Consider the following 112,916-nt stretch of genomic DNA (forward strand, 5'->3'; position numbering starts at 1 on the left):
GATCGCGCAATGCGCTGCCCTGGCCCTGATGGCGGCCCTGTCCCTGAGCGCCTGCGGCAAGAAGGACGAGGTCCCGGCCTCGACCGATTCGACGACCTCGAGCACCGCGCCGTCGACGACCACCTCGCCCACCGACACGACCAGCGGCACGGCCAGCACGGCCACGGCTCCGTCGACCACCGACTCGACGACCGGCAGCGGCACGTCCATGGGCGCCGGCAGCACCACGACGCCGGGCACCAGCACCGACATGAGCGCCTCCGGCTCGGCCAGCGGCTCGACCGCCACGCCGGGTACCAGCACGGACATGAGCTCCAGCTCCAGCATGCCGAGCAACACCACGCCGACCCGCTAAGCCGGCGGAAGTACCCCCGTGGGCCGCCGCTGGCCCGCGGCGGACGCTCATGAGAAAACGCCAGCCTTCAGGCTGGCGTTCTCATTGGAGGATCAGCTTTTCTCCACCGGCAGCCCCGGTGTGCGGCACCACTCGCTCCAGCTGCCCGCATAGAGCGCCGTGGGTGCGAAGCCGGCGATCTCCATCGCGATGATGTTCGGCACCGCGCTCACGCCGCTGCCGCAGTGGTGCACCACCGTGCGCGAGTCGCGGCCCTGCAGCAGCTGTTCGAACTCCGCGCGCAACTGGTCCGCCGGCTTGAAGCGGCCGTCCGGTCCCATGTTGCTGCCGAACGGCCGGTTCAGCGCGCCCGGGATGTGCCCGGCGACCGGGTCGAGCGGCTCCACGTCGCCGCGATAGCGCGGCAGGGCCCTGGCATCGATCAGCGTCTGGACCTGCTGGCCCAGGTTGCGGACGACTTCCTGCGTCGTGACCAGCCGGCGCAGCGGCCGGCCCGGCTGGAAGTTGGACTGGAAGTGCGACGGCTCGCTGCCGGCGCGCACCTCGCCGCCGGTCGCCTGCCAGGCCTGCAGGCCGCCATCGAGCACCGCCGCCGCCTCGTGGCCGAGCCACTTGAGCATCCACCAGAGCCGGCCGCAGTAGTTGTTGCCGTTGCGGTCGTACACCACGGCCTGCATGTCGTTGGCGAAGCCCACGCTGGACAGCCAGGTGGCGAACTTCTCGCGGCTGGGCAGCGGATGCCGCCCGCCGGAGGCGGCGTCCACGGGGGCGCGCAGGTGGCCTTCGGCATCGGGCTGCGGCGGGTCCGAGAGCGCGTGATCGAGGTGCGCGTACACCGCGCCGGGGATGTGGGCCTGCAGGTACTGCTTCTCGCCGGAAGCGGCGTCCATCAGGTCGAAGGTGCAGTCGAACACCATCAGCCGCGCCTTGGCGGCCTGCAGGTCACGAAGCTGCTCGGCGGAGAGGAGGGTGGTGTACATAGGGGCTGGGGGCGAGGTTCTGGGGCCTAGGGAGGGAGTCTAGAGCCTCGTCGGCTTCCGCGCCCCAGCCCTCTCAGTGTTCCTCCGCCGGCGCGTCCGGCGCCGCCCGCGCGCGCAGCACGGTGGCCGCCACGCCGCTGGCGACGATCAGCGCCATGCCGGCCCAGCCGGCCAGCGGGATCCGTTCGGCGAACAGCAGCACGCTGTACAGCGCACCGAACACGATGCCCGAATACTGCAGGTTGGCCACCACCAGCGTCGCCCCGTGGCTGTAGGCGCGCGTCATGCACCACTGGCCCAGCGACGCGAAGAGGCCGATCGGCAGCAACCACAGGGCGCTGCCCCAGTTCCAGGGCGAAACGCCGCCGGCGAGCATGCCGATGCCGCCCGCCAGCGCGGAGCCGAGCGCGAAGTAGAAGACCGTGCGCACTTCCGGCTCGCCGATCTTGCCCAGGGCCATCACCTGCAGGTACGCGAAGGCCGACAGCAGGCCGGAGAGCAGGCCGACCAGCCCGGCGAACACCTGGTGCTGCTCCATCGTCGGGCGCAGCATGAGCACGACGCCCGCGAAGCCCGCCAGCACGGTGAGGGCCAGCGTGCCCTGGCGCCCGGGCAGCGGCGCGCCGGAGCGCGGGTTCCAGGCGATCAGCGCACCGCCCACCAGGAAGGCCGCGATCCAGACGCTGCTCATGTAGTTGAGCGTCATGGCGGTGGCCAGCGGCAGGCCGGCGATGGCGTAGAACCAGGCCCCCAGCGACAGCACGCCCACCAGGCTGCGCCAGGCGTGCATGCCGGGGTAATGGGTGGCCAGCGAGGTGCCCTGCGAGCGGGCCCAGGCGGCCATCACGGCCATGCCGATCAGGCCGCGCCAGAACACCAGCTCGGAGGCACTGAAGGACGCCGAGGCGATCTTCACGCACACCGCCATCGTCGCGAAGAACAGCGACGCGGCCAGCATCCACAGGGCCTGCATCACGCCCTACGCGCGGAAACGGACACTCAGCCGCGCGGGGCGTGCCGGCCCATCGTCTCGCGGTACCACTCGTGGAAGTGCTGCATGCCGTCTTCCATCGGGCTCTGGTAGGGGCCGACTTCGTTGTCGCCCCGCTCCATCAGCGCCTTGCGGCCGGCGTCCATGCGCAGCGCGAGCTCGTCGTCTTCCACGCAGGTTTCCATGTAGGCGGCCTGCTGGGCTTCGACGAATTCGCGTTCGAAGGCAGCGATCTCCTCCGGGTAGAAGAACTCCACCATGTTGAGCGTCTTCTGCGGCCCCTTGGGGAACAGCGTCGAGACGACCAGCACGTTGGGGTACCACTCCACCATCACGTTCGGGTACAGCGTGAGCCATACCGCGCCGTGCTTGGGCATCCTGCCGTTCTGGTAGCGCAGCACTTCCTCGTGCCACTTGCGGTACACGTCGGAGCCGGGCTTGCCCAGCTTGCCGGCCACGCCCACCGTCTGCACCGAATACTCGCGGCCGAATTCCCACCGCAGGTCGTCGCAGGTCACGAAGTTGCCCAGGCCCGGGTGGAAGGGGCCGACGTGGTAGTCCTCCAGGTAGACCTCGATGAAGGTCTTCCAGTTGTAGTCCACCTCGTGCAGCTCGGTGCGGTCGTAGACGAAGCCGGAGAAATCCAGGTCAGCCTTGATGGGCCCCAGCCGCGCCAGCTCGCGGTTCACGTCGAAGCCGTTGGTCTCGAACACCAGCCCGTTCCACACCTGCACCCCGTAGTTCTTCAGGTTCAGGCAGGGATCGGTGGCGAAGTGCGGCGCACCCATCAGCGTGCCGGCCTGGCAGTGCCCGCCGGCGCTGTAGGTCCAGCGATGTAACGGGCACACGATGTTCCCTCCCGTGGAAGGCTTCGCGTGCACCGAGCCGCGCCCGTGCAGCATCACCGCCTGCCGGTGGCGGCAGACGTTGGAGATCGCTTCGATGCCGCGCGGCGTGCGCAGCAGCGCGCGACCCTCGCCCTCGTGCTGGAGGGTGTGGTAATCGCCCAGTTCGGGAACCGCCAGTTCATGCCCCAGGTAACGGGGCCCGCGCTGCCAGATGAGCTCCAACTCGCGCCGGAACAGCGCCTCGTCGAAATAACTGCTGACAGGGAGTTGGCTTGCGGCCTGCTGTAGCTGAAGACTTAAATCAGACATTTCACCTGACCTAGAGACTCCCCCTATGAAGGGGCAGGGCCGCGCGTTGGAGCGCGACAAGAAGGGAGGGGGATTCTACCCCCCGGGGTGACTTGGGGCCGGGCCCCCTAAAATCCAGGGTTTCGCCCTGAAGAATTCATGTCACAGCCATTCGAACCCCCCGCCAGCTATGAAGCGGCCATGGAGGAGCTGGAGCAGCTCACCGGCCGCATCGAGTCCGGCCAGCTGCCCCTGGAGCAGCTCCTGGCCGGCTACGAGCGCGGGGCCGACCTGCTGAAGTTCTGCCGCGACAAGCTCCAGGCGGTGGAAGAGCAGATCAAGGTGCTGGACGCCGGTGTGCTCAAGCCGTGGGCGAACGAGTGAGTTTCCAGCTCAGGGACTGGTCGGCCGAACGACTCCAGCGCACCGAAGAGGCCTTGTCCGCCTGGGTGCCCGCCGACGCTCCCGCGCGGCTGGGCGAGGCCATGCGCTACGCGGTGCTCGATGGCGGCAAGCGGCTGCGGCCCCTGCTGGTGCTGGGCGCCTGCGAGGCCGTCGGCGGCAACGAGGACGCCGCGCTGCGGGCCGGCTGCGCGGTCGAACTGATCCACGCCTATTCGCTGGTGCACGACGACATGCCGTGCATGGACAACGACATCCTGCGCCGCGGCAAGCCCACGGTGCACGTGCAGTTCGGCGAGGCCACCGCACTGCTGGCCGGCGACGCGCTGCAGGCGCTCGCCTTCGAGCTGCTGGCGCCGGAGGGCGCCGGCATCCCGGACCGCACCCAGGCCCGCCTGTGCCGCCTGCTGGCGCAGGCCGCGGGCCAGGCCGGCATGGCCGGGGGGCAGGCGATCGACCTCGCCGCCGTGGGCAAGTCGCTCACCGAGGACGAACTGCGCCACATGCACCGCCTGAAGACCGGCGCGCTGCTGCAGGCCAGCGTGATGATGGGCGCCGCCTGCGGCGAGCCCGACGCGAAGGCGCTGGCAGGGCTGCGCACCTACGGTGCGGCCCTGGGCCTCGCCTTCCAGGTGGTCGACGACATCCTGGACGTCACGGCCGATTCGGCCACCCTGGGCAAGACGGCGGGCAAGGACGCTGCCCAGGACAAGCCCACCTACGTGTCCCTGCTGGGCCTGGACCGCGCCCGCGGCTACGCCGCCGAACTGCTCGCGCAGGCCCGTGGTGCCTTGCAGACAACCGGCCTCGCCGACACGCGTGCCCTGCTCGCGCTCGCCGAGATGGTGGTACACCGGGACAACTAGACAACATCAAGAGCCATGGCCAAGCTGCTGCAAACCATCAACGATCCGGCCGACCTGCGCCGGCTGCCCCGCACGCAGCTCGCCCCGCTGGCCGATGAACTGCGCGCCTACGTGCTGGAGTCGGTGGCGCGCACCGGCGGGCACCTGAGCTCCAACCTGGGCACGGTGGAACTCACGATCGCGCTGCACTACGTCTACAACACGCCGCACGACCGCATCGTGTGGGACGTGGGCCACCAGACCTATCCGCACAAGATCCTCACGGGACGGCGCGAGCGCATGGGCTCGCTGCGCCAGCTCGGGGGCCTGGCGGGCTTCCCGCAGCGCGCCGAGAGCGAATACGACACCTTCGGCACCGCGCACTCGTCGACCAGCATCTCGGCGGCGCTGGGCATGGCCATCGCCGCGCGCCAGAAGGGCGAGCCGCGCCACTGCATCGCCGTGATCGGCGACGGCGCGATGACCGCCGGCATGGCCTTCGAGGCGCTGAACAACGCCGGCGTGGCCGACACCGACCTGCTGGTGATCCTGAACGACAACGACATGTCGATCAGCCCGCCGGTGGGCGCGCTGAACCGCTACTTCGCCCAGCTCATGAGCGGGCGCTTCTACGCCGCGGCCAAGGAGGTCGGCAAGAAGGTGCTGCACGTCGCGCCGCCGCTGTTCGAGCTGGCCAAGCGCTTCGAGGAGCACGCCAAGGGCATGGTCGTGCCCGCCACGCTGTTCGAGAAGTTCGGCTTCAACTACGTGGGCCCGATCGACGGCCACGACCTCGACTCGCTGATCCCCACGCTGCAGAACATCAAGCTGCTCAAGGGCCCGCAGTTCCTGCACGTGGTCACCAAGAAGGGCCAGGGCTACAAGCTGGCCGAGGCCGACCCGGTGGCCTACCACGGGCCCGGCAAGTTCGATCCCGCCGTCGGCCTGGTCAAGCCCGCCACGCCGCCCAAGCCCACCTTCACGCAGGTGTTCGGCCAGTGGCTGTGCGACATGGCGGCGCAGGACCACCGGCTGGTGGGCATCACGCCGGCGATGCGCGAAGGCTCGGGCATGGTGGAGTTCCACCAGCGCTTCCCGGACCGCTACCACGATGTCGGCATCGCGGAACAGCATGCCGTGACCTTCGCGGCGGGTCTCGCCTGCGAAGGCCTCAAGCCGGTGGTCGCGATCTATTCGACCTTCCTGCAGCGCGCCTACGACCAGTTGATCCACGACGTGGCGCTGCAGAACCTGCCGGTGGTGTTCGCGCTGGACCGCGCGGGCCTGGTCGGTGCCGACGGGCCGACGCACGCGGGCGCCTACGACATCGTGTACCTGCGCTGCATCCCGAACGTCAGCATTGCCTGCCCGGCCGACGAGAACGAGACGCGCAAGCTGCTGACCACCGCGTACCAGCAGGAGCATCCGGTGGCGGTGCGCTATCCGCGCGGCGCCGGCGTCGGTGCCGCCGTCGAAGCCAACCTGCAGCCGCTGCCCTTCGGCAAGGGCGAAGTGCGCCGGCAGGGCCAGCGCGTCGCGGTGCTGGCCTTCGGCACGCTGCTCTACCCCGCGCTGCAGGCGGCGGAGCGGCTGGACGCGACGGTGGCCAACATGCGCTGGGTCAAGCCCCTCGACACCGGGCTGCTGCTGCAGCTCGCCGCCACGCACGACGCGCTGGTGACAGTGGAAGAGGGCGCGATCATGGGGGGTGCCGGCAGCGCCGTCACCGAGGCGCTGAACGCGGCCGGCGTCGTCAAGCCCGTGCTGCAACTCGGCCTGCGCGACGAGTACGTGCCGCACGGCGACCCCGCGCGGCTGCTGGCGATGCAGGGGCTGGACGCGGCCGGCATCGAGGCCTCGATCCGGGCACGCTTCGGGGCGATGTTCGAGCGCGGCGCTCCCGCATTGAAGGTGGTCTCGTAGGCTGGGCTGCGCGCGCCCACGACAGCACCGGGGCCGAAGCTGGTGTTCGCTGCGCGAGGACCAGCCTCCCCCGTGGCCCTGCAATCCCGAGCCACCCGCAAGGGAAAACACGGGCTGACAGAACCCTGTCATTTCCGAGAATGGGCGTCCCTGTGATCCGCTACCAAAGGTAACGCGGAACATCAACCATTCCAGGAGAAACCATGGATCGTCGATCGCTCATCAAGAAGGCAGGCATCGCGGGAGTCCTTGCATCCGGCATCGCACCGGCCGTGCACGCGCAGGCTGCCATCCGCTGGCGTCTCGCTTCCAGTTTCCCGAAGTCGCTCGACACGCTGTACGGCGGCGCCGAGGTGTTCGCCGCCCGCGTCAAGGCGATGACCGGCGGCAAGTTCGAGATCTCCACCCACGCGGCCGGCGAACTGATGCCGGCCTTCGGCGTCGTCGACGGCGTGCAGCAGGGCACCGTGGAATGCGCGCACACCGCGCCCTACTACTTCTTCGGCAAGAGCGAAGTGTTCGCGCTCGGTTGCGCGATCCCCTTCGGCCTCAACAGCCGGCAGATGACCGCCTGGATGGTGGAGGGCAACGGCGGCAAGCTGATGCGCGAGTTCTACGCCAAGTACAACATCGTCAACTTCCCGGCCGGCAACACCGGGGCCCAGATGGGCGGCTGGTACCGCAAGGAAGTCAAGTCGATGGCCGACATCAAGGGCCTGAAGTTCCGCGTCGGCGGCTTCGCGGGCCGCGTCGTCGAGCGCATGGGCGGCGTGCCGCAGAACATCCCCGGCGGCGAGATCTACCAGGCCCTGGAGAAGGGCACGATCGACGCCGCCGAATGGGTGGGGCCGTACGACGACCTGAAGCTCGGCTTCCACAAGGTTGCCCAGTACTACTACTACCCGGGCTGGTGGGAAGTGGGCCCGGAGCTGGACGTGTTCATCAACACCAAGGCCTTCGAGGCGCTGTCGTCCGAGAACAAGGCCATCGTGCAGGCCGCCGCGGCGGAGGCGCACCACTACGTGCAGGCGCGCTACGACGCGCGCAATCCCGATGCCCTGAAGACGCTGGTGGCGCAGGGCACCAAGCTGCGGCCCTTCCCGGCCGACGTGATGAACACCGCGTTCAAGGAAGCGATGGCGCTGTACAACGAGATCGGCTCCAAGAACGAGGACTGGAAGAAGATCTACCCCGACTACGCGAAATTCCGCCAGGAAGAGAACCTGTGGTTCCAGTTCACGGAGGCGAGCCTCGACAACTTCATGCAGGCGCAGGTCAAGGCGAAGAAGCTCTGAGGCGCGACGCGTCCGACGGAAGGGCCCCGCTTGCGGGGCCTTTTTCGTTGGCGTCCGGTAGGCTGGTGGTGAGCGCCGAAGGCCGAACCCCAGCGCTGGGGTTTCGCTGCGCTCCACCGCCAGCCTACAGGTAATCCCTAGGTCGCCGCGCCAGCCCGCTGCAAGCTTGCGCGCGGCGGCAGAACCATCATCGGCGGTGGATCTTCACCCCTCCACAGCCGTCATGGACCGTCGTTCCGTTCTCAAGCACGCCGGCATCGCGGGCGTCCTCGCCGGCGCCGCCGCACCCGCCGTGCACGCGCAGGCCGCCATCCGCTGGCGCATCGCCTCCAGCTTCCCCAAGTCGCTCGACACGATCTACGGCGGCGCCGAGGTGTTCGCGCAGAAGGTCAGGCAGCTCTCGGGCGGCAGGTTCGAGGTGTCGGTGCATGCCGCCGGCGAACTGATGCCGGCCTTCGGCGTGGTCGACGGCGTGGAGAAGGGCACCGTGGAGGCCGCGCACACCGCGCCCTACTACTTCTTCGGCAAGGACGAGACCTTCGCCATCGGCGGCGCGATCCCCTTCGGCCTGAACAGCCGGCAGATGAGCGCATGGACCTTCGAAGGCAACGGCCTGAAGCTGATGCGCGAGTTCTACGCGAAGTACAACATGATCAGCTTCCCCTGCGGCAACACCGGCGCGCAGATGGGCGGGTGGTACCGCAAGGAGATCAAGTCGGCCGCCGACATCAAGGGCCTGAAGTTCCGCGTGGGCGGCTTCGCGGGCCGCGTGGTGGAGCGCATGGGCGGCGTGCCGCAGAACATCCCCGGCGGCGAGATCTACCAGGCCCTGGAGAAGGGCACCATCGACGCCGCCGAGTGGATCGGCCCCTACGACGACCTGAAGCTCGGGTTCCACAAGGTCGCACCCTTCTACTACTACCCCGGCTGGTGGGAAGGCGGCCTGCAGCTGGACCTGTACGTCAACCGGAAGGCCCACGACGCGCTCAGCGCCGAGAACAAGGCGATCCTCGAAGCCGCCTCGGCGTACGCGCACGTGGACATGCAGGCCAAGTACGACGCCCGCAACCCCGCCGCCCTGAAGCAGCTGGTGGCGCAGGGCGCGAAGCTGCGGCCCTTCCCCGCCGACGTGATGGCCGAGGCCTTCAAGCAGTCGATGGCCGTCTACCAGGAGCTGAACGCGAAGAACCCGCGCTGGAACAAGGTGTACGGCGACTACGCGCGCTTCCGCTCCGACCAGAACCTCTGGTTCCGCTTCACGGAGGCGACCTTCGACCGCTTCATGCAGGCGCAGAAGCTGTAGGCTGCCGGCCGTTGTTGCCGCAGGTCACGAAAACGCCGCTTTCGCGGCGCCTCCCGTCGGGTCGACAGCCAATTGACAGCTTGCCGAAAACGAAGGCATTGATGATCCGGCGGGCTCACGCCCATAAAGAAGGAGATAGTTCGAACATGGATCGCCGTTCCATCCTGAAGAACGCCGGCATCGCCGGTGTCCTCGCCGCGGGCGTCGCGCCCGCCGTGCACGCACAGGCCGCCATCCGCTGGCGCCTGGCTTCCAGCTTCCCGAAGTCGCTCGATACCATCTACGGCGCTGCCGAGGTGTTCTCCAACCAGGTCAAGGCGATGTCGGGCGGCAAGTTCGAGATCTCCGTGCATGCCGCCGGCGAGCTGATGCCCGCCTTCGGCGTCGTCGACGGCGTGGAGAAGGGCACCGTGGACATGTGCCACACCGTGCCCTACTACTTCTTCGGCAAGGACGAGACCTTCGCGATCGGCGCGGCCATCCCCTTCGGCCTGAACAGCCGGCAGATGAGCGCGTGGATGTACGAGGGCAACGGCCTGAAGCTGATGCGCGAGTTCTACGCGAAGTACAGCATGATCAACTTCCCGGGCGGCAACACCGGCGCCCAGATGGGCGGCTGGTTCCGCAAGGAACTCAAGACCAAGGCCGACGTGAAGGGCCTGAAGTTCCGCATCGGCGGCTTTGCCGGCCGGATCATCGAGCGCATGGGCGGCGTGCCGCAGAACATCCCCGGCGGCGAGATCTACCAGGCGCTGGAAAAGGGCACCATCGACGCGGCCGAGTGGGTGGGCCCGTACGACGACCAGAAGCTGGGCTTCAACAAGGTCGCGCCCTTCTACTACTACCCCGGCTGGTGGGAGGGCGGCCCGCAGGTCGACTTCTTCATCAACCAGAAGCAGTACAACGCGCTGCCGGCGGAATACAAGGCGATCATCGAGGCCGCCTCCAGCCACGCGCACGTGGACATGCAGGCCAAGTACGACGCCCGCAACCCCGCCGCGCTCAAGCAGCTGGTGGGCTCGGGTGCCAAGCTGCGCGCGTTCCCGAACGACATGATGAACGAGGCCTTCAAGGTCTCCATGGACGTGTACGCCGAGCTGTCGGCCAAGAACCCGGCCTGGAAGAAGGTCTACGAGGACTACTCCAAGTTCCGCGCCGACCAGAACCTGTGGTTCCGCTTCACCGAGGCGACGTTCGACCGCTTCATGCAGGCGCAGAAGCTGTAAGGCCCTCGCAGCTCATGCCAAAAGCCGCACGCTGTGCGGCTTTTTGCTTTACGGAATCGGGTGTCAAGCCAACCGTCGACGAAACCGGTGCAAGGCTCCTGCAAGCCTTGGCGGGGCTCGCGGCGCATCATGGCCGCGGCCTTTTTCGAACCACACACTCTCCCTCCCTCTCCCATGGATCGTCGCTCCCTCCTCCAGCGCGCCGGCATCGCCGGCGTGCTCGCTTCCGGCATCGCCCCCGCCGTGCACGCGCAGGCCGCGGTGCGCTGGCGCCTCGCCTCCAGCTTCCCCAAGTCGCTCGACACGATCTTCGGCAGCGCCGAAGTCATGTCCAGGACGGTCCGGGAGCTGTCGGGCGGCAAGTTCGAGATCTCCGTGCATGCCGGCGGCGAGCTGATGCCGCCCTTCGGCGTCGTCGACGCGCTGCAGAACGGCACCATCGAGATGGCGCAGACCGCGCCCTACTACTTCACCGGCAAGGACGCGATCTTCGCCTTCGGCTGCGCCGTGCCCTTCGGCCTGACCGCGCGCCAGATGGACTCCTGGATGGAGCACGGCAACGGCCGCAAGCTGATGGACGCCTTCTACGCGAAGTACAACATCAAGAGCTTCAGCGCCGGCAACACCGGCACCCAGATGGGTGGCTGGTTTCGCAAGGAGATCAAGAGCGTCGCCGACCTCAAGGGCCTGAAGATGCGCCTGGGCGGCGGCCTGTTCGGCGAGGCGATGGCCAGGCTGGGCGTGGTGGCGCAGAACATGCCCGCGGGCGAGGTGTACCAGGCCCTGGAGAAGGGCACGCTGGATGCCACCGAATTCGTCGGCCCCTACGACGACGAGAAGCTGGGCTTCAACAAGGTCGCCCCTTACTACGCCTACCCGGGCTGGTGGGAAGGCGGCGCCGAGCTCGAGTTCTTCGTCAACACCAAGGCGCTGGCCGCTCTGTCGGCCGAGAACAAGGCGATCCTCGAGGCGGCCACCAACGTCGCCGCGCGCGACATGACGGCCAAGTACGACGCGGTCAACCCGCTCGCGCTCAAGCGCCTGGTGGCGGCCAAGACCAAGCTGATGCCTTTCTCGAAGGAGCTCATGGACGCCGGTTTCAAGGCCTCCATGGAAGTCTTCGCCGAGCACGAGGCCAAGTCGCCCGAATTCAAGAAGATCCACCAGGACATGCGCGCCTTCCAGCGCGACCAGATCCTGTGGACGCGCTTCTCCGAGTACCGCTTCGATTCGTACATGACCTCGGTCAAGATCTGACCGCGTACTGACGCCGCAGGGCGAGCCCGCTGCGGCGGGCTTCCGTCCTTCCGTCATCCGTCATCATGGCGGCATGGACCACAACCTTCCGCTCATCACCACGATCGCCGCCGGCCTCGGCCTCGCGCTGGTGCTCGGCTTCATCGCCGCGCGGGCCCGGCTGCCGGCGCTGGTCGGCTACCTGCTGGCCGGCGTGGTGATCGGGCCCTTCACGCCGGGCTTCGTGGCCGACACCAGGCTCGCGTCCGAGCTGGCCGAGATCGGCGTCATGCTGCTGATGTTCGGCGTCGGCCTGCATTTCTCGCTGGGGGACCTGCTGGCCGTGCGGCGCATCGCGGTGCCGGGGGCCGTGGTGCAGATCGTGGCCGCCACGGCGATGGGCGTGGCCGTGGCGACCTCCTGGGGCTGGAGCCTGGCCGCGGCGCTGGTGTTCGGCCTCGCGCTGTCGGTGGCGAGCACCGTGGTGCTGCTGCGCGCGCTGGAGAGCCTGGGCCAGCTCGATACCTTCAGCGGCCGCATCGCCGTGGGCTGGCTGGTGGTGGAGGACCTCGCGATGGTGGTCGTGCTGGTGCTGCTGCCGCCCATCGGCACCGCGCTCACGGGCTCCACGGCGGCCGATCCGCAGCAGGTGGCGCGCGACATCGCGTGGACGCTGCTGCAGGTGGCGATCTTCGTCGCGCTGATGCTGGTGGTGGGCCGGCGCGTCTTCCCGTGGCTGCTGTGGCAGGTGCAGAAGCTCGGCTCGCGCGAGCTGTTCACGCTGTGCGTGGTGGCGGCGGCCGTGAGCATCGCGTACGGGGCCACGCAGCTGTTCGGCGTGTCCTTCGCGCTGGGGGCGTTCTTCGCCGGCATGGTGCTGCGCGAATCGCAGTTCAGCCACCGCGCGGCGCAGGAGACGCTGCCGCTGCGCGATGCCTTCGCGGTGCTGTTCTTCGTCTCGGTGGGCATGCTGTTCGACCCGCGGATCCTGCTCGATGCGCCGCTGCGCGTGCTGGCGGTGGTCGGCGTGATCGTGCTGGGCAAGTCGATCGCGGCCGCCGTGCTGGTGCTGGTGCTGCGCTATCCCCTGCACACGGCGCTGACGGTGTCGGCCAGCCTGGCGCAGATCGGCGAGTTCTCCTTCATCCTGATCGGCCTGGGCGCGACGCTGGGCGTGGTGCCGGCGCAGGCGCAAAGCCTGGTGGTGGCCGGCGCGCTGATCTCGATCGCGCTGAACCCGCTGGTGTTCCGCGCGATCGAGCCGCTGCAGCGCTGGCTGCTGGCGCGCTCGCAGCTCGCGCGCAGCCTCGCCGCGCGCGACGATCCGCTGGCCGAACTGCCCCTCGGCACCGACGCGAAGTACCTGTCGCGCCAGGTGGTGCTGGTGGGCCACGGGCGCGTGGGCCGCAGGCTGGCCGAGGCGCTGCTGGCGCATCGCATCCCGTTCGTGGTGGTGGAGCAGAACCGCGCGCTGGTCGAGGAACTGCGCGGTGTAGGCGTGCCCGCCGTGTACGGGGACGCCGCGCAGCCGGAAGTTCTCGTGCAGGCCCACGTGGCGCGCGCCCGCATGCTCGTGATCGCCACGCCCGACACGCTGGGCGTGCGCCAGATGGCCGCGCATGCGCGCCTGCTCAATCCGCCCATCGAGCTGGCGGTGCGCTCGCACAACGAGGAGGAGGCGCGGCGGCTGGAGCAGGAACTCACCGGCCGCGTCTTCGTGGGCGAGCACGAACTGGCCCTGGCCATGACGCGTCACGTGCTGGAACGCTGCAATGCTTGAGGCAGCGCAGGGAATTCGGGCCTCGCGGGCGGACAATTCACCGGCTGGTGAATCGTGGCCTGCAGAGAATACGGGGGCAGGACGCAGAGGACGCAAAGGGTACGCAGAGAGCGCAAAAGAATTCATTTTCAAGAGGTTTTCTTTGCGTCCTCTGCGTACCCTTTGCGTCCTCTGCGTCCGGCTGTCCCGCCTTCCCGTGCACTTCGGGCAAGCCGCGTTGACAGCTTCCCGCGCCGCGCCGTAAAGTTCCTAATTAACCGTTTAGAGAATTAATCGGAGACCGAGACCATGCAGAAGCGCTTCTTCCTCCAGGCCGTCGCTGCCGCCGCCGTGCTGGTCGCCGCCTTGCCCGCGGCCGCCCAGAACTGGAAGCCCAGCCGACCGATCAACCTGATCGTGCCGTGGGCCGCCGGCGGCTCGACCGACCAGGTCACCCGCGTGACCGCCGCGGAACTGGAGAAGGCCCTGGGCCAGACGATCGTGATCGTCAACCAGCCCGGCGCCTCCGGCGCCATCGGCACCAAGAGCGCGCTCGACGCGGCCAAGGACGGCTACACCTGGACGGCCGGCGCCGCGCAGGACCTCGGTGCCTACCAGGCGCTGGGCTCGGTCAACACCAGCATCAAGGACTGGCACCTGTTCCTGAACGTGGCCAACATCCAGGTGATCGGCGTCAATCCGCAGCGCCCCTGGAAGAGCGCCAAGGAACTGCTGGACGACATGAAGAAGCGCCCCGGCCAGATCAGCGTGGCCACGGCCGGCGTGACCTCCGCCGGCCACAACGCGATGGACCAGATCGTCAAGGCGACCGGCGTGAAGTACAAGGAAGTGTCCTATGACGGCGGCAACCCGGCCGTGGTGGCCACCGTCTCCGGCGAGGCCGACGTGACCACGCAGCTCGCGGTGGAACAGGCCGACATGATCCGCGGCAAGCGCCTGCGCCCGCTGGCCACCGTGAGCGACAAGCCGCTGGAGCTGGAAGGCTTCGGCACCATCCCGCCGCTGTCGGAGGTGGTGCCCGGCTTCACCGCGCCGGCCAACTACTTCGGCATCTTCATTCCCAAGGGCGTGCCGGACGACGTGGTCAAGACGGTGGAGCGCATCTGGGCCCAGAACATCGTCAAGAGCGATGCGCTGAAGAAGTACGCCACCAGCCGCGGCGCGCTGTTCAACCCGCTCGCCGGCGACGCCGCGCAGAAGGCCGTGTTCCCGGCGGTGCAGGCCAACGCCTGGAACCTGCATGCCAGCGGCAAGACCAAGGTCGCGCCCGACACGGTGGGCATCCCGAAGCCCTGATCCGCAGGCATGACCGATCCCGCGCTGGTTCCCGAGCATTCCCTTGCCGCGGGGACCGATGAAGAACGGGCCGCGCCGCGCTCCGACCTGAAGGACGCGGCCGGCTGGATCGTGTTCGGCGTCGCGGTGCTGGCCGGCTCCGTCACGATGGACCGGCTGGAGCAGCAGAACATCAACCCGGTCACGGTGCCCGGCCTGCTGCCGGGGCTGCTGGGCATCGCGATGATCCTGCTGGGCGCCATCATGGCCGCGCGCAGCTGGCGCCGCGGCGCCTTCACCACCCCGCTGCCGCCCGCCACGCCGCACCGGCGCGAAGAGCGCAGGCGCGTCGCCATCGCGGTCGCCCTGTGCTGCGGCTACGGCATCGTGCTCGTGGGCCACGGCATCCCGTTCTGGCTCGCCTCCACGGTGTACGTGACGGGCTCGATCCTCGTCTTCCAGCGCATCTCCTCCGACCCGGCGGAGCGACGTCTCACACCACGCGCGTGGGCGATGGCGCTGGTGATCGGCGCCGCCGCCTCGGTGGTCACCTGGCTGGTGTTCGAGCGGGTGTTCCTGGTCCGGCTCCCCTGAACCCTCCCGCCTTCCGCGGACGCTTTCCATGCTGCAAGGACTGCAAGACCTCGGCTCCGCCTGGCTGAGCTTCATGAACCCGCTCACGCTCCTGTACGGGCTGGGCGGCGCCTTCGTGGGCATCGTGATGGGCATCCTGCCGGGGCTGTCGGCCACGCTGGCCATCGCCCTGCTCACCACGCTGACGATCAAGCTCAGTGCCAACGACGCGATCCTGGTGCTGATCTGCTCCTACGTCGGCGCGCTCTACGGCGGCTCGCGCACGGCCATCCTGCTGAACATCCCCGGCACCGCGGCCAACGCCGCCTCGTGCGCCGACGGCTACGCGCTCGCGCTGCAGGGGCAGGCCGGCCGCGCGATCGGCATCGCGACCTCGGGGGCTTTCGTCAGCACGCTGATCGGCGTGCTGTGCCTGGCGCTGTTCACGCCGCTGCTGGCGGAAGTCGCGCTGCAGTTCGGCGCCTTCGAGTTCTTCTGGCTGGCCCTCTTCGGGGTGACCATGTCCGGCAGCATCGTCGGCGGCGACCCGCTCAAGGGCTGGCTGATGGGCCTGCTGGGCCTGTTCCTGGCGCAGGTGGGGCAGGAGAGCCTGTATGCCTACGACCGCTTCACCTTCGGCTGGGACGAACTGTCCGGCGGCCTCGCGCTGATCCCCGCGCTGGTAGGCGCCTTCGGCCTCGCCGAAGTGCTGACCACGCTGGCCGACCCGATCGAGCGCAAGATCGTCGACCTGAAGGACTCGGTGCTGCCGCGCTGGCGCGAGATCGTCGTCTACAAGTGGACGGTGCTGCGTTCCGGCATCATCGGCGTGCTCACCGGCCTGCTGCCGGGCGTGGGCGAGGATGCCGGCGCGTGGATGTCGTATGCCGCGGCCAAGGCCGTGAGCAAGGAGCCGGAGAAGTTCGGCAAGGGCTCCATCGACGGCCTGATGGCCGCCGAGACGGGCGACATGGCGTCGATCCCGGGCCACATCATTCCCTCGCTGGCGCTGGGCATCCCCGGCTCCGCGCCCTCCGCGGTGCTGATGGCCGCCATGATCATCCACGGCGTGCAGCCCGGGCCGATGCTGATGATCCAGCACCCGCAGTTCATCTACCACGTGGTCGCGATGACCACGCTGGCGTCGATCACGATCCTGCTGTTCGGCCTGTTCGGGGTGCGCCCCTTGCTGCACATCCTGAAGGTGCGGCGCGGTATCCTGATGCCGATCGTGTTCCTGCTGTGCACCGTCGGTGCCTTCGCCACCGCCTCGCGCCTGTTCGACATCTACGCCATGCTGTTCATCGGCGTCGGGGCCTACTTCCTGCGCCGGCGCGGCTACGAGATGGCGCCGCTGGTGCTGGGCCTGGTGCTGGGGCCGCTGCTGGACAAGAGCCTGCGCCGCGGCCTGGTGCTGTCGGACGGCAGCATCCTGCCCTTCTTCACCCGGCCGATCGCGATGGCCTTCGCCGCGGTGACGATCTTCACGATCCTGCTCTACGTGCCGCCCTTCAAGCGCGCCGTGAACGGGGTGAAGGCGGCGATCGGCGACGCGGTGCGCGGCCTGTTCGCGCGCCGCGCCTGAGGAGGCCGCCATGCGCTTCGCGCTGTGCAACGAGGTGCTGCAGCCGCTGCCCTTCGCCGGGCAGTGCCGCCTTGCCGCGGCGCTCGGCTACGACGGGCTGGAGGTCGCGCCCTTCACGCTGGCCGAGGATCCGATGACGATCTCGGATGCGCAGGCGCAGGAGTTCCGCCGGATCGCGCAGGACCACGGCCTGGCCATCTTCGGCCTGCACTGGCTGCTGGTCGCGCCGGCGGGCCTGTCGATCGTGAGCGCGGACGCCGCCCTGCGCCAGCGCACGACCGGGGTCATGGCGCGCCTGGTCGAACTGTGCGCGCTCATGGGGGGCAGCTACCTGGTGCACGGCTCTCCCAAGCAGCGCAGCGTTCCGGCGGACAGCACGCGCGACCAGGCGTGGGAGCGCGCGCGCGAGGCGCTGCGCACTGCCGGCGAGGCTGCCGCGCGCCACGGCGTCACCTACTGCCTGGAGCCGCTGTCGCCGCGCGAGACCGACCTTTTCAACACCGTCGAGGAGGCGGCGCGCATGGTGGCCGAGATCGGCGCGCCGGGGCTGCGCACCATGATCGACTGCAGCGCCGCGGGGCAGGCCGAGAGCGAACCGGTGCACCGCCTGTTGGAGCAATGGATGCCGCGCGGCATGATCGCCCACGTGCAGGTGAACGACCCCAACCGCCGCGGCCCGGGCCAGGGCGAGCTGGACTTCGGCCCCATCCTGCGCGTGCTGGCGCGCATGGAGGCCGCGGGCCACTTCCCCGGCATCGTCGCGGTGGAACCCTTCGACTACGTGCCCGACGGGCCCGGCTGCGCGGCGCGCGCGATCGGCTACCTGCAGGGCATCCTGCAAGGACTTGCCGACCATGGCTGACGCACCCCTGTTCTCGCTGCGCGCGATCGAGCTGTACGAGCGGCCCGTGAAGCTGCGCATGCCCTTCCGCTTCGGCGTGGTCACCCTGACCGAGGCGCCGCAGACCTTCGTGCGGGCGCGGATCGAACTGCCCGACGGCCGCGGCGCCTGGGGCGCGGCGGCGGAACTGATGGCGCCCAAGTGGTTCGACAAGAACCTGGCGCTGTCCAACGAGGACAACTTCGCGCAGCTGCGCCGCGTGCTGGAACTGGCGCGCTCGGCGTACCTGTCCGACGCGGCGCCCGCCAGCGCGTTCGGCGCCTTCGCGCGCCACCACGAGGCGCACGCGCGCGCGGCGGCCGGCGAGGGCTTCAATCCGCTGCTGGCCAGCTACGGGCCCGCGCTGGTCGACCGCGCGGTGCTCGATGCGCTGTGCCGCGCGCTGGGCGTGTCGTTCTACGAGGCCATGCGCAACAACCTCGCCGGCATGGACGGCGGCCATCCTTCCTTCGCCGGGTTCGACTTCGGCGGCTTCCTGCGCGGCCTGCTGCCGGCGCGCAGCATCCATGCGCGCCACACGGTGGGCCTCGTCGACGCGATCACGCGGGCCGACCAGCCAGAGCGCGTGGGCGACGGCCTGCCCGAGACGCTGGAGGAGGTGCAGCGCGCCTACGGCCACCGCTACTTCAAGCTGAAGGTGGGCGGCAACGTGCGCGCCGACGTCGAGCGGCTGCAGGCGATCGCCGCCGTGCTCGATCGCGCCACCGAGCCGTACCAGGCCTCCCTCGACGGCAACGAGCAGTACGAGAGCGCCGAAGGCGTGCTGGAACTGGTGCGCGCGGTGCAGGCGGACGCGAAGCTGCAGCGCCTGTGGCAATCCATCGCCTTCATCGAGCAGCCGATCGCGCGCAAGCTGGCGCTGCAGGTGGACCTGCGCGCGACGGACCTGGGCCGGCCGGTCGTCATCGACGAGTCGGACGGCGAGATCGACAGCTTCGTGCAGGCGCGCGCGCACGGCTATGCCGGCGTGTCGTCCAAGACCTGCAAGGGCTTCTACAAGTCGATCCTGAACGCGGCACGCTGCGCGGCGTGGAACCGGGAGGAGGGCAGCGCGCGCTACTTCCTGTCCGCCGAGGACCTGACCACGCAGGCGGGCCTGGCGGTGCAGCAGGACCTCGCGCTGGTGAACCTGCTGGGGATCCGGCACGTGGAGCGCAACGGCCACCATTACGTGGACGGCATGAAGGCGCTGCCGCGCGCCGAGCAGCAGGCCTTCCTGCACGCGCATCCGGACCTGTACGAGGACAGCCATGGCGCGGTGCGGCTGCGCATCCGCGGCGGCGAGATCGCGATCGGGTCGCTGGCGTGCCAGGGGTTCGCGAGCGGCGCGCTGCCGGATTTTTCGGCGATGCGGGCGATCGGCCCGCGTTCCTGAACGGCCTGCTAGACTGCCCCCGGGTGCTCGCGCCGGCCGGCGCGTGCAGGTTCAAGCGCTGGTCGGGCCGCCACGCGGCCCCACCCTGTCCGCATGCTGCCGGCGTCCATGCCCGACCTGCTCGTCTTCGTCGTCCTGCTGCCGCTGCTGCCGGGCGTGATCCTCACCTGGCTGGCGGGCCTGGCGCCGCCGCCGCGCGGGCGCCGCCTGGCGGCGTGGACCGCGGCGGCCGTCACCCTGGCAGCCCTGGCGCTGGTGCTCGTGCTGGCGCCGGCGGTGTTCGAAGGCCGGGTCCTGCTGGCGCACCATGACTGGGTCGACGAGATCGGGCTGGGCATCGGGCTGCGCCTGGACGGCCTCGCGCTGCTGTTCGCGCTGCTGATCACCGTCATCGGCGTGCTGGTGATCCTCTACGCCGCCTACTACCTCGGCGAGAAGGACCCGCCGGGGAAGTTCTACGCCCAGCTGATGCTGTTCATGGCCGGCATGCTGGGCGTGGTGCTGTCCGACAACCTGCTGCTGCTGGTGGTGTTCTGGGAGCTGACCAGCGTCTCCTCCTTCCTGCTGGTGGGCTACTGGGGCCATCGCGCGGACGCCCGCGCCGGCGCCCGCATGGCCCTCGCGGTCACCGGTGGCGGCGGGCTGGCCATGCTGGCGGGCATCCTGCTGCTCGGGCACGCCGGCGGCAGCTACGAGCTGAGCGTGCTGCTCGATCGCGGCGACGTCGTGCGAGCGCACCCGTGGTACCCGCTGGTGCTCGCGCTGATCCTGCTCGGATGCTTCACCAAGAGCGCGCAGGTCCCGTTCCACTTCTGGCTGCCGGAAGCCATGGCCGCACCCACGCCGGTCTCGGCCTACCTGCACTCGGCGACGCTGGTGAAGGCCGGCGTGTTCCTGCTGGCGCGGCTGTACCCCGTGCTGGGGGGCACCGACGCCTTCCAGTTCTCGGTGTCCGGGGTGGGGATCGTCACGATGGCGTTCGCCGCCTATGTCGCCGTGTTCCGGCACGACCTGAAGGGGCTGCTGGCGTACTCCACGATCAGCCATCTCGGGCTGATCGTGTTCCTGATCGGCCTCAACTCGCCGCTGGCCAAGGTGGCCGCGGTCTTCCACGTGCTGAACCACGCCACCTTCAAGGCCTCGCTGTTCATGACGGCCGGCATCATCGACCACGAGACGGGCACGCGCGACATGCGCAAGCTGGCCGGCCTCATGCGCCACATGCCGTGGACGGCCACCCTGGCGATGGTGGCCGCGGCGGCGATGGCCGGCGTGCCCCTGGTCAACGGCTTCCTGTCCAAGGAGATGTTCTTCGACGAGGCGCTGCGCGCCACCGGGCCCGGCGACTGGGTGGTGCCCGCGCTCGCCACCTTCGCTGGCATCTGCTCGGTGGCCTACTCCGTGCGCTTCATCCACGACGTCTTCTTCAACGGCGAGCCGAAGAACATGCCGCGGCCGCACCCGCACGAGCCGCCGCTGTTCATGAAGCTGCCGGTGGTGCTGCTGGTGCTGGTGTGCGTGGTGGTGGGCGTGCTGCCGTCCGCCACCTTCGGGCCGCTGGTGCGCGTGGCGGCGGCCGCGGTGCTGCACGGGCCCCTGCCGCAGTACCACCTGGCGGTGTGGCACGGCTTGAACCTGCCGCTGCTCATGAGCGCGATCGCGATCGCCGGCGGCCTCGCGATGTACTTCGGCCTGCAGCGCGGACGGCGCCTGCACCTGCACCATCCGCGCCGCGTGACGGGCCGGCTGCTGTTCACGCGCGCGGTGCAGGGCCTCATCGACGGCGCGCGGCGCCTCACCGCCGCGACGGAGAACGGATCGCTGCAGCGCAACGCCGCCCTGCTGGTGGGATCCGCCGTCGCCGCCGCGGCCTGGCCGTTCCTGCGCGAAGGCAATGCTGCGGGCACCGGCGGCCGCGCGCTGCTGCCGGCGTCGCCGCTGGCGCTGGTGCTGTGGGGAATCCTCCTCGCCGCCGGCGCCGCGCTGGTGCTGGGGCACCGGGACCGCCTGCGCGCCGTGGTGCTGGCCGGCGTGGTGGGGCTGGTGACGGCGCTCGCGTTCGAGTCGATGTCCGCGCCCGACCTGGCGCTCACGCAGCTGGCGGTGGAGGTCGTCTCCACCGCGCTGCTTCTGATGGGGCTGGCGCTGCTGCCGCCGACGACGCCGCGCGAGTCCGGCGCCGCGCGGCGCACCCGCGACGCCGTGCTGGCGGTGGCCGGCGGCGGGGGCATCGGCTGGCTGGCCTGGCTGGCCCTCACGCGCGACCACGAGTCGCTGTCCTGGTATTTCCTGCGCAACACGGTGCCGCAAGGCGGCGGGGCCAACGCGGTCAACGTGATCCTGGTCGACTTCCGCGGCTACGACACGCTGGGCGAGATCACGGTGCTGGCCATCGCGGCGCTAGGCGCGCTGGCGATGCTCGATGGCTGGCGGGTGCGGCGCGAGCGCACCGACGCGCACGGGCGGCCCTGGTCCTACGCGCGACCGTCGCTGCTGCTGCGCATGGCCGCCGGCTTCCTGCTGCCGCTGGCGCTGGCCGTGTCGCTCTCCATCTTCTGGCGCGGGCACAACCTGCCGGGGGGCGGCTTCATCGCCGGCCTGGTCACGGCTGCGGCCCTGGTGCTGCAGGCGATGGCGATGGGGCAGGCGGAAACCGAAGCGCGCCTGGGCGGCGACATGGCGCGGCGCCTGACGGGCTGCATCGTCGCCGGCCTGGGCGTGGCGGCGCTCACCGGCGCCGGCGCGCTCGCCTTCGGCCGGCCCTTCCTGACCAGCGCCCACGCCCATCCGGTGCTGCCCTTGCTGGGTGAAGCCGGGCTCGCGACCGCGGCCCTGTTCGACCTGGGCGTGTACGCGACGGTGGTCGGCGCCACGCTGCTGCTGTTCTCCACGCTCGGCGCGGCGAGCAAGGAGGCGCCGCGATGACGCTGACGCTCGAATTCCTGGTCGCCAGCGGCATCGGCTGGACCAGCGCGTGCGGCATCTACCTGCTGCTGCGCGGGCGCACCTTCCCGGTGGTGCTGGGCCTCACGCTGCTCGGGTACGCCGTCAACGTGTTCATCTTCGCGATGGGAAGGCTGTGGATCGCGCTGCCGCCCATCGTGCAGGCCGGGCGCGGCAGCGCCGACCCGCTGCCCCAGGCGCTGGTGCTGACGGCCATCGTGATCGGTTTCGCCACCACGGGCCTCGTGATCGAGATGGCGCTGCGCAGCCGGCACGAGGCGGGCACGGACCACGTCGACGGGGCGCCGCCGGCGCAGGAGGACCGATGAACGCGCTCGCCGGCTTCCTGCAGGCCCATCTGGCGGTGCTGCCGGTGCTGCTGCCCCTGGCCACCGCCTTGCTGCTGCTGGCCGCGGGCGACGGCGCCGGCAGCCACGCCCAGCCCGCACTGGCGCGCGCGCGCTGGCTCTCGATCGGCTCGGCCGCGCTGGGCCTGCTGGTGGCCTTGCAGCTCGTGGCCGACGCCGACGCCGGCGGCTGGCGGGTCTACCGCCTGGGGGACTGGCCGGCCCCGTACGGCATCGCGCTGGTGGTGGACCGGCTGGCAGCCCTGATGGTGCTGCTCACGCAGCTGCTGGCGCTGCCCGTGGCGGTGTACGCCAGCGGCGGCTGGGACGCGCACGGGCGGCACTTCCACGCACTGCTGCACTTCCTGCTGATGGGCCTCAACGGCGCCTTCGTCACCGGCGACCTGTTCAACCTGTTCGTGTTCTTCGAGGTGCTGCTGGTCGCCTCCTACGTGCTGCTGGTGCACGGCCAGGGCCGCGAGCGCTTCCGCTTCGGCGTGCCCTACGTGGTGCTGAACCTGGCGGCCTCGGCCCTGTTCCTGGTCGGTGCCGCGCTGGTGTACGGGGCCGCGGGCACGCTCAACCTGGCCCACCTCGCGCTGCGGGTGGCGCAGGTGGCGCCGGCCGACCGGGCGCTGCTGCAGGCGGGCGCGATGGTGCTGCTGGTGGTCTTCGGCTTCAAGGCGGCCCTGCTGCCGCTGCACCTGTGGCTGCCCGGCACCTATGCGGCCGCGTGCGCGCCGGTCTCGGCGCTGTTCGCCATCATGACCAAGGTCGGCGTGTACGCGATCCTGCGCGTGCACGGCGTGGTGTTCGGCGACGGCGCCGGCGCCTCGGCGCGGCTGGTGGAGGACTGGCTGCTGCCGCTGGCGCTGGCCAGCAGCCTGCTGGCCGTGCTCGGGGCGCTGGCCGCGGACACGCTGCCGCGGCTGGTCGGCTGGCTCACGATCGCCTCGGTGGGCACCATCCTCGCGGCGCTGGGCCTCTTCACCGCCGAGGGCTGGTCGGCGGGTCTGTACTACATGATCAACAGCACGCTGGTGATCGCGGCGCTGTTCCTGCTCTCCGAACTGGTGGGCGCGCAGCGCGGCGAGGTGGGCGAGCGGCTGGAGCCCGCGGGCCCGGTGGCGCAGCCGACGCTGCTCGGGACCATGCTGCTGCTGCTGGCGGCCTCCATGATCGGGCTGCCGCCCCTGCCCGGCTTCGTGGGCAAGCTGATGATCCTGCAGGCGGCGCACGGGAGCGCGGCGCCCTGGCTGTGGGTGGTGGTGCTGCTGGTGGGCTTCCTGTCCCTCATCGGGCTGGCGCGCGCGGGCAGCATGCTGTTCTGGGCGGTGGAGCCGCGCCGCGGCGGGGGCGCCTCGGGCGCCAGTCCGAGGCTCGTCGCCGCGCCGCTGGCGCTGCTGGCGATGATCGTCATGGTCGCCGCCGCGGCCGGGCCGCTCAAGCGCTATACCGATGCGGCGGCGGCGCAGCTGGCGGACCGCGCCGGCGCAGCGCGCGCGGTGCTCGGCCCCGATGCCGGCGCCGGCGCGCTGCGGCCCTTCCGGCCCGGCGACGCCGCGGGAGGCCACCGATGAAGCCGGTGCCGCACGGCGCAGGCGGGCCGCGCCGCTGGCTCGCGCGTCCGGTGCTCAGCGCGGCGATCGCCGTGGCGTGGCTGCTGCTGCAGGGATCGCTGGCGCCAGTGCACTGGCTCTGGGCCGCCGGTCTCGCGCTGCTGCTGCCCTGGCTGGCGCACGACTTCATCGACGCGCCCTCCGCCGCGCCCAGGCGCGCCGGGCTCGTGCTGCTCCTGGCCGCCCGCGTGCTGCTGGACATCGTGCTGGCCAACCTCGCCGTCGCGCGCATCGTGCTCGACCTGCGGCGCGCGCCGCAGCCGGCGTGGCTGCGGGTGCGGCACACGCTGGAGGACCCGCGCGCCGTGGCGCTGCTGGCCACCATCATCACCATGACGCCCGGCACGGTCTCCAGCGTCATCGACGAGGAGCGGCGCGAGATCCTGGTGCATGCGCTGGATGCGCCCGACCCGCAGGCGCTCGTCGCCGCCATCCTGCAACGCTACGCACAGCCCCTGAAGGAGATCTTCCCATGATGGCCTGGGCCCTCGACTTCGCCCTGGCGGCGGTGGCGCTCGCGGCGGCGCTGGCCGGCTGGCGCCTGCTGCGCGGGCCCGACCACCCCGACCGGGTGCTGGCGCTCGACACGCTCTACGTGGACACCGTGGCACTCGTGATCCTGCTGGGCCTGCGCTTCGCGAGCGACCTGCTGTTCGAGGCGGCCCTGCTGATCGCGATGCTGGGCTTCGTGGCCACCGTGGCGCTGGCGCGTTTCATCGCGCGTGGCGACGTCGTCGAGTAGGAGCCCCGCCATGAACACGCTTTCCGCCGTTCACCCGCTGCTGGAAGCCGCCGTGGCCCTGCTGCTGGTGGTGGGCGGCTCCTTCGCGCTGGTCGGGGCGATCGGGCTGGTGCGCTTCGACGACTTCTTCATGCGGCTGCATGCGCCGACCAAGGCCAGTACCCTGGGGGTGGGCGGCGTGCTGCTGGCGAGCCTGCTGTGGCACTGGGGGCACGGCACCTGGTCCCTGCGCGAACTGCTGATCGCGCTGTTCATCTTCATCACCGCGCCGGTGTCGGCCAACCTGCTCGCGCAGGCGGCGCTGCACCTGCGCGTGCGCTCCACCGCGCCGCCCCCGGAGCACGAGCGGGGCTAGGCCCGCAAGCACCCGGGCACCAGAAGCCCGGACAGCCGCCCGGGCTCCCCCTACTTCTTGCCGCCGAACAGGTCCTCCATGGCCTTGTCCTGCTGCTCGCTGCTGGTGAGCGGCGGCGGTGCCAGCGGGTCGCTGGCGGCCGGCGCTGCCGCACCCGCCGCGCCGGAGGCGTCGGGGCCGGGCGGCATGGCGAAGGGATCCGCGCCGGGCGCGTCGGTCGGCATCTCGATCTTCACCTTGTCGAGGTCGATCACCTCCTGCTTGTCGCGCGAGACGATGCCCGGGAACGCGATGATCATGCCGACCATCAGCACCTGGATCAGCACGAAAGGCACGGCACCCCAGTAGATCTGCATGGTCGTCACGGGGGCGATCGTCTTCTTCGTGAGCTTGTCGGTGTACTCCTTGACCGGTGCCACGCTGCGCAGGTAGAACAGCGCGAAGCCGAAGGGCGGGTGCATGAACGAGGTCTGCATGTTGACGGCGAGCAGCACGCCGAACCAGACCAGGTCGATGCCCAGCTTCTCCGCCACGGGGCCGATCAGCGGCACCACGATGAAGGACAGCTCGAAGAAATCCAGGAAGAAGGCCAGGAAGAACACGAGGATGTTCACCACGATCAGGAAGCCGAGCTGGCCGCCCGGCAGGCTGGTCAGCAGGTGTTCCACCCAGCGCGGTCCGTCCACGCCCTGGAACACCAGGCTGAACACCGTGGACCCGATCAGGATGAACACCACGAAGCAGGCCAGCTTGGTGGTGGTATTGAGCGCCTGCTTGAGCAGCGAGAAGGTCAGGCGGCCGCGGGCCGTGGCCATCGCGAAGGCACCGAGCGCTCCCATCGCGCCGCCTTCCGTGGGCGTGGCGATGCCCAGGAAGATGGTGCCCAGCACCAGGAAGATCAGGAACAGCGGCGGGATCAGCACGAAGGTCACGCGCTCGGCCATGCGCGAAAGCAGTCCGAGCCGCAGGATCTTGTTGATCACCGCGATCACGAACGCCAGCAGCACGCCCGCGGCCATCGAGATCACGATGGTTTCGTCGGTCGCCACGCTGGCGACCTCGCTGCCCTTCCACCAGCTCACCACCTTGGCGTAGTTCTCGCCCAGGTAGACGGCGGCGGCGGTGCTCACGATCGTCAGCACGAGCAGGGACGGCGTGCCGCTGCTGCCGCTCGGCTCGCGGAAGCTGCGCGCCTCCAGTGGCAGGGCCGGCGCCGACTTGGGCTGGAAGATCGCCATTCCCACCACATAGGCGACGTACAGGCCGGTCAGCACGAAACCGGGGATGAACGCGCCCTTGTACATGTCGCCCACGCTGCGACCGAGCTGGTCGGCCAGCACGATCAGCACCAGCGAGGGCGGGATGATCTGCGCCAGCGTGCCCGAGGCGGCGATCACGCCGGTGGCGATGCGCCGGTCGTAGCCGTAGCGCAGCATGATGGGCAGCGAGATCAGCCCCATGGAAATCACCGAGGCTGCCACCACCCCCGTGGTGGCGGCGAGCAGGGCGCCCACCAGGACCACGGCGATCGCGAGGCCGCCGCGCACCGGGCCGAACAGCTGGCCGATGGTGTCCAGCAGGTCTTCGGCCATGCCGCTGCGCTCGAGGATCAGGCCCATGAGGGTGAAGAACGGGATCGCCAGCAGCGTGTCGTTCTGCATGATCCCGAAGATCCGCAGCGGCAGGGCCTGCAGCAGCGACTCGGGCAGCACGCCCAGCTCGATGCCCACCACCCCGAAGAACAGGCCGCAGGCACCGAGGCTGAAGGCCACCGGAAAGCCGAACAGCAGGAAGAAGATCAGGCCCACGAACATGATCGGGGCCAGGTTCTGTGCGATCAACTGCGTCATTGTCGTTGTGCTCCTCGTTCGGGCGCTTACAGGCGGCCCTGGGCTTCCGCCTGGCGGCGCAGTTCCTCGGCCAGTTCTTCCTCGGGCGTCTTGGCGATCTTCTTCTCGGTCGGGTCGGGGATCAGCCCCTGCAGGAACGCGATGCGCTTGACGAACTCCGAGATGCCCTGCAGCAGCAGCAGCGTGAAGCCCACCGGCATCAGCAGGTACACGGGCCAGCGGATCAGGCCGCCGGCGTTGGACGAGACCTCGCCCGAACGGAAGCCCTGGAGGAAGAACGGGATGCCGAACCACAGCACCACCATGCACATCGGCATGAGGAACAGCGTGAAGCCGATGATGTCGATCCAGATCTGCTTGCGCTTGGACAGGCGGCTTGAGACCACGTCGATCTTGACGTGCTCGCCATTGAGCAGGGTATAGCCGGACGCCAGCAGGAAGGCTCCGGCGAAGAGATACCACTGGACTTCGAGGTAGGCGTTGGAGCTGACGTTGAACGCCTTGCGGACGATCGCATTGATCGCGCTGATCAGGGTGGACCCCAGGATCAGCCAGATCACCCACCTGCCCACCTGGGCGTTCAGCCAGTCGATCGCCCCCGAAAGTTTCAAGAGTCCGCGCATGCTGTCTCCGTCGTTGGTTCCGCAGGTCGAGAGGACCCCGGATTGTCAGGTAGAGTCGAGTAAGAAGGAAATTCTAGGAAGCCGGCTGCGGCCAACCTGACAGCTTCGTGACGCAAACGGATACAGGCATCCGTGTTTGCACGGGCTGGACGGCGGGCACGCTCGCCCCCATACCCCGCCCATGACTGCCGCCCTCGCCCTGATCGACACGCCCGACATGCGGCGCGCGAGCCGCGATCGGCTGTCGCTCGCGCTGATGGACGCGCGCAACCACACGCTGCAGCTGCTGGCGCGTTTCGAGCAGGCGCTCGGGCCCACCATGCACCTGCGGCCGCTGCCCCATGCGCTGCCTCCGCTGTGGCTTGCAGGGCACATCGGCTGGCTCGCGGAGTACTGGATCGGGCGCAACCCGCAGCGCAACCTGGGCCCGCGCTGCCCGACGGACGGCGTGCGCCTCGCCAGCGTGGAGCCGCAGGCCGATCGCTGGTTCGACCCGGCCCTGGCGCCGCGGGCGGAACGCTGGGCGCTGGAGCTGCCCGGACCCGAGGCGACCCGGGCCTACCTGCTCGATACCCTGGAGACCACGCTCGAACTGCTGGAGCACACGCCCGACCAGGACGAGGCGCTGTACTTCTTTCGCATGGCGCTGTTCCACGAAGACCTGCGCGGCGAGGAACTGGTGATGCTGGCGCAGGCGGCGGGCGTGCCGCTCGCCCTGGCGCTGCCGCAAGGGGCGGGGACGCGGGAGCCGATCGCGCTGCCGGCCACGCGCTGGACGCTCGGCTGGTCCGACGCCAGCTTCACGCTGGACGTGGAGCAGGGGCACGAGGTCGTGCACGTGCCGGAGTTCGAGATCGATGCGCAGCCGGTGACCTGGGCGCAGTACGTGGAATTCATCGACGACGGGGGCTACGACCGGCAGGAGCTGTGGCATCCCGCCGGCTGGGAGTGGCTGCAGCGCGAGGCGCAGGAGGAGGGCCGGCGCGGGCCGGGGCACGTGGAGCAGATCGGGGTGGCGAGCGGCGCCGTGCTGCAGACCCTGTTCGGCAAGGGCACGCGCATGGGCGGCAGCCAGTTCGCGATGCATGCGAGCTGGTGGGAAGCGGACGCGTATGCGCGCTGGGCCGGCCGCCGCCTGCCGACCGAGGCCGAATGGGAGATCGCCGCGCTGCAGGCCGCGCGGCGGGGCTGGCGCTGGGGCGACGTGCGCGAATGGACGGCGGGCACGCTTCGGCCCTGGGCCGGCTTCACGCCGGCGTCGTGGTCCGCCACGGCGGAACTGGATGCGCAGCCGGTGTTCGGCATCGCGCGGGTGCAGCGCGGCGCCTCGTTCGCTGCGCGCGCGCGGATGAAGCATCCGCGCGCGAGGTGGTGGGCGCTGCCCGGGCGCGACGACGCCTTCGTCGGCTTCCGCACTGCGTCCCTCTGACCTTGCCTTCCTCCCTCCCCCTCCGGGGGAGGGCAGGGGTGGGGGCACTCCCCATCGCTGGGCTTCGGGCGCTTCGCGGCTCAGCACCAGCCTACGAAACTGCCTCTCTCCGCAAGTTGGGCCCGCCTTCCTCCCTCTCCCGCCTGCGGGAGAGGGCCGGGGTGAGGGCGCCTTTCATCCCCCGCGCCTCTTCGGCGGCAGGTCCCACCAGGGCAACTCCCCCTTCAGGCTCAGCACCTCGCCGCACCTCCACTTCGCATAACCGGGCAGGCCCGCCAGCTCCCGCTGCCACGCCTCGCTTTTCAGCAGCCGCCGCAGCGTCGCGATCGGCGGCTCCTCCAGCGCCTCCTTCAGGCACACGAGGTAGTAGCGTTCCTGCAGCAGCGGCACGAAGTCCAGCCCCCGCACGCGCGCGGCCGCCTCGATGCCCAGCCCCGCGTCCGCGCTGCCCGAAGCGATCGCCTGCGCCACCGCGGCATGCGAAGGCTCCTCGCGCCCGTCCCCCGCCAGGTCCGAGCGCCCCAGCTGCTCCCGCGCGAGCAGTTCCTCGTACAGCAGCCGCGTGCCGCTGCCCAGCGGCCGGTTGACGAAACGCGCGCGCCGCCGCGCCACGTCGGCCAGCGACGCCAGGTGCAGCGGATTGCCGGCCGCGACCATCAGCCCCTGGCTGCGCTCGGCAAAGCCGATCAGCTTGTGGCGACCGGTCTGCAGCAGCGGCTGGTAGGTGCGCTGCGTCACGCTGCCCAGCCCCGGCTGCTGCGAGCTGTGGAAGCCGGCGAGCGTGCAGCGGCCGGCGTTGAGCGCCGTGATCGCGTCGACGCTGCCGCAAAAGCGCACGTCCAGGTGCAGCCGCGCCTGGTTCGCCGCGAAGCCGCGCAGCAGCGACAGCCCGTCGTCGTGGCTCGCGAACAGCGTGAGCACCTGCGCGGCGTCGTCGAACGCCACGGCGAACGCGCGCTCCAGTTCGGCGTGCAGCGCCTCGATCTGCGGCGCCAGCCGCGCCTGCGCCTGACGCTCGGCCCACAGCAGCTTCTCGCCGAAGGGCGCCAGGCGCGCGCGCTGCCCCTTCTCCCACACGATCAGCGGATGCGCGAGCTGCGCCTCCCAGCGCCGCAGCTCGCCCCACACATGGCGGTACGACAGGCCGAGGACGCGCGCGGCGCCGGAGATGGACCCCTGCTCCTGCACCGCGTGCAACAGGTCCATCAGGGCGTTGCGCACCCAGCCGTCCTGCCGCCGCGCGGCGAAGTCGTAGCGCAGTTCCACCTTGTCCATGCCCCGAGTATGGAGGAGGCCTGCCGGCCGCCGCCACGCCGCGCGCCGCGCTCGCTATGCACGTGCCTTCATAACTCGCAACACCCGAGGGCGCCGGCGGCCGCGAGGCCTTAGCATCGCGGCCCATGAACACCTTCCAGGAGAGCCTCGCGCGGGCCCTCCAGCTCGTCGCGGCTGGCGACGCGGCGTTGTTCGCGATCGTCGCGCGTTCACTGGCGGTCAGCGGCGTGGCCTGCCTCATCGCCTGTGCCTTCGGCCTCGTGCTGGGCGCCTGGCTCGGCGTGGCCCGCTTCCCCGCGCGCGGCGCGGTGGTGACCGTGCTGAACACCTTCCTGGCCGTGCCCTCGGTGGTGGTCGGCCTCGTCGTGTACCTGCTGCTTTCGCGCAGCGGGCCGCTGGGCTTCCTCGGCTGGCTGTTCTCGTTCAAGGCGATGGTCGTCGCGCAGGTGCTGCTGGTCTTGCCGGTGTGCACGGCGTTGACGCGCCAGGTGGTGGAGGACGCCGAGCGTGCCAACGGCGAGCAGCTGCAGTCGCTCGGAGCGGGCGGGGCGCTGCGCAGCCTGCTGCTTGCCTTCGACGAGCGCTATGCGCTGGTGACGGTGCTGCTCGCCTGCTTCGGCCGCGCGATCTCGGAAGTGGGCGCGGTGATGATCGTCGGCGGCAACATCGAAGGCTTCACCCGCGTGATGACCACGGCGATCGCGCTGGAGACCAGCAAGGGCGACCTGCCGCTGGCGCTCGCCCTGGGCCTGGTCCTGCTCACCGTGGTGCTGGGGCTCAATGCCGCCATCGCGCTCGTCACGCGCTGGCGCGGCGCGCATGCCGAAGGCGTGGTGCTGGCGGGGGCGGCCTGATGTCCGGCTGGATCCAGCTGAAGGGCGTGGACCTGAACTACGGCGCGGTGCGGGCCCTGCGCGGCGTGGACCTGCGCATCGCGCCGGGCGAGCGGGTGGCCCTGATCGGCACCAACGGCTGCGGCAAGAGCACGCTGCTGCGCGTGCTGGACGGCATCCTGCGCCCTTGCGCCGGCTCGATCGTGCGCGACGTGCGCCTGCGCCAGTCCATGGTGTTCCAGCGGCCCTTCGCGCTGCGCGCCTCGGTGCTGTTCAACGTGGCGCTGGCGACCTGGCTGCGCGGCACGCGCTGGCGCGCCGCGCAGGAGCAGGCCCGGCTGGCGCTGGGCCGCGTGGGCCTCGCCGGCGTGGCGCTGCGCAACGCACGCACGCTCTCCGGCGGCCAGCTGCAGCGCCTGGCGCTCGCGCGCGCCTGGAGCCTGAAGCCCGACGTGCTGCTGCTCGACGAACCCACGGCCAGCCTCGATCCGCACGCCAAGCGCGAGGTCGAGGCGCTGATGGAGGACTTCGCGCATGCCGGCATGACGCTGGTCTTCGCCAGCCACAACCTGGGGCAGGTCAAGCGCCTGGCCACCCGCGTGGTCTACCTGGAGCAGGGCCGCGTGCTGGCGGACCTGCCGGTCCACGCCTTTTTCAACGGCCCGCTGGGAGAAACCTCGCGCGAGGCCGAACTGTTCGTCAAAGGAGAATGGGGATGACCTGCACGCGCCGCCTGCTGTGCGTCTTCGCCCTTGCCGCCGCCGCCGGCGGCGCCTGGGCGCAATCGACGCTGGTGATGGCCTCGACGACTTCCACCGAGCAGTCGGGCCTGTTCTCGCACCTGCTGCCCGCATTCGCGCAGGCCACCGGCATCACCGTGAAGGTGGTCGCCGTCGGCACCGGGCAGGCGATCGACATGGCCCGGCGCGGCGACGCCGACGTGCTGTTCGTGCACGACCGCGTCGCGGAGGAGAAGTACGTGGCCGACGGCTACGCGCCGCAGCGCTACCCGGTCATGTACAACGACTTCGTGCTGGTGGGCCCGAGGGCCGATCCCGCCGGCGTGAAGGGCAGCGACATCGTCGGGGCGCTGAAGAAGCTCGCCGCCGCCAATGCGCCCTTCATCTCGCGCGGCGACAAGAGCGGCACCGATGCCGCCGAAAAGCGCTTCTGGTCGCAGGCGGGCCTGGCGAGCCGCGGCAGCGGCTACAAGGAATGCGGCTGCGGCATGGGGCCGGCGCTGAACATGGCCGCGTCGAGCAACGGGTACGTGCTGGCCGACCGCGGCACCTGGCTCAGTTTCAGGAACCGGGGCGATCTCGCGGTCCTGGTGGAAGGCGACCGGCGCCTGTTCAACCAGTACGGCGTGATGCTCGTGAGCCCGCGGAAATTCCCGCACGTGAAGGCCGCCGAGGCGCAGAAGTTCATAGCCTGGGTCACCTCGCCGGCGGGCCAGCAGGCGATCGCCAGCTATCGCATCAACGGCGAGCAGCTGTTCTTCCCGAACGCGGGCACCTCGAACTGAGGTCGACGCCGGGAACACGCCCGGCGGGTCCCTTCGCGATTCAGGCCGTCGCCGGTTGCGCGATCAGCGGCAGGCGCACCGTGAACGTGCTGCCCCGGTCGAGCCCCGCGCTCGCGACGCTGACGTCGCCGCCATGGCTGGCCACCAGGTGGTGCACCAGGGTCAGCCCGATGCCCAGGCCCCCTTCCATGCCCGGCGGCCGGGTGTCGCCCTGCACGAACAGGTCGAACACGTGCGGCAGGAACTCGCCCGGGATGCCCACGCCGTTGTCGATCACCCGCACCACGGCCTGGCCCTCGCTGCGCAGCACGTCGACCGCGATGCGGCCATTGCGCGGCGTGTAGCGCGCCGAGTTCTGGATCAGGTTGCACACCACCTGCGTCAGCCGCGAGCGGTCCGCGCTGATCCACAGGGGCTCGGGGTGCAGGTGCAGCTCCATGTCGTGCGCCTTGGCCGCGATCGCGCCCCCCGTCATCTCCACCGCCTCGGCGACCAGCGCGTTGAGTTCCGAAGGCTGCTTGTGCAGGTCCGCCTTGCCCTGGCTCACGCGCGCGACGTCCATCAGTTCTTCCACCAGCCTGGTGAGCTGCTTCGTCTGGCGGCCCATCACGTCGCAGCGCCTGAGCAGTTCCTCGGCGCCGAGGTCGGGCCGGCGCCGCAGGATGGTGAGGGTCAGCTCCAGGGTCGAGAGCGGGCTGCGCAGTTCGTGCACCAGGGTCTTGACGAACTGGTTCTTGCGGTCGTCGGCCTGTTCGAGCGCCGCCTGCTTGCGCTGCAGTTCCTGGTGGATGCGCAGCAGCTCGCGGTTCTGCTGCTGCAGCTCCTGCACGGCCGACACCGGGCGGCGGCGCCGCAGTTCCGCGGCGAGCTCCTCGATGTCGCGCGGCGACAGGGGCCGGGCGCCGCGCGGCAGGTCCGTCTCCAGGCGCACGACGGTGCCTCCGGGGGGCGAGGACCGGATGTCCAGGCGGTCGACCAGCCGGCGGCTGCCCGGGATGCCGCTGGAGATGCGGCCGTTGGCCAGGACCTGGCCGCTTAACGCGGCCTGGATGTCCGCGATGCCCGGCCCTTCGTCGCTCACCTGGGCGACCAGGCACTGCCCCTGGTCCGGGGGCGCCGACGGCTCGACGAAGAACTCCACGGAGCCGCCGCGCGCATGCTGCAACGCGTTGCGCGCGATCTCGGAGACGGCCGTGGCGAGGCGTGTCTGCTGCAGGCCCTCGAGCCCGACGAGCTTGGCCGCCTCGCGCGAACAGGTGCGGACGCCGGCAAGCTCGAACTCGGACAGGCGAAGGCTCAGGATGGGACTGGACATGGCGCGCGCGAGGGCGTCTGAGCTTCGGCTCCCCACTGTAACCGCAATGCCCCGCCGCTGCGGGACGCGAGGGCGCCGGTTCCCGGCCCAGCCACGGCGAGGCAGGCGGACAGACCATAATGGGCCTCAACTCCGGATCGGCGCCACCATGAATGAGGAAACGCGGTTCGTGCTCGGGCTCATCGCCGGGCGCGAAGACGAGGTGCTGACGCAATGGGTGCAGGAGGCCGGAGGCGCTTCGATCCGCCTGAGCGATGGCGCGCGCCGCGCCATGCGGGGCGAAGCCGAGCAAGCCCTGGGGGCGCTCAGCCGCTGCCTCGCGGCAGGCGGCGAACCGGGCAGTTTCGATTCCATGCCGTGGGCCGGCCTGCGCGATGTGCTGGAGGCGCTCTCCGGCTCGCGGGCCGCGCAGGGCCAGTCCGCCGGCGACACCAGCTTCTTCGTACTGGCCTTGAAGCGCCCGCTGTTCTCCGGCATCGAGAAAGCGCTGGGCGGGCGGCAGGAGGGCCAGATGGCCGCCGTGCGCTCGATCTCCACCCTGGTCGACAGCATGGCGCAGTGGACGGTCTCGACCTACCAGCGCACCCGCGAAGACCTGATCCAGCGCCAGCAGACCGACCTGCTGGAACTCTCCACCCCCGTGATCAAGCTGTTCGAGGGCGTGCTGGCGGTGCCCATGATCGGCACGCTCGACTCGAACCGGACGCAGGTCGTCATGGAGACGCTGCTGCAGCGCATCGTGGACACCGGCGCGAAGCTGGCGATCATCGACATCACCGGCGTGCCGACGGTCGACACGCTGGTGGCGCAGCACCTGCTCAAGACCGTGAGCGCGATCCGCCTCATGGGTGCGGAGTGCATCATCAGCGGCATCCGGCCGCAGATCGCGCAGACGATCGTGCACCTGGGCATCGACCTGCACGGGGTGGCCTCGAAAGGCACCCTGGCCGACGCGCTGCAACTTGCGCTGGACCAGCTCGGGTACACGGTGACGCGCCGCGCGGCCTGACGCGCGCGCCCACCGGCGGGCGGCTGAAACAAAACGAAAAGAAACGAGACCGCGGGGCGATGACCGGCCCGCGCGCGGCAGGCATCGTCGTGCTCCTGTCCATCGCTGCAAGGAGCAAGCATGAAACCCTGGATCCGCCGCGGCCTCGCCGGCCTGTTCGCCGTTCTCACCCTGGGCGCGCTGAGCGGCTGCGGCCACTACCGCGACCACGCCGGCTGGAGTGCCAGCCCCGAGGAGCAGGCGCGGCACCGCGCCCACGTGGTCGACCGCGTCGCTTCCCGCCTCGAGCTGGACGAGGCGCAGAAGGCGAAGCTCGCCGTGCTGGTGGAGAAGCTGCAGGCGCAGCGGGCGGCCTGGGCGGGCCAGCCGGATGCGCGGGCGCAGTTCCAGGGGCTGGTGGCCGGCGACAAGTTCGACCGCGCCGGCGCCCAGGCCCTGCTGCACAAGGCCACGGCCGCGATCGAGACGCGCAGCCCCGAGGTGATCGCGGCCTTCGGCGATTTCTTCGACAGCCTCGACGCGCGCCAGCAGGGCAAGGTGCGCGAATTCCTGCAGCACCGCCGCGGCTGGTGGCGCCGGGGCTGAGGCCGCGTGACAATGGCCGCATGCCCCGCATCCTGCTGATCGACGACGACCAGGCGCTGGGCGAGCCGCTGGCCGCGTACTTCGAGCGCTTCGGCTTCGCGCTGGTGCAGGCCCTGCGTCCCAGCGCGGGGCTGGCGCTGCTGCGGCAGCAGCGCTTCGATGCCGCGATCCTCGACGTGATGCTGCCGGAGCAGGACGGCTTCGCGCTGTGCCGCGCGATCCGGGCCGAAAGCGACATCCCGATCGTCATGCTCACCGCCCGCGGCGAGGTGATGGACCGCGTCGTCGGCCTGGAGCTCGGGGCCGACGACTACCTGCCCAAGCCCTTCGAGCCGCGCGAGCTGGTCGCCCGCCTGCAGACGGTGCTGCGGCGGCGCACGCCGCGCGCGAGCGACGGCTGCCTGCATTTCGACGGCCTGGTCATCGACCCGGTCACGCGCACGGTGCAGCGCCAGGGCGAGGCGGTGGAGCTGACCAGTACCGAGTTCGAGCTGCTGCTGCTGCTGGCCCGCCAGCCGGGCCGCGTGTTCGGCCGCGACGAGATCCTCAACCTGCTGCGCGGCCACGAGGCCGACCTCTACACGCGGGCCGTCGACATCCTGGTCAGCCGCCTGCGGCGCAAGCTGGAGCCGCTGGACCCGATCCGGACGCTGCGCAACGCCGGCTATGCGCTGGCGCTGCGGTCCGCGCAAGGACCTGCCCATGCCTGAGGCCGCGGTACTGCCGGCCGGGCCCGCCCGCGGCTGGCATCGCCGTGCGCACTGGCGCCTGCAGCACTCGCTGCGCGCGCGTCTCGTCCTGCTGTTCCTGCTGCTGGCGCTGGGCATCACGGCGGCCTTCCTCGCCGGCATGCAGGCGGCGCTGGGCACCGGCTGGCGCGGCGCCGTGCGGCCGCTGCTGGGCGACTACGTCGACCGGCTGGCGGCGGAGATCGGCTCGCCGCCCAGCGTGGAGCGGGCGCAGGCGCTGGCGGCCAAGCTGCCGGTCACGATCGCCATCGATGGGCCCCTCGTGCACTGGCGCAGCCACCCCGGTGCCGACCGTCATGGGGCGTGGGCCGGGCAGGAGGACAGCCTCGTGGCCCGCAGCACGGTCGACGGCCATCGCATCAGCTTCGGCCTGAGCCTGCGGCCCTGGCAGGAGCGGCCGCGCCGCATCGGCTGGTTCACGCTGGCCGCGGTGCTGCTGCTGACCGCGGTGGCCTACCACGCGGTGCGCCGCCTGCTGCGGCCGCTGGACGACATCCGCGCGGGCGCGCAGCGCTTCGGCCGCGGCACCTTCGACGCGCCGATCCCGATCCGCCGGCGCGACGAGCTGGGCGACCTCGCTGCCGACGTCAACACCATGGCCTCCAGCATCCACCAGATGCTGGAAGCCAAGCGGGCGCTGCTGCTCGCGATCAGCCACGAGCTGCGCAGCCCGCTCACGCGCGCGCGCCTGCACACCGAGCTGCTGCCGGAGCAGGGCGAGGCCGGCACGCGCCGCGCGGCGCTGCTGCGGGAGCTGCAGGAGATGGCGGACCTGGTGACCGACCTGCTGGAGAGCGAGCGGCTCGGCCAGGGACACGCGGCCCTGCACCGCGAGCCCACCGACCTGGCGGCGCTGCTGCGCGAAGTGTTGCAGGATGCGGCCGTCGACCTCGAAACCGATGCCGCACTGCCGCTGCTGCCGCTGGACCGCGCGCGCATGCGCCTGCTCGCGCGCAACCTCGTCGACAACGCGCTGCGGCACGGCGATGCCGCGCGGCGTCCGCAGCTGCGGCTGGCCGCGCGCGAGGGCGGGATCGTCCTCACCGTGCGCGACTTCGGCCCCGGCGTCGACGAGGCCGTGCTGCCGCACCTGGCCGAACCCTTCTTCCGCCCGGACGCCGCGCGCGAGCGCGCCACCGGCGGCGTGGGGCTGGGGCTCTACCTGTGCAAGATGGTGGCGCAGGCCCATGGCGGCCGGCTCGAACTGCGCAACGCGCAGCCGGGGCTGGCCGTCGACGTCGTCCTGCCGTTGCCGGCCTGAACTCCCGGAGAACCGCATGAGCCTTTCACGCGACGCCTGGCCCCCGCTCCCCCTGGCCGAATGGGAGGGCACGCACGCTGGCCTGCACCGCTGGATGCAGGTGGTGGGCAAGCTGCGGCTCGCGGCCACGCCCTGGACCAACCACTCCTGGCATGTCGCGCTGGCACTCACGGCGCGCGGCATCACGAGCGGCCCGCTGGCTTGCGGCGAGCGCTTCTGGCAGGCGGAATTCGATTTTGTTGCGCACAGGCTGGCGCTCTCGGTGAGCGACGGGTCCACGGCCGCCGTCCCCCTGCAGGCGCAATCGGTGGCGCAGTTCCATGCCGGCGTGCGCGAGGCCCTTGGGTCGCTGGGCATTCCCTGCGAGATCCGCACGCAGCCTTGCGAGATCGCCGGTGCCGTGCCTTTCGAGCAGGACATCGAGCCGCGCCCCTACGACGGGGAGGCGGTGCGGCGCTGGTGGCGCATCCTGCTGCAGGCCGACCGCGTGCTGCGCGTGTTCCGTGCGCGTTTCGCCGGCAAGTGCAGTCCGGTGCATTTCTTCTGGGGCGCCATGGACCTCGCGGTGACGCGCTTTTCCGGCCGCACGGCGCCGCCGCATCCGGGCGGCGCACCGCACGTGGCCGACTGGGTGATGCGCGAGGCCTACTCGCACGAGGTGAGCAGCTGCGGCTTCTGGGCCGGGCCCGGGCTCGGGTACCCGGCCTTCTACGCGTACGCATACCCCGAGCCGGAAGGTTTCGCGCAGTGGGCGGCGTTGCCGCAAGGCGCGTTCTACAGCCAGGAGCTGCACGAGTTCATCCTGCCCTACGACGCCGTGCGCGAGGCGGCGGATCCCGATGCGGTCCTGCTCGCCTTCCTGCAGTCCACCTACGAGGCCGCGGCGGAACGCGGCCACTGGGACCGGGCCGCGCTGGAATGCGAGCTGTCCCGCCGCACCTGAAATGCACGACATCGAAGCGATCGAGCGCGCGACGCTGGCGGCGGTGCCGCCGCGCGGCCAGGAGACCTGGAACGACTGGCTGCTGGCCTTCGACGCCGGCACCGTGGGCCGCTGCCACAGTGCCACGCCCTTGCGCCACGAAGCGCCTGCTGCGCGAACGCTGGCCGGCCTCGAGGAGCGCTATGCGGCGCAGGGCCTGGCGACGGTGCTGCGCGTGCCCGAGCTGCCGGCCTTCGATGCATTCCGTTCGCAGCTGGGCGCAGCCGGCTACGTCCGCACCAAGCCGACGCTGGTGCAGGCCGGGCGGGTGGGCGAACTCGCCGGCGGCATGCCGCCCGCGGTTGACGTCCAGCTCGCGCCGACCGCGGCGCCCGACTGGGAACAGGTGTTCCTGGGCGAGGGTTTCGATCCGGTGGATGGCGCGAGCCGCCTGGCGATCCTGCGCCGGGGTGCCGATTCGGTGTTCGCCAGCGTGCGCGAGCAGGGCCGCACGATCGCCGTCGGCGCCGCGTGCTTCAGCCACGGCTGGTGCGGCGTGCACGGCATGCGCACGCTGCCGGCGCACCGCGGCCGCGGCCTCGCCGGTGCGGTGCTGTCCGCGCTCGCGCGCCGCGCGCAGGAACGTGGCGTGCAGCGCTGCTTCCTGCAGGTGGAAGAGGGCAATGCGCGGGCGCGCTCGCTCTATGCCGGCCGTGGGTTCACGACGGCGTGGGGGTATGCGTACTGGAGGAAGGAAGAAGCCAAAACCTGACAGCCGAACGCAGAGGGCGCAGAGGTTACGCAGAGGACGCAGAAGAAATCCTTTCAAGTTTTCTTGTCTTTTCTGCGTCCTCTGCGTAACTTCTGCGCCCTCTGCGTTCGGTCTTTGGTTTTTGCCAGGGCAATGCGCCGGCGCTCTCGCTCCGTGCGCCAACCCGGCGCTAGGCCCGCGAGCGCCGCAGCCAGCGCTCGATGCCATCGAAGACCCACTGCGTGAGCAGGGCCAGCACCGCGGCGGGCACCGCTCCCGCCAGCATGAAAGCGGTGTCGTTCACGGCCAGTCCCGCGACGATGCGCTCGCCGAGCCCGCCCGCGCCGATGAAGGTCGCCACCGTCGCCAGGCCCACGTTCAGGACGGCTGCCGTCTTGATGCCGGCGAAGATGGTGGGCGCGGCCAGCGGCAGCTCGATGCTGCGCAGCACCTGGGCGCCGCGCAGTCCCAGCGCCAGGGCCGCCTGCCGCATGGCGACGGGCACGGAGGCCAGCCCCGCGTGCGTGTTGCGCACGATCGGCAGCAGCGCATAGACGAACAGGGCGAGCAGCGCGGGCACGAAGCCGATCGTGCCGACGATGGCGATCAGGAAGGCGAGCAGCGCCAGCGAAGGCACGGTCTGCACCACGCCCACCAGCCCCATCAGCGTGCCGGACCAGCGCGGATGGCGGTGCGCCAGCACCCCCAGCGGGACACCGACGGCGACCGCGATCGCCAGCGAGGCGAACACCAGCACCAGGTGTTCGCGCAGCAGGCGCGGCAGGTCGGGCGCGAACAGGCGCTCGACGAAGCCTTGGCCGTGCGCCGCGGCCGCAGGGGTGTTGCCAGCCGGCTGCCCGCGCGCCAGGAACTCGCGCGCCACCGCCTCGAAGGATCGGCCGTCGATCTCCACCGCCCCGTTCATGGCGCGCATGGCCTCGTCGTCGATGCGGCCGGCGAGCGCCGCCAGCGGACGCTCGTCGACCGTAGCGCGCATCAGCAGCAGCGCGTCGTAGCGGGGGAAGAAGTTGCGGTCGTCGCGCAGCACGCGCAGCTTCAGCCGCGCGATCTGCGCATCGGTCGTGTAGGCGTCGACCACATCCACCTGCTTCGCCGCCAGCGCCTGGTAGGCGAGGCCGTGGTCGAGGCCGCTGCCGGTCGCCAGGCGCAGGCCGTAGGCGCGCTGCAGCGCGCTCCAGCCGTCGGCGCGGACCATGAACTCGTGCGACAGGCCCAGGCGCAGCGGGGTCTGCGTGCGCGCCAGGTCCGAGATCGTGGCGATGCCCAGGCGCTGCGCGTCGTCCTCGCGCATCGCGAGCGCGTAGCTGTTGTTGAAGCCCAGCGGCACGCCCACCTTCAGCCCGCGCGGCGCGAGGGCCGCGTTCAACTGCGCGAGCGAGGGCGAGCCCTCCTGCTTGAGCAGCTCGCGCACGATGGTGCCGGTGTATTCGGGATAGACGTCGATGCCGCCCGCAGCCAGCGCCTGTTCCATCACCGCGGTGTTGCCCAGGCCCTGCTTGTGCACCGCCGCCACGCCGCCGGCCACCAAGGCCTGGCGGACGATCTCGCCGAGGATGTAGCTTTCGGTGAAGCGCTTGGAGCCCACCACGACCGGCTCGGCCGCCCGCGCGGGCATGCCCAGGCCCGCGAGCGCGAGCAGCAGCGGCAGGAGCAGGCGGGCGGCGGCCATGGGTCGCGGAAGTATCGCGGACAAAGCCCGGCAGCGGAAAGCGGCCCCCTTGAACTTCGGCGCCGGAGCAGCCACATTGCGCTCATTGCCGGAGCCCCCATGACCTTCTTCTCCCTCGTCCTCCTGTTGCTGCTGGCCGTGGCCGTCGCGGTGATCTGGTCGCTGCTGCGGCGCCGGCCGGCCGAAACGCCGCCGCCCTCGCCGTACGCGCGTGACGACGCCTTCGGCCGCCCCGACCCGGCCTGGGGCCGCGGCGTCCCGCAGCAAGGCGGCCTGCCGCCGCCCGCGGGCGGGCTCGGAGGGTCGGTCGCCGGCGGGCTGGCGGCGGGACTCGCGCTGGGCGCCGGCGCCGTCGCCGCGCAGGAAATCGGCCGCCGCATGTTCGAGCACGGCCCCGAAGGGCAGGGCAGCCATGCGGCCGACGCGCCGCCGGCGCACCACGACCAGAGCCATTCGGAGCTCGCCCGCGACGCCGGCATCGGCGCCTTCGAGCCCGCGCAGGATCCGCAGGGCCTGGCGGACTTCGGCGATCCCGGCTGGGACGACGCCGGCGGCGGCGACGACGGCGGCTGGGAGGCCTGAAACCCTTCAGCCGACCAGCGCCGCGGACTTCACCTGCGCCCAGACGCGGTCGCCCACCTCGATCTTCAGTTGGTGCACCGCCCGCGCCGTGACGCGCGCGAGCAGCAGCGAGGCCCCGCAGGCGAGTTGCACCGTCACCTGCGACGGGTGCCCCGCCGGCGCGATCGCCCGCACCTGGCAGGGCAGCACGTTCTGGATGCTGCTGCCGTGGGGCGGCTCGCGCACGATGCTGACGTCGCGCGCCAGCACGCGCACCCGCACGGGCCGCCCGGCGCTCAGGCCCGCGTCGCTGACCCACAGCGTGCCGCCGGCAAACATGATCCGCGCGAGGTGCCAGCGGGCGTCGACTTCCTCCACCTCGCCTTCCAGCAGGGCGGCCGCCTCCTCGCCGGCCAGCAGCGGCAGGTCCACCCGCGCGAGCGTCTCGGCCAGCGGACCGTCGGCGATGCAGTGGCCCGACTCCATCACCACGAGGTGGCTCGCCAGCCGCGCGACCTCGTCGGCCGCGTGCGTCACGTACAGCATCGGCACGTGCAGTTCGTCGCGCAGCCGCTCCAGCCACGGCAGGATCTCCTTGCGGCGCGCCACGTCCACCGCGGCCAGCGGTTCGTCCAGCAGCAGGATGCGGGGCTGGGTGGCGAGCGCGCGGGCGATGGCAACGCGCTGGCGCTCGCCGCCGGAAAGCTGGTCGGGACGGCGCGCCAGCAGGTGGCCGATGTCCAGCATCGAGGCCAGGGCGGGCAGGTCGAAGCCGCCGCTGCCGCCGCCGCGGCGCTTGAGGGCGAACGCGAGGTTGCCGCGCACGTCCAGGTGGTCGAACAGGCTGGGTTCCTGGAACACGTAGCCCAGGGGCCGCTGCCAGGGCGGCAGGAAGACGCCGGCCCCGCTGTCCTGCCAGACCTGCCCCTGCACCACGATGCGGGCCTGCGGCGGCCGCTCGAGGCCGGCCAGGCAGCGCAGCAGGGTCGTCTTGCCCGAGCCCGAGGCGCCGTACACCGCGGTGATGCCGCGCGGGGGCAGGGCCAGGTCCACGTCGAGCGTGAAGCCGCCGCGCGCCAGCACCGTGCGGATGACGATGGGCTGGCTCATCCCACGACGCGCGTGCTGCGCCGGTTCATGCGGGCCAGCGCCAGCAGCACGGCGAAGGAGAACAGCACCATGCCGGCGGAGAGCCAGTGCGCCTGCGCATATTCCAGCGCCTCGACGTGGCCGTAGATCTGCGTGGAGACCACGCGCGTCTGCCGCGGGATGTTGCCGCCGATCATCAGCACCACGCCGAATTCGCCCACGGTATGCGCGAAAGTAAGCACGGCGGCCTGCACGATGCCGGCGCGCGCCAGCGGCAGCACGACGTGGAAGAAGGTGTCCAGCGGCGCCGCGCGCAGGGTCGCCGCCACTTCCAGCGGCCGGCGGCCGACCGCCTCGAAGGCGCCCTGCAGCGGCTGCACCGCGAACGGCAGCGAGTACAGGATGGACCCGAGCAGCAGCCCGCCGAAGGTGAAGGGCAGCAGCCCCAGCCCCAGGGCCTGCGTGAACTGCCCGCCCCAGCCCTGCGGGCCGAAGGCCACGAGCAGGTAGAAGCCGAGCACCGTCGGCGGCAGCACCAGCGGCAGCGCGACGAACGCGGCGACCGGCGCGCGCAGCCGCGAAGAGGTGCGCGCGAGCCACCACGCGAGCGGGGCCGCCAGCAGCAGCAGCAGCACGGTCGTCGAGCCCGCCAGCTTCAGCGTGAGCCAGATCGCCTGCAGGTCCTCGCGCGCGATGGGCATCCGCCGGGTCGGTCAGTGCCTGCCGACGTCGTAGCCGAAGCCGCGCAGCGTCGCGCGGGCCGGCTCGCTCTTCAGGTACTCGAGGAAGGCGAGGGCGGCCGCGCTCGTGCGCCCGCCATTGAGCAGCACCACGTCCTGCTTGATCGGCGCGTGGTAGTGCGCGGGGACGATCCAGCCGGAGCCCCTGCCGATGCGGCCGTCGCTCATCACCTGCGACAGCGCGACGAAGCCGTAGGAGGCATTGCCGCTGGCGACGAACTGGAAGGCCTGGCCGATGCTTTCGCCCTGCACCAGGGCGGGCTGCCAGGCGGCGAGCACGCCGAGGTGCGTGAGCGTCTGCATGGCCGCCGCGCCGTAGGGCGCGATGCGCGGATCGGCGATGGCGAGCTTGCCGCGCGGCAGCTGCTTGAGCACGTTGCCCTGCGGGTCCACCCCATGCGGGTCGAGGCTCCAGAGCACGAGGCGGCCCACCGCGTAGGTGAAGCGGCTGCCCGGCACGGCGAGGCCTTCGCGCTCCAGCCGCGTGGGGATGTCGTCGTCGGCGGCGAGCAGCACCTCGAAGGGCGCGCCGCCGCGCAACTGCGCGTAGAAGCGGCCGGTGGAACCGAGCGCGGGCACCACTTCGTGGCCGGTGGCGCGCTCGAAGTCGGCGGCGATCTTCTGCAGGGGCGCCGCCATGTTGGCAGCCACCGCCACGCGGACCTGCCCTGCGTGGAGCATGCCGGCCGCGAGGATCGCGGTGGCGAAGGCGAGGGCGCGGGGGAGGTGCGTCATGGTCCAGCTGGTGGGGGGAGTATATGGACCATGAACGATTTGCCGCGCCGGCGCATTCCCCTCATCCGCGCGGGGACACGCAATCAGTCACGCGCCGGCGGCTTCTGCGAGAGTTTCCGGTACACCGTCGCCCGGCTGATGCCCAGGGCGCGCGCGGCTTCCATCACGTTGCCGCGGGCGTCGTTCACCGCCTTGCGGATCAGCGCGATCTCCATGTCGCGCAGGGGCAGGCGCGAGCCGCCGCTGGCGCGCGGGTCGCCCGCGGCCTGGGCCAGGCAGCACAGCCGCAGGCCGGACCACAGGGGCAGTTCCACCGGCGTGTGTTCGCTCGCCCGCGCGATGTCGTACAGGGGTTCCCAGGGCTGGGCGAACAGCTCGCTGCAGTGCACGGCGCCGGTGGCCACGTGGGCCAGGCCGGCGAGCATCTGGCGCGCGGCGCCGTTGCTGCCCGTCACCCAGCCGTCGCGGTCGAGGCAGACGATGCCGTCGTCGTCGTCGCCCAGCAGCCGGCCGGGCCAGTTCAGGCGCAGCACCAGCTTGTGCGGGCGCGAGAGCGTCAGCGCGTTCTCGATGCTGCGCGCCGATTGCGCGACCAGGTGCTTCAGCTCGGGCCGCTCCGCGGCGTCGATGCCGGTCAGGTCCAGCATGCCCACGCACTTGCCGTCCGGCCCGAACAGCGGCGCGCCGGCACAGCTGTAACAGCTCGTGTCCTGGAAGAAATGTTCGCCGCGGTGCAGCCACACCGGCTGCAGCTCCGACAGCGCCGCGCCGATCGCCGTGGTGCCGACGGCGCGCTCGGACAGGTCCACCCCGATGCGCGCGATGGCCTGGGCCCGCGGATCGCTGGCGTCGATGGGGCCGTGGGCGTCGATCACCACGCCGTCCTTGTTGGTGAGGATCGCGAAATAGCGCGTGCTGGCGATCGCACGGCCGAGCTGCTCGAGCACCGGCCGCGCCGCCGCCGCCAGCGTGTGGTTCGCTTCCTCCACGCGCCGCGCGTGCTGCGGCGCGACGACGTCGAAGCCGACGGGGTCGTCCGGGCGCTGGCCGCTTTGCAGGCAGCGGTTCCAGGAGCGCTCGATCCAGGCGCTGTCGTACCACGCCTGGACGATCACATCGGTCATGGAGCGCCCTTCGGCCAGCACTGCCTGGCGTGCGCGCTCGATCTGCTGCAGCCTCTCGTGGGCCGCAGTCGTTCTTGGAACGTTCATGGGGGCCGCTCCTTGTCTCCTGGGCACAGTGTTCGGCGGCTCGCTGACGCAAGCCTGTCCGCGCCTGTTCCAAATTGAGAATTTCGCTGCAGTGTCCACCCAACCTAGGGTTTCGCCTAGCCAGTGCCCCCATGCCCAATTCAACAATGCCCATCCCCGGAGTTCCTTCTCAGGAGACAGTTACATGCTGGTTTCATTCAAAGTCAACGGGAAGGCCGCGTCACTGGACGTCGCGCCGAACACCCTCCTGGTCACGGCGATCCGAGAACACCTGCGCTTGACCGGCACCCACGTCGGCTGCGACACGGCGCAGTGCGGCGCCTGCACCGTCATCGTCGACGGCCGCGCCATCAAGTCCTGCAACACCCTTGCACTGCAGCATCCGGGCGCCGAGATCACCACCATCGAGGGCCTGGCCCAGGCCGACGGAACGATGCACCCCATGCAGGCCGCCTTCAAGGAATGCCATGGCCTGCAGTGCGGCTTCTGCACGCCCGGCATGGTGATGAGCGCGCTCGACCTGTGCAAGAACACCCCCAACGCGAGCGAGGAACAGATCCGCGAGCAGCTCGATGGCAACCTGTGCCGCTGCACCGGCTACCAGAACATCGTCAAGGCGGTCCAGCAGGGCCAGGCGGCGATGGCATCCAAGGCCTGAGCAGCGCAGTCCAGACAAGAAGGAGACAAGCCATGGGTGCATCCGATTTCGCCAAGCTGCCGCACATCGGCGAGGCGGTCCGCCGCAAGGAGGACTACCGCTTCCTCACGGGCTCCGGCCAGTACACCGACGACATCAACCTGCCGAACCAGCGCTACGCGGTGTTCGTGCGCTCCCCGCACGCGCATGCCAACATCCGCGGCATCGACACCTCGCGCGCCGCTGGGATGCCGGGCGTCGCCAGGGTGTTCACCGGGCAGGACGTCGCCGGCAAGATGAACGGCCTGCCCTGCGGCTGGCTGATCACCAGCACCGACGGCACGCCGATGAAGGAGCCGCCGCACCCCGTGCTGGCGCAGGGCAAGGTGCGCTACGTGGGCGACCACGTCGCCATGGTCGTGGCCGACACGCTGGAGCAGGCGCGCAATGCGGCCGAGGCGGTCGAAGTGGACTACGACGTGCTGCCCGCCGTGGCGGACGTGCGCGACGCCGCCAAGGGCACCGCGCTGCACGACATCGCGCCCGACAACCGCTGCTACAAGTGGGCCATCGGCGACAGGAACGCGGTCGATGCCGTGTTCGCCAAGGCGCACCACGTCACGAAGCTGGATCTCGTCAACAACCGCCTGGTGGCCAACCCGATGGAGCCGCGCGCGGTGGTCGCCGCGTTCAACCGCGCCAGCGACGAATACACGCTGTACGTCGCCAACCAGAACCCGCACGTCGAACGCCTGCTGATGACGGCTTTCGTGCTGGGCCTGCCCGAGCACAAGGTGCGCGTGATCGCGCCGGACGTCGGCGGCGGCTTCGGCTCCAAGATCTACCTGTACGCCGAGGACGTGGCGCTGACTTGGGCGTCCAAGCAGCTCAATTGCGCGATCAAGTGGACCTGCGACCGCAGCGAGGCCTTCGTCTCCGACGCGCACGGCCGCGACCACGTGACGCACGCGGAACTGGCGCTGGACAGCCAGGGCAAGTTCCTCGCGCTGCGGGTGCACACCGACGCCAACCTGGGCGCGTACCTCTCCACCTTCGCCAGCGCAGTGCCGACCATCCTCTACGCGACGCTGCTGGCCGGCCAGTACACGACGCCGCAGGTCTACGTGGAAGTGGACGCCTGGTTCACCAACACCACGCCGGTCGACGCGTACCGCGGCGCGGGCCGCCCCGAGGCCACCTACCTGCTGGAGCGCATCGTCACGCGCGCGGCCTGGGAGATGGGACTGCCGCAGGACGAGATCCGCGAACGCAACTACATCACCCAGTTCCCGTACCAGACGCCCGTCGCGCTGCAGTACGACACCGGCGACTACCATGGCGCGCTGTTCAAGGCCAAGGCGCTGGCCGACGTCAAGGGCTTCGAGCAGCGCCGCAAGGACAGCGAGGCGAAGGGCCTCAAGCGCGGGCTGGGCTACAGCAGCTACATCGAGGCCTGCGGCATCGCGCCGTCGAACATCGCGGGCGCGCTCGGCGCGCGCGCCGGCCTGTTCGAATGCGGCGAGATCCGCGTGCATCCCACCGGCAGCGTCACGGTGTTCACCGGCTCGCACAGCCACGGGCAGGGCCACGAGACCACCTTCGCGCAGGTGGTGGCGGCGCGCCTGGGCATCCCGGTCGAGAACGTGGACGTGGTGCACGGCGATACCGGCCGCGTGCCCTTCGGCATGGGCACCTACGGCTCGCGCTCGATCTCGGTCGGCGGCGCGGCGATCATGAAGGCGCTGGACAAGATCGAGGCCAAGGCCAAGAAGATCGCGGCCCACCTGATGGAGACGGGCGACGGCGACGTCGAATTCGCCGACGGCGAGTTCCGCGTCAAGGGCACCGACAAGAAGGTGACCTTCGGCCAGGTGGCGCTGACGGCCTACGTGCCGCACAACTATCCGCTCGACAAGCTGGAGCCGGGCCTGAACGAGACCGCGTTCTACGACCCGACCAACTTCACCTTCCCGGCCGGCACCTACATCTGCGAGGTGGAAGTCGACCCCGCCACCGGCCGCGTGCGCCTGGACCGCTTCACGGCGGTGGACGACTTCGGCACCATCATCAACCCGATGATCGTCGAGGGCCAGGTGCACGGCGGGCTGGTGCAGGGTATCGGCCAGGCGCTGATGGAGAACTGCGTGTACGACCGCGAGACCGCCCAGCTGATGACCGGCTCCTTCATGGACTACACCATGCCGCGCGCCGACGACTTCCCGAAGTTCACGCTCGACACGGTCTGCACGCCCTGCACGCACAACCCGCTGGGCACCAAGGGCTGCGGCGAAGCGGGGGCCATCGGCTCGCCGCCGGCGGTGATCAACGCGGTGCTCGATGCGCTGCGCGACCTCGGCGTGAAGGACCTCGACATGCCCGCCTCCCCGCGGCGCGTGTGGGAAGCCATCCAGGCCGCCAAGCCCTGAACGAACACGAAGGAGACAAGATCCATGTACACATTCACCTTCGAACGTCCCACCTCGGTGGCCGATGCGCAGCGCGCCGCGCAGGCCGGCAATGTCAAGGTGCTGGCCGGCGGCCAGACCCTGCTGGCGTCCATGAAGCTGCGGCTGGCGAACCCCGAGCAGCTGGTCGACCTGGGCGGCATCCCCGAGCTGGCGGGCATCCGGCGCGAGGGCAACAACATCGTGATCGGCGCGATGACGCGGCATGCCGACGTCGCGGCCAGTGCCGACGTCAAGTCGGCCATCCCCGCGCTGGCGGAGCTCGTGGGCACCATCGGCGACCGCCAGGTGCGGGCCATGGGCACCATCGGCGGCTCGGTTGCCAACAACGACCCGGCGGCGGACTATCCCGCGGCGGTGCTGGGGCTGAACGCCACGGTGCAGACCACGCAGCGCAAGATCGCGGCCGACGACTTCTTCCAGGGCCTGTTCACCACGGCGCTCAACGAAGGCGAACTGGTCACGGCGGTGAGCTTCCCCATCCCGAAGCGCGCGGCCTACCAGAAGTTCCGGCAGCCCGCCTCGCGCTTCGCGCTGGTCGGCGTGCTGGTCGCGCAGACCGACAGCGGCGTGCGCGTCGCGGTCACGGGCGGCGGCAGCGGCGTGTTCCGGCACCAGGGGCTGGAGCAGGCGCTGGGCAAGAGCTTCACGCAGGCCTCGGCTGCGGCGGTGAAGATCGACGCGGGCGCGCTCTCGGGCGACCTGCACGGCAGCGCGGAGTACCGGGCCAACCTGATCTCCGTGCTGACGCAGCGCGCGGTCGCGCAAATGGGCGGCTGACGGCGATTCCCTCCCTCCCCCTCCGGGGGAGGGTCGGGGTGGGGGCGCTCCGCGCGCTGAATCGGCAGCAGGAGTGCCCCCACTCGAGCCCTCCCCCGGAGGGGGAGGGAGCCAATACCAGAACTCCATGAGCGCATCGCCCTTCCCCTCCATCGCCGCCCTCCAGGACGCCCTGCAAGCCGCCGGCTACTTCGCCGAGCGGCGCCTGGCCACCGCCGTCTTCCTGGCGCTCAAGCTGCAGCGCCCGCTGCTGCTCGAAGGCGAGCCCGGCGTGGGCAAGACGGAGCTGGCCAAGTCGCTGGCCGTGGCCCTGCAGCGCACGCTGCTGCGCCTGCAGTGCTACGACGGGCTGGAGCTGCGCGAGGCGCTCTACGAGTGGAACTACGCCGCGCAGCTGCTGCACATGCGCGCCGCCGAAGGCCGCGAGAGCGCCGAACAGATCGAGCGCGAGGTCTACCAGGACCGCTACCTGATCCGCCGGCCGCTGCTGCAGGCGCTGCAGGCCCCCGAGCCCGGCGCCGTGCTGCTGATCGACGAAGTCGACCGCGCCGACGAACCCTTCGAGGCCTTCCTGCTGGAGTATCTGGGCGAGTACCAGGTCAGCATCCCGGAGATCGGCACCATCAGCGCCCGTGCCACGCCGGTCACCATCCTCACCAGCAACCGCACGCGCGAGCTGAACGACGCGGTGAAGCGCCGCTGCCTCTATCACTGGCTGGAATACCCGGAGCGCGACCGCGAACTGGCGATCGTCCGCGCCCGCGTGCCCGAGGCGAGCGAGGCGCTCTCGCGGCAGGTCGCGCAGTTCGTCGGCCGGTTGCGCAGCCAGCCCTTCGCCAATGCGTTCCAGCGCGCGCCCGGCATCGCCGAGAGCGTGGAATGGGCCAAGGCCCTGGTCGCCCTGGACACGCTCACGCTCGATCCGGAAGTGGTGACCGACACCGCCGGCATCCTGTTCAAGCAGCGCGAGGACGTGGCGGCGCTCACGCAGGAACTTGCGGCCGAGCTCCTCAAGCCCGAGGCCGAGCCGGCCTGAGGCGGCAGCGTGCGCCCATGACGACCCTCGGCGACGCACGCACCGGCAAGCTCGCGGACAACATCGCGGGCTTCGGCCGCGCCTTGCGCCGGGCCGGCCTGCGCGTGGACAGCGCGCGCATCGCGCTGGCGCAGGAGGCCGCGCAACTGGTCGGCGTGGACGACAAGGGCGATCTCGGCGCGGCGATGGAGGCGGTGCTGGTGACGCGCGAGCAGGAGCGCGCCGTGTTCCGCGAGCTGTTCGAGGCCTATTTCCGCGACCCGGAGCTGGCGCACAAGCTGCTTGCGCAGATGCTGCCCTCGCAGAAGAGCGCGCCCAGGCCGCAGCGGCGCCCCCGCGTGGCGGAGGCCCTGTCGCCGCAGAAGCGCTTCGGCGGTGCCGAGCGCAAGCCGGACCAGGAAGTGGAGTTCGATGCCGCGATGACGGCCAGCGCGCTGGCGCGCCTGAAGCATGCGGACTTCAACTCCCTGTCCGCCAGCGAGTTCCACCTGGTCGAGAGGCTCGCGCGCGATGTCGCGATGCCGGTGCCGGAGATCGAGATGCGCCGCATGCGGCCCGGCATGCGCGGCAAGCAGCTGCACTGGGCGCGCACGATGCGCCACGCCGCCCACACCGGCGGCGAGCTGATGGTGCTGCGGCGCATGCAGCGCAGCCGCGAACCATTGCCGCTGCTGGTGCTGGTGGACATCTCGGGCTCCATGGAACGCTACGCGCGCCTGCTGCTCGCCTTCCTGCATGCGGCCACGCGCGCCCATCGCCGCCGCGACGTGTTCGCCTTCGGCACGCACCTCACCGACCTCACGCCGGCCTTCCGCCTCGGCGACACCGACGCGATGCTGGCCGCCGCCAGCGCCAGGATCGACGATTTCGCCGGCGGCACGCGCCTGGGCGAATCGCTGGCCACGCTGCGGCAACGCCATGCACGCCGGCTGGTCGGGCGCCGCAGCCTGGTGATGATCATCAGCGACGGCCTCGATACCGGCGAGCCGGAGGACCTGGCACGCGAACTGGACTGGCTGACGCACCGCTGCCGCCGGCTGCTGTGGCTCAACCCGCTGCTGCGCTTCGAGGGCTATGCTCCGCTCGCGCGCGGGGCGGCCGTGCTGCACCGGCATGCGCACGGGATGCTCGCGGTGCACAACCTGAGCAAGCTGGAAGAGCTCGCCGCGAGCCTCGCCGCGCTGCTCGCTCGCTAGGGACCTGGAGAGAACGACAACAATGGAAATGCAAGGCACCCGTCACCTCGCCGTGACCCAGCAGCAGGCCTGGGATGCACTGAACGATCCGCAGGTGCTCAAGGTCTGCATCCCCGGCTGCGACAAGGTCGAACCCGCGGGCGACAACCAGTACGCGATCGGCATGGGGGTGAAGGTCGGCCCGGTGGCCGCGCGCTTCGCCGGCAGGATCCACCTGCAGGACGTGATGGCGCCCAACAGCTACACGCTCACGTTCGAGGGCAATGGCGGCGCGGCGGGCTTCGGCAAGGGCAGCGCGCAGGTGAACCTGGCGCCGCCCACGGAAGGCGCGGGGTGCGAGCTGAACTACACCGCGAAGGCCCAGGTGGGCGGCAAGATCGCCCAGGTGGGCCAGCGGCTGGTGGACGGCGTGGCCCGTTCCATGGCCGACGATTTCTTCCGTCGTTTCGACGAGGAAATGCAGCGGCGCCACCCCGACGCGTATGCGGCCGCCGCGGCCGCGCCGCTGCCGGTGTCGCCGCTGGGCGAGCCGGCGGGCCGGCGCATGCCGCTGTGGGTGTGGATCGCGTTCGGGGTGGTGGTGCTCATCGCGCTGCTGCTGCTGGCGCGCTAAAGGCAAGGGGAGGCAGACATGGATGATGAGCATCGCCGCGCCGCACTGCGCCGGCGCACCGTGCTGGGCGCCTGCGCCAGCCTCGTGGCCTGTCCGGCCCTGGCGCTGGCGCAGCCGGCGGCCTGGCCCGCCCGGCCGATCACGCTGATCGTGCCCTGGCCCGCCGGCGGCCAGACCGACATCACCATGCGCATCCTGGCCGACCTGGCAGGCAAGCAGCTCGGTCAGAGCATCGTCATCGACAACAAGCCGGGCGCCGCCGGCACGCTGGTCGGCCCCGCGCTGCGCGCCGCCGCGCCGGACGGCTACACGATCGGCCAGCTCCCCCTCACGCTGTACCGCGCGCCGCTGCAGCGCAAGGTGCCGTGGGATCCGCTGCGCGACATCACGCCGGTGATCCAGATCTCCGGCGTCACCTTCGGCATCGTGGTGCCGGCCGACAGCCCCTTCCAGACCTTCGGCGAGATGGTGACCTGGGGGCGGGAACACCCCGGCAGCCTCACCGTGGGCTCCACCGGCATCGGCAGCACCGCGCACCTGGCGATGGAGGACGTGCTCTCGCGCGAGGGCGTCACCTACATCCACGTGCCGTACAAGGGCACGGCGGACCAGATGCTGGCGGTGGCCACCAAGACCCTGATGGTGGGCGTCAATTCCACCGGCTTCGCCCCCTATGTCGAGACCGGCAAGCTGCGCCTGCTGGCCACCTTCAACGCGCAGCGCAGCAAGCGCTGGCCGCAGGTGCCGACGCTGCGCGAGCTGGGGCATCCGCAGGCGGTCTACACCTCGCCCTACGGCATCGGCGCGCCGGCCGCGGTGGACCGCGCCATCATCCGCAGGCTGCACGATGCCTTCCGCACCGCGCTGTTCGACCCGGTCCACCTGCAGGAAATCGCGAAGTACGACCAGGAACCCGAGTACCTGAACACCGCGGACTACGGCCGCTTCGTGCAGGACGTGACCGCGCGCGAGCGCCAGCTGCTCGCGCGCCTCGGCATCGTGCCCTCGCATGCGGAGTGACGTGGACGCCGCCGCCCCCGTCCTCGCCTGCCGCGAAGTCTCCAAACGCTATGGCCGCACCCAGGCGCTGGACGGCGTGTCGCTGCAGGTGCGCGCCGGCGAGATGGTGGCGCTGCTGGGGCCGAACGGCGCCGGCAAGACGACGCTGTTCCAGCTGCTCACCGGCCTGTTCGTCGCCGACAGCGGCAGCGTCGAGGTGCTGGGCGCCGACATGCGGCGCGACCCGGTGCGCGCGCTGGCGCAGCTCGGGGTGGTGTTCCAGCAGCCCGCGCTGGACCTGAACCTGTCGGTGCGGGCCAGCCTGAAGTTCCACGCCGACCTGCACGGCCTGCCGGGTGCGATCTCGCGCCCGCGCATCGACGCCCTGCTGGAGCGCTTCGGCCTCACGCCGGTGGCCGCGCAACCGGCGCGCGAACTCTCCGGCGGCAACCGGCGCAAGGTCGAACTGGTGCGGGCGCTGTTGCACGAGCCGCGCCTGCTGCTGATGGACGAGGCCACCGTGGGCCTGGATCCGGCCTCGCGCGCCCAGCTCGTCGACGAAGTGCTGCAGGCCCGCGCCGAACGCGGCCTGGGCGTGCTGTGGGCCACGCACCTGGTCGACGAGGCCGAACGCGCGCAGCGCGTGATCGTGCTGCACAAGGGCAAGGTGCGCTTCGACGGCACCGCCGCGGCCCTGCGCGAAGCCCAGTCCGCGCCGACGCTGCAGGCGGCCTTCCTGCAACTCACTGGAGGAGACAAGAATGCGAAAGCTGAAGCTGCTTGAGAGCGAGAACTGCAAGGAGTCCGGACGCAGAGGACGCAAAGGGTACGCAGAGAGCGCAAAAGAAATTCCCTTGATGTCTTCTTTGCGTCCTCTGCGTACCCTTTGCGTCCTCTGCGTCCGGCTGTTGGTCTTCGTATCTGCCTGCACCGCCACGGCGCACGCCAAAGACACCGGCCGCATCTTCGTCTCGTCCGAGAAGGACAACGCCATCGCCATCATCGACTCCGCGAAGTCCGAGATCGTCTCTTCGCCGGCCGTGTGCAAGCGGCCGCGGCACATGCAGCTCACGCCGGATCGCACGCAGCTGTACATCGCCTGCAGCGACGAGCATCGCGTGCTGATCTGGGACATCGCCACCGGCAAGACGGTCGCCAAGCTCGATGTCGGCGAGGACCCGGAAGCCTTCGACCTCAGTCCCGACGGCAAGATGATGTACGTCTCCAACGAGGAGGACTCGGCGCTCACCGCCTTCGACCTCGCCACCCGCAAGAAGGCCTTCGAGGTCAAGGTGGGCGGCGAGCCCGAGGGCGTGAAGGTCAGCGCGGACGGCAAGCTGGTCTACGTCACCTCCGAGGTGGCCAGCGTGGTGCACGTGATCGACACGGCGGCCCGCAAGGTGGTGAAGAACGTGCCGGTCGGCAAGCGGCCGCGGCGCTTCCTGCTCATGCCCGCCGGCGAGCTGTGGGTGAGCAGCGAGCTCGATGGCAGCGTGAGCGTGATCCGCACCAGCGACCACACGGTGCAGGCCACCATCAACTTCCTGCCCCAGGGCATGCGGCGCGAGGACGTCACGCCGGTCGGCATGGCGCTGGCACCGGACGGCAAGACCGCCTACGTGGGCCTGGGCCGCGCGAACCACGTCGCGGTGGTCGATGTGGCCACCCGCAACGTCAAGGGCTACATCCTGGTGGGCAAGCGTGCGTGGGGCCTGGCGGTGTCGCGCGACGGCAAGCGCCTGTACGTGGCCAACGGCCTGTCCGACGACCTCACCATCGTCGACACCGAGGCGATGAAGGGGATCAAGACGCTGAAGGTCGGCCGCGTGCCGTACGGCGTGGTGATCGATGACTGAGGGGACGCGCACGGTCCGTGCCTCGCGCCGCGCGCTGCTGCTCGCGGGCGCCGCGGCCTGCCTGCCCCTGCGCGCGCAGCCGCAGCCGCCGTTCCGCCTGGGCCTGCTGACGCAGGGCGACGACGAGCGCTATTCGCCGCAGACGCTGCTGCGGGGCTTTCCCGACGCGCCGGGCGGACGCTCCGAGCCCGCCGCGCAGATCGCTTTGAACGACAGCCTCGTCACCCTGCAGCTGGCCGGCCGCAGCAGCGGGCAGCTCGTTGCGCTGGAGGCCCCCACCGGCGCTGCCTTGCCCGCGTCGCTGCAGCAACTGCTGCAGCAGGGCGTGCAGCACGTGGTGCTGGAGCTGCCGGCCGCCGGCGTCGCCGCGGTGACCGCGGCGGCGAAGGGCAGGGAGGTGATGCTGTTCAATGCCGCCGCGCCGGAGGACGTGCTGCGCGCCGCGCAGTGCGCCGCGAACCTGTTGCACACGCTTCCCAGCCACGCGATGCAGATGGACGCCATCGCGCAACTGCTGGTCGCGCGCAAGTGGAACCGGCCGCTGGTGCTGGTCGGCCCGACGCCCGGCGACCGCCTGCTGCAGGCCGCGTGGCAGCGCAGCGCCAGGCGCTTCGCCTTGCGGCCGATCGCCGAACGTCCCTTCAAGCTTTCCAACGACCCGCGCGAGCGCGACCTGGGCAACGTGCGCCTGCTCACGTCCGACCGCGACTACGACGCGGTGGTGGTGCTCGATGCGCAGGGCGAGTTCGCCTCGGAAGTGCCTTACCGCACCGTGCTGCCGCGGCCCGTGCTGGGCAGCAACGGGCTGGTGGCCCAGGCCTGGAGTCCCTTCCACGAGCGCAACGGTGCGCCGCAGCTCACGCGCCGCTTCCTGCGCCGCGCCAGCCGCACGATGACCGGCTACGACTGGGCCACCTGGATGGCGGCGCGCTGCGCGGCGGAGGTGGCCAGTGCGTACGTCAAGGCGGGCATCGCGCAGCAGGTGCAGGCGCTGCGCCAGGGCGCGGTGGCGGTGGACGGCTACAAGGGCCAGCGCCTCACCTTCCGCGGCTGGGACGGGCAGCTGCGCCAGCCGCTGCTGCTGGCGCACGGGGGCGGCGTGGCCGACATGGCGCCGCTGGAGGGTTTCCTGCACCCGCGCATCGCGCTCGACACGCTCGGCTACGACGCGCCCGAAACCGGGTGCAAGGCAGGATGAACGTGCCCGACGCACTGCGCGCACTTTTCGCCCTTGCGGCGCGTGGGTCCCGTAGGCTGGGGCGGCCGGCGGCCGCCGAAGGTGAGCCGCGCGAACCCCAGCGCTTCGCCCTTGGCAGTGGAAGGATCGCTGGGGTTTCGCTTCGCTCCACCGCCAGCCTACGAAGACAGCTCGTGCCGTTGCGAGGGCGGCGTTCGTGAAGGCCGCGCACGCGCTGCGGGCCTTGCGCGCGGTGGCCGGCCGCGAGCTGCAAAGCTTCGCCCGGCAGCCGGGGCGGCTGATGTCGGCGCTGGTGCGGCCGCTGCTGTGGCTGCTCGTGTTCGCCGCGGGTTTCCAGAACGTGTTCGGCGTGGCGATCGCGCCGCCCTACGACACCTACATCGAGTACCGCGTGTACCTGGTGCCGGGCCTGCTCGGGATGGTGGCGCTGTTCAACGGCATGCAGAGTTCGCTCGCCATGGTGTACGACCGCGAGATGGGCGTGATGCGGCTGCTGCTCACGGCGCCCCTGCCGCGCTGGTGGATCCTGGCCTGCAAGCTGCTCGGGGGTGCCACGCTCACCATGGCGCAGATGCTCGCCTTCCTGCTGGCGGCCTGGGTGTTCCGCATCGACCTGGAATGGCGCCACGTGCCGCTGGCGCTGCTGGTCTTCCTGCTGGCGGCGCTGATGCTGGGCGCGCTCGGGCTCGTGCTCTCGGTGTACGTGCGCCAGCTGGAGAACTTTGCCGGCACGATGAACTTCGTGATCTTCCCGATGTTCTTCCTCAGCACCGCGCTGTATCCGCTGTGGAAGCTGCAGGAATCGGGCGCGTGGATCGTGCACGCCATCGCGCAGTTCAACCCCTTCACCCACGCGGTGGAGGCGATGCGCTTCGCCCTCTACGGGCAGGCGCTGGGCCTGAGCCTCGCGGTGGCCGCGGGCTGCACCGTCGCCTTCTTCGCGCTGGCCCTGTGGGGCTACGACCCGCAACGCGGCGCCGCGCGCCGCCCGCAAGGAGGAGGCCCGCCATGAGAACCCTCGCGCTGCCCCGGCCCGCAGGCGTGCCGGTGGAACCGCTCTGGCTGGAGTGGCTCACGCTGGCCGGCATGTTCGCCTTCGCCGCCTGGCTGCTCGGCGTGCGCGGCGTGTGGCAACTGCTGCTGCACGCGGACCCGACGGGCATCACCTTCGTGATCATCGTGATCTTCGCGGCGTCCACGGCGTGGAGCGGCATGCGCGCGCGCGAGCTCGCCCGCCAGCACGCCGCCATGCGATCGCGCGAGGAGGGCTGGGCCGCCGAGTACTGGCGCGACCTCGCCGCGGCGCCGCGCGACGAATCCGCCCCGCTGGACCTGCTGCTGGAACGCACGCACGGCCCGCACGGCACGGCGTGGTGGGTCAACGGCATCCAGCTCAAGCTCGGGCTGCTCGGCAAGGTGATCGGCTTCTCGGTGCTGGCGCTGGAAATCGGCAACATCCAGAATTTCGATCCGGCGCAGTCGGCGCAGCTGCTGCGGGCCCTGACCACGGGCCTGGGCGTGGCGCTGCTGACCACGATGGTCGGACTGGTCGGCAACATCCTGCTCGGACTGCAGCTCACGCGCCTGGACCGCTTCGCCGACGACCTGGTGGCGCAGGCGCAGCGCCAGGGGCTGCGGCACTCCACGGGAGCGTGAGATGCGCCGCAGCCGCCGCGCCAGCCGCGAGCCGGAGGTCGACCCGTTCTACGACATGTTGTTCAACATGCTCATCGCCTTCGTGTTCTGCTTCATCGTCGCGCTGCTGGCGATGAACCCGCAGAAGACCAAGGCGGGCGACGTGCCGGCCAAGGCCGAATACATCGTCACGCTCTCCTGGCCGGACAACGACCCGAACGACCTCGATGCGTGGGTGCAGGGGCCGAACGGCGACGTGGTCTGGTTCCGCCAGCGCGAGGCCGGCCTGCTGCACCTGGACCGCGACGACCGCGGCGTCTCCAACGACACCATCGTCGTGGACGGCCGCCGCATCGTGAACCCGATCAACCAGGAGGTGGTGACGCTGCGCGGCATCGCGCCCGGCGAGTACGTCGTCAACGTGCACTACTACGACGGCAGCAAGAACCAGCGGACCGAGCCCGGCGCGGGCGGCCCCGTGGCCGCGACGGTGTCGGTGGTGAAGGTGAATCCGCGTGCCGAGGTGGTGTTCCACGGCACGCAGACGCTCGCGGGGCCGGGCACGGAAGTGACGATGGTGCGCTTCACCGTGCAGGCCGACGGCGGCGCCACGAACATCAACACCATGCCCAAGGCGCTGGTCAAGCGCATCTGAAAACCGCATGTCCCTCGCCCTCGTCCTCGCCTACGCCGCGCTCGTGCTGATCGCCGTGCTGGCGCTGCTGTGGTCGCCCTGGCCGCGCTGGCTGAAGGCCGGGCTCGCACTCGGCGCCACGGTCCTGTACTTCTTCGGCCACGAGGCGGTCCATGCGCTGCTGGGCATGCCGAGCGCCGACGCGCTGCCGGAGCGCTTCGTGATGGTCGCGGCGATGGTGGAGGAACCCAACGCCAACCAGAAGGGCGCGCTGTACCTGTGGGTGCGTCCGCTGCACGACGGCGTGGCGGAACGGCAGCCGCGGGCCTACCGCCTCGCCTACGACCGCAAGCTGCACGAGCAGATCAACGAGGGCCTGAAGAAGGGCCGCGACGGCGTCAGCCAGATGGGGACGGCGGAAGCGCGCGGCGGCCGCGGCCGCGGCTTCGCGAGCTGGCTGCAGCCGGGCGCGGACGAGCAGGAAGTGCGCATCCGCGACCTGCCGGTCCCGCAGCTGCCGGAGAAGTGATGCGCGCGCTGGCCGGCATCGCGCTGCTGCTGCTGCTCGCAGCTTGCGGCGGCACCCCGCAGGAGCCGTTCTTCCCGCTGGAGGAGGGGCGGCACTGGCGCTACCAGCTCACCACCACCTACGACGACGGTGCGGCGGACCCGCAGACCGAGTCGCTGGTGCTGCGCGCCCGCGGCGCTTCCGACGCCGCCGGCGGCACCGCCTGGAAGCGCACCAGCAGCACGGGCGTCGCCTACTGGCTGCGGCGCGACGACACGGGCGTGTACCGCGTCGCGATGCAGGGGCCGCTGGATCCCGCGCCGCGCAGCGACGCCGCCTCCCGCTACGTGCTGAAGAAGCCCTATGCGATCGGCACGCAATGGGAAGCCGAGACCACCACCTACGTGCTGCGCCGGCGCAATGAATTCCCGCCCGAGCTGCGGCACCTGGCGCGCTACCGCAGCCTGCCCATGAAGTACCGCATCGCGCAGCTCGATGCACCGGTCGAGACGCGGGCGGGGCGCTTCGCCGACTGCCTGCGCGTGGACGGCACGGGCGAGATCCACCTCTACGTCGACGAGCTGTTCGCGGTGCGCGGCGTGCCCTTCACCACCCGCGAGTGGTACTGCGCGGGCGTGGGACTGGTCAAGCTCGAACGCGTGGAACGCTCGCCGACGAAGTTCATCGCGGGGGGGACGCTGACGATGGAACTTGTCGAGTACCGGTGAGCGGACTTGCCGGGGAAAAACCAAACTGCCGGACGCAGAGGACGCAAAGGGTACGCAGAGGGCGCAAAAGAAAACCTTCTAATTTGCTTTGTCTTTTTTGCGTCCTCTGCGTACCCTTCGCGTCCTCTGCGTCCGGCTGTCCGCTTTTGTTTCCTGCTGCTTCCCTACAGGTGTCTTAATTTGAGACGCAACTGCCCGCCGTGTCTCAAATCGAGAATGAAACGACGCCCTAGGGTGTAACCCTGAAGAGCTACCCGGGGCCTGTCTCCAACACTTCGGTCCTCGCTTCCCCGAGTGACACCCAGGAGACACCCCCGATGAAACCCGACTTCCGCTCCGCGGCCTTCGCGCTCGCGCTCGGCGCAGCCTGCAGCGCCCACGCCCAGAACTGGCCCGTCTACGGTGGCGACACCGGCAACACACGCTTTTCGAATTCCACCCAGGTCAACACCTCGAACGTGAAGAACCTGAAGGTGGCCTGGGCGCTGCAGCTCGGCACCCTGCGCTCGCAGGAGTCCACGCCCATCCTGGTCGGCGACACGCTGTTCGTCACTTCCTCGTTCGGGCCGAAGAACGTGTTCGCGGTGAATGCCAAGACCGGCGAGATCCGCTGGCAGTACTCGCCCGACGTGCCCAAGGGCATCGACCAGTTCGCCTGCTGCGACGTCAACAACCGCGGCCCGGCCTACCACGACGGCAAGCTGCTGGTGGGCCGCCTCGACGGCCACGTGGTGGCGCTCGACGCCAAGACCGGCAAGGAACTGTGGGATACCAAGGTCGTCGACTACACCCAGGGCTCCGTCATCACCTCGCCGCCCACCGTGGCGAAGAACGTGGTGATCACCGGTTTCGGCGGCGGCGAATACGGCGCCCGCGGCGCGCTCGTCGGCCTCGACCCGGCCACCGGCAAGGAACTGTGGCGCACGCACACCGTGCCCGCTGCCGGCGAGAAGGGCAGCGAGACCTGGAAGGGCGACTCCGGCAAGTACGGCGGCGCCGTCGCCTGGCACATCGGCTCCTACGACCCCAAGCTCAACCTCGTCTACTACGGCACCAGCAACCCCTCGCCCTGGTCCGCCGTCGTGCGCGGCAACGACAGCTCGGAGATCGGGCCGTACACCAACCTCTATTCGGCTTCGGTGCTGGCGCTCAACCCCGACAACGGCCAGATCCAGTGGCACTACCAGTTCACCCCGCACGACGCGTGGGACTACGACGGCGTCAACGAACTGGTGTTCGCCGACCTGCCGTTCGACGGCCGCAAGGTGCCCGTGATCATGCAGGCCAACCGCAACGGCTTCTTCTACGTGCTCGATCGCGCCAACGGCAAGCTGCTGTCGGCCAAGCAGTTCGTGGACGGCGTGAACTGGGCGACCGGCGTCGACATGAAGACCGGCATGCCGATCGAGGCCCCCGGCAATGTCAAGCGCCCCGGCATGAAGCGCAAGGCCTCGGACGTGTGCCCGAACCTGATCGGCGCCAAGAACTGGATGCCGATGTCCTATGACCAGAAGACGGGCCTCGTCTACATCCCGACGATCAACCTGTGCATGGACATGGAAGGCATCCAGCAGGACTACAAGCGCGGCCAGTTCTACCTGGGCGTGAACTTCGACCTCGCCAAGCAGGGGCAGGGCGGCCACATGGGCGGCGTGAAGGCCTGGGACCCGGTCAAGCAGCAGACCGTGTGGTTCAACAAGGACGACCTGTTCTACAGCGGCGGCATGCTGTCCACGGCCGGCGGCCTCGCCTTCCACGGCGACCTGCGCGGCTGGTTCAAGGCACTCGACACGAAGACCGGCAAGGAGCTGTGGAAGTTCAACACCGGCTCCGGCATCACCGCCGCGCCCATGACCTACACGCTCGATGGCAAGCAGTACGTGGCCGTGGTTTCCGGCCGCACGCTGTCGATCCCCGCCTTCTTCGGCCCGCTGGGCGAGAAGATGGTGGCCGCGAGCCCCGAAGGCGGCACGCTGTTCGTGTTCAGCCTCAACTGACGCCCACCTTTTCGCTGGAGTTCGCCATGAGCATTCGCCGTATCGCGCGAAGGGTCCTCTGCACCCTCGCGGCCTGCGCCGCCCTGGGCGCGACCGGGGCCCAGGCCGGTCCCCTGCGCATCTGCGCCGATCCCGACAACCTGCCTTTCAGCAAGTCCGAAGGTCCGGAGAAGGGCCTGTACGTGGAGCTCGCCCGGCTCGTGAGCCAGAAGCTGGGCGAGTCGCCGGAGTTCGTCTGGTGGCTCTCGTACAACCAGCGCAAGGCGCTGCGCAACACCATCCTGCAGGATGGCTGCGACGCGTATTTCGCGCTGCCGGCCAACGCGGATTACCGCGTGCGCGGGCTGCTCAAGACCCGGCCCTTCCTCGACCTGAGCTACGCGATCGTCGCGCCCCAGGGGCTGAAGGTCTCCGGCCTCGCGGACCTGCAGGGCAAGCGCATCGGCGTGCTGCACGGCTCGCCGCCGCACATCCTGCTGGCCAGCCGCGACGGCTATACGACCACCAGCTTCCGCGAGCACGAGGAGGCGCTGGCCGCGCTGGAGAAGGGCGAGGTCGACGCGGCGATCCTCTGGGGGCCCAACGCGGGCTACGAGAACGTGCGCCGGCACGGCAGCCGCTGGCAGGTGACGCCGGTGAGCGGCGAAGGCCTCGGCGGGCAGGTCGCGGTGGGCGTGCGCAAGGGCCAGGACGAACTGGCCGCGCGCATCGACAAGGCACTGGGCGAGCTGCAGCCGCAGATCGAGGAACTGGCGCGCAAGTACGGCTTCCCGCGCGGCAAGGCGCTGCCCCTGTCGGCGCGCAGCGTGGCGCCGGACACGCGCACGGCGAACCTGGCCGCGGGGCTGGGCGTGTCGTCGAAGTGGGTCGCGCGCACCAACGCGCCGGCCGCCTCGGCGGCCACCGAGGGCATCATTCCCGGCCGCACGCTGTTCAACAACGTTTGCTCGCACTGCCACGGCACCGACGGCGCCAGCCCCGTGTCCGAGCGCGACCTGCGCAAGCTGCAGCGCCGCTACAAGGACAGCTGGAAGGAGACCGCCCTGACCACGATCAAGAACGGCCGCCAGGACGCCGGCATGCCCACCTGGGGCGCGACCTACAGCGACGCGCAGATCCAGGAGGTGATCGTCTTCCTCGCGACGCTCCAGAAGTAGGCTGGCGGTGACGCGCGCCAGCGCCGGAACCCCAGCGATGCGCGAAGCGCCGGGGTTTCCGGCGCTGGCGTGCGTCACCCCCGCCTGCGTTCTCGCCAACCCGCATTGATTCGGCGCGCCCACCCCTGCAGAATCCCGGCAACCCCCGGGGAGACACAATGAAGAAGACCCTCCTGGCAGCGGCCGCGTGCGCCGCGCTGCAGGCCCACGCGCAGACTCCGGCGACCCCGCCGCCCGCGCAGCAGCCCGAGCGCACCCTGCGCCCCGTCGTGGTCACGGCCACGCCCGGCGTCGCGCAGCAGGCCTTCGACACGGCCGCCTCGATCGACGTCGTCGACGGCGCCACCATCCGCAACTCGCAGTTGCAGGTGAACATCTCCGAGAGCCTCGTGCGCGTGCCCGGCGTGATCGCGCTGAACCGGCAGAACTACGCGCAGGACCTGCAGATCTCGGTGCGCGGCTTCGGCGCCCGCTCCACCTTCGGCGTGCGCGGGCTGCGCCTGTACTCCGACGGCATCCCCGCCACGGCCCCGGACGGCCAGGGCCAGGTCTCGCACTTCGACCTGTCCTCCGCGGACCGCATCGAGGTGCTGCGCGGCCCCTTCTCCGCGCTCTACGGCAATTCCTCCGGCGGCGTGATCAGCCTGTTCACCGCCGACGGCGCACCGGGCATGCAGGCCGAGGGCGGCGCCGTGGTCGGCAGCGACGGCATCCGGCGCGTGAACGCGCGCTTCGCGGGCGACAACGGCACGTGGAACTGGAACGTCGGCGCCTCGCACTTCGAGACCGACGGCTTTCGCGACCACAGTGCCGCCAAGCGGGAGGGCCTCAACGGCAAGGTGCGGTGGAAGGGCTCGGCGGACACCCGCGTCACGCTGATCGCCAATGCGGTGGACATGCCCGACGTGCAGGACCCGCTGGGCCTCACGCGCGCGGAGTTCCAACGCGACCCGCGGCAGGCGAGCCCCGTGGCGCTGCAGTTCAACACGCGCAAGTCGGTCGAGCAGCAGCAGCTGGGCGCGATCATCGAGCACCAGCTCAATCCGGCCAACGGCCTGAAGCTCACCACCTGGCGCGGCCAGCGCAGCACCGAGCAGTTCCAGGCCATCCCGGTCGGCACGCAGGCGCCCATCACGCACCCCGGCGGTGTGATCGACCTCGATCGCGACTACATGGGCGTCGACGGGCAGTGGATCTACAAGTCGCGCCTGGCCGGCAATCCGCTCACGGTCACGGCGGGCCTCTATGCGGACCAGCTGAGGGAGCATCGCCAGGGCTTCCTGAACTTCACCAGCCCCACCACGCTGGGCGTGAAGGGCGCATTGCGCCGCGACGAGGACAACCGGGTGCGCAGCTTCGACCAGTACGCGCAGGCCAACTGGGAAAGCGAGCGCTTCGGCCTGACAGCGGGCCTGCGCCATTCCACCGTGCGCTTCCGCTCGGAGGACCACTTCATTGTCGGCGCCAACGGCGACGACAGCGGCGCCGCCAAGTACTCGGCCACCACGCCGATGGCGGGCCTCGTGTACCACGTGAGCGACAACCTGAATGTCTACGGTTCGGTGGGCCGCGGCTTCGAGACGCCGACCTTCAACGAGGTCTCCTACCGCCCCAACGGGCAGACCGGCCTGAACTTCGGTCTCAGGCCCGCGTACAGCCGGCACTACGAACTCGGAGTGAAGGCCGAGCCGGTGCGCAACTGGCGCGTCAACGCGGCGCTGTTCCAGGCCAGCACGCGCGACGAGATCGTGGTGCTGACCAACCAGGGCGGCCGCAGCACCTTCCAGAACGCCAGCAACACGCGCCGCCGCGGGCTGGAGACCGCGCTGGCCGGCACCTTGTCGGACGCCTGGTCCACCTATGCGGCCTGGACCCTGCTGGACGCGAGCTACCGCACGGCCTTCCAGACGTGTCCGGGCGCGCCTTGCCCCACGGCCGCCAACCCCGCCGTGCCCGTGCCGGCCGGCAACCGCATCCCCGGCATCCCGCGCGCCAGCGCCTTCGCCGAACTGGTCTACCGGCACAAGCCGTGGGGCCTGGAGGCGGGGCTGGAAGTGCGCTACATCGGCCGCATCGCCGTGGACGACCGCAACACCGACTTCGCCTCCTCGGCGACCCTGTGGAACTTGAGGCTTGCGCTGGCGCAAAATATCCAGCGCTGGACCGTGCGTGAATTCGTGCGGGTGGACAACATCGCCGACCGCGGCTATATCGGATCGGTGATCGTCAACGAAGGCAATTCGCGCTTCTTCGAGCCGGCACCGGGCCGGAGCTGGCTGCTGGGGGTGAGCGCGGTCTACGCCTTCTGAGGACGAGCCTCAAGGAGACGCCATGGAAAACCTCGACGTGATGGTGCTGCGCACGCTGCGCGACTGGCGCGCCGCCGGCAAGCGCGCGCTGCTGGCCACGGTGGTGCGCACCTGGGGTTCCTCGCCCCGGCCGGTCGGCTCCATCATGGCGCTCGCCGAGGACGGCGCGGTGGTCGGTTCCGTCTCCGGCGGCTGCATCGAGGACGACCTGATCTACCGCCACACGCAGGCCTACTCCGGCAAGGAGCCGGGCCACCAGATCCCCTCGGGGCCGCCGTCCTTCGTCAAGTACGGCGTGACGGCCGACGAGGCGCACCGCTTCGGCCTGCCCTGCGGCGGCACGCTGGAACTGCTGCTGGAATACGACCCGGAGCTCGCGCCCATCGAGGAACTCGTGCGCTCGCTCGAGGCGGGCCGGCTGGTACGGCGCACCGTGCGCCTGTCCGATGGCAAGGTCACGCTGGCCAATGCGGACGCGCCCGAGGAACTGCGCATCGCGGACGGCCTGCTGGTGAACACCTTCGGCCCCGAATACCGCATGCTGCTGATCGGCGCGGGCCAGATCACCGAATATCTTGCGACCATGGCGCTGTTCAGCGGCTTCGCGGTGACGGTGTGCGACCCGCGCGAGGAGTACCGCGGTTCGTGGAGCGTGCCGGGCGCGCGGGTGGTGAGCGACATGCCCGACGACGAGGTGCAGGCCTTCAAGCCGGACCGCCGCAGCAGCGTGATCGCGCTGACGCACGACCCGAAGCTCGACGACCTGGCGCTGATGGAAGCGCTGCGCACCGAGGCCTTCTACGTGGGCGCGATCGGCAGCCGGCGCAACAACGAGGCGCGGCATGCGCGCCTGATGGAGCACTTCGGCCTCACCGCGGCGGACCTGCAGCGACTGCGCGGCCCCATCGGCGTGTTCATCGGCAGCAAGACCCCGGCGGAGATCGCCGTGAGCATCATGGCGGAAGTGCTGGCGGTGAAGAACGGCGTGGCGCTGCCGCGCGACATGGAAGTGGGGCAGGCGAAGAACCTGCGGGCGGTGCAGGGCAACGATGCGGGCGGGATCGTCTGCGGGGTGGCGGGGGCGCGCTGAGGTCGCCTTGTTCCTGCCGTCAGGGCCCGATCGGCACCGCCCAGAGCTTGTCGCCGAACCGCACCTTGTCCTGCCCCGCGTAGAGGACCACGCCGCAAGCGAAGCGCTTGCCCAGGGCCGTTTCGAGGTCGCGCAGTCCGTTCAGGTGCCGGTCGCCCAGGCTGCGGGTGGCTTTCACTTCGACCGCGGCGACGCGGCCGGCGGCGTCCTCGATCACGAAGTCCACTTCCACGCCGCCGGCGCTGCGGTAGTGGTAGAGGCGCGGCGGGCTCGGCAGGGCCGCCGCTTCCCGCCGCAGCTCACCGAGGACCCATGTTTCCAGCAATCCGCCGAAGTGCGGCGCTGCCTGCACGGTGGCCGCATCGCTGGCGCCGGTCAGCGCGCAGGCCAGGCCGCTGTCGACCAGGTAGGCCTTGGGCGCCTTGATCAGCCGCTTGCCGAGGTTGGCGTGCCATGCGGGCAAGGGCTGGAACAGGAAGCTGCTTTCCAGCAGCGCCAGGTACCGGTGCAGCGTGGCCTGCGGCACGCCGGAAGCGCGTGCGAGCTCGGCGACGTTCGTGAGTGCGCCGCTGCGCGCGGCGACCAGCTGCAGCAGGCGCGGCAGTGCCGTCGCGTCGGCGATGTTGGAGCGGTCGCGGATGTCGCGCTCGGTGACCGCCGTGACGTAGGCGCCGAACCAGGCGCGCTGCCTGTCGGGGGCCGGCCGCAACTGCACCTCGGGAAACCCGCCGGTCGTCACCATCTGGGGCACGGTGGTGGTGCCGGGCGCAAGCAGTGCCTCGGGCTGGTTGGCGAAAAGGGGCTCGATGAAGGCCGGTGCCCGATGCGCGATCTCGCCGCGCGCCAGCGGCTGCAGCGCGAGGATCTCCATCCGCCCCGCGAGCGATTCCGCGGCCTGCGGCAGCGTGAGCACATCGGCGGAGCCGGTCAGCAGGAACCGGCCGGGCCTCCGCTCGCGATCGACGCTGCGCTTGATGGCCGCGAACAGCGCCGGCGCCTTCTGCACCTCGTCGATCACGAGCAGGGCATCCGCGGCGCCGTGGATGAAGCTGAGAGGGTCGCCGCGCGCGGCCGCGAGCAGCGTGGGATCGTCCAGCGTGAAGTAGCGGCCGCCGCGCCGCACCGAGAGGACCTCGGTCATCCGGCTCTTGCCGGTCTGGCGCGCGCCGTTGACGAGGACGACAGGGGTGTCCCCCAAGGCGTCCTGCAGGCGCTGCTCCAGCCAGCGTGGATGATAATCTTCCATCGGACCGATGATAATCAACCACGACGCGGCGGTCGAGACAACGAAAAGGCGGCCTCCAGGGCCGCCTCGCCGAGCCGGTGCCGCGCCAGGCCTTACATCTTCCGATAGGCATCCACCAGCTGCTGCCCCTCCGGACCGGCCTTCTCCAGCCATTCCTTGAGCATCGTGTCGCCGACCTTCTTCATGTCGGCCTTCAGCTGCGGCGAGGGCGTGTGGATCGCCATGCCGTTGGCCTTGAGCTTCTCCAGCACCTCGGTGTTGGTCTTGCGGCTGCTGTCCCAGCCCCGCTTCTCGGCATCGGCGGCGGCCTTCAGCAGCGCGTCCTGCGTGGGCTTGTCCAGCGCGTTGAAGGCCGCGCGGTTGACGATCACCGCGTTCTTGGGCAGCCAGGCCTGCGTGTCGTACCAGTTCTTGATGTGCTCGTAGGTCTTGGTGTCCCAGCCCGTGGAGCCCGAGGACATGTACGAGTCGACCACGCCGGTGGCCATGGCCTGCGACAGTTCCGCGGCCTGCACCGTCACCGGCTGCGCGCCCACCAGTTCGGCGATGCGCGCGGTGGCGGGGCTGTAGGCGCGCCACTTCAGGCCCTTCATGTCGGCCGCCGAGGCGATCGGCTTCTTCGTGTAGATGCCCTGCGGCGGCCACGCGACCGCGTAGAGGACCATCATTCCCTGCTCGCCGAGCTTCTTGTCGACCAGGGGCTTCTGCGCGCGCCACAGCTTGGCGGCGGCGTCGTAGCTGTCGGCGAGGAAGGGGATGCCGTCGGCGCCGAAGATCTGCCACTCGTTCTGGAAGTTCACCAGCAGGATCTCGCCGATCTGCGCCTGCCCGCCCTGCACCGCGCGCTTGATCTCGGGCGCCTTGAACAGCGAGGCGTTGGGATGCACGGTGATCTTGAGCTTGCCGCCGGTGGCCTTGTCCACGTCGTTGGCGAACTGCACCAGGTTCTCGCTGTGGAAGTTGCTGGCCGGGTAGGCCGCTGGCAGGTCCCACTTCGTCTGGGCGCCGACCTGGCCGGCCAGCGCGAAGGCCGCCAGCGAAAGGGCGAACTTGAATTTCATGAATCGCTCCGCAAGGATGAGTTTTCGAGCAGGCGAAGCTTACCGCCATCGGCGCCACGCCCGATTCGGCCTTTCCCCAAGCGCGGGCGCTGTCCGACGCGGCGGCCGCTTGCACTTTGCTAGATTGCCCCCATGCCCGAACATGAGCTCGCCCTGCCCACCGCCTGGGGCCACCTGGCCGGCACGCTGACGCTGCCGGACAGCCCCGCGCCATGGGCCGCCGCGTTGCTGATCGCGGGCTCCGGCCCGACCGACCGCGACGGCAACAACCCGCTGCTGGGCACCCGCATCGACAACGTCAAGCGGCTGGCCCATGCGCTGGCCGCCCGCGGCATCGCCTCGCTGCGCTACGACAAGCGCGGCGTCGGCGCGAGCGTGTATCCGGGCCTGAGCGAGGACGCGCTGCGGTTCGAACACCTCGTCGACGACGCCGTGGCCCTGGCGGGCTGCCTGGCGGGGGACGATCGCATCAGCCGCATCGCCCTGGTCGGGCACAGCGAGGGTGCCTTGATCGCGGCGCTGGCGGCACGCGAGGCGCAGGCGCAGGCGGTGGTCTCCATCGCGGGCGCGGGCAGCCGGGCCTCCGCGCTGATGCGACGCCAGATGGCCGATCACCTGCCGCAGGACATCATCGAACCGGCCTTCGCTGCGCTAGCCGCGCTGGAGGCGCAGCAGGCCGTCGACGACGTGCCGGACGCGCTGTTCCTGCTGTTTCGTCCGACGGTGCAGCCTTACCTGATCTCCTGGTTCCGCCACGACCCGCCGGCGGTGCTGGCGGAGTTGCACATGCCGGTGATGCTGGTGCACGGCTCCGCGGACACCCAGGTGGGCGTTGAGCACGCGCAGTGGCTGCACGCGGGCAAGCCCGATGCACGGCTGGAGATCGTGGCCGGCATGGACCACCTGATGGGCGTCGGCGGCGATACGCGCCGGGGCGCCGACGTGGTGGGCGGCGCGGTGGCGGCCTGGCTGCAGGAGCTGGACGTCGACGTCGCGGCTTGAGCGGGCGGCGCTTGTGGCTGGCGCTGCGGGCTGGCGCGTAAGTGGCTCTGTAGGCTGGCGGTGAGCCGCGAAGCGCGCGAACCCCAGCGCTTCGCGCATCGCTGGGGTTCGCCGCCTTCGGCCGCTCACCGCCAGCCTACGAGACCCCGCGCCGGGACCTCGTCACATCTTCGACGGCAGCCACGTCGCCAGCTGCGGCACGAACCACAGCAGCAGCACCATCACGCACATCAGCAGGAAGAAGGGCATCGTCACCCGCGCGATCCAGGTGATCTCCTTGCCCGTCATGCCCTGCAGCACGAACAGGTTGAAGCCCACCGGCGGCGTGATCTGCGCCATCTCCACCACGACCACGACGAAGACGCCGAACCACACCAGGTCGAAGCCCGCCGCCTGCACGGTCGGCAGGATCACGCCCATGGTCAGCACCACCATCGAGATGCCGTCGAGGAAGCAGCCCAGGATGACGTAGAAGATCGCCAGTGCGACCATCAGCAGGAAGGGCGAGAGCCCCAGCGAGCCCACGAACTCCGCCAGGTGGCGCGGCAAGCCGATGTAGCCCATCGACAGCGTGAGGAAGGCCGCACCGGCCAGGATCAGCGCGATCATGCAGTACAGGCGGGTGGCGCCCAGCAGCGAATCGCGGAACGTGGCCCAGGTCAGCGAGCGCTGGAAGCCGGACAGGACCAGCGACCCCACCACGCCCACCGCCGCCGCCTCGGTGGCCGTCGCGAGGCCGGTGTAGATCGAGCCGAGCACCGCGGCGATCAGCACCACCACGGGAATCAGGTGGCGCGATTCCGACAGCTTCTCCGCGAAGCTCAGGGCGCGGTCCGGCGGCGGGATGCGGCCCTTGTTCAAGGTCGCCCACACGGCGAGGTAGCCGGAGAACAGGCTCGCCAGCACGATGCCCGGAAGGATGCCGGCCACGAACAGGCGCGCGATCGAGACGTCCGCGGTCACGCCGTAGACGATCATGATGATCGATGGCGGGATCAGCAGGCCCAGCGTGCCCGCGCCGGCCAGCGAACCGATGGTGATGTCCTCGGGGTAGCCGCGCCGGTCCAGTTCCGGCAGCGTCATCTTGCCGATGGTGGCGCAGGTCGCGGCGGACGATCCCGACACCGCCGCGAAGATCGTGCAGCCGATGACGTTGGTGTGCAGCAGCCGCCCCGGCAGGCGCGCGACCCAGGGCGCCAGCCCGCGGAACATGCTTTCGCTCAGCTTGGTGCGGAACAGGATCTCGCCCATCCAGATGAACAGGGGCAGGGCCGTGAGGGTCCAGCTGGACGACGACCCCCAGACCGTGACGGCCATGGCATCGCCGGCGGGCCGCGAGGAAAACAGCTGCATGCCGATCCAGGCCACGCCGCCCAGCGTGAGGCCGATCCACACGCCGCTGCCCAGGAGCAGGAACAGCGTGACGATCAGCAGGGTGGTGATCGCGACTTCATTCATTGTGCAGGGCCTCCTCGCTCCCGGCGGACTGGCGCCGGCCCCGCAGTTCCTGCACCCATTCGTCGAGGAGCGCGACCAGCAGGACCACGGTGCCGGCCGCCATCGTCAGCTGCGGGATCCACAGCGGCGTCGCGTCGTTGCCGGTGGAGATGTCGTTGAAGGCGCGCGAATTCCAGGCGAGCCGCACGGCGTACACCGCGAACAGCCCGGCCAGCAGCACGCCGGCGGACAGCGCCCACATCTCGAGGCCATGGCGCGCCTTGCCGTGCAAGCGCCCGAGCAGCAGCGTCACGCGGATGTGCTCGTTGCGCTTGAGCGTGTGCGCCAGCGCGAGGAAGCCCGCCGCGGCCATGCAGTAGCCCGCGTAGGCATCGGTGCCCGGCACGTGGAAGCCCACCTGCCGGCTCACGATGGACAACAGCACCATCAGCAGCACACCGATCATCGCCAGCGCGGCCAGCCAGGCGCTGGCGTCGTAGAGGAAGTCCAGGAATTTCCGCATCGCGCCCTCGTTGTTCTTGAACGGCCGAGTTTAGGCGCTGGAGGGAGCGGGGAGTGCGGTGAGCTTGTGTGCTGGCGGCGGTGCGAGGCTGGCGGGTGGCGGCAGGCTGGCGGGTGGCGGCATGCTGGCGGGGGCCGGCATGCTGGCGGGGGGCGGCATGCTGGCGGGGGGCGGTAGGCTGGCGGTGAGTGGCGCAGCCCGAACCCCAGCGCTGAGGCGCATCGCTGGGGTTTCGCTTTCGCTCCACCACCAGCCTACCGTCCCCCGCCCCGCCTGCCGTCCAGCCTACCGTCCAGCCCAGGCCCGCCGCGCCAGCCGCTGCCAGGCCCGCGCCGCCGCCAGCACCGCCTGCATTTGCACCGTGTGGGCGAAGCGGAACGCTTCCCCGTGCACGGTCTCGTCGGGGAACTCGGTGATCAGCGTGACCGGCGCGCTGTCGGCCCGTTCCACTTCCGACACCGAGCAGGCCATGCCGTGCACCAGCTCGAAGGGCAGGCCGCCGGCGTGGCGCTCGTACAGCGCGAGCTGGCGCGCGTTGAAGTCCGCGAGGCCCGGCACTTCGGCCAGCGCCGCGCCCACCTGTTGCAGCAGCGCGCGGGCCTCGCCTTGCCAGCCGCGGTGGTGCCGCAGGATCAGGAAGAAGCCCTTGGGCACCGTCCACAGTTCGAAGCCCTGCGGCAGGTAGCCTGAGAGCGGCCGCGTCCATTCGTGCGCCGGGTAGCCGTGCAGGTTCAGGTGCAACTGCGCGCCCGAGAGCGCCAGCGCCTGCCGGCGCGCCTCGCGCTCGAACCAGGGCGCCTGCTCGCGGTACTCGAGGTCGTCGCCCAGCGCCGTGTAGCGCGCCGCGTGCAGCATGTGCTCGGGATGCCAGGCCGCCAGTTCGCGCCGCAGGGCGTAGCCATCCGGGTTCTCCAGCGCGATGAGGGCGAAGTGCGCGTCGCTGGCGGACTGCAGCGCTTCGGCGGCGCGCAGGGCGCCGACGATGCCGGAAGTCTCGTTGGCGTGCTGGCCGCCGCTCACCAGCACCGGTGCGGCGGGCCCGGGCCGGTACAGGCCCAGCACCGTGCGGCCCTGGCGGGTGGTGGCCGTGAAGCGCTCGCCGCCGAGGCGCTCCATCTCGCGTGCGATGCGTGCGGCGGCCGGCGCGCGGGCCAGCTGGGCGAGCGGGATGCGATCGTCGTCCGGCGTTGCGGCGTCTGCGCCCGGCGCGAAGCCGCGCAGCGCGACGCGCAGCCGCAGCGGGCCCGTGCCCGCCCGCACATCGGGCACGATCTGTCCGGGCTGCAGCCGGCGGTCCCCCGGCGCGCGGCCGGAGCGGCGCTGGAACACCTCGAGCAGCGAGAAATAGAGGTCCTCGTGCAGGGCCTCGTGGCTGCTCACGGTCTCGTGTCCCAGCGCCAGCCGCTGCGCGATGCCGGGCAGCTCCACGCGCAGGTCCAGCCGCTTGAAGAAGGGCTCGCCGCGCGGCCAGTCATGGCGCTCCACGCATTCCACGATGCGGGCGAAAGCCTGCTCGTAATCGGTCGCCTCGGCACCGTCGCCGGCGAGGCTGCCATCCGCGCGCTGCACGCGCAGCCAGCCGGTGGGCGACAGCAGCGCGCTGCCGGCGGTGCCGGTGTGCACGCGGTTCGGCGCGAAGACGCGGGCCTGCTGCTCGCGGCCATCCTGCCAGCGCAGCGTCACCTCATGCTCCAGCCCGTCGCCACCTGGAACGAATTCGAAGCGGCACTGCGGCCACAGGCCCGCCAGCGGATAGGCCTCCAGCAGGAAGCGCTGCGGCGCGGCCTGCGCATGCACCGGATAGCGCACCGTCACGGCGACCAGTCCGGCCATCTCGACTTCTTCCAGGAAGAAGTGCAGCAGCGGCTTGTAGGCACTGCGGAACGAGGCCTGCACGCCGTGGGCAGCCAGGCGGCGCTCCGCGGCGCGGCGGGCGGCGGCGTCCTCGAACAGCCAGCCTTCCACGCGCGCGCCGCGCCAGGAGCCGTCCTCGAAGCGGGCCAGCCACGCATCCAGCGTGCGCGGGATCGTGGCCTCGAGCAGCAGCGTTTCGTTCATCGGGTCTTGCCGGTGGGGTCGATGCGGTCGCGCAGCCAGTCGCCCAGCAGGTTCAACCCAAGCACCGTGAACATGATCGCCACGCCGGGGAAGACGCTGACCCACCACGCCGTCTGCAGGTAGGTGCGGCCGTCGGCCAGCATGCCGCCCCAGCTGGGGATCAGCGGGTCGACGCCGAGCCCGAGGAAGGTCAGGCTGCTTTCCAGCAGGATGTTGTTGGCGACGTTGAGCGTCATGAGGATGATGACCGGCCCGATCACGTTGGGCAGCACGTGGTGCCACACCATCGGCAGGTCGCGCACGCCGAAGGCGCGGGCGGCCAGCACGTATTCGCGCTCGCGCACCGAGAGCACCATGCCGCGCACGAGGCGCGCGAACTGCACCCACTGCGACAGGATCATGAACAGGATGATGTTGCCCAGGCCGCCGCCCAGGATCGATATGAAGGTGAGCGCGATCAGGATGAAGGGCAGGGCCAGCTGCACGTCGACGCAGCGCATCAGCAGCATGTCCCAGAAGCCGCGGTAGTAACCGGCGACCAGGCCGATCGCGATGCCGAGCACCGAGGCGCCCAGCACCGACAGCACGCCCACCATCAGCGAGATGCGCCCGCCCACCAGCACGCGCGCCAGCACGTCGCGGCCCAGCGGGTCGGTGCCGAGGATGTGCGACCAGTTGGCGAACGGCGGGCTCAGGCGCGCAGCGAGGTCCATGGCGGAGCCGCGATCGGGGAAGATCAGCGGCGACAGCAGCACCAGCAGCACCATCAGCCCGGTCAGCAGCCCGCCGACGACGAATTCCAGCGAGCGCCAGGGCTGCTCGCGCCGCGGCGCGGCGGCCAGGACGGGGGCGACTGTCTGCATGCTATTTGCTGCGGATGCGCGGATCGACCAGGCCGTAGGCCATGTCGACCAGCAGGTTGACGACCACGATGATCAGCGAGAGCACGGTGACGGTGCCTTGCAGCACCGGATAGTCGCGCCCGGAGATCGCGTCGAAGGCCAGGGTCCCGAGGCCCGGCCAGTTGAAGACCTTCTCCACCACCACGATGCCGCCGATCAGGTTGCCGAACTGCAGGCCGATGTAGGTGATGAGGGGAATCGCGCAATTGCGCAGCGCGTGCTTGTACAGCACGACGCGCTCGCTCAGGCCCTTGGCCCGCGCCACCATGATGTACTGCGCCGACAGCGTCTCCAGCATCGCGGTGCGCACCAGCCGCACGTTGGTGGCCGAGAGGATGATGGCCATGGTCAGCGCCGGCATGACCAGGCTCGCCGGACCGTCCCAGCCCGAAGGCGGCAGCAGCGGGAAGGTGATGGACAGCAGCAGCACCAGCATGATGGCCAGCCAGAAGTTGGGAAAGGACAGGCCCACCAGCGAGACGATGCGGATGAACTGGTCCACGCCCTTGCCTTGTCGGATCGCGGCCTGGATCCCGAGCGGCACCGAGACCAGCACCGACAGCAGCAGCGACAGCGCCGCCAGTGACAGCGTGGCGGGCAGCGCGTCGCCGATCAGGCGCGACACCGGCGTGCCGCCCATGAAGCTGTTCCCCAGGTCGCCGTGCAGCCCGTTGCGCACGAACTCGCCGTACTGCACCAGGAAGGGCCGGTCCAGGCCCAGGCCCTTGCGGATGTTCGCCAGGTCCTGCTCGGTGACGCTGCCCGCGCCCTGGCTCAGCATGAGGGCGGGGTCGCCCGTCAGCCGCACCGCATAGGACACGAACAGGGTCACCACCAGCAGCACGAAGACCGCCTGCAGTACCCGCTTCAAGACGAACCCGCTCACGATGCCCTTCCTGGGCGGCGCGCCGCCGGGCCGGCCCAAGGCGCGCCAGCCCCCTCGGCGGGCAGCGACCCACACGCAGTGGGGGAGCGTGGGGGCACCATTTCTAATCGACGCGGGCGTCGACGAAGCGGAAGCGGCCGTCGGCCGGCAATGCCAGGTCGTGCGCGCGCTTGTTCACGCCGTACACGGTGTTGAGCGAGTACAGCGGCATCTCCAGCGCCTGGTCGGCGACGTAGCGGGCGATCTCCTGCAGCGTCTGCTTGCGCGCGGCCTGGTCCCAGGTGTTGCGCTGCTGGTGCAGCAGGGCGTTCAGCTTGGCGTCGTCGTCGAACGGGTTCCAGCGCTGCTTGGTGTAGTACATCGCGTAGGCGGTGTTGTCGTAGTCGAAGGTCCAGCCGCCCCACTGGTTCTGCCACATCTCGCCGGTCTTGCCGTTCGGGATGATGTCGTTCAGCAGCACGTTGGTCTCGTAGGGCTTCAGCGTCACGGTGATGCCCACCGCCTGCAGGTAGCCGGCCACCGCCTGCGCCACTTCACGGAAGTTGCTGTCCGGGCCGCGGAAATCGAGCTGGATCGCGGTGCCGGGCTTCACGCCGGCCTTCTTCAGCAGCGCCTGTGCCTGCGCCGGGTTGAAGGGCAGGGGCTTGAGCGCCGGGTCGTTGCCGAAGGAGAGGGTGCCCTGGAAGCTGGCGATCGGCTTGGCCTGCCCCAGCAGGATGGTCTTGATGATGGCGTCGCGGTCGACGGCCATGGTGAGCGCCTTGCGCACGTCGCGGTTCTGCATGATCCCGCGCTTGGTGTTGTAGCGCAGGGCCAGCGCCACCGGGCCGTCCATGCTGACCACGCCCAGCTTCGGATCCTTCCGGATCGTCTCGATCATCGACAGCGGGATCTGGTTGGCCACGTCGACGCGGCCGGCCTGCAGTTCCGCGGCCTGCGTGGCCGGTTCGGCGATGAAGCGGTAGGTGAGCGAGTCCACCTTGGGCGCGCCGCCCCAGTAGCTGGGATTCTTCTCCAGCGCCAGGCTGATCTTGGGCTTGTACTCGACGAACTTGAAGGGGCCGGTGCCCACCGGGTTGGCGCCGAAGAACTGGCTGCCCTTTTCCTTGACGTACTTGGGCGGCACGATCATCGCGCCGTAGCCGGCCAGCTTGGTGAGCAGCACCGGGTCGGGGCTCTTGAGGATGAAGTCCACGGTGGTCGGGTTCACCACGACCACCTTCTCGATCGAGGTGTAGTTGGACTGCTGCGGCCCCTTCTTGCCCTCGTCGCCCAGCAGGCGGTCGAAGGTGAACTTCACCGCCTCGGCGTCGAAGGGCTCGCCGTTGTGGAACTTGACGCCCTGGCGCAGCGTGAAGCGCAGCTTGGTGTTCTTCTCCAGGAACTCCCACTTGGTGGCCAGGCCGGGCACCAGCTTCATGTCGGGCGTGCGCACGATCAGGCCGTCGAAGATCTGGCTGCCGACCGCGCCCCAGGAAACGAGGAAGGTGGCCACGGGGTCCCAGTTGCCGGGGTCCTGGTGGAGGGCAACCGTCAGCGCGCCGGCGGCATGGCTGGCCGGGGTGGCCAGGCAGGCCAGGGCGATCGTGCCGCTGGCGAGGAGGGCTTTGAGCTTCATCATGATGTCTCCGTTGAAAGCGTTCGGTTCAGGCCTGGGCGACGCAGTGGCCGGGGCGCACTTCGACCAGGCGATGGATCTGCGGCCCGTGGCCGGCGCGGCGCAGGGCGCTGGGCACCTCGCCTTCGATGAGGCGGGCGTCGATGGCGTGGCCCGGCTCGGCCACCGGCACGGCGGCCAGCAGCTTGCGCGTGTAGGGGTGCTGCGGCCGCTCGAAGATGTCCTGCCGGCTGCCGATCTCGACGATCTGGCCCAGGTACATCACGGCCACGCGGTGGCTGATCTTCTCCACCACCGCCATGTCGTGGGTGATGAACAGGTAGGACAGGCGGCGCTCGGCCTGCAAGGCCATCAGGAGGTCGATGATCTGCGCCTGCACCGAGACGTCCAGCGCCGAGACCGATTCATCGGCGATCACCAGCCGTGGTTCGCTCGCGAGCGCGCGGGCGATGCAGACGCGCTGGCGCTGGCCGCCGGAGAACTCGTGCGGATAACGGTGCATGTGCTCGGGCTTCAGGCCCACGTGCTCCAGCAGTTCGGCCACGCGGCGCTGGATCGCCTTCGAATCATCGAGCAGGCGATGGGTGCGGATCGGCTCGGCGATGCTGAAGCCCACCGTCTTGCGTGGGTCCAGCGATGCATACGGGTCCTGGAAGATGTACTGGATCTCGCGCCGGAGCTTCCGCCGTTCGGCCGCGGGCAGCTCGCCCAGTTCGCGGCCCTCGAAGCGGATGCTGCCGCCGGTGGCCTGCACCAGCTGCTGCAGCGTCTTGCCGACGGTGGACTTGCCGCTGCCGGATTCGCCCACCAGCGCCAGCGTCTCGCCGGGCTGGATGGTGAAGCTCACTTCCTCCACCGCATGCACGCGGTGCGTGACGCGCCCCAGCAGGTCGTGGGCGACGTCGAAGCGGGTGGTGAGCTTGTCCACGGCCAGCAGCGGCGCGCCGGCGGCCACCGTGTCCTGCACCTGTTCGACGCCGGACTCGCGCAGCTCGCCGTCCTCCAGCACCACCAGCGGAGAGCGCACCGGCAGCGGCCGGCCGCGCAGGCTGCCCAGGCGCGGCACGGCGGCCAGCAGGGCGCGCGTGTAGGGATGTACCGGCGCGCGGAAGATCTGCTCCACCGGGCCGTGTTCGACCATGCGGCCGCGCCACATCACCACCACGTCGTCGGCCATCTGCGCCACCACGCCCATGTCGTGGGTGATGAACATGACGGCGGTGTGCAGCTCCTGCTGCAGCTCGCGGATGATGTTGAGGATCTGGGCCTGGATGGTGACGTCCAGCGCCGTCGTCGGCTCGTCGGCGATCAGCAGCGCCGGCTTGCAGGCCAGCGCCATGGCGATCATGGCGCGCTGGCGCATGCCGCCAGAGAGCGTGTGCGGATAGGCATCGAGCAGCCGCTGCGCGTCGGGCAGCCGCACCTTGCGCAGCAGTTCCAGGGACTGCGCCAGCGCCTGGGCGCGGTCCATGCCCTGGTGCAGCACCAGCGCCTCGGCGATCTGGTTGCCGACGGTGAACACGGGGTTCAGCGACGTCATCGGCTCCTGGAAGATCATCGCGATCTCGTTGCCGCGGATGGCGCGCAGGCGCTCCTCGCTCGCCTGGCACAGGTCCTGCAGGCCGCTCACCGGCGAATCGAACAGCACCTGGCCATCGACGATGCGGCCGCCCGTGTGGTCGGTCAGGCGCATGATGGCCTGCGAGGTCACCGACTTGCCCGAGCCCGACTCGCCCACGATCGCCAGCGTGCGGCCCGCATGCAGGTCGAAGCCGAGACCGTCCACGGCGCGCAGGGGCGACTCGCGCGGGCCGAACTCCACCGACAGGGAGCGCACCGACAGCAGCGGGCCGGCAGGACGGGAAGGCGGGACGGACATGGAAGCGGAAGGGCGAACCGGCTGCGAAATCGTCAGGTGGATGCCGACAAATTGTCGGCAAAATGCGGATGAGTTCTACAATCCTACCACCGTGCCACCCCCCACCCCGAAAGCACCGATGGGCAAACCGATCGTCTCTTCCGCACACCTCGTGTCCCCGCGCAGCGCGGAAATGAGCGAGTTCGAATTCGGCCTGATCGTCTCGGGCAACGCCTTCAACCGCTGGATCGTGCACTGCATGAGCGCGGCCGGGCTGAAGGAGCTGACGCCCCTGGACGTGCTGGTGCTGCACCACGTGACGCACCGCGCCCGCGACAAGCGCCTGGGCGACATCTGCTTCATCATGAACGTGGAAGACACGCACCTGATCAACTATTCGCTCAAGAAGCTGCAGAGCCTGGGCGTGGTCGCTTCGAGGAAGAATGGCAAGGAAGTGACTTACGCGGCGACGGCGAGCGGGCAGAAATACGTGGAGCGCTACCGCGACATCCGCGAGAGCTGCCTGATCGACGCGCTCAACGCCGACGACGGCCTCAACCGCGACATCGGCGAGCTGGCGCGGCTGCTGCGCGTGCTCTCGGGCATGTACGACCAGGCGGCGCGCGCGGCGGCGTCCCTTTGAACAACAAGACGAAATGAAGCAAGCCATGACCCCCAAGCGCTGGCAGTTCTGGATCGACCGCGGCGGCACCTTCACCGACGTGGTGGGGCGGCGCCCCGATGGCACCCTGGTGACGCACAAGCTGCTGTCGGACAACCCGGAGCAGTACCGCGATGCGGCGGTGGCGGGGATCCGCCACCTGCTGGGGCTGGCGCCCGGCGCGTCCATCACGCCGGAGCAGGTCGAGTGCGTGAAGATGGGGACCACGGTCGCCACCAACGCGCTGCTGGAACGCAAGGGCGAACCAACGCTGCTGGTCACCACGCGTGGCTTCCGCGATGCGCTGCGCATCGCCTACCAGAACCGGCCGCGCCTGTTCGACCGCCACATCGTGCTGCCGGAGCTGCTGTACTCGGAGGTGATCGAGGCGCGGGAGCGGGTGGCCGCGCACGGGGACGTGATCGAAGCGCTCGACGAAACGCACCTGCGCACGGCCTTGGCCGCTGCGCACGCGCGGGGCTTGCGCAGCGTCGCCGTCGTGTTCATGCACGGCTACCGCTACACGGCGCACGAGCAGGCCGCCGCGCGCATCGCGCGCGAGATCGGCTTCGCGCAGGTGAGCGCCTCGCACGAAACCAGTCCGATGATGAAGCTGGTGAGCCGCGGCGACACGACGGTCGTCGATGCCTACCTGTCGCCCATCCTGCGCCGCTACGTGGAGCAGGTCGCCGCCGAGATGCCGGGCGTGAAGCTGTTCTTCATGCAGTCCTCCGGCGGCCTCACGGATGCCCATGCCTTCCAGGGCAAGGACGCGATCCTCTCCGGTCCGGCCGGCGGCATCGTGGGCATGGCGCGCACCGCGCAGCTCGCGGGCCACGACCGCGTGATCGGCTTCGACATGGGGGGCACGTCCACCGACGTCTCGCATTTCGCCGGCGAGTTCGAGCGCGAGTTCGAGACGCAGGTGGCGGGCGTGCGCATGCGCGCGCCGATGATGAGCATCCACACCGTCGCGGCGGGCGGCGGCTCGATCCTCGAATTCGACGGCGCACGCTTCCGCGTCGGCCCGCAGAGCGCCGGCGCCAACCCGGGGCCGGCGAGCTACCGGCGCGGCGGGCCGCTGGCCGTGACCGATGCCAACGTGATGGTCGGCAAGATCCAGCCGAAGTACTTCCCCAAGGTGTTCGGGCCGCATGCGAACGAGGCGCTGAGCGTCGAGGCCGTGACGGGCAAGTTCGACGAGGTCGCCCGGCGCACCGGCCGCAGCGCCGAGGAGGTGGCCGAAGGCTTCATCGCCATCGCCGTGCAGCAGATGGCCAACGCGATCAAGAAGATCTCGGTGGCGCGCGGCTACGACGTCACGCGCTACACGCTCAACTGCTTCGGTGGCGCCGGTGGGCAGCATGCGTGCCTGGTCGCCGACGCGCTGGGCATGTCGCGCGTCTTCATCCATCCGCTGGCGGGCGTGCTGTCCGCCTACGGCATGGGCCTGGCGGACCAGAACGTGATCCGCGAGCAGGCGGTGGAGCTGCTGCTGGCGGCGGAGAACCTGCCGCAGGTGCAGGAGAAGCTGGATGCGCTCGCGTCCGCGGCCGAGGCCGACCTGCGGCGCCAGCAGGTGAGCGGTGGCGGCGTGCAGGTGCGCCAGCGCGTGCACGTGCGCTACCAGGGCAGCGATTCGGCGCTGGTGGTCGCGGCGGGCACGCCGGAGGAAATCGTCGCGGGCTTCGAGGAAGCGTATCGCCAGCGCTTCTCCTTCCTCATGCCGGGCAAGCCGATGATCGTGGAAGCGGTATCCGTCGAAGCGATCGTCGCGGGCGACGCGCCGGCCGAGCCGCGCCTGCAGGAACACCCCCCGCGCGAGGTGCCGCGACGCGAGACCGTGCGCATGTACTCGGGCGCGCAGTGGCACGAGGCGGCCCTGTGCGTGCGCGAAGACCTGCGCCCCGGCGACGTGATCGCCGGCCCCGCGATCATCGCGGAGAAGAACGCGACCACCGTGGTGGAGCCCGGCTGGCAGGCGCGCATCACGGCGCTGGACCACATCGTGCTCGATCGCACCGTGCCGCGGGCGCAGAAGTTCGCCGCCGGCACGCAGGTGGATCCGGTGCTGCTGGAGGTGTTCAACAACCTGTTCATGAACATCGCCGAGCAGATGGGACTGCAGCTGCAGAACACGGCCTACTCGGTGAACATCAAGGAGCGGCTGGACTTCTCCTGCGCGCTGTTCGACGCCGAGGGCAACCTGATCGCCAATGCGCCGCACATGCCGGTGCACCTGGGCAGCATGGGCGAGAGCATCAAGACGGTGATCCGCGAGAACCGGGCGACGATGGCGCCTGGGGATGTGTACGTGCTGAACGATCCGTACAACGGGGGGACGCACCTGCCGGATGTCACGGTCATCACGCCGGTGTACTTGTCCCGGGAGCGCCCCCACCCCAACCCTCCCCCGGAGGGGGAGGGAGCAACTCCGCGCGCTTCACTCCCTCCCCCTCCGGGGGAGGGCGGGGGTGGGGGCGCTCCCGACGTGAGATTGGAATCCGACCCCGATTTGCAGCCCCTCTTCTACGTCGGCTCCCGCGGACACCACGCCGACATCGGCGGCACCACCCCCGGCTCCATGCCGCCCTTCTCGACGCGCATCGAGGAAGAGGGCGTGCAGATCGACAACTTCAAGCTGGTCGACCGCGGCGTGCTGCGCGAGCAGGAGATGCTCCAGCTGCTGCGCAGCGGGCCCTACCCCTCCCGCAATCCCGAGCAGAACATGGGCGACCTGAAGGCGCAGATCGCCGCCAACGAGAAGGGCGTGCAGGAACTGCGCCGCATGGTGGACCAGTTCGGCCTCGATGTCGTGCAGGCCTACATGCGCCACGTGCAGGACAACGCGGAGGAGTCCGTGCGCCGCGTCATCACGCGCCTGAATGACGGGCAGTTCACCCTGCCGCTGGACAACGGCGCCCGCATCCAGGTGGCGATCCGCGTCGATGCCGCCGCGCGCTCGGCCGAGATCGACTTCACCGGCACCTCGCCGCAGCAGACCAACAACTTCAACGCGCCCAAGGCCGTGTGCATGGCGGCCGTGCTGTACGTGTTCCGCACGCTGGTGAGCGACGAGATCCCGCTCAACGCCGGCTGCCTCAAGCCGCTGAAGGTGATCGTGCCCGAAGGCTGCATGCTCAATCCGCATCCGCCCGCTTCGGTGGTGGCCGGCAACGTCGAGACCTCCACCTGCATCACGAACACGCTCTATGGCGCGCTGGGCGTGATGGCCGCGGGGCAGTGCACGATGAACAACTTCACCTTCGGCAACGCCCGCTACCAGTACTACGAGACGATCTCGGGCGGCAGCGGCGCCGGCGGCCTCTACGACGAGCAGGGCCGGCTCACCGGCGGCTTCGAGGGCACCAGCGTGGTCCAGACCCACATGACCAACTCGCGTCTCACCGACCCCGAAGTGCTGGAATTCCGCTTCCCGGTGCGGCTGGAAAGCTACGAGATCCGCGCCGGCTCCGGCGGCGCGGGCCGCTGGCAGGGCGGCAACGGCGGGGTGCGCCGCGTGCGCTTCCTCGAGCCCATGACGGCCAGCATCCTCTCCAACGGCCGCAAGGTGCCTTCCTTCGGCATGGCCGGTGGCCAGCCGGGGCAGGTGGGCATCAACCGCGTCGTGCGCTCCGACGGCCGCACCGAGCAGCTCGATCACATCGGCTCGGCGGAGATGCAGGCGGGCGACATCTTCGAGGTGCACACGCCGGGCGGCGGTGGCTTCGGCAGCGCGTAGAACGAAGGGCCTCGCGGGGCGCTGTGCCATCATTTCACGATGACCGACAAAACCCCCGCCGGCGGCCCCTTCCTGGACGACCTGCCTTTTCCCGGCCGCTTCGAGAGCGAGGCCGCGCTCGAGGCCTGGCTCGCCACGCCCTCGCGCGACCTGGTGCGTGACCTCGCACGCACCGAAGGCGACCTGCTGATCCTGGGCGTGGGCGGCAAGATGGGGCCCACGCTGGCGCGGCTGGCGCGCAATGCGCTGCCGGCGTCGCGCCGCGTGATCGCCGTCGCGCGCTTCTCCGAGCCCGGCGTGCGCGAAGCGCTGCAGGCGCACGGCATCGAGACCATCGCCTGCGACCTGCAGGACCGCGCGGCACTGCAGGCGCTGCCGAAATCCCCCAACGTGGTGTTCATGGCCGGGCGCAAGTTCGGCGCCGACGGCAACCTGCCCCTGACCTGGGCGATGAATGCGCTGGTGCCGGCGCTGGTCGCCGAGACCTTCACCGCGTCGCGCATCGTGGCCTTCTCCACCGCCTGCGTGTACCCCTTCGTGCCGGTCACCAGCCAGGGCGCGAGCGAGGACGAAGTGCTGGCGCCGCCCGGCGAATACGCGAACTCCTGCGTGGGGCGCGAGCGCATGTTCCAGTACTTCTCGCAGCTGCACGGCACGCCGGGGCGGCTGTTCCGCCTCAGCTACGCGATCGACATGCGCTACGGCGTGCTGGCGGACGTGGCCCTGAAGGTGTGGCGCGGAGAGCCGGTCGACGTGACCATGGGGCACGTCAACGTGATCTGGCAGGGCGACGCCAATGCGCAGGCGCTGCGCTGCCTGGCCGTCGCCACGGTGCCGACTTCGCCGCTGAACGTGAGCGGCCCCGAGACCACGTCCATCCGCTGGCTGGCGCAGGAGTTCGGCCGCATCTTCGACAAGCCGGTGCAGATCACGGGCTCCGAGGCGCCCACCGCCTGGCTGATGAACACCGGCGAGGCCGAGCGCCTGTTCGGTTACCCGCGCGTGCCGCTCCAGCAGATGGTGGGCTGGGTGGCGGACTGGATCGCGCACGAGCAGCGGCTGCTCGGCAAGCCCACGAAGTTCGAGCAGCGGGATGGGCATTACTGAGAGGCTGCTCGCACCGTCGGCGGGCGACCTGGCAGGGCTGCAGCAGCTCGTCGTGGACAGCCACTGGAACCAGCTTGCCGCGGACTGGGAGGTGTTCCTGCGCGCGGGGACGGTGCACGTCGTGCGCGACGGGGGAGGTCGCATCGTCGCGAGCGGGGCGGTGCTGCCGATGGGGGCGTCCGAGGTCGCGTGGATCAGCATGATCCTGGTCACGCCCGCGCGGCGTGGCGCCGGGTTGGGGCGCGCGGTGTTCGGGCAGTGCCTGGCGCAGGTGCAGGCCGAAGGGCGGATTGCGATGCTCGATGCCACGCCGGCGGGGGAGGCGCTGTATGCGCAGTTCGGGTTCCGGGCGCAGTGGCGGCTGGGGCGGTGGCGGCGGGAGGGGGCAGGGGAGCGCCGTTGGCGCAACGCTGGGCTTTCGCTTGCGCTCCAGCGCCAGCCTACGGGGGAGGCGCGCCGGCGCCAGCCCGCGGGAGAGGCGCTCCAGCGCCAGCCTACGGGAGAGGCGCGCCGGCGCCAGCCCGCGGGGGAGGCGCTCCAGCGCCAGCCCGCGGGGGAGGCGCTCCAGCGCCAGCCCGCGGGGGAGGCGCTCCAGCGCCAGCCCGCGGGGGAGGCGCTGCGGGCGCTGATGGAACTGGATGAGCGGGCGCTCGGTTTCGATCGCAGCGGGCTGATCGCACAGCTGGCGGATCGCCCAGGCTCGCGCTGCATCGCGGACGCGGATGCCGCGGCGCTGGTGCGCGATGGACGCACGGCGCGCCACATCGGGCCCCTGCTCGCACGCAGCGAGTCCGCAGCGGTGCGCTTGCTGCAAGACATGCTCGACGCCGAAGACGCCACGCTGCTGGTCGACCTGCGCGACGACCGTCCCCTGCTGCGCGGCGCGCTCGAAGCCGCCGGCTTCCGCCACGAACGTCCCTTCGCCCGCATGGCACTGCCCGCGCCCGGGCAGGTCCTGCCCGCGGGCGACGGCGCGCTGCTGCATGCCGTCGCCGGCCCCGAATTCGCCTGAATCCCACGAGGAAGTTGCCATGCCCCTGAACCGCTCCGATCTCCCGCAGGACGTCCTGCAGCTGCTCGCCGACGGCACGGTGATCCCGGCCCACCCGCTCGCGCTCGATGCCCGCCGCCAGTTCGACCGCAGGCGCCAGCGCGCGCTGACGCGTTACTACGTGGATGCGGGAGCCGGCGGCCTGGCCGTCGGCGTGCACACCACGCAGTTCGCCATCCGCGAGCACGGCCTGTACGAGCGCGTGCTGGCCGCCGCGATGGAGGACCGGCTGGCCTGGACCAGCCGGCCCATGGCCATGGTCGCCGGCCTGTGCGGCCGCACGGAGCAGGCGCGCAAGGAAGCGCGGATCGCCGTCGGCCTGGGCTACCACGCCGGCTTGCTGAGCCTGGCGGCCCTGTCGTCGGCCTCGGAGGACGAGATGATCGCCCACTGCGAGCAGGTGGCCCAGGAGATCCCGCTGGTGGGCTTCTACCTGCAGACGGCCGTGGGCGGGCCGACGCTGCCGCATTCCTTCTGGCGCCGCTTCGCCTCCATTCCCAATGCGCTGGCGATCAAGGTCGCGCCCTTCCATCGCTACCGCACGCTGGACGTGGTGCGCGGGCTGGTCGATGCCGGCGCCGAGGAGCGCGTCTACCTCTACACCGGCAACGACGACCACATCGTGCTGGACCTGGCGCTGCCCTTCACGGCGATGCGCGACGGCCAGCCGGTGACCGTGCGCTTCCGCGGCGGGCTGCTGGGGCACTGGTCGGTGTGGACGGCCAGCGCGGTGCGGCAGCTGCGGATGATCAAGTCGACGATCGCGGCGAATGGCGGCAGCCTGCCGCCGGAACTGCTGGCGCTGGATTCACGGGTGACGGACTGCAATGCGGCGTTCTTCGACGTGAGGAACGACTTCCACGGCTGCATTGCCGGCTGCCACGAGGTGCTGCGGCGGCAGGGCTTGCTGGAGGGGATCTGGTGCCTCGACCCGCAAGAGGGGCTGGGCAAGGGGCAGGCCGAGGAGATTGACCGGGTGCTTCGCCAGCACGCCGACCTCTCCGACGATGCCTTCGTGCAGGCGAATCTGCAGCGTTGGCTGGCCTGAGAACAGGGCGGGTCCGGTGAGCGACCCGCCCCTGGTCAACGGCAGGGCGCGATCAGAGGCCGGCGCACCGGTTGACCGGGTTGACGTAGGACGCGACGGTGTTGTTGATGCTCTTGCCAGCGCGCAGGTTTGTCTTGATTTTCATGGCTGATCCTTGTGGAGGTTGAGGCGGATGCCTTCGCATCCGGCGCTCCGGCCCCATGCCGGGAGCGCATTCAGATCGTATGGATTCGGCCCTGGCGCCGACACTCCCGGATTGCGCGATTTTTCGAGCACCATCGTTCTTTTTGATTACGTTTGCCTGCGGCTGTTGCGATCGGTTGATTTCCGGGGGGAATAAAGGCCGAAAGTCACAAATGAAAAAGGCCCGCCGACGGCGGGCCTCCCGGCGCGTGAAGCGCGAGGCGCTTACTTCTTCGCGGACGCAGCCGGCTTCGCGGCGGCGGCCTTGTCGTCCTTCTTCTCGGCCTTGGCCACGGCCTTTTCTTCCTTCTTGTCGGCCTTGGCGTCCTTCTTGTCCGCCTTGGCGTCGGCCTTCGCTTCCTTCTTGTCTTCCTTCGGGGCGTTCTTGGACACGGCGGGGTTCTTGAAGTCGGTGCCGTTGACCGTCAGGCCGCCGGCCGAGAACTTGGCGGCGGTGATCGGGGCGATGCCCTTCACGCGGCCGATCAGATCGTCCCAGCTCTTGAATTCGCCCTTCTTGCGCTCTTCGAGGATGCGCTTGGACATCACCGGGCCGATGCCCTTGATGCCGTCCAGTTCGGTGGCCGTGGCCTTGTTCACGTCGACGGCCGCGAAAGCGACGGCCGCGTAGAGCATGGCCAAGATGACCAGGATTTTCTTCAACATGGGTTTCCTCCAGCAGGTGGTTTGGGACGCGGCCCGGCGGGTCGCGACCAGCCTTCAACGGGACACGGCCCGGGAAAGTTGACCGGGTTATTTCCCGAAATGCCGGGCCAGCTCCCGCATGTACTCCCCGACCCCCGTCGCCACGTCCGCGAATGCGTGCTCGCAGCCGGCCTCGCGCAGCGCCGCCAGGTCGGCCTGGGTGTAGCACTGGTACTTGCCCCGCAGCGCGTCGGGGAAGGGGATGTATTCCAGCAGGCCCAGGTCGACCGCCGTGGCGGCGTCCTGCACGCCGCCGGGATGCAGCGCATCCAGCACCGCCAGCGCCACGTCGTTGAACGGCTGCGCCCGGCCCGTGCCCAGGTTGAAGATGCCGGACTTCTCGGGATGGTCGTAGAACCACAGGTTCACGGCCACCACGTCGTCGACAAAGACGAAATCACGCGTCTGCTCGCCGGGGCCGTAGCCGCCGTACTCGCCGAACAGCCTGACCTTGCCCTGTTCGCGGAACTGGTTGAACTGGTGGAAGGCCACGCTGGCCATGCGGCCCTTGTGCTGCTCGCGCGGGCCGTACACGTTGAAGTAGCGGAAGCCCGCCACCTGGCGCCTGGCGCGCTTGAAGTCCGTGCCGCATTCGCGCCGCATGCGCTGGTCGAACAGCAGCTTGCTGTAGCCGTACACGTTCAGCGGCCGCTCGAACTCCGGCGTCTCGCGGAAGCTGTCCGAGCCGCCGTACACCGCGGCGGACGACGCGTACAGCAGCCGCGTGCCGCGCTCCTGGCACGACTCGAACAGCGAGCAGGACACGCCGTAGTTGTTGTCCATCATGTACTTGCCGTCCTGCTCCATCGTGTCGCTGCAGGCGCCCTCGTGGAACACGGCTTCCACCTTGCCGAAGCCGCCTTCGGCGAAGATGCCGTAGAACGCGTCGGCGTCGAGGTAGTCGGCGATCTTCAGGTCCGCGAGGTTGCGGAACTTGTCGCCCTGCGTCAGGTCGTCGACCGCGACGATGTTGTCGATCCCGCGGGCGTTGAGGCCCTTGACGATGTTGCTGCCGATGAACCCCGCAGCTCCGGTGACGACCACTCGCGTCATGCAAACAGCTCCTCGTAGGAAACGGTGGCGGTGCCGAACTTGCCCACCACGATGCCGCCGGCGCGGTTGGCGATCGGCACCGCGTCGCGGATCGACAGGCCTGCCGCCACCATGGCGGCCAGGGTGGCGATCACCGTGTCGCCGGCGCCGGTGACGTCGAACACCTCGCGCGCCTGCGCCTTCACGTACAGCTCGCCCTGGGCGTCGAACAGCGTCATGCCTTCCTCGCTGCGCGTGACGAGCAGGGCCTCCAGCCCGAGCTCCTCGCGCAGGCGGTGGGCGCGCTGCTTCAGGTCCTCCTCGCCGTGCCAGCGGCCCACCACGTCCTGCAGCTCCGCGCGGTTGGGCGTGATCACGCTGGCGCCGCGGTAGCGGCCGTAATCGGAGCCCTTGGGGTCGATCAGCACCGGCTTGCTGGCGGCGCGCGCGGTCTCGATCATGCGCGGGATGTGCGCGAGGCCGCCCTTGCCGTAGTCGGAGAACAGCACCGCATCCTGCTGGGGCAGCAGCGCGGCGAATTCGCCGGACTGCAGTTCCAGCACCTCGTGGTCGGGCTCGTTCTCGAAGTCCATGCGCAGCAGCTGCTGCTGCCGGCCGATCACCCGCAGCTTGACGGTGGTGCGCAGGCCCGGGTCGCGCTTGAGGTGCGTGCGGATGCCGGTGCCGGTGAGCAGCGACTCGAGTCGCTGCCCGGGCTCGTCGTCGCCCACCACGCCGAGGAAGCTCGCCTGCGCGCCCAGCGTGGCCACGTTGTAGGCCACGTTGGCCGCGCCGCCGATGCGCTCTTCCTCGCGCGTGACATGGACCACGGGCACGGGCGCCTCGGGCGAGATGCGCTCCACCGCGCCATGCCAGTAGCGATCGAGCATCGCGTCGCCGACCACCAGCACGCGCGCTTGCGCCATGCGTTGCTTGCTTGGGTTCATAGTTCTTCCACCCGCCTCGGGGGGTAGCTGTCCCAGGACTGGCAGCCCGGGCATTGCCAGAAATACTGCTTCGATTCGAAGCCGCAGGCCGCGCAGCGGTAGCGCGTGAGCGGCTTGACGGCGTGGTCCAGCGCACGCTGCACGTCGGGGTGGTACTCCTCGTGCTCCAGCTTCTCGCCGGCGATCCACTTGGCGGCGGCGACCAGCGAGGGTTCGCGCTGCACGTGCCGCACGTACCAGCCGCGCGCCGCTTCCGGATCCGTCTCCAGGGCCGCGATGCCTTCCAGCACGTCCAGCGACGGCGCGTGCTCGTAGTGGGCGCGCAGCAGCTGCATCGCCTGCAGGTGGCGGCCGCAGGCGAGCGCCGCCTCGGTGAGCGGCCGCGCGAGCAGCGCCATCGCGGAGGGCACTTCCTCGGCCAGCTCGCGCAGCACCTCGAAGGCGCCCAGCGAATCCCCCGCGCGCCGGCGCAGCGCGGCCAGCTCGATGCGCGGGCGGGGTGCCTGCGGCGCGAGCTTCATCGCCCGGCGCAACAGCTGCTCGGCCTCGGCAGGCGCAGCGCCGGCGGTCATCTCGCACAGGTAATGCGCCTGGCGCGCCGCGAACTGGCCGGAGCCGGCCGCGTCGAGCTTGCCGGCGGCCTCGCTGGCCTGCGCCCAGTCGCGCGAGCGCTCGTAGATCGCCAGCAGGGCGAGCAGCGCCTGCTCCTCGTAGGCCGTGCCTTCCAGCTTGCGCAGCGCCTCCTCGGCGCGATCGAGCAGGCCCGCCTTGAGGAAGTCCAGCGCCAGCGCGTGCTGCGCGCGGTGGCGGTCGGCGCGGCTCAGGTCGGCGCGCGAGAGCAGGTGTTCGTGCACGCGCACGGCGCGCTCGTACTCGCCGCGGCGGCGGAACAGGTTGCCCAGCGCGAAGTGCAGCTCGGAGGTGTCGGGGTCGTTCTGCACCGCCTCGATGAAGGCGTCGATCGCCTGGTCCTGCTGTTCGTTGAGCAGGAAGTTCAGGCCCCGGAAGTAGGCCTTGGGCGCCAGGCGGTTCTCGATGCGCAGCTGCCGCAGGTCCAGGCGCGAGGCGAACCAGCCGAGCGCGAAGGCGACCGGCAGGCCCCAGAGCAGCCACGTCAGGTCAAAGTCCATGCGTCGGCGGGGTGCCTTGTCCGATCAGCGTGCTGGGCGCGCCGGCGTCGGGATGCACGCCGCGCGGCGCCGCCTTGCGGTGCTTCCACCAGCGCGGCACCATGCCGATCGCCCCGACCACGAGGCCCGCGGCGAAGGCGGCCAGCACCACCAGCACCAGCGGCGCCGTCCAGTGCGTGCCGAAGAAGAAGTGCACGGTCACGTCCTGCTGGTTGTTCAGCGCGAACGCGAAGAGGGTAAAAAAAATGGCTGCCTTGAGCAGCCAAGCTAAATATTTCATCCGGCTCTTTCGGGTGGCCCGAATTGTAGGCTGGGGCGGCGCGGGCGCCGACGACGGGGAGCGCAGCGAACGCCGGCAGGGGCGCGGGTGGCGGCGCATTCGCGCCATCGCTGGGGTTTCGCTTCGCTCCACCGCCAGCCTACGCGACCGCCGGACAGCCTACGCGACCGCCGAACAGCCCACGCGGCCGCCGAAGAGCCTACGCGGCCGCCGAACAGCCTGCGCAGCCGCCGGACAGCCTAGCGCCCCGTCTCCAGTTCCTTCGTCCGCTGGTCCACCGCCTCGCGCAGCGCCTTGCCCGGCTTGAAGTGCGGAACGCGCTTTTCCGGGATCTGGACGCTTTCGCCGGACCGCGGGTTGCGGCCCATGCGGGGAGGGCGGCGGTTGATCGAGAAGCTGCCGAAGCCGCGGATCTCGATCCGGTGCCCCCGCACCAGCGCTTCGCTCATCGCGTCGAGGATGGTCTTGACGGCGTATTCCGCGTCGCGATGGGTCAGCTGGCTGAAGCGGGAGGCCAGTTCTTCTACGAGGTCGCTACGGGTCATTGGTAAAGAGGGGCTAGGGCCTGGGGCCTAGGGGCTAGGGAAATGCAATGCATCCCCGCTGCTCCCTGGCCCCTAGCCCCTGACCCCTAGTCCCTCGATTACGACTTGTCCTGGTCGTTCAGCTTGGCACGCAGCAGCGCGCCGAGGCTGGTGGTGCCGGCCTGCTCGCGGGCGGCCTGCTGCGACAGCTGCGCCATCGCGCCCTGCTCGTCGGCCATGTCCTTCTGGCGGATCGACAGCTGGATGTTGCGCGTCTTGCGGTCGATGTTCGTGATCACGGTGGTGACCTCGTCGCCTTCCTTCAGGACGTTGCGCGCGTCTTCCACGCGGTCGCGGCCGATCTCGGAGGCCCGCAGGTAGCCGAAGATCTCGTTGCCCAGGTCGATCTCGGCGCCCTTCGGGTCCACCGTCTTGACCTTGCCCGTCACCACGGAGCCCTTGTCGTGCACCGAGGTGAAGGTGGCGAACGGGTCGCCATCGAGCTGCTTGATGCCCAGGGAGATGCGCTCGCGGTCCACATCCACGCCCAGCACGATCGCGTCGACTTCCTGGCCCTTCTTGTAGTTGCGCACGGCCTGCTCGCCCGGCTCGTTCCAGGACAGGTCGGACAGGTGCACCAGGCCGTCGATGCCGGCGGCCAGGCCGACGAACACGCCGAAGTCGGTGATCGACTTGATCGGGCCCTTGACGCGGTCGCCGCGCTTGGTGTTCTGCGCGAATTCCTGCCAGGGGTTGGCCTTGCACTGCTTCATGCCCAGGCTGATGCGGCGCTTGTCTTCGTCGATCTCCAGGACCATGACTTCGACTTCGTCGCCCAGGGACACGACCTTGGACGGGGCCACGTTCTTGTTGGTCCAGTCCATTTCGGAGACGTGCACCAGGCCTTCGATGCCGGGCTCGAGCTCGACGAACGCGCCGTAGTCGGCGATGTTCGTGATCTTGCCGAACATGCGGGTGCCGTTGGGGTAGCGGCGCGAAACGCCCATCCACGGGTCGTCGCCCATCTGCTTCAAGCCCAGCGACACGCGGTTCTTCTCGGTGTCGAACTTGAGGATCTTGGCGGTGATTTCCTGGCCGGCGGTGACCACCTCGGACGGGTGGCGCACGCGGCGCCAGGCCATGTCGGTGATGTGCAGCAGGCCGTCGATGCCGCCGAGATCCACGAACGCACCGTACTCGGTGATGTTCTTGACCACGCCGCGGACGATGGAGCCTTCCTTCAAGGTTTCCATCAGCTTGGCGCGCTCTTCGCCCATGGACGCTTCGACCACGGCGCGGCGCGACAGCACCACGTTGTTGCGCTTGCGGTCCAGCTTGATGACCTTGAACTCCATCGTCTTGTTTTCGTACGGAGTCAGGTCCTTGATCGGACGCGTGTCGATCAGCGAGCCGGGCAGGAAGGCACGGATGCCGTTGACGAGGACCGTGAGGCCGCCCTTGACCTTGCCGGTGGTGGTGCCGGTGACGAATTCGCCGGACTCCAGCGCCTTCTCGAGGGACATCCACGAGGCCAGGCGCTTGGCCTTGTCGCGCGACAGGATGGTGTCGCCGTAGCCGTTTTCCAGGGCGTCGATGGCCACGGAGACGAAATCGCCTTCCTGGACTTCCACGCCACCCGTGTCGTTCTTGAATTCGTCGATCGGGATGTAGGCCTCGGACTTGAGGCCGGCATTCACCACGACGAAGTTGTGTTCCACGCGAACCACTTCAGCGGTGATGACTTCGCCCGCGCGCATTTCGGAGCGCTGCAACGATTCCTGGAACAACTCGGCAAAAGATTCAGACATTGACTTTGCGGGAAAGCCCCGCGGGGTTGGGTTTCGATCCCCGCCACCGGTGCGCTGCTGCGCGGAGGGAGTGTCGGGGGCCACGCTGGGGTTTCGCTATCGCTCCACCGCCAGCAGCGCTGGGGTTTCGCTATCGCTCCACCACCAGCAGCGCTGGGGTTTCGCTATCGCTCCACCACCAGCAGCGCTGGGGTTTCGCTATCGCTCCACCACCAGCCTACGAACAGCCGTTCACTTGCGGGCGAACGGCTGCTTTTCTTCCCACCACCGGAGGACCTGGGCGACCGACTCTTCGACGGTCTGGCTCGAGTTATCCAGCAGGAGGGCATCCTGCGCGGGTCTCAGGGGTGCGACGGCGCGATTCGAGTCGCGGGCGTCGCGCGCCTCCAGGTCCGCGCGAAGATCGGCGATTTTAGCCTGAATCCCTTTTGATATCAATTGCTTATGGCGGCGGTCGGCACGCTGCGCGGCGCTGGCGGTCAGGAAGACCTTCATGGGCGCGTCCGGGAAGATCACGGTGCCCATGTCGCGGCCGTCGGCCACCAGGCCCGGCAGCCTGCGAAAGCCCTGCTGCAGGGCCACCAGGGCGCTGCGCACGGCCGGCAGGGCCGAGACCCTGGAAGCGTTCATGCCGGCTTCCTCGGTGCGGATGTCGTCCGTGACGTCATCGTCGCCCAGCAGCACCCGGCCGTCCACGAACACGACCGGCAGCGTCTCGGCCATCCTGGCGATCGTGTGCTCGTGGGCCACGTCCAGCGCCAGCCCGGCGCGCACGGCAGCCAGGCCGGTGATGCGGTAGAGGGCGCCCGAGTCGAGGTAGTGGTAGCCCAGGCGCCGCGCCACTTCCGAGGCGAGCGTGCCCTTGCCCGAGGCGGTGGGGCCGTCGACGCAGATCACGGGGATGTGCGGCGGGGCGGTGCGCGCCAGAGAGAACAGGGCCTCGAAGTAGTCGGGGAAGGTCTTGCCGACGCACTGCGGATCCTCGATGCGCACGTGCGCGCCGGCACGGTTGAACGCCGCCAGCGAGAAGCACATCGCCATGCGGTGGTCGTCGTAGGTGTGGATGGAGGCGGCCGACCACGCCGTGGGGGGCGCCACCTTGATGAAGTCGGGGCCTTCCTCCACCTCGGCGCCCAGCTTGCGCAGCTCGGTGGCCATGGCGGCGAGGCGGTCGGTTTCCTTCACGCGCCAGCTGGCGATGTTGCGCAGGGTGGTGGTGCCGTCGGCGTAGAGGGCCATCACCGCCAGCGTCATCGCGGCGTCGGGGATGTGGTTGCAGTCCAGGTCCACGGCCTTCAGCGGCCAGGCGCCGCGGCGCACCTCGAGCCAGTTGGGCCCGCTGGCGACGGCTGCGCCCATCTGCTGCGCGGCTTCGACGAAGCGGATGTCGCCCTGGATCGAGGCGGCGCCCACGCCTTCGATGCGCACCGCATCGCCGCAGCCGGCGATGGCGCCCAGCGCCACGAAGTAGCTGGCCGAGGACGCATCGGCCTCGACGTGGATCTCGCCCGGCGACCGGTAGCGGCTGCCGGCGGGGAGGGTGAAGCGCTGCCAGCCTTCGCGCGCCACGGTGATGCCGAAGCGCTGCAGCATGTTGAGCGTGATCTCGATGTAGGGCTTGGAGATCAGCTCGCCGACCACCTCGATCACGATGTCGCGCGTGGCCACGAGCGGCAGCGCCATCAGCAATGCTGTCAGGAACTGGCTGGAGACGTCGCCGCGCACCGGGATGGGCGCGGCGAGGTCCAGGGCGCCGGGAGCGTGGATGCGCAGGGGCGGGAAGCCCTCGTTGCCCAGGTAGTCGATGCGGCAACCGAGCTTTCGCAGGGCGTCGACGAGGTCGCCGATCGGTCGCTCGTGCATGCGGTGGACGCCGGAGAGCTCGAAGTCGCCGCCGAGGAGGGCCAGCGCCGCGGTGAGGGGGCGCATGGCGGTGCCGGCGTTGCCGAGGAAGAGCTTCCTGGGCGCGGGGGAGCGCCCCCCTCCCAACCTCCCCCCGGAGGGGGGAGGAGCAAATGCATGCGCCTCCGGGGGAGGTGTGGATGCCTTCGCTCCCTCCCCCTCCGGGGGAGGGCTGGGGTGGGGGCGCTCCCCGAGCCCATTGATGGTCACGGTCGTCCCGCTCTGGACCACCCCGCACCCCAACGCCTGCAGCGCCTTCAGCATCACCCGCGTGTCATCCGAATCCAGCAGGTCGTGCACCACCGTCGTCCCTTCGGACAACGCCGCCAGCAGCAGCACGCGGTTGGAGATGCTCTTCGATCCCGGCAAGGCCACGGTGCCGCCGGCCTCCTCGAGAGGGGGGAGGTCCAGGAACTCGGTGGTGAACACGCTGCCCCTACTTCTTGCGGCCCATGTGCCAGTGGGCACGGACCTCGCTCGCCTGCGCGATCATCTCTTCCAGCTTCTCGCCGGCGCCCGTCTCGGCCAGGTGCAGCATGTTCATCATGCTGCGCTGGAACATCTTGGCCTGTTCCACCAGCTCCACCCGGTTGGACAGCAGGATGTCGCGCCAGACCTTCGGGTCGCTCGCGGCGATGCGCGTGAAGTCGCGGAAGCCCGGGCCGGCGAGGCCCAGGAAGTCCTTGCCCTGCGGCTGGCCGTCGATCGCGTGCATCAGCGCGAAGGCCAGCAGGTGCGGCAGGTGGCTCACCGCCGCGAAGGCGGCATCGTGCGAATCCGGTGCCATCTGCTGCACGTGGCAGCCGAGGGCCTCCCACAGGGCCTGTGCGCGCTTGAGCTGCGCGGTCTGCGTCTTCTCGATCGGCGTCAGGATCACCTGCTTGCCGTGGTACAGGTCGGCATCGGCATGGTCGACACCCGACAGTTCCTTGCCGGTGATCGGATGCGCCGGCACGAAGGAGCCCACGTGGTCGCGCAGCACGCGCCGCGCGGCGTCCACGACCTCGCGCTTTGTGGAGCCCACGTCCATGATCAGCATGCTGTTGGTGACCAGGTGGCGGATCGCCTTGAACGTCGCCTCGGTCGCCGCGACGGGCACGGCCAGCAGCACGATGTCCGCGCCCGAGACCGCGAGCAGCGCCGACGGCGCCTCGACGTCGATCACGCCCATCTGGCGCGCCCGCTCGGTGGTGGAGGGGGACTTGCTGTAGCCCACCACGCGCTTGACCAGCCCCGCACGCTTCATGGCCAGGGCGAACGAGCCGCCCATGAGGCCGCACCCGATCAGTCCCAGTTGCTCGAACATGGCTGCCATGCGTTATCCGAGCGCCGCCGGGCCGCCCCAAGGCGCGAGCGCCCCCTCGGGGGGCAGCGCAGTACACGAAGTGACAAGCGTGGGGGTCATCATTTTCTCGTTCTCGTTATTCGCCGACGGGATAGGTGCCGAGCACCTTGTAGAAGGCGCACAGGGCCTGCAGGTCCTTCAGCGCCGCCGCCACGTTCGCCTGCGCGGGATGGCCCTGCAGGTCGATGTAGAAGAAGTACTCCCACTGGCCCGAGCGGGCGGGGCGGGATTCGAAGCGCGTCATGGACACGCCGTGCTTCTTCAGCGGCACCAGCATGTCGTGCACCGCGCCCGGCCGGTTCGGCACCGAGACGATCAGGCTCACGCAGTCCTTGCCCGAAGCCTCGGGGGCGGCCAGCGTCTGCGGCAGGCAGATCACGGCGAAGCGCGTGCGGTTGAACGCGTCGTCCTGGATCGCATGGGCGGCCACGTGCAGGCCGAACTCGGTGGCGGCGCGCTCGCTGGCGATGCCGGCCCAGTTCGGGTGCGTGGCGGCCAGCCGCGCGCCTTCGGCGTTGGAGGAGACGGCGCGGCGCTCGGCGTCCGGCAGGTGCGTGGCCAGCCAGCCCTGGCACTGCGCCAGCGCCTGCGGGTGGGCCAGCACCACCTCGATGCCATCGAGCGAGGGGTTGTCCTTGCGCAGCAGGTTGTGGCGCACCAGCAGGCTGGTCTCGCCCACGATGTGCAGCGGGGTGGCCAGGAACAGGTCGAGCGAGCGGGCGATCACGCCCTCGGTGGAGTTCTCGACCGGCACCACGCCGTATTCGGCCGTGCCCGCGGCGGTGGCGCGGAACACCTCGTCGATGCTCACGCAGGGGATCTTCTCGATGCTGGCGCCGAAGAACTGGAACGCGGCCTGCTCGCTGAAGGTGCCCGTGGGCCCGAGGAAGGCCACGCGCTGCGGGGCTTCGAGGGCGCGGCAGGCGGACATGATCTCGCGCCAGATGTGCGCGATGTTGTTGTCCTTCAGCGGGCCGGGGTTGGCGGCCTGCAGGCCGTTGATCACCTGGGCCTCGCGCTCGGGGCGGAACACGGGCGAGCCTTCGGCGCGCTTGAGTTCGCCGACCTCGTTGGCCAGCGCGGCGCGGCGGTTCAGGAGCGCGAGCAGTTCGCGGTCGACCTGGTCGATGCTGGTGCGGAGCTCGGACAGCGATTTGGGCATGGGCGAAAGGGCCAACTATAGCGGGAGGTTACGGCTTGTCACGGGGAGGAGTACGGCATGCCCACGCGACGGTGCGCAGCGGCGTCCGTAGGCTGGTGGTGAGCCGCGCCAGCGCGCGAACCCCAGCGATGCGCGAAACGCTGGGGTTCCGGCGCTTCGCGCCTCACCGCCAGCCTACTTGCCGGTCACCTCGTCGCCATCCCCATTCTCCGCATCGTTCTCCACGATCCGCTGCAGCCCGCTCAGCTTCGAACCTTCGTCCAGGCCGATCAGCGTCACGCCCTGCGTGGCGCGGCCCAGTTCGCGGATCTCGCTCACGCGGGTGCGCACCAGCACGCCGCGGTCGGTGATCAGCATGATCTCGTCCTCGGTGTGCACCAGCGTGGCCGCCACGACCTTGCCGTTGCGCTCGCTCTGCTGGATGGCGATCATGCCCTTGGTGCCGCGGCCATGGCGCGTGTATTCGGTGATCGGGGTGCGCTTGCCGTAGCCCTTCTCGGTGGCCGTGAGCACGCTCTGCGACTCGTCCTCGGCCACCAGCATGGCGATCACGCTCTGGCCCTCGTCGAGCATCATGCCGCGCACGCCGCGGGTGTTGCGGCCGGTCGGGCGCACGTCGTTCTCGTCGAAGCGCACCGCCTTGCCGCCGTCGGAGAACAGCATCACGTCGTGCTTGCCGTCGGTGAGCGCCGCGCCGATCAGGTAGTCGTCGGCGTCCAGGTCCACCGCGATGATGCCGGCCTTGCGCGGGTTGTTGAATTCGTCCAGCGCCGTCTTCTTCACGGTGCCCATCGAGGTGGCCATGAACACGAAGTGATCGGCCGGGAAGCTGCGGAATTCGCCCGTGAGCGGCAGCACCACGTTGATCTTCTCGCCTTCCTGCAGCGGGAACATGTTGACGATCGGCCGGCCGCGCGAGCCGCGCGAGCCCGCCGGCACTTCCCACACCTTGAGCCAGTACAGGCGCCCGCGGTTGGAGAAGGCGAGCAGGTAGTCGTGCGTGTTGGCGATGAAGAGCTGGTCGATCCAGTCGTCTTCCTTCGTCTGCGTGGCCTGCTTGCCGCGGCCGCCGCGCTTCTGCGCGCGGTATTCGTTCAGCGGCTGGCTCTTGATGTAGCCGGTGTGCGAGAGCGTCACCACCATGTCGGTGGGCGTGATCAGGTCCTCGGTGGCGAGGTCCTGCGCGTTGTGCTCGATCACGCTGCGGCGCGCACCCAGCTTGGTCTGCCCGAACTCCTGCCGCACCGCGGTGAGTTCCTCGCTGATGATGGTGGAGACGCGCTCCGGCCGCGCCAGGATGTCCAGCAGGTCGTCGATCTCGGCCATCACCTCGCGGTACTCGGCCACGATCTTGTCCTGCTCCAGGCCCGTCAGGCGCTGCAGGCGCATCTGCAGGATTTCCTGCGCCTGCGTGTCGGACAGCCGATAGAGGCCGTCGGCGTGCAGTCCGTATTCGCGCTCCAGGCCTTCGGGGCGATAGTCGTCGGCGTTGATCACCGAGCCGTCGGTGCGGGCGCGCGTGAGCATCTCGCGCACCAGCGACGAATCCCAGCCGCGCGCCATCAGCTCCGTCTTGGCCACCGGCGGGGTGGGCGACTCGCGGATGATGCGGATGAAGTCGTCGATGTTGGCCAGCGCCACGGCCAGGCCTTCCAGCACGTGGCCGCGCTCGCGCGCCTTGCGCAGGGCGAACACCGTCCTGCGGGTCACCACCTCGCGGCGGTGCTGCAGGAAGACCTGCACCAGGTCCTTCAGGTTGCACAGGCGCGGCTGGCCGTCGATCAGGGCCACCATGTTGATGCCGAACGTATCCTGCAGCTGCGTCTGCTTGTACAGGTTGTTCAGCACCACCTCGGGCACTTCGCCGCGCTTCAACTCGATCACGAGCCGCATGCCGGACTTGTCGCTCTCGTCCTGGATGTGGCTGATGCCCTCGAGCTTCTTCTCGTTGACCAGCTCCGCCATCCGCTCCTGCAGGGTCTTCTTGTTGACCTGGTAGGGGATCTCGTCGACGATGATCGCGGTGCGCTGGCCGCGGTCGATCTCCTCGAAGTGCGTCTTGGCGCGCATCACCACGCGGCCCCGGCCGGTGCGGTAGCCTTCCTTCACGCCGGAGATGCCGTAGATGATGCCGCCGGTGGGGAAGTCCGGCGCCGGCACGATCTCCATCAGTTCGTCGATGGTGGCCTGCGGGTTGCGCAGCAGGTGCAGGCAGGCATCCACCACCTCGTTGAGGTTGTGCGGCGGGATGTTGGTGGCCATGCCCACCGCGATGCCGCCCGAGCCGTTGACCAGCAGGTTCGGCAGCTTGGAGGGCAGGACCAGCGGTTCCTTCTCGCTGCCGTCGTAGTTGGGCCCGAAATCGACCGTCTCCTTGTCGATGTCGGCCAGCATCTCGTGCGCGATCTTGGCCAGGCGGATTTCGGTGTAGCGCATCGCCGCGGCGTTGTCGCCGTCGACCGAGCCGAAGTTGCCCTGGCCGTCCACCAGCATGTGGCGCATGGAGAAGTCCTGCGCCAGCCGCACGATGGTGTCGTAGACCGACTGGTCGCCGTGCGGGTGATATTTACCAATGACGTCGCCGACGATGCGGGCCGACTTCTTGTACGGCCGGTTCCAGTCGTTGTTCAGCTCGTGCATCGCGAACAGCACGCGCCGGTGCACCGGCTTCAGGCCGTCGCGCGCGTCCGGCAAGGCCCGCCCCACGATCACGCTCATGGCGTAGTCGAGGTAACTTCGGCGCATCTCCTCCTCGAGGCTGACGGGCAGGGTTTCTTTCGCGAAGGAGGAGGTCATTGAGGCTTGCTTGGGGCGCGGAACCCTTCATTTTACCGGTTGCGGCAGCATGTCGCGACTTGGCAACAGATGCCTGCGGATGCGGTTTTGTCCTACGGAACCCCGCTGGCCCAGCCATTCATTGCGTAAGTGCGTATGGCACAATCACCCGGACGTAATTGGTGAATAGGTCACTGAGCACGTAGTTTTGGCGCAGCGCAGCTGCGAACTTTCCCCAAGAGGAGAACCATGAAGAAACTGAACAAAGTGGCGCTGCTGTTTGCCTCGTCTGCGCTGCTCGCCGGTTGCGGTGTGTTGTCCACATCCGCCCCGGGCGGAAGCCGCGTGGTCGCTGCCGATGGCGGCACCCGCGTCGACAACTGGATCAACGGCACCGGCGAGTACGTGTGGCGCAACGGCACCAACGAACTGTGCTGGCGCGACGCGAACTGGACGCCCGCCACCGCCGCGGTTGGTTGCGACGGCGCCCTTGTTCGTGCCGCCGCCGCGCCGCCGCCCCCGCCGGCTCCGCGCGTGGTTCCGCCGCCGCCCCCGGTTGCTGCTCCCGCCCCGGCTCCCGCCCCGGCACCCGCTCCGGCCCCGGCTCCCGCCGCCGCCACCAAGGTGACCTACGCGGCCGACGCCTTCTTCGACTTCGACAAGTCCGTGCTGAAGCCCGAAGGCAAGGCGAAGCTGGACGACCTGGTCGGCAAGATCCAGGGCATCAACCTGGAAGTGATCATCGCCGTCGGCCACACCGACTCGGTGGGCACGGACAGCTACAACCAGCGCCTGTCGGTGCGCCGCGCCGAAGCCGTCAAGGGCTACCTGGTCTCCAAGGGCATCGAGCGCAATCGCGTCTACACCGAAGGCAAGGGCGAGAAGCAGCCCGTGGCCGACAACAAGACCGCCGAAGGCCGCGCGAAGAACCGCCGCGTGGAAATCGAGGTGGTCGGCACCCGCGCAGCAGGCCGCTGAACATCAGCGCGAAAAGCTGCACACAGGCCCCGCTCTGCGGGGCCTTTTTGCATTTCGTCACCCGCAATCCGTTCCACAATCCGGCTAGCCCATGACTGAACAACTGAACGCCGACCCGGCCGAACTCGCCAAGTTCTCGGACCTGGCCCACCGCTGGTGGGACGCCGACAGCGAATTCGCGCCCCTGCACGCGATCAATCCGCTGCGCCTGCAGTGGATCGAGCAGCTCGCGGGCGGCCTGGCGGGCAAGCGCGTGGCGGACATCGGCTGCGGCGGCGGCATCCTGGCCGATTCCATGGCGCGCAAGGGCGCCAGCGTGCTGGGCATCGATCTCTCCACCAAGGGCATCCGCGTCGCGCAGCTGCACGCCATCGAGGCGGGCACGCCCAACGTGCAGTACCGCGAGGTGAGCGCCGAGGCGCTGGCGCAGGAGCAGCCCGGCGAGTACGACGTGGTCACCTGCATGGAGATGCTGGAACACGTGCCCAAGCCCGAGTCGATCGTGCAGGCCTGCGCCACGCTGGTGAAGCCGGGCGGCATGGTCTTCTTCTCCACGCTCAATCGCAACCCGAAGGCCTTCCTGCTGGCGATCGTGGGGGCGGAGTACGTCCTGAACCTGCTGCCCAAGGGCACGCACGAATACCTGAAATTCATCAAGCCCAGCGAGCTGGCGGCCTGGTGCCGCGCCGCGCGCCTGGACATGGCGAACACGCGGGGGATGCAATACAACCCCTTCACCCGCCGCTACTGGCTGTCCGGCGATACGGACGTCAACTACCTGGTTGCCGCGCGCAAGCTGTAGAAGCTGTGAACGAATTGCTCACACCCGCGCGAGCCTCCTCAGAGGCACTCGATCCACCACGATCGCGCCCAGGCTCGCCCTGCGGGCCGGGCCGCTCCAGGGCGCATGCCGTCGTTGCGGCCCGTGCCCAGGCGGCCAGCCTGGGCTGCGGGCCGCGCCTAGGCCTGCGCCCTGGAGCAGCCCGTCGCGGGCGCGATCAATTCATTCGCAGCTTCTCATGTTCGAAGACGTGAAAGCCGTCCTGTTCGACCTGGATGGCACCCTGATCGACAGCGCCCCCGATCTCGGCGCGGCGGCGGACCGGATGCGCACGGAGCGCGGCCTGCCCTCGCTGCCCATGGAGAAGTACCGGCCCATGGCCGGTGCCGGCGCGCGCGGCATGCTGGGCGTGGCCTTCGGCATGACGCCGGAGCACCCGCAGTTCGCCGAGATGCGGGAGGAGTTCTTCCGCAACTACGAGAGCTGCATGACGCAGCGCACCTACGTCTTCGACGGCGTGGCGGAAATGATCGCCTCGCTGGTGGACCAGGGCGTGGCGTGGGGCGTGGTGACCAACAAGTCGATGCGCTTCACGGGGCCGCTCACCAGGAAGATGCCGCTGTTCGCCTCCGCGCGCGCGGTGGTGGGGGGCGACACGACGCCGCATGCCAAGCCGCATCCCGAGCCGCTGCTGGAAGGCGCGCGGCAGGTGGGCGTGAAGCCCTGCGACTGCATCTACGTGGGGGATGACCTGCGGGACATGCAGGCGGGGCGGGCGGCCGGCATGGGCACCGTGGCGGCGACGTACGGCTACCTGGGCACCACGGACGTCAAGGAATGGGGCGCGGACACGCAGATCGAAACGCCGATGGCCCTGCTGCCCCTCCTGCGCTTCCGCATCGCCGCCTGATTTGTCTTTCTCCCTCTCCCCCTGGGAGAGGGCAGGGGTGAGGGCACTCCGGCTTTCCGCCCCGGCGCAGGCTCCTACCGGGACGCCGCCTCTTCCGGCAAGCCCTTGCCCCCCCACGCATACCCCAGCACCCAGGCAAACGCGAACCCCGCCATCCCGCCGATCACGTCCAGCAGTGCGTGCGACACGGCGGCTTCCCGGCCCGGGATCCACAGCTGCACGAATTCCACGATCGTCGCGATCGACAGCAGGCTGAGCGCCACCTGCCACGAGCGCCCCCGGGGCCACCCGAACGGCGCCATGAAGCCCAGCAAGCCGAAGGCGATCAGGTGGTCCAGGTCCGCGCCGGGCGAGATGGTGAACAGAAGAACCATCATCCGGTCCACCCAGCCATACTCAAATCGGAGGAAGTCGAGCGCGCTGGAAGGCACGATCATCGAGAGGATGACCAGTGCCAGGACCAGCATCAGCGCGATGCGGGGCAGCGACCGGGATGTCAGGCTCATGCCGGGATCATAAAGTGTGCCCGACGGCAAACGCCACGCCGACAGGCGCGGGGGTGGCGCTTTGCGTGAGGAGTTACCCGGCTGGGCTGGGGGAGGGGGTGTTGTCGTCGTGCAGATTGGCGCGATCGCTCCGCAGGCGTTCGACCTGGGCCCGCAGGCCCAGGTCGGTCTGGTGCTTGACCGACGCAAGGAAATCGCGACCGCAAGAGGCGCACTCGTAGAGGGCGCGGGTCGGGAACAACAGGCGCATCCACGCAGAGCGGTGGACGCGAGTCATTTTTCCCGGCGGGCAGGCGCAAGGGTGAAAGTGAATCATCGAGCTCCTCCTCTTGTAACCTCAGTTTACAGCATGGTCGAGCGTCAATTGCAGGCTTTCCGCTGGGCGGCTGGGAGCCGTAGACTCAGCTGTGTCGCGCCGTGCGAGCATCCGAGGTGGGTCATGCTTTGTGAGGTAAAGTCCCGCGCACTTAGGAGCGAAATCCATGGCCCACCACATCCGGTTCACCAAGCAGTACGGAAAGGATCTTTGTGCCGCCGTGGGTGTGGTGCTCATCACCGCGGCCATTCTTTACAGTCTGCCCGAACTGGAGGTGGACCTGGAACCGGGGGACGTCCTCACCGTGGTTGGCATCGGTGCGTTTCTCTTCGTACTGAAGCGGGTCGCTTGGCCTCTGTTGAAGCAGTTGCGGCGCCCCCGGCGCGTCCACCGGCGTCAGCACTGAGGTTATTTCCGCCGCGCCACTTGAAAGGGCAGCCGCTGGCGTAATATACGGTCCTCCTGGGGCTGCACCGGTTTCGACGTGGGTTCGGACACGCAGCAGGGCATGTCGAGGCTCAGATCACCTCGTTAATCCAGCTGAAACAAACTAACTGCGAACGACGAACGTTTCGCCCTCGCCGCTTAATTGCCGGTGAGCCTTGCAACAGTTGGCCGATGGGCTGGGTTAGGGTCGCAAGGTCCTAGCTGCAAGGTAATCTACATTGGCTGGTTTCCGGGCGGGTGCCTTGGCCGGAAGCGAGACTCAAGGGCACTGGCTGGCCGGATAGCGTGCGACTGCGCGATCCGACCGGTGAGACTCAAATCAGATCGCTAAACATGTAGAACTGTTCGTAGAAGGCTTGCGGACGCGGGTTCAATTCCCGCCAGCTCCACCAATCAGGAGCGCGCTCGCTGCGGGCGGCGCGCATGCCCATACTGATGCTGTCGCACGGGAACCGCGCACCGAGTATCTTCCGGACGAGCAACAGAATCAACCCTTGGCTTTCATGCCAAGCCGCCAGTTGCCTGGCGTGGAAGGTGTCTTCCACCGCCGGCACGCGCCATGGCGCAGGGCGGACATCGAAGCCGTACCAGCGGAACCAGCCGGCCGCTCGCGGCATGTGCCAAGCATCCGTGACCAGCGCGATCGTCCGGATTCCCCTGCCTTGCAGGATGCATGCGGCCACCGCCGCACTGGTTTCCGTGTTCCACGAGACGGAGTCGACCCAGGATGGCTCGATTTCGCGCTCGGTCAGGGCTGCCACGTCCTCCGCACTCGCCACATACACCGGCAGGCCGGTCTCGCGCACTAGTTCCGCCGCCTTGACGGCCCGCGATGGGCGGCCACCGAGCACGACGATCGCCTGGGAACCGATGGCGGGCCGCTCGGACCGTTCGCCGCTGCGCTCCAAGACGCGGGCCAGCCAAGGCACGGCGAACTCCGGCTGGCCGTACAGTACGCCCGCGAAGGCGCACGCCAACGCCGCGAGCAAGCAGCAAACGAAGCGGACCATCAGGCAGCGGGTGTCATCCTGCCGCGAGTCTATTCGTCCCACACGCGCGTCGCCCGTGTATCGCGAGCGGCGGTACTCTCTGCGGTATGCTGCGTCCTGTCGGCGGAATACCTTCCCCCCCATGCAGAAGCAAAGCGCAGCTCGCGCGAGCGAAGTGGACCTGTTCAGGTTCCTGGCGGCCCTGGCAGTAGTCTTCTTCCATTACGCGTACATGGGCGCCAACGAGAGCGGTGCGAGCACGGCATACCCCGCGCTGGGTACCGTCGCGCAGTATGGCTATCTGGGCGTGGACCTGTTCTTCCTGATCAGCGGATTCGTCATCATGATGAGCGCGAGCCATGGCACTGTGGCTGGCTTCGTGGCTTCCCGTGCGGCGCGGCTGTTTCCTGCCTTCGGGGTCTGCTGCACGGCGACCTTCCTCGTGCTCCTCGCCACGGGTCAGTCGCTGCCCTCCGTCACCATGTTCCTCCTGAACATGACCCTGGCGGGCGCGGCGGCGCCGATAACCTTGGTCGACCCCTCGTACTGGTCGCTTGCCGCAGAAATCCGCTTTTACGCCCTCGTGGCGCTGCTACTCTGGTTCCGGCAGATGCGGCGCGTGGAGGCGATGCTGGGCGTGTGGCTCGCCGTATCGGTCGCGATGGCGGTCCACAACGTGCGGCTGATCGAGATTGTGCTGGTGACCCGGTACGCGGCCTATTTCGTCGGCGGGGCGGGTGCTCTTCTTCATCTGGCAGGAGGGCCTCTCGGCGCGGCGCGCGCTGACGCTGTTCGCGTCCTTCGCGCTGGCGGAGTACCGCGCCATGGAGTTGGCTGCCACGCTGCAGGTGCGTGACGGCGTGACGTTCAGCCCGACGGTGGTCGCCACGTGCATAGCGGCGTTCTTCGGTCTCATGTTGCTGGTGGCCTTGCGTGCCACGAGGCCGCTCGCGCGAGGGAAGTGGCTGGCGCTGGGCGCGCTGACCTATCCGCTGTACCTGCTTCACCAGGCGATCGGTCTCGCGCTGTTCAAGACCTTCGGACCCGGCCAGCTGATATTCTGGGGCGTCATCGTCATGATGATCCTGGCTGCGTGGCTGGTTAACACGCAGGTGGAGAACCGGGTCGCGAAACCCATGAAGCTGTGGATGCAGTTGTGGCTAACGCCCCCCGTGCGGGTTTGGCCGCTGGCGCGCGCCTGGGTTCCGGGGTCGGAGGCGGTTGAAGATCTCGTCCTCGCGGGCGGCTTTGGATCACGGGGCAGGATAGAGCTGCGGTTTGCGCGTGGCCACCAGGTTCGCCGGGTGATACCCGGGCGCACTCCTGCGGTTGAAGTCGTGAATCGCCTCCAGTGAGGAAAGGCGCTCGCTCCGGCCGTCAGGATGCACGCCGATGATCGAATATCCCCGGCCGAGGAGGTGTACGGAAACAGGCAAGCCGCTTCGCGGCCAGTCCTCGTACACGTAAAGGACGTCCGCGCGTACGCTTTCGCCGCCCCGTATCGCTGGCACCTCGGAACCCTCGACATCCAGTTTCACGACGGCCAAGCCATCAATGCCGTCGAGAAGGCTTCGCAGGCTCACGGTCCCCACCGGCGTCCCCACGCTGCCTACGACGCCGACCGCATGACCTTGCGATCCGTCGATGTGCACCATGTGGCCGCTTTCCTCCGCGATGGCGGCATGGCGGCAATCGACTTCGAGGCCGTTGATCTGCACGTTGCGGCGCAGGTACTCGAATACGTAAGGGTTCGCCTCCACCGCGATCAGCCGATCGAAGCCGTAGGAGGGATTCGAGAGCTTGATGGTCCAGAACCCGATGTTGGCGCCGCAGTCGACCAGCACCTTGTGCGGAATCGGCGAGAGGGCCTGAAAGATCGCCTCGACGTCGGGCTCGTACGTCTTGCGTGTCCACAGGTACTGCGCCCAGTAGGGATCGAAAGCGGGGAAGGTTATCTTGCGGGCCCCGAGATCGGCCACGCCTTCGCTGTCGCGGAAGGCGGGTATATGCGACAGGCGACGGAAGATCCTGCCCGCGCCGCGGTATCCGACGATTCCGGTGGAACGGGCCACCGCCATTGCCAACTTGCTCAGCACCATACGCTTCCTCTCGCGGGTTGCGGCCGTATCCTGTCACAACAGTCGCCGCGTCACCCGTTGGCGTTCATTTTGCCCCCACCTGATATTTCCTGGAATCGAAGCATGACTCGGGGCGAGCCCCTGTGAAAGCAGCATGAGGGCCGCAGAAGCGACGAGAATCGCCGCGAATACGGCAGCGGATTCCCCGTTTCAGTTTTTTCGCGCCGATCTCATGGGCGGCGGCCTATCAAATCGCGGACTTGTTTAAACTTTCCCTAGTTGACTGATACGGCCCGACGAGCGGACCAAATAGGCGGGTCTTCTATCCAGTGCGCAACAGTGCCACGCTTAAACGTACCCCTTCGTTTGGCCTGCACGAGAAGCCGGCTGTTCCCGTGCTTCAAGGCGCGGCGTTCACCAGCTCGTCGTACACCGCGATCGTGCTGGCGATCACGATCTGCTCGTCGAACTGCGCCAGTGCCTTCGCGCGCGCGGCGGCCCCGTACTTCGCGCGCAAGGACGCGCTGTCGTGCAGGCGCGCGATGGCGTCGGCCAGCGAGGCTGCATCCCGTGCCGGCACCAGGAGTCCATCGACGCAATGGGTCACGACCTCCCGGCACCCCGGCACGTCGGTGGTCACCAGTGGCAATCCGCAGGCCGCCGCTTCGATCAGCCCCTTCGGCAAGCCCTCCCGATAACTGGGGAGCACGACGCAATCCACCGAGCGGTAAAGGCCCGGCATGTCCTCCACTTGGCCCAGCCATTCAACGATGCCTTCGCGCACCCACTCGGACAGGACCGAAGTCGGCGCGGCGGCGGGGTTCCCGGCGTCGGGTTCGCCTGCGATGAGGAACTGGATCTGCCTTCTCTGCCGCAGCAGTTGGCGCGCCGCCTCGACGTACTCTGCCAGCCCCTTGTCCCAGAGGAGGCGCGCCGGCAGGAGCACGCGGAACTTTCGCGGGGTGGAGCCATCGGGGCCGTCGGCGGGCGCGAACCGGATGCAGTCGACCCCCGAACCCGGAATCAGGCGGACGCGCTTCGGATCGACCAGGCGCGATGCCGCGAACAGCCGCACGTCATCCGGGTTCTGCAGGATCAGTCGTGCCGTATGCCCATCGAGCGCGAAGCGCATCAGGGCGCTGACCACCGGCCTGAGCAGCCGGGCCTTGAGGTCTTTGCTCGTGAAGACATAACCCATGCCGGCGACCGCATTCACGCGCGCGTGGACTCCGGCCAGACGCGCGGCGAGCGAGCCATACACGGCGCACTTGATCGTGAAGCCATGCACGATGTCCGGACCCTCGTGGCCGAACAGGCTGCGCAGCCACAAGACCAGCAGCAGCTCGCGCAGCGGATTGAGGCTGCGTCGCTCCATCGGCGCGGGCTGCCAGCGGAATCCGAGTTCCTCCAGGCGCTTGCCGTAAGGCCCCGGCGGCGAGACGAGCAAGACGTCGTGCCCCTGCTTCCGCAGCGCCGAAATCAGCGACCTGCGGAAGTTGAAGAGGTACCAGTCGGTATTGGCGAACAGGATGATTTTCATCGTGCGAAGGTGCTGTCGAGCCAAGCCTGGAACATGAGCACCGCCCACAGGCGCCCGCTGCGGTCGTAAGCGCCGCTCAGGTGTTCCTTCCAGGCCCGACGCACGGGAACGGGGTCGAGGAATCCATCCCGCCGGAGTCGTTGCTCGTCGAGAAGGTGTTCCGCCCACTCGCGCAGCGGTCCCACGAGCCACTGGCCCACGGGAATCGAAAAACCGGTCTTGGGCCGCTCGATCAGCTCGCGCGGCACGCGGCGGTACAGCACTTGTCGCAGGGCCCACTTGCCGTGGTTGCCGCGGATCTTGAGCGAGACCGGCAGGCGCCACGCGAGCTCGGCCACGCGGTGGTCCAGGAACGGCACGCGCGTCTCCAGGCTCGTCGCCATCGCTGCGCGGTCGACCTTGCACAGGATGTCGTCCGGCAGGTAGGTCATCGCGTCCCAGAACATCATGCGTGACGCGGCTTCGCCGCCGGCGTGCGATGAGGGCGCTGGCAGGGCCGGGAAACTCGTTTGGGCTGCATGCACGCCGTACACCAGGTGCCGTTCGCGATGCCATTCGGTTGCCAGATTGGCGTAGAGGTCGTTGATGCTCTGGGCGCCGTGCAGCGCGTTGGCGAGCTTGTGCAGCTTTTCGCCCGGCCGGACCACGCCGGAGCGAAGCAGCCAGCGGTTCCATGTTCCCGGCGCAGCCCGATGCACGCCGGCCATCAGCGCGTCGCGCAGGCGCGACGGCACGAAACGCACGCGGCTCCAGATCCGCGGACCCCAGAAGTACCGATTGTAGCCGCCGAAGAGTTCGTCGCCCGCGTCGCCGGAGAGCGCGACCGTCACATGCTGCCGCGCGGCGCGGCAGACCAAGTGCGTCGGGATCTGCGACGAGTCAGCGAAGGGCTCGTCGAACATCGCCGGCAGCAATGGGATGACGGCGCGCGCTTCGGCGGCTGTCACGAAGAGCTCGTGGTGCTCGGTGCCGAGGTGGCGCGCCACGGCGCGCGCGTGCTGCGACTCGTCGTAGTCCGCTTCCTCGAATCCGACCGTGAACGTCTTGATCGGCGTGTGCGCCTGTTCCTGGAGCATCGCCGCGATCGTGGACGAGTCGACGCCCCCGGAGAGGAATGCGCCGAGCGGAACGTCCGACAGCGACTGCAGCCGGACGGCTTCCTGCAGTTGGGTGTCGAGGCGGTCGAGCGCATCCGCCTCGTCGGTGAGCGGGTCGGACATGCCGGCGGCCGCGGCATCCGCGAGCGACCACCAGCGGTGCACCGTCACGCTTCCATGGGGTTCCGTCTCGGTGATCGGTCGTGGAGGTGGCCGCCCTGGCGGCATGCCCCGAACCGCGAGAAGGCAGCCAGGCTCCAGCTTGTACACACCCTCGAAGATGGACAGCGGCGCCGGGACGTACATGAATCGCATGTACTGTGCGACCGCTTCGCGGCACACGGCGTTCGTAAAGCCCGGGAAGGCGCGCAGGGCTTTCAACTCGGACCCGAAGACAAAGCATCCGTCGGGTGCGCCCGCCGCCCAGCCGTAGTAGAGGGGTTTTTCCCCGAATCGGTCGCGGGCGAGATACAGGGTCTGCTCCTGTTTGTCCCACAACGCCATGGCGAACATCCCCACGGTCATGGTGAGGGTCGCCTCGATTCCCCAGCACTCGAAGGCGGCGAGCAGCGTCTCGGTATCCGAGTGACCCCGCCACTGCGGGGCCCGAAGCTCGCGCTCAAGACGCGTGCGCAACTGCTGGTGATTGTAGATTTCCCCGTTGAAGGCAATCTGGTAGCGGCCCGACGCCGATTGCATGGGCTGCGCGCCTGCCTCGCTCAGGTCCAGGATCGAAAGGCGCCTGTGCCCCAGGGCGACCGTGCCCGTGGAGTTGTGCCAGTACCCGGCGGAGTCGGGGCCGCGATGAACGAGGGCGTCCGCCATTCGGCGCACGAGAGCCAGCCCCGTAGCGGATGTCTCCGAAGGGGAAACCCTGAAATATCCCGTGATTCCGCACATGTCCGGCGCCGCCTATCGAAGATCGCGATACGTACGCATCCGGCCCGAACGACGCACGATGTAGTCGTGAAGGAACGAAGAGCGAAGCAGGCGATTTTCAGTTTCGCACACATCCGTGATCCAGCACTGGGTCCGCAGCTCATCGTCGACGACAGCCGGGTGCACCATCAGTTCCACCGTCCCATGCGAGTAGGCATCGAGCAGTTGCGCATACGAGTCTGTCGTCAGCTGCGATACCGGCACGGGAAGGTCGAAGACGCTGCACAATCCGTCGTTCGAAGCGACCGACTCGGGGCGAAGGGCTTGGCACCTGCGCGTCATCCTCGCGAGGGTGAACTCACTCACCCGGCGCCGCAGCGGCTGCTTGCCTGCCTGCCCCGGCCAGCGCCAGGTGAGTCGGATCGGCAGCCCCTCGCGCTCGGCCACCCGCGCGAACACGCGGAAGACCTGCGGCACCGCATGCACGTGCTGGTGCGAGTCGAAGTGTGTCGGGTGAAGACCGAGCGACTTCATGCGCTGCAGTTGCGCGTGCAGTTCGGCTTCGACGTGCTCGGCGCGGACCTTCCCAAGCAAGATCCGTTGTAGCAGGACCTTCCTCGTGAGCAGATTGCCATCGGCATCAACCAGGCTTTGGACCTGTGCCTCGGGCGCCAATGGCCGGCCAGTAGTCAAGTTGAAGTGCAGTCCGACACCCAGAGAGGGGTGCCGGCGGGCGATCTCGCCGGCATGCTCGCAGGCGCCTGTGTTGCACATCAGCGTCGTGCTGGTGACCGACCCTGCAAGATGGCAGGCCAGCACAGCCTCGTTCACTCCCTCCGTCAGGCCGAAGTCATCAGCGTTGACGATCACCGTCAGGGGCATCCCATCACTCATTCAGAAGTCGCTGGCAGAAAGGTTGAGGTGCCTTACGTCCGCGCCATCGACTCGCGGCTCGCACGTGAAGAAGTACGGCAGAATCTTTCTGGCGGGCAGCGGCACGAACGTGCGCGGGAGCTCGCGCTTTGCGCTCGCGGGTATGCAGCAGACGGTGAGCGTGGGCAGCAGGGTGGTTGCCGCCCGCAGGTAGGCGTCTGGAATCCATTGGTCGATGAGAAGGTTGAGTCCGTGGCGCATCGGCTTGGCCACCTGAAACCCGATCTGCTCGCCTTCGTGCAGCACAACTTGGGTCTTGTAGCCGGCACTCGGCTGGTCGAAGTAGCGCCAGCGCATGTATTCCTGCGAAAGGTCAACCTTCCAGTAATCCCGCGAGGCCGCTCGCCTGCAGAGTGCCTCGGTCACACCGGCGAGATCCCCGGCGTCATGGACCAGCCGGGCTTTGAATCCACGAGCATGAATCAAGGGAACGGCCATCATCGGTCGCAGCACCTCCTGGAAGTGCACGCGCGCGCGCTGCCAGGTCTTGAGGGCCTGCGCATTCGGATGACCGACCAGCGCGCCGTGTCGAACGCCGATGCTTTCCCTGGCTGCCGAAATCATGCGCGCAAAGAGATGCTTGCCCTGGTGGGCGGGGTCAACCAAGGCGTTGACAGCATAGTGGGCCGGCATCCTTTCCGCCGCGCGACGGAACGTGACGGGGATCAATGCCATGAAGGCGACCCAGCGTTCGCCGTGCGACACACAAACCATCATAGCTTTCCCGAACGGATTGGCTCCGTAGAGCCACTCCAAGTATTCCCTTCGCATGAGCCTGTCTTCGGGCTCGAAATAGGTGCCGAACAGCGCGAAGAGCTTCTCGAGCTGGCTGCTTTCGTAGGGTGCGATCTGGACGTTGTACAACGTTATGGGCCCGTTCTCTCGTTCGAGATCAGTGGAAGCACCCGACGGAAGCGGCGAGACAGGAACTGTAGTCTCGCCATGCGTCGGCATTGTTCGCAAATTCGAGCCAGCCCCAGAGGATGAACGCATTCATCAGCAGCAGCAGTACGTGCACCAAGCGGGCCTGCAGGACTAGCGGAGCGGCCGACAGGGCGAACATTTGCACCGGGGTGAAATACAGGAGGAAGCGGTCGATGCCGGTCAGAGAGACCGGAAGAAAGGGAAACAACACGAGGCTGACAATTGCCATCCGAAACAAGGTCGGATCAAGGAGGCCTGCACGGGCGAACCTCTTGTTCATCAGGACATAAAGCGCGCCAGGGCCGACGACGAGCAGGGCGTGGTAGACCGCGCCAGCGGACTCCAGGTTCTCCTGCACGTACGAGCT

101 protein-coding genes, 1 other RNA gene and 1 pseudogene (2 of these 103 only partly in view) are annotated in these 112,916 nt (G+C 69.7%); 63 read left to right on the plus strand and 40 right to left on the minus strand.

The window, feature by feature from the left end:
- Positions 1–355, plus strand: the 3' portion of a protein-coding gene (locus tag WG923_RS06860) for a hypothetical protein (RefSeq protein ID WP_340350200.1). Its footprint begins 14 nt before the window's first position; only the last 355 of its 369 coding nucleotides appear in the window; the start codon falls outside the window, past its left edge; it ends in the stop codon at positions 353–355.
- 92 nt (positions 356–447) lie between these two features.
- Here the strand turns inward: WG923_RS06860 and WG923_RS06865 are convergent, their stop codons facing one another.
- The 3 genes from WG923_RS06865 to WG923_RS06875 all read right to left on the minus strand — a co-directional run bounded on the left by WG923_RS06865 (position 448) and on the right by WG923_RS06875 (position 3,483).
- Complete coding sequence (locus WG923_RS06865; RefSeq protein WP_340350201.1) at positions 448–1,335, minus strand: sulfurtransferase; 888 nt, start codon at positions 1,333–1,335, stop codon at positions 448–450.
- 73 nt (positions 1,336–1,408) lie between these two features.
- The gene (locus tag WG923_RS06870; protein WP_340350202.1) at positions 1,409–2,308 is read right to left on the minus strand and encodes a DMT family transporter; all 900 of its coding nucleotides are present in this window, start codon (positions 2,306–2,308) and stop codon (positions 1,409–1,411) included.
- 26 nt (positions 2,309–2,334) lie between these two features.
- Positions 2,335–3,483: an aromatic ring-hydroxylating oxygenase subunit alpha gene (locus tag WG923_RS06875; protein ID WP_340350203.1), complete on the minus strand. Its 1,149-nt coding sequence runs from the start codon at positions 3,481–3,483 to the stop codon at positions 2,335–2,337.
- Between the two features lie 138 nt (positions 3,484–3,621).
- Between WG923_RS06875 and WG923_RS06880 the strand changes: the two genes are divergently transcribed.
- The 19 genes from WG923_RS06880 (at position 3,622) to WG923_RS06970 (ending at position 25,187) form a co-directional block, all read left to right on the plus strand.
- The gene (locus tag WG923_RS06880) at positions 3,622–3,846 is read left to right on the plus strand and encodes an exodeoxyribonuclease VII small subunit (RefSeq protein WP_340350204.1); all 225 of its coding nucleotides are present in this window, start codon (positions 3,622–3,624) and stop codon (positions 3,844–3,846) included.
- Positions 3,843–4,730 carry a polyprenyl synthetase family protein gene (locus WG923_RS06885; RefSeq protein WP_340350205.1) on the plus strand — a complete coding sequence of 296 codons (888 nt, stop codon included), beginning with the start codon at positions 3,843–3,845 and terminating at the stop codon, positions 4,728–4,730. Before WG923_RS06880 ends, WG923_RS06885 begins: the two co-directional genes overlap by 4 nt.
- Positions 4,731–4,745: 15 nt before the next feature.
- Positions 4,746–6,632: a 1-deoxy-D-xylulose-5-phosphate synthase gene (gene dxs, locus WG923_RS06890; protein ID WP_340350206.1), complete on the plus strand. Its 1,887-nt coding sequence runs from the start codon at positions 4,746–4,748 to the stop codon at positions 6,630–6,632.
- A gap of 203 nt (positions 6,633–6,835) precedes the next feature.
- Positions 6,836–7,927, plus strand: a complete 1,092-nt coding sequence (locus WG923_RS06895; protein ID WP_340350207.1) for a TRAP transporter substrate-binding protein — start codon at positions 6,836–6,838, stop codon at positions 7,925–7,927.
- A gap of 223 nt (positions 7,928–8,150) precedes the next feature.
- Entirely contained in the window at positions 8,151–9,230 is a 1,080-nt protein-coding gene (locus WG923_RS06900) for a TRAP transporter substrate-binding protein (RefSeq protein ID WP_340350208.1), read from the plus strand.
- 146 nt (positions 9,231–9,376) lie between these two features.
- Positions 9,377–10,456, plus strand: coding sequence for a TRAP transporter substrate-binding protein (locus WG923_RS06905; protein ID WP_340350209.1), 1,080 nt, complete (start codon positions 9,377–9,379; stop codon positions 10,454–10,456).
- Between the two features lie 174 nt (positions 10,457–10,630).
- Entirely contained in the window at positions 10,631–11,713 is a 1,083-nt protein-coding gene (locus WG923_RS06910) for a TRAP transporter substrate-binding protein (RefSeq protein ID WP_340350210.1), read from the plus strand.
- 73 nt (positions 11,714–11,786) lie between these two features.
- Positions 11,787–13,472, plus strand: coding sequence for a YbaL family putative K(+) efflux transporter (gene ybaL, locus WG923_RS06915; RefSeq protein WP_340350211.1), 1,686 nt, complete (start codon positions 11,787–11,789; stop codon positions 13,470–13,472).
- A 288-nt stretch (positions 13,473–13,760) separates the two neighbouring features.
- On the plus strand, positions 13,761–14,768 hold the full coding sequence (locus tag WG923_RS06920; protein WP_340350212.1) for a tripartite tricarboxylate transporter substrate binding protein: 1,008 nt from the start codon (positions 13,761–13,763) through the stop codon (positions 14,766–14,768).
- A gap of 9 nt (positions 14,769–14,777) precedes the next feature.
- The gene (locus WG923_RS06925) at positions 14,778–15,341 is read left to right on the plus strand and encodes a tripartite tricarboxylate transporter TctB family protein (protein WP_340350213.1); all 564 of its coding nucleotides are present in this window, start codon (positions 14,778–14,780) and stop codon (positions 15,339–15,341) included.
- A gap of 28 nt (positions 15,342–15,369) precedes the next feature.
- A complete protein-coding gene (locus tag WG923_RS06930; protein WP_340350214.1) occupies positions 15,370–16,905 on the plus strand; it encodes a tripartite tricarboxylate transporter permease in 1,536 nt (511 codons plus the stop codon).
- Positions 16,906–16,915: 10 nt separating this feature from the next.
- On the plus strand, positions 16,916–17,767 hold the full coding sequence (locus WG923_RS06935; RefSeq protein WP_340350215.1) for a sugar phosphate isomerase/epimerase family protein: 852 nt from the start codon (positions 16,916–16,918) through the stop codon (positions 17,765–17,767).
- A complete protein-coding gene (locus WG923_RS06940; protein WP_340350216.1) occupies positions 17,760–19,181 on the plus strand; it encodes an enolase C-terminal domain-like protein in 1,422 nt (473 codons plus the stop codon). Before WG923_RS06935 ends, WG923_RS06940 begins: the two co-directional genes overlap by 8 nt.
- A 108-nt stretch (positions 19,182–19,289) precedes the next feature.
- Positions 19,290–22,106 carry a monovalent cation/H+ antiporter subunit A gene (locus WG923_RS06945; RefSeq protein WP_340350217.1) on the plus strand — a complete coding sequence of 939 codons (2,817 nt, stop codon included), beginning with the start codon at positions 19,290–19,292 and terminating at the stop codon, positions 22,104–22,106.
- Positions 22,103–22,453 carry a Na+/H+ antiporter subunit C gene (locus WG923_RS06950; protein WP_340350218.1) on the plus strand — a complete coding sequence of 117 codons (351 nt, stop codon included), beginning with the start codon at positions 22,103–22,105 and terminating at the stop codon, positions 22,451–22,453. The genes WG923_RS06945 and WG923_RS06950 overlap by 4 nt, the downstream gene beginning before the upstream one ends.
- Positions 22,450–24,051: a monovalent cation/H+ antiporter subunit D gene (locus WG923_RS06955; RefSeq protein ID WP_340350219.1), complete on the plus strand. Its 1,602-nt coding sequence runs from the start codon at positions 22,450–22,452 to the stop codon at positions 24,049–24,051. The genes WG923_RS06950 and WG923_RS06955 overlap by 4 nt, the downstream gene beginning before the upstream one ends.
- Positions 24,048–24,566, plus strand: coding sequence for a Na+/H+ antiporter subunit E (locus WG923_RS06960; RefSeq protein ID WP_340350220.1), 519 nt, complete (start codon positions 24,048–24,050; stop codon positions 24,564–24,566). Before WG923_RS06955 ends, WG923_RS06960 begins: the two co-directional genes overlap by 4 nt.
- Positions 24,563–24,832, plus strand: a complete 270-nt coding sequence (locus tag WG923_RS06965) for a K+/H+ antiporter subunit F (protein WP_340350221.1) — start codon at positions 24,563–24,565, stop codon at positions 24,830–24,832. The genes WG923_RS06960 and WG923_RS06965 overlap by 4 nt, the downstream gene beginning before the upstream one ends.
- A gap of 10 nt (positions 24,833–24,842) precedes the next feature.
- Positions 24,843–25,187, plus strand: a complete 345-nt coding sequence (locus WG923_RS06970) for a Na+/H+ antiporter subunit G (RefSeq protein WP_340350222.1) — start codon at positions 24,843–24,845, stop codon at positions 25,185–25,187.
- A gap of 50 nt (positions 25,188–25,237) precedes the next feature.
- Here the strand turns inward: WG923_RS06970 and WG923_RS06975 are convergent, their stop codons facing one another.
- Positions 25,238–27,037 (minus strand): TRAP transporter large permease, encoded by a 1,800-nt coding sequence (locus WG923_RS06975; RefSeq protein WP_340350223.1) that lies wholly within the window; start codon positions 27,035–27,037, stop codon positions 25,238–25,240.
- Between the two features lie 26 nt (positions 27,038–27,063).
- Positions 27,064–27,660 (minus strand): TRAP transporter small permease subunit, encoded by a 597-nt coding sequence (locus WG923_RS06980; protein WP_340350224.1) that lies wholly within the window; start codon positions 27,658–27,660, stop codon positions 27,064–27,066.
- A gap of 181 nt (positions 27,661–27,841) precedes the next feature.
- On the opposite strand from WG923_RS06980, the gene WG923_RS06985 reads away from it, so the two are divergent.
- Positions 27,842–29,089: an SUMF1/EgtB/PvdO family nonheme iron enzyme gene (locus WG923_RS06985; protein WP_340350225.1), complete on the plus strand. Its 1,248-nt coding sequence runs from the start codon at positions 27,842–27,844 to the stop codon at positions 29,087–29,089.
- 174 nt (positions 29,090–29,263) lie between these two features.
- Here WG923_RS06985 and WG923_RS06990 read toward each other — a convergent pair whose 3' ends face one another.
- Positions 29,264–30,364, minus strand: a complete 1,101-nt coding sequence (locus WG923_RS06990) for a substrate-binding domain-containing protein (protein ID WP_340350226.1) — start codon at positions 30,362–30,364, stop codon at positions 29,264–29,266.
- Between the two features lie 125 nt (positions 30,365–30,489).
- On the opposite strand from WG923_RS06990, the gene WG923_RS06995 reads away from it, so the two are divergent.
- The 3 genes from WG923_RS06995 to WG923_RS07005 are packed head-to-tail and all read left to right on the plus strand — an operon-like array spanning position 30,490 to position 32,722.
- A complete protein-coding gene (locus WG923_RS06995) occupies positions 30,490–31,218 on the plus strand; it encodes an ABC transporter permease (RefSeq protein WP_340350227.1) in 729 nt (242 codons plus the stop codon).
- Positions 31,218–31,916 carry an ABC transporter ATP-binding protein gene (locus tag WG923_RS07000; RefSeq protein ID WP_340350228.1) on the plus strand — a complete coding sequence of 233 codons (699 nt, stop codon included), beginning with the start codon at positions 31,218–31,220 and terminating at the stop codon, positions 31,914–31,916. Before WG923_RS06995 ends, WG923_RS07000 begins: the two co-directional genes overlap by 1 nt.
- Entirely contained in the window at positions 31,913–32,722 is an 810-nt protein-coding gene (locus WG923_RS07005; RefSeq protein ID WP_340350229.1) for a substrate-binding domain-containing protein, read from the plus strand. Before WG923_RS07000 ends, WG923_RS07005 begins: the two co-directional genes overlap by 4 nt.
- A 40-nt stretch (positions 32,723–32,762) precedes the next feature.
- Here WG923_RS07005 and WG923_RS07010 read toward each other — a convergent pair whose 3' ends face one another.
- Positions 32,763–34,037 (minus strand): ATP-binding protein, encoded by a 1,275-nt coding sequence (locus WG923_RS07010; protein WP_340350230.1) that lies wholly within the window; start codon positions 34,035–34,037, stop codon positions 32,763–32,765.
- Between the two features lie 148 nt (positions 34,038–34,185).
- Between WG923_RS07010 and WG923_RS07015 the strand changes: the two genes are divergently transcribed.
- The 6 genes from WG923_RS07015 (at position 34,186) to WG923_RS07040 (ending at position 39,335) form a co-directional block, all read left to right on the plus strand.
- Positions 34,186–35,046 (plus strand): STAS domain-containing protein, encoded by an 861-nt coding sequence (locus WG923_RS07015; RefSeq protein WP_340350231.1) that lies wholly within the window; start codon positions 34,186–34,188, stop codon positions 35,044–35,046.
- A gap of 120 nt (positions 35,047–35,166) precedes the next feature.
- Positions 35,167–35,631, plus strand: a complete 465-nt coding sequence (locus tag WG923_RS07020) for a Spy/CpxP family protein refolding chaperone (protein ID WP_340350232.1) — start codon at positions 35,167–35,169, stop codon at positions 35,629–35,631.
- A 20-nt stretch (positions 35,632–35,651) separates the two neighbouring features.
- Entirely contained in the window at positions 35,652–36,341 is a 690-nt protein-coding gene (locus WG923_RS07025; protein ID WP_340350233.1) for a response regulator transcription factor, read from the plus strand.
- Entirely contained in the window at positions 36,334–37,641 is a 1,308-nt protein-coding gene (locus tag WG923_RS07030) for a sensor histidine kinase (RefSeq protein ID WP_340350234.1), read from the plus strand. Before WG923_RS07025 ends, WG923_RS07030 begins: the two co-directional genes overlap by 8 nt.
- Positions 37,642–37,657: 16 nt before the next feature.
- A complete protein-coding gene (locus WG923_RS07035; RefSeq protein ID WP_340350235.1) occupies positions 37,658–38,584 on the plus strand; it encodes a DUF5996 family protein in 927 nt (308 codons plus the stop codon).
- A 1-nt stretch (position 38,585) separates the two neighbouring features.
- Complete coding sequence (locus tag WG923_RS07040) at positions 38,586–39,335, plus strand: GNAT family N-acetyltransferase (RefSeq protein ID WP_340350236.1); 750 nt, start codon at positions 38,586–38,588, stop codon at positions 39,333–39,335.
- 169 nt (positions 39,336–39,504) lie between these two features.
- On the opposite strand, the gene WG923_RS07045 is transcribed toward WG923_RS07040, so the two are convergent.
- On the minus strand, positions 39,505–41,004 hold the full coding sequence (locus WG923_RS07045; protein WP_340350237.1) for an ABC transporter permease/substrate-binding protein: 1,500 nt from the start codon (positions 41,002–41,004) through the stop codon (positions 39,505–39,507).
- Positions 41,005–41,103: 99 nt separating this feature from the next.
- On the opposite strand from WG923_RS07045, the gene WG923_RS07050 reads away from it, so the two are divergent.
- Positions 41,104–41,586, plus strand: coding sequence for a hypothetical protein (locus WG923_RS07050; protein ID WP_340350238.1), 483 nt, complete (start codon positions 41,104–41,106; stop codon positions 41,584–41,586).
- Between the two features lie 6 nt (positions 41,587–41,592).
- Here WG923_RS07050 and modC read toward each other — a convergent pair whose 3' ends face one another.
- The 4 genes from modC to WG923_RS07070 form a co-directional block, all read right to left on the minus strand.
- Positions 41,593–42,675 carry a molybdenum ABC transporter ATP-binding protein gene (modC, locus tag WG923_RS07055; RefSeq protein ID WP_340350239.1) on the minus strand — a complete coding sequence of 361 codons (1,083 nt, stop codon included), beginning with the start codon at positions 42,673–42,675 and terminating at the stop codon, positions 41,593–41,595.
- The gene (gene modB, locus WG923_RS07060) at positions 42,672–43,355 is read right to left on the minus strand and encodes a molybdate ABC transporter permease subunit (RefSeq protein ID WP_340350240.1); all 684 of its coding nucleotides are present in this window, start codon (positions 43,353–43,355) and stop codon (positions 42,672–42,674) included. Before modB ends, modC begins: the two co-directional genes overlap by 4 nt.
- A 12-nt stretch (positions 43,356–43,367) precedes the next feature.
- On the minus strand, positions 43,368–44,129 hold the full coding sequence (modA, locus tag WG923_RS07065) for a molybdate ABC transporter substrate-binding protein (protein ID WP_340350241.1): 762 nt from the start codon (positions 44,127–44,129) through the stop codon (positions 43,368–43,370).
- Positions 44,130–44,212: 83 nt separating this feature from the next.
- Positions 44,213–45,340, minus strand: a complete 1,128-nt coding sequence (locus tag WG923_RS07070) for a sigma-54-dependent Fis family transcriptional regulator (protein ID WP_340350242.1) — start codon at positions 45,338–45,340, stop codon at positions 44,213–44,215.
- A 184-nt stretch (positions 45,341–45,524) separates the two neighbouring features.
- Between WG923_RS07070 and WG923_RS07075 the strand changes: the two genes are divergently transcribed.
- The 19 genes from WG923_RS07075 (at position 45,525) to WG923_RS07165 (ending at position 66,178) form a co-directional block, all read left to right on the plus strand.
- Positions 45,525–45,998, plus strand: coding sequence for a (2Fe-2S)-binding protein (locus tag WG923_RS07075; protein WP_340350243.1), 474 nt, complete (start codon positions 45,525–45,527; stop codon positions 45,996–45,998).
- 32 nt (positions 45,999–46,030) lie between these two features.
- On the plus strand, positions 46,031–48,403 hold the full coding sequence (locus WG923_RS07080) for a xanthine dehydrogenase family protein molybdopterin-binding subunit (RefSeq protein ID WP_340350244.1): 2,373 nt from the start codon (positions 46,031–46,033) through the stop codon (positions 48,401–48,403).
- 24 nt (positions 48,404–48,427) lie between these two features.
- Entirely contained in the window at positions 48,428–49,222 is a 795-nt protein-coding gene (locus WG923_RS07085; RefSeq protein ID WP_340350245.1) for an FAD binding domain-containing protein, read from the plus strand.
- Positions 49,223–49,349: 127 nt separating this feature from the next.
- Complete coding sequence (locus tag WG923_RS07090) at positions 49,350–50,258, plus strand: AAA family ATPase (RefSeq protein ID WP_340350246.1); 909 nt, start codon at positions 49,350–49,352, stop codon at positions 50,256–50,258.
- 17 nt (positions 50,259–50,275) lie between these two features.
- Entirely contained in the window at positions 50,276–51,454 is a 1,179-nt protein-coding gene (locus WG923_RS07095; protein ID WP_340350247.1) for a vWA domain-containing protein, read from the plus strand.
- A gap of 22 nt (positions 51,455–51,476) precedes the next feature.
- Positions 51,477–52,067 carry a CoxG family protein gene (locus WG923_RS07100; RefSeq protein WP_340350248.1) on the plus strand — a complete coding sequence of 197 codons (591 nt, stop codon included), beginning with the start codon at positions 51,477–51,479 and terminating at the stop codon, positions 52,065–52,067.
- 18 nt (positions 52,068–52,085) lie between these two features.
- The gene (locus tag WG923_RS07105; protein ID WP_340350249.1) at positions 52,086–53,087 is read left to right on the plus strand and encodes a tripartite tricarboxylate transporter substrate binding protein; all 1,002 of its coding nucleotides are present in this window, start codon (positions 52,086–52,088) and stop codon (positions 53,085–53,087) included.
- Positions 53,077–53,850, plus strand: a complete 774-nt coding sequence (locus tag WG923_RS07110) for an ABC transporter ATP-binding protein (RefSeq protein ID WP_445322902.1) — start codon at positions 53,077–53,079, stop codon at positions 53,848–53,850. The genes WG923_RS07105 and WG923_RS07110 overlap by 11 nt, the downstream gene beginning before the upstream one ends.
- 73 nt (positions 53,851–53,923) lie before the next feature.
- A complete protein-coding gene (locus tag WG923_RS07115; protein ID WP_445322903.1) occupies positions 53,924–54,922 on the plus strand; it encodes a PQQ-dependent catabolism-associated beta-propeller protein in 999 nt (332 codons plus the stop codon).
- Positions 54,915–56,120: a branched-chain amino acid ABC transporter substrate-binding protein gene (locus tag WG923_RS07120; protein ID WP_340350252.1), complete on the plus strand. Its 1,206-nt coding sequence runs from the start codon at positions 54,915–54,917 to the stop codon at positions 56,118–56,120. Before WG923_RS07115 ends, WG923_RS07120 begins: the two co-directional genes overlap by 8 nt.
- Before the next feature lie 196 nt (positions 56,121–56,316).
- A complete protein-coding gene (locus WG923_RS07125) occupies positions 56,317–57,132 on the plus strand; it encodes an ABC transporter permease (RefSeq protein ID WP_340350253.1) in 816 nt (271 codons plus the stop codon).
- Positions 57,129–57,776 carry a hypothetical protein gene (locus WG923_RS07130; protein ID WP_340350254.1) on the plus strand — a complete coding sequence of 216 codons (648 nt, stop codon included), beginning with the start codon at positions 57,129–57,131 and terminating at the stop codon, positions 57,774–57,776. The genes WG923_RS07125 and WG923_RS07130 overlap by 4 nt, the downstream gene beginning before the upstream one ends.
- 1 nt (position 57,777) lies before the next feature.
- The gene (locus WG923_RS07135; RefSeq protein ID WP_340350255.1) at positions 57,778–58,410 is read left to right on the plus strand and encodes a hypothetical protein; all 633 of its coding nucleotides are present in this window, start codon (positions 57,778–57,780) and stop codon (positions 58,408–58,410) included.
- Positions 58,411–58,417: 7 nt separating this feature from the next.
- Positions 58,418–58,918: a hypothetical protein gene (locus WG923_RS07140; RefSeq protein WP_340350256.1), complete on the plus strand. Its 501-nt coding sequence runs from the start codon at positions 58,418–58,420 to the stop codon at positions 58,916–58,918.
- On the plus strand, positions 58,918–59,625 hold the full coding sequence (locus WG923_RS07145) for a hypothetical protein (RefSeq protein ID WP_340350257.1): 708 nt from the start codon (positions 58,918–58,920) through the stop codon (positions 59,623–59,625). The genes WG923_RS07140 and WG923_RS07145 overlap by 1 nt, the downstream gene beginning before the upstream one ends.
- Before the next feature lie 317 nt (positions 59,626–59,942).
- The gene (locus WG923_RS07150; protein ID WP_340350258.1) at positions 59,943–61,622 is read left to right on the plus strand and encodes a pyrroloquinoline quinone-dependent dehydrogenase; all 1,680 of its coding nucleotides are present in this window, start codon (positions 59,943–59,945) and stop codon (positions 61,620–61,622) included.
- 26 nt (positions 61,623–61,648) lie between these two features.
- Complete coding sequence (locus WG923_RS07155) at positions 61,649–62,779, plus strand: c-type cytochrome (protein WP_340350259.1); 1,131 nt, start codon at positions 61,649–61,651, stop codon at positions 62,777–62,779.
- A 158-nt stretch (positions 62,780–62,937) separates the two neighbouring features.
- Positions 62,938–65,088, plus strand: a complete 2,151-nt coding sequence (locus WG923_RS07160) for a TonB-dependent receptor family protein (RefSeq protein ID WP_340350260.1) — start codon at positions 62,938–62,940, stop codon at positions 65,086–65,088.
- A 22-nt stretch (positions 65,089–65,110) separates the two neighbouring features.
- A complete protein-coding gene (locus WG923_RS07165; RefSeq protein ID WP_340350261.1) occupies positions 65,111–66,178 on the plus strand; it encodes an XdhC family protein in 1,068 nt (355 codons plus the stop codon).
- A gap of 19 nt (positions 66,179–66,197) precedes the next feature.
- Here the strand turns inward: WG923_RS07165 and WG923_RS07170 are convergent, their stop codons facing one another.
- Both WG923_RS07170 and WG923_RS07175 read right to left on the minus strand, forming a co-directional pair.
- Complete coding sequence (locus tag WG923_RS07170) at positions 66,198–67,424, minus strand: ATP-binding protein (protein ID WP_340350262.1); 1,227 nt, start codon at positions 67,422–67,424, stop codon at positions 66,198–66,200.
- Between the two features lie 92 nt (positions 67,425–67,516).
- Positions 67,517–68,485, minus strand: coding sequence for a TRAP transporter substrate-binding protein (locus tag WG923_RS07175; protein ID WP_340350263.1), 969 nt, complete (start codon positions 68,483–68,485; stop codon positions 67,517–67,519).
- Positions 68,486–68,617: 132 nt separating this feature from the next.
- Between WG923_RS07175 and WG923_RS07180 the strand changes: the two genes are divergently transcribed.
- Positions 68,618–69,487 carry an alpha/beta hydrolase gene (locus WG923_RS07180; protein WP_340350264.1) on the plus strand — a complete coding sequence of 290 codons (870 nt, stop codon included), beginning with the start codon at positions 68,618–68,620 and terminating at the stop codon, positions 69,485–69,487.
- A 162-nt stretch (positions 69,488–69,649) separates the two neighbouring features.
- Here WG923_RS07180 and WG923_RS07185 read toward each other — a convergent pair whose 3' ends face one another.
- The 7 genes from WG923_RS07185 to WG923_RS07215 form a co-directional block, all read right to left on the minus strand.
- Complete coding sequence (locus WG923_RS07185; RefSeq protein WP_340350265.1) at positions 69,650–70,945, minus strand: TRAP transporter large permease; 1,296 nt, start codon at positions 70,943–70,945, stop codon at positions 69,650–69,652.
- Entirely contained in the window at positions 70,938–71,447 is a 510-nt protein-coding gene (locus WG923_RS07190; protein ID WP_340350266.1) for a TRAP transporter small permease, read from the minus strand. The genes WG923_RS07185 and WG923_RS07190 overlap by 8 nt, the downstream gene beginning before the upstream one ends.
- 285 nt (positions 71,448–71,732) lie before the next feature.
- Entirely contained in the window at positions 71,733–73,505 is a 1,773-nt protein-coding gene (locus tag WG923_RS07195) for a peptidase M14 (RefSeq protein WP_340350267.1), read from the minus strand.
- A complete protein-coding gene (locus WG923_RS07200; RefSeq protein WP_340350268.1) occupies positions 73,502–74,368 on the minus strand; it encodes an ABC transporter permease in 867 nt (288 codons plus the stop codon). Before WG923_RS07200 ends, WG923_RS07195 begins: the two co-directional genes overlap by 4 nt.
- 1 nt (position 74,369) lies before the next feature.
- Positions 74,370–75,293: an ABC transporter permease gene (locus WG923_RS07205; protein WP_340350269.1), complete on the minus strand. Its 924-nt coding sequence runs from the start codon at positions 75,291–75,293 to the stop codon at positions 74,370–74,372.
- A gap of 103 nt (positions 75,294–75,396) precedes the next feature.
- Entirely contained in the window at positions 75,397–76,914 is a 1,518-nt protein-coding gene (locus tag WG923_RS07210) for an ABC transporter substrate-binding protein (RefSeq protein WP_340350270.1), read from the minus strand.
- A 25-nt stretch (positions 76,915–76,939) separates the two neighbouring features.
- Positions 76,940–78,790, minus strand: coding sequence for an ABC transporter ATP-binding protein (locus WG923_RS07215; RefSeq protein ID WP_340350271.1), 1,851 nt, complete (start codon positions 78,788–78,790; stop codon positions 76,940–76,942).
- Between the two features lie 118 nt (positions 78,791–78,908).
- On the opposite strand from WG923_RS07215, the gene WG923_RS07220 reads away from it, so the two are divergent.
- Genes WG923_RS07220 through WG923_RS07240 form a run of 5 tightly spaced genes read left to right on the plus strand, consistent with a single transcriptional unit; the run spans position 78,909 to position 86,378 of the window.
- Positions 78,909–79,412, plus strand: coding sequence for a winged helix DNA-binding protein (locus tag WG923_RS07220; RefSeq protein WP_340350272.1), 504 nt, complete (start codon positions 78,909–78,911; stop codon positions 79,410–79,412).
- Between the two features lie 13 nt (positions 79,413–79,425).
- Positions 79,426–83,172, plus strand: a complete 3,747-nt coding sequence (locus tag WG923_RS07225; RefSeq protein WP_340350273.1) for a hydantoinase B/oxoprolinase family protein — start codon at positions 79,426–79,428, stop codon at positions 83,170–83,172.
- A gap of 39 nt (positions 83,173–83,211) precedes the next feature.
- Positions 83,212–84,279 carry an NAD-dependent epimerase/dehydratase family protein gene (locus WG923_RS07230; protein WP_340350274.1) on the plus strand — a complete coding sequence of 356 codons (1,068 nt, stop codon included), beginning with the start codon at positions 83,212–83,214 and terminating at the stop codon, positions 84,277–84,279.
- Complete coding sequence (locus tag WG923_RS07235; protein ID WP_340350275.1) at positions 84,266–85,291, plus strand: GNAT family N-acetyltransferase; 1,026 nt, start codon at positions 84,266–84,268, stop codon at positions 85,289–85,291. The genes WG923_RS07230 and WG923_RS07235 overlap by 14 nt, the downstream gene beginning before the upstream one ends.
- Positions 85,292–85,310: 19 nt before the next feature.
- Entirely contained in the window at positions 85,311–86,378 is a 1,068-nt protein-coding gene (locus WG923_RS07240; RefSeq protein WP_340350276.1) for a dihydrodipicolinate synthase family protein, read from the plus strand.
- Between the two features lie 408 nt (positions 86,379–86,786).
- Here WG923_RS07240 and WG923_RS07245 read toward each other — a convergent pair whose 3' ends face one another.
- The 11 genes from WG923_RS07245 to gyrA form a co-directional block, all read right to left on the minus strand.
- Entirely contained in the window at positions 86,787–87,227 is a 441-nt protein-coding gene (locus tag WG923_RS07245; protein ID WP_340350277.1) for a ComEA family DNA-binding protein, read from the minus strand.
- A gap of 87 nt (positions 87,228–87,314) precedes the next feature.
- Positions 87,315–88,319: an ADP-glyceromanno-heptose 6-epimerase gene (gene rfaD, locus WG923_RS07250; protein ID WP_340350278.1), complete on the minus strand. Its 1,005-nt coding sequence runs from the start codon at positions 88,317–88,319 to the stop codon at positions 87,315–87,317.
- Positions 88,316–89,245, minus strand: coding sequence for a D-glycero-beta-D-manno-heptose-7-phosphate kinase (rfaE1, locus tag WG923_RS07255; RefSeq protein ID WP_340350279.1), 930 nt, complete (start codon positions 89,243–89,245; stop codon positions 88,316–88,318). The genes rfaD and rfaE1 overlap by 4 nt, the downstream gene beginning before the upstream one ends.
- Positions 89,242–90,375 (minus strand): lipopolysaccharide assembly protein LapB, encoded by a 1,134-nt coding sequence (gene lapB / locus WG923_RS07260; protein WP_340350280.1) that lies wholly within the window; start codon positions 90,373–90,375, stop codon positions 89,242–89,244. The genes rfaE1 and lapB overlap by 4 nt, the downstream gene beginning before the upstream one ends.
- A complete protein-coding gene (locus tag WG923_RS07265; protein WP_340350281.1) occupies positions 90,365–90,655 on the minus strand; it encodes a LapA family protein in 291 nt (96 codons plus the stop codon). The genes lapB and WG923_RS07265 overlap by 11 nt, the downstream gene beginning before the upstream one ends.
- Before the next feature lie 239 nt (positions 90,656–90,894).
- On the minus strand, positions 90,895–91,200 hold the full coding sequence (locus WG923_RS07270; RefSeq protein WP_340350282.1) for an integration host factor subunit beta: 306 nt from the start codon (positions 91,198–91,200) through the stop codon (positions 90,895–90,897).
- A gap of 98 nt (positions 91,201–91,298) precedes the next feature.
- On the minus strand, positions 91,299–92,987 hold the full coding sequence (gene rpsA, locus WG923_RS07275) for a 30S ribosomal protein S1 (protein WP_340350283.1): 1,689 nt from the start codon (positions 92,985–92,987) through the stop codon (positions 91,299–91,301).
- A gap of 231 nt (positions 92,988–93,218) precedes the next feature.
- Entirely contained in the window at positions 93,219–95,318 is a 2,100-nt protein-coding gene (locus tag WG923_RS07280) for a bifunctional 3-phosphoshikimate 1-carboxyvinyltransferase/cytidylate kinase (protein WP_340350284.1), read from the minus strand.
- A gap of 7 nt (positions 95,319–95,325) precedes the next feature.
- Positions 95,326–96,195: a prephenate dehydrogenase gene (locus WG923_RS07285; protein ID WP_340350396.1), complete on the minus strand. Its 870-nt coding sequence runs from the start codon at positions 96,193–96,195 to the stop codon at positions 95,326–95,328.
- Between the two features lie 115 nt (positions 96,196–96,310).
- On the minus strand, positions 96,311–97,396 hold the full coding sequence (gene pheA, locus WG923_RS07290) for a prephenate dehydratase (protein WP_340350285.1): 1,086 nt from the start codon (positions 97,394–97,396) through the stop codon (positions 96,311–96,313).
- Positions 97,397–97,570: 174 nt separating this feature from the next.
- Entirely contained in the window at positions 97,571–100,192 is a 2,622-nt protein-coding gene (gene gyrA, locus WG923_RS07295) for a DNA gyrase subunit A (RefSeq protein WP_340350286.1), read from the minus strand.
- 228 nt (positions 100,193–100,420) lie between these two features.
- Here gyrA and ompA point away from each other — a divergent pair, with 228 nt between their 5' ends.
- The 3 genes from ompA (at position 100,421) to gph (ending at position 102,840) form a co-directional block, all read left to right on the plus strand.
- Positions 100,421–101,149 carry an outer membrane protein OmpA gene (gene ompA, locus WG923_RS07300; RefSeq protein WP_340350287.1) on the plus strand — a complete coding sequence of 243 codons (729 nt, stop codon included), beginning with the start codon at positions 100,421–100,423 and terminating at the stop codon, positions 101,147–101,149.
- Between the two features lie 91 nt (positions 101,150–101,240).
- The gene (ubiG, locus tag WG923_RS07305; protein ID WP_340350288.1) at positions 101,241–101,951 is read left to right on the plus strand and encodes a bifunctional 2-polyprenyl-6-hydroxyphenol methylase/3-demethylubiquinol 3-O-methyltransferase UbiG; all 711 of its coding nucleotides are present in this window, start codon (positions 101,241–101,243) and stop codon (positions 101,949–101,951) included.
- A 217-nt stretch (positions 101,952–102,168) separates the two neighbouring features.
- Positions 102,169–102,840: a phosphoglycolate phosphatase gene (gph, locus tag WG923_RS07310; RefSeq protein ID WP_340350289.1), complete on the plus strand. Its 672-nt coding sequence runs from the start codon at positions 102,169–102,171 to the stop codon at positions 102,838–102,840.
- Between the two features lie 74 nt (positions 102,841–102,914).
- Here the strand turns inward: gph and WG923_RS07315 are convergent, their stop codons facing one another.
- Positions 102,915–103,346, minus strand: coding sequence for a VanZ family protein (locus WG923_RS07315; RefSeq protein ID WP_340350290.1), 432 nt, complete (start codon positions 103,344–103,346; stop codon positions 102,915–102,917).
- A 482-nt stretch (positions 103,347–103,828) separates the two neighbouring features.
- On the opposite strand from WG923_RS07315, the gene WG923_RS07320 reads away from it, so the two are divergent.
- Together WG923_RS07320 and ssrA are read left to right on the plus strand one after the other, a co-directional pair.
- Positions 103,829–104,068, plus strand: a complete 240-nt coding sequence (locus WG923_RS07320; RefSeq protein ID WP_340350291.1) for a hypothetical protein — start codon at positions 103,829–103,831, stop codon at positions 104,066–104,068.
- 58 nt (positions 104,069–104,126) lie between these two features.
- Positions 104,127–104,501, plus strand: a transfer-messenger RNA (tmRNA) gene (gene ssrA, locus WG923_RS07325).
- 120 nt (positions 104,502–104,621) lie between these two features.
- Here the strand turns inward: ssrA and WG923_RS30405 are convergent.
- Positions 104,622–105,242 (minus strand): annotated as a pseudogene (locus WG923_RS30405) (YdcF family protein); the annotation flags it as partial.
- Between WG923_RS30405 and WG923_RS07330 the strand changes: the two are divergent.
- Together WG923_RS07330 and WG923_RS07335 are read left to right on the plus strand one after the other, a co-directional pair.
- Positions 105,241–105,954: an acyltransferase family protein gene (locus tag WG923_RS07330; RefSeq protein ID WP_340350292.1), complete on the plus strand. Its 714-nt coding sequence runs from the start codon at positions 105,241–105,243 to the stop codon at positions 105,952–105,954. The pseudogene WG923_RS30405 and the gene WG923_RS07330 overlap by 2 nt on opposite strands.
- Positions 105,923–106,453, plus strand: coding sequence for a hypothetical protein (locus WG923_RS07335; protein ID WP_340350293.1), 531 nt, complete (start codon positions 105,923–105,925; stop codon positions 106,451–106,453). Before WG923_RS07330 ends, WG923_RS07335 begins: the two co-directional genes overlap by 32 nt.
- On the opposite strand, the gene WG923_RS07340 is transcribed toward WG923_RS07335, so the two are convergent.
- The 6 genes from WG923_RS07340 to WG923_RS07365 form a co-directional block, all read right to left on the minus strand.
- Positions 106,352–107,197, minus strand: a complete 846-nt coding sequence (locus tag WG923_RS07340; protein ID WP_340350294.1) for an FkbM family methyltransferase — start codon at positions 107,195–107,197, stop codon at positions 106,352–106,354. The two genes, WG923_RS07335 and WG923_RS07340, sit on opposite strands and share 102 nt — an antisense overlap.
- Positions 107,198–107,576: 379 nt before the next feature.
- A complete protein-coding gene (locus WG923_RS07345) occupies positions 107,577–108,716 on the minus strand; it encodes a glycosyltransferase family 4 protein (RefSeq protein ID WP_340350295.1) in 1,140 nt (379 codons plus the stop codon).
- Positions 108,713–110,713, minus strand: coding sequence for an asparagine synthase (glutamine-hydrolyzing) (asnB, locus tag WG923_RS07350; RefSeq protein ID WP_340350296.1), 2,001 nt, complete (start codon positions 110,711–110,713; stop codon positions 108,713–108,715). Before asnB ends, WG923_RS07345 begins: the two co-directional genes overlap by 4 nt.
- 12 nt (positions 110,714–110,725) lie before the next feature.
- The gene (locus WG923_RS07355) at positions 110,726–111,574 is read right to left on the minus strand and encodes a carbohydrate deacetylase (RefSeq protein ID WP_340350297.1); all 849 of its coding nucleotides are present in this window, start codon (positions 111,572–111,574) and stop codon (positions 110,726–110,728) included.
- Positions 111,575–111,586: 12 nt separating this feature from the next.
- Complete coding sequence (locus tag WG923_RS07360; RefSeq protein ID WP_340350298.1) at positions 111,587–112,489, minus strand: GNAT family N-acetyltransferase; 903 nt, start codon at positions 112,487–112,489, stop codon at positions 111,587–111,589.
- A gap of 28 nt (positions 112,490–112,517) precedes the next feature.
- A protein-coding gene (locus tag WG923_RS07365; protein WP_340350299.1) for an EpsG family protein crosses the window boundary here: on the minus strand, positions 112,518–112,916 show its 3' end. 645 nt of this gene lie beyond the right edge of the window; 399 of the gene's 1,044 nt are visible here — the last part of the coding sequence; the start codon falls outside the window, past its right edge; the stop codon is at positions 112,518–112,520.

The organism is Ramlibacter sp. AN1133, from assembly GCF_037890035.1.
Classification (GTDB): domain Bacteria; phylum Pseudomonadota; class Gammaproteobacteria; order Burkholderiales; family Burkholderiaceae_C; genus Ramlibacter.

Coding starts and splice junctions, on each gene's coding strand:
- WG923_RS07335 (WP_340350293.1), top strand. CDS start 105,923: ATGGAGTTGGCTGCCACGCTGCAGGTGCGTGACGGCGTGACGTTCAGC.
- WG923_RS06910 (WP_340350210.1), top strand. CDS start 10,631: ATGGATCGTCGCTCCCTCCTCCAGCGCGCCGGCATCGCCGGCGTGCTC.
- ompA (WP_340350287.1), top strand. CDS start 100,421: ATGAAGAAACTGAACAAAGTGGCGCTGCTGTTTGCCTCGTCTGCGCTG.
- WG923_RS06970 (WP_340350222.1), top strand. CDS start 24,843: ATGAACACGCTTTCCGCCGTTCACCCGCTGCTGGAAGCCGCCGTGGCC.
- WG923_RS07010 (WP_340350230.1), bottom strand. CDS start 34,037: ATGTCCAGTCCCATCCTGAGCCTTCGCCTGTCCGAGTTCGAGCTTGCC.
- WG923_RS07270 (WP_340350282.1), bottom strand. CDS start 91,200: ATGACCCGTAGCGACCTCGTAGAAGAACTGGCCTCCCGCTTCAGCCAG.
- rfaE1 (WP_340350279.1), bottom strand. CDS start 89,245: ATGAACCCAAGCAAGCAACGCATGGCGCAAGCGCGCGTGCTGGTGGTC.
- WG923_RS06995 (WP_340350227.1), top strand. CDS start 30,490: ATGAACACCTTCCAGGAGAGCCTCGCGCGGGCCCTCCAGCTCGTCGCG.
- WG923_RS07330 (WP_340350292.1), top strand. CDS start 105,241: ATGCAGAAGCAAAGCGCAGCTCGCGCGAGCGAAGTGGACCTGTTCAGG.
- pheA (WP_340350285.1), bottom strand. CDS start 97,396: ATGCCCAAATCGCTGTCCGAGCTCCGCACCAGCATCGACCAGGTCGAC.
- WG923_RS07185 (WP_340350265.1), bottom strand. CDS start 70,945: ATGAATGAAGTCGCGATCACCACCCTGCTGATCGTCACGCTGTTCCTG.
- WG923_RS06985 (WP_340350225.1), top strand. CDS start 27,842: ATGACTGCCGCCCTCGCCCTGATCGACACGCCCGACATGCGGCGCGCG.
- WG923_RS07135 (WP_340350255.1), top strand. CDS start 57,778: ATGCGCCGCAGCCGCCGCGCCAGCCGCGAGCCGGAGGTCGACCCGTTC.
- WG923_RS07075 (WP_340350243.1), top strand. CDS start 45,525: ATGCTGGTTTCATTCAAAGTCAACGGGAAGGCCGCGTCACTGGACGTC.
- WG923_RS06920 (WP_340350212.1), top strand. CDS start 13,761: ATGCAGAAGCGCTTCTTCCTCCAGGCCGTCGCTGCCGCCGCCGTGCTG.
- rfaD (WP_340350278.1), bottom strand. CDS start 88,319: ATGACGCGAGTGGTCGTCACCGGAGCTGCGGGGTTCATCGGCAGCAAC.
- gph (WP_340350289.1), top strand. CDS start 102,169: ATGTTCGAAGACGTGAAAGCCGTCCTGTTCGACCTGGATGGCACCCTG.
- WG923_RS06980 (WP_340350224.1), bottom strand. CDS start 27,660: ATGCGCGGACTCTTGAAACTTTCGGGGGCGATCGACTGGCTGAACGCC.
- WG923_RS07100 (WP_340350248.1), top strand. CDS start 51,477: ATGGAAATGCAAGGCACCCGTCACCTCGCCGTGACCCAGCAGCAGGCC.
- WG923_RS07240 (WP_340350276.1), top strand. CDS start 85,311: ATGCCCCTGAACCGCTCCGATCTCCCGCAGGACGTCCTGCAGCTGCTC.
- WG923_RS07175 (WP_340350263.1), bottom strand. CDS start 68,485: ATGAAATTCAAGTTCGCCCTTTCGCTGGCGGCCTTCGCGCTGGCCGGC.
- WG923_RS06905 (WP_340350209.1), top strand. CDS start 9,377: ATGGATCGCCGTTCCATCCTGAAGAACGCCGGCATCGCCGGTGTCCTC.
- modC (WP_340350239.1), bottom strand. CDS start 42,675: ATGAGCCAGCCCATCGTCATCCGCACGGTGCTGGCGCGCGGCGGCTTC.
- rpsA (WP_340350283.1), bottom strand. CDS start 92,987: ATGTCTGAATCTTTTGCCGAGTTGTTCCAGGAATCGTTGCAGCGCTCC.
- WG923_RS07080 (WP_340350244.1), top strand. CDS start 46,031: ATGGGTGCATCCGATTTCGCCAAGCTGCCGCACATCGGCGAGGCGGTC.
- WG923_RS07110 (WP_445322902.1), top strand. CDS start 53,077: ATGCGGAGTGACGTGGACGCCGCCGCCCCCGTCCTCGCCTGCCGCGAA.
- WG923_RS07030 (WP_340350234.1), top strand. CDS start 36,334: ATGCCTGAGGCCGCGGTACTGCCGGCCGGGCCCGCCCGCGGCTGGCAT.
- lapB (WP_340350280.1), bottom strand. CDS start 90,375: ATGGACTTTGACCTGACGTGGCTGCTCTGGGGCCTGCCGGTCGCCTTC.
- WG923_RS07235 (WP_340350275.1), top strand. CDS start 84,266: ATGGGCATTACTGAGAGGCTGCTCGCACCGTCGGCGGGCGACCTGGCA.
- WG923_RS07085 (WP_340350245.1), top strand. CDS start 48,428: ATGTACACATTCACCTTCGAACGTCCCACCTCGGTGGCCGATGCGCAG.
- WG923_RS07040 (WP_340350236.1), top strand. CDS start 38,586: ATGCACGACATCGAAGCGATCGAGCGCGCGACGCTGGCGGCGGTGCCG.
- WG923_RS07155 (WP_340350259.1), top strand. CDS start 61,649: ATGAGCATTCGCCGTATCGCGCGAAGGGTCCTCTGCACCCTCGCGGCC.
- WG923_RS07090 (WP_340350246.1), top strand. CDS start 49,350: ATGAGCGCATCGCCCTTCCCCTCCATCGCCGCCCTCCAGGACGCCCTG.
- WG923_RS07245 (WP_340350277.1), bottom strand. CDS start 87,227: ATGTTGAAGAAAATCCTGGTCATCTTGGCCATGCTCTACGCGGCCGTC.
- modB (WP_340350240.1), bottom strand. CDS start 43,355: ATGCCCATCGCGCGCGAGGACCTGCAGGCGATCTGGCTCACGCTGAAG.
- WG923_RS07150 (WP_340350258.1), top strand. CDS start 59,943: ATGAAACCCGACTTCCGCTCCGCGGCCTTCGCGCTCGCGCTCGGCGCA.
- WG923_RS07005 (WP_340350229.1), top strand. CDS start 31,913: ATGACCTGCACGCGCCGCCTGCTGTGCGTCTTCGCCCTTGCCGCCGCC.
- WG923_RS07265 (WP_340350281.1), bottom strand. CDS start 90,655: ATGAAATATTTAGCTTGGCTGCTCAAGGCAGCCATTTTTTTTACCCTC.
- WG923_RS06950 (WP_340350218.1), top strand. CDS start 22,103: ATGACGCTGACGCTCGAATTCCTGGTCGCCAGCGGCATCGGCTGGACC.
- WG923_RS07345 (WP_340350295.1), bottom strand. CDS start 108,716: ATGAAAATCATCCTGTTCGCCAATACCGACTGGTACCTCTTCAACTTC.
- ubiG (WP_340350288.1), top strand. CDS start 101,241: ATGACTGAACAACTGAACGCCGACCCGGCCGAACTCGCCAAGTTCTCG.
- WG923_RS07210 (WP_340350270.1), bottom strand. CDS start 76,914: ATGATGAAGCTCAAAGCCCTCCTCGCCAGCGGCACGATCGCCCTGGCC.
- gyrA (WP_340350286.1), bottom strand. CDS start 100,192: ATGACCTCCTCCTTCGCGAAAGAAACCCTGCCCGTCAGCCTCGAGGAG.
- WG923_RS07020 (WP_340350232.1), top strand. CDS start 35,167: ATGAAACCCTGGATCCGCCGCGGCCTCGCCGGCCTGTTCGCCGTTCTC.
- WG923_RS06965 (WP_340350221.1), top strand. CDS start 24,563: ATGATGGCCTGGGCCCTCGACTTCGCCCTGGCGGCGGTGGCGCTCGCG.
- WG923_RS06880 (WP_340350204.1), top strand. CDS start 3,622: ATGTCACAGCCATTCGAACCCCCCGCCAGCTATGAAGCGGCCATGGAG.
- WG923_RS07015 (WP_340350231.1), top strand. CDS start 34,186: ATGAATGAGGAAACGCGGTTCGTGCTCGGGCTCATCGCCGGGCGCGAA.
- WG923_RS06990 (WP_340350226.1), bottom strand. CDS start 30,364: ATGGACAAGGTGGAACTGCGCTACGACTTCGCCGCGCGGCGGCAGGAC.
- WG923_RS06930 (WP_340350214.1), top strand. CDS start 15,370: ATGCTGCAAGGACTGCAAGACCTCGGCTCCGCCTGGCTGAGCTTCATG.
- WG923_RS07025 (WP_340350233.1), top strand. CDS start 35,652: ATGCCCCGCATCCTGCTGATCGACGACGACCAGGCGCTGGGCGAGCCG.
- WG923_RS07165 (WP_340350261.1), top strand. CDS start 65,111: ATGGAAAACCTCGACGTGATGGTGCTGCGCACGCTGCGCGACTGGCGC.
- WG923_RS07105 (WP_340350249.1), top strand. CDS start 52,086: ATGGATGATGAGCATCGCCGCGCCGCACTGCGCCGGCGCACCGTGCTG.
- WG923_RS07220 (WP_340350272.1), top strand. CDS start 78,909: ATGGGCAAACCGATCGTCTCTTCCGCACACCTCGTGTCCCCGCGCAGC.
- WG923_RS07120 (WP_340350252.1), top strand. CDS start 54,915: ATGACTGAGGGGACGCGCACGGTCCGTGCCTCGCGCCGCGCGCTGCTG.
- WG923_RS06925 (WP_340350213.1), top strand. CDS start 14,778: ATGACCGATCCCGCGCTGGTTCCCGAGCATTCCCTTGCCGCGGGGACC.
- WG923_RS07200 (WP_340350268.1), bottom strand. CDS start 74,368: ATGCAGACAGTCGCCCCCGTCCTGGCCGCCGCGCCGCGGCGCGAGCAG.
- WG923_RS06870 (WP_340350202.1), bottom strand. CDS start 2,308: ATGCAGGCCCTGTGGATGCTGGCCGCGTCGCTGTTCTTCGCGACGATG.
- WG923_RS06975 (WP_340350223.1), bottom strand. CDS start 27,037: ATGACGCAGTTGATCGCACAGAACCTGGCCCCGATCATGTTCGTGGGC.
- WG923_RS07170 (WP_340350262.1), bottom strand. CDS start 67,424: ATGGAAGATTATCATCCACGCTGGCTGGAGCAGCGCCTGCAGGACGCC.
- WG923_RS06935 (WP_340350215.1), top strand. CDS start 16,916: ATGCGCTTCGCGCTGTGCAACGAGGTGCTGCAGCCGCTGCCCTTCGCC.
- WG923_RS07045 (WP_340350237.1), bottom strand. CDS start 41,004: ATGGCCGCCGCCCGCCTGCTCCTGCCGCTGCTGCTCGCGCTCGCGGGC.
- WG923_RS07180 (WP_340350264.1), top strand. CDS start 68,618: ATGCCCGAACATGAGCTCGCCCTGCCCACCGCCTGGGGCCACCTGGCC.
- asnB (WP_340350296.1), bottom strand. CDS start 110,713: ATGTGCGGAATCACGGGATATTTCAGGGTTTCCCCTTCGGAGACATCC.
- WG923_RS07145 (WP_340350257.1), top strand. CDS start 58,918: ATGCGCGCGCTGGCCGGCATCGCGCTGCTGCTGCTGCTCGCAGCTTGC.
- WG923_RS07225 (WP_340350273.1), top strand. CDS start 79,426: ATGAAGCAAGCCATGACCCCCAAGCGCTGGCAGTTCTGGATCGACCGC.
- WG923_RS07285 (WP_340350396.1), bottom strand. CDS start 96,195: ATGTTCGAGCAACTGGGACTGATCGGGTGCGGCCTCATGGGCGGCTCG.
- WG923_RS07190 (WP_340350266.1), bottom strand. CDS start 71,447: ATGCGGAAATTCCTGGACTTCCTCTACGACGCCAGCGCCTGGCTGGCC.
- WG923_RS06960 (WP_340350220.1), top strand. CDS start 24,048: ATGAAGCCGGTGCCGCACGGCGCAGGCGGGCCGCGCCGCTGGCTCGCG.
- WG923_RS07215 (WP_340350271.1), bottom strand. CDS start 78,790: ATGTCCGTCCCGCCTTCCCGTCCTGCCGGCCCGCTGCTGTCGGTGCGC.
- WG923_RS07000 (WP_340350228.1), top strand. CDS start 31,218: ATGTCCGGCTGGATCCAGCTGAAGGGCGTGGACCTGAACTACGGCGCG.
- WG923_RS07070 (WP_340350242.1), bottom strand. CDS start 45,340: ATGAACGTTCCAAGAACGACTGCGGCCCACGAGAGGCTGCAGCAGATC.
- WG923_RS06955 (WP_340350219.1), top strand. CDS start 22,450: ATGAACGCGCTCGCCGGCTTCCTGCAGGCCCATCTGGCGGTGCTGCCG.
- WG923_RS06945 (WP_340350217.1), top strand. CDS start 19,290: ATGCCCGACCTGCTCGTCTTCGTCGTCCTGCTGCCGCTGCTGCCGGGC.
- WG923_RS06940 (WP_340350216.1), top strand. CDS start 17,760: ATGGCTGACGCACCCCTGTTCTCGCTGCGCGCGATCGAGCTGTACGAG.
- WG923_RS06875 (WP_340350203.1), bottom strand. CDS start 3,483: ATGTCTGATTTAAGTCTTCAGCTACAGCAGGCCGCAAGCCAACTCCCT.
- WG923_RS07130 (WP_340350254.1), top strand. CDS start 57,129: ATGAGAACCCTCGCGCTGCCCCGGCCCGCAGGCGTGCCGGTGGAACCG.
- WG923_RS07230 (WP_340350274.1), top strand. CDS start 83,212: ATGACCGACAAAACCCCCGCCGGCGGCCCCTTCCTGGACGACCTGCCT.
- WG923_RS07035 (WP_340350235.1), top strand. CDS start 37,658: ATGAGCCTTTCACGCGACGCCTGGCCCCCGCTCCCCCTGGCCGAATGG.
- modA (WP_340350241.1), bottom strand. CDS start 44,129: ATGACGCACCTCCCCCGCGCCCTCGCCTTCGCCACCGCGATCCTCGCG.
- WG923_RS07050 (WP_340350238.1), top strand. CDS start 41,104: ATGACCTTCTTCTCCCTCGTCCTCCTGTTGCTGCTGGCCGTGGCCGTC.
- WG923_RS07160 (WP_340350260.1), top strand. CDS start 62,938: ATGAAGAAGACCCTCCTGGCAGCGGCCGCGTGCGCCGCGCTGCAGGCC.
- WG923_RS07355 (WP_340350297.1), bottom strand. CDS start 111,574: ATGCCCCTGACGGTGATCGTCAACGCTGATGACTTCGGCCTGACGGAG.
- WG923_RS07115 (WP_445322903.1), top strand. CDS start 53,924: ATGTCTTCTTTGCGTCCTCTGCGTACCCTTTGCGTCCTCTGCGTCCGG.
- ybaL (WP_340350211.1), top strand. CDS start 11,787: ATGGACCACAACCTTCCGCTCATCACCACGATCGCCGCCGGCCTCGGC.
- WG923_RS07340 (WP_340350294.1), bottom strand. CDS start 107,197: ATGGTGCTGAGCAAGTTGGCAATGGCGGTGGCCCGTTCCACCGGAATC.
- WG923_RS07095 (WP_340350247.1), top strand. CDS start 50,276: ATGACGACCCTCGGCGACGCACGCACCGGCAAGCTCGCGGACAACATC.
- WG923_RS06900 (WP_340350208.1), top strand. CDS start 8,151: ATGGACCGTCGTTCCGTTCTCAAGCACGCCGGCATCGCGGGCGTCCTC.
- WG923_RS07315 (WP_340350290.1), bottom strand. CDS start 103,346: ATGAGCCTGACATCCCGGTCGCTGCCCCGCATCGCGCTGATGCTGGTC.
- WG923_RS07140 (WP_340350256.1), top strand. CDS start 58,418: ATGTCCCTCGCCCTCGTCCTCGCCTACGCCGCGCTCGTGCTGATCGCC.
- WG923_RS06865 (WP_340350201.1), bottom strand. CDS start 1,335: ATGTACACCACCCTCCTCTCCGCCGAGCAGCTTCGTGACCTGCAGGCC.
- WG923_RS07195 (WP_340350267.1), bottom strand. CDS start 73,505: ATGAACGAAACGCTGCTGCTCGAGGCCACGATCCCGCGCACGCTGGAT.
- dxs (WP_340350206.1), top strand. CDS start 4,746: ATGGCCAAGCTGCTGCAAACCATCAACGATCCGGCCGACCTGCGCCGG.
- WG923_RS07320 (WP_340350291.1), top strand. CDS start 103,829: ATGGCCCACCACATCCGGTTCACCAAGCAGTACGGAAAGGATCTTTGT.
- WG923_RS06895 (WP_340350207.1), top strand. CDS start 6,836: ATGGATCGTCGATCGCTCATCAAGAAGGCAGGCATCGCGGGAGTCCTT.